At 63.3% G+C, this 108236-nt stretch carries 117 protein-coding genes and 1 pseudogene (2 of these 118 only partly in view); 64 read left to right on the top strand and 54 right to left on the bottom strand.

Annotation, left to right across the window (positions count from 1 at the left end; translation table 11 throughout):
- Positions 1-49 carry the beginning of an acetyl-CoA C-acyltransferase gene (locus tag EPJ54_RS14480; RefSeq protein ID WP_135212447.1) on the bottom strand. It extends 1142 nt beyond the left edge of the window, so the window shows 49 of its 1191 coding nt (coding positions 1-49); its start codon is at positions 47-49; its stop codon lies off the left edge, out of view.
- Between the two features lie 92 nt (positions 50-141).
- The gene (locus EPJ54_RS14475) at positions 142-1287 is read right to left on the bottom strand and encodes a hypothetical protein (RefSeq protein ID WP_135212446.1); all 1146 of its coding nucleotides are present in this window, start codon (positions 1285-1287) and stop codon (positions 142-144) included.
- Between the two features lie 264 nt (positions 1288-1551).
- On the opposite strand from EPJ54_RS14475, the gene EPJ54_RS14470 reads away from it, so the two are divergent.
- Complete coding sequence (locus EPJ54_RS14470; RefSeq protein WP_135212445.1) at positions 1552-1890, top strand: DUF8200 family protein; 339 nt, start codon at positions 1552-1554, stop codon at positions 1888-1890.
- Between the two features lie 56 nt (positions 1891-1946).
- On the opposite strand, the gene EPJ54_RS14465 is transcribed toward EPJ54_RS14470, so the two are convergent.
- Positions 1947-2429, bottom strand: coding sequence for a hypothetical protein (locus EPJ54_RS14465; protein WP_135212444.1), 483 nt, complete (start codon positions 2427-2429; stop codon positions 1947-1949).
- A 101-nt stretch (positions 2430-2530) separates the two neighbouring features.
- On the opposite strand from EPJ54_RS14465, the gene EPJ54_RS14460 reads away from it, so the two are divergent.
- On the top strand, positions 2531-3175 hold the full coding sequence (locus EPJ54_RS14460; protein WP_167755743.1) for an exopolysaccharide biosynthesis protein: 645 nt from the start codon (positions 2531-2533) through the stop codon (positions 3173-3175).
- A gap of 298 nt (positions 3176-3473) precedes the next feature.
- Here the strand turns inward: EPJ54_RS14460 and EPJ54_RS14455 are convergent, their stop codons facing one another.
- A complete protein-coding gene (locus EPJ54_RS14455) occupies positions 3474-3887 on the bottom strand; it encodes a DoxX family protein (RefSeq protein ID WP_135212442.1) in 414 nt (137 codons plus the stop codon).
- A 95-nt stretch (positions 3888-3982) separates the two neighbouring features.
- On the bottom strand, positions 3983-4852 hold the full coding sequence (locus EPJ54_RS14450; RefSeq protein WP_135212441.1) for a hypothetical protein: 870 nt from the start codon (positions 4850-4852) through the stop codon (positions 3983-3985).
- Positions 4853-4920: 68 nt separating this feature from the next.
- On the opposite strand from EPJ54_RS14450, the gene EPJ54_RS14445 reads away from it, so the two are divergent.
- Both EPJ54_RS14445 and EPJ54_RS14440 read left to right on the top strand, forming a co-directional pair.
- Complete coding sequence (locus tag EPJ54_RS14445) at positions 4921-6057, top strand: DNA cytosine methyltransferase (RefSeq protein ID WP_135212440.1); 1137 nt, start codon at positions 4921-4923, stop codon at positions 6055-6057.
- Positions 6057-6482 (top strand): very short patch repair endonuclease, encoded by a 426-nt coding sequence (locus EPJ54_RS14440; RefSeq protein WP_135212439.1) that lies wholly within the window; start codon positions 6057-6059, stop codon positions 6480-6482. The genes EPJ54_RS14445 and EPJ54_RS14440 overlap by 1 nt, the downstream gene beginning before the upstream one ends.
- A 371-nt stretch (positions 6483-6853) precedes the next feature.
- On the opposite strand, the gene EPJ54_RS14435 is transcribed toward EPJ54_RS14440, so the two are convergent.
- Positions 6854-8227 carry a sensor histidine kinase gene (locus EPJ54_RS14435; protein WP_135212438.1) on the bottom strand — a complete coding sequence of 458 codons (1374 nt, stop codon included), beginning with the start codon at positions 8225-8227 and terminating at the stop codon, positions 6854-6856.
- A gap of 101 nt (positions 8228-8328) precedes the next feature.
- On the opposite strand from EPJ54_RS14435, the gene EPJ54_RS14430 reads away from it, so the two are divergent.
- The 3 genes from EPJ54_RS14430 to EPJ54_RS14420 all read left to right on the top strand — a co-directional run bounded on the left by EPJ54_RS14430 (position 8329) and on the right by EPJ54_RS14420 (position 10171).
- Entirely contained in the window at positions 8329-8871 is a 543-nt protein-coding gene (locus EPJ54_RS14430) for an SRPBCC family protein (protein ID WP_135212437.1), read from the top strand.
- A 100-nt stretch (positions 8872-8971) separates the two neighbouring features.
- Positions 8972-9628 carry a YiaD family glycine zipper/OmpA-like lipoprotein gene (locus EPJ54_RS14425; protein WP_135212436.1) on the top strand — a complete coding sequence of 219 codons (657 nt, stop codon included), beginning with the start codon at positions 8972-8974 and terminating at the stop codon, positions 9626-9628.
- A 78-nt stretch (positions 9629-9706) separates the two neighbouring features.
- Positions 9707-10171 carry a hypothetical protein gene (locus EPJ54_RS14420; RefSeq protein WP_135212435.1) on the top strand — a complete coding sequence of 155 codons (465 nt, stop codon included), beginning with the start codon at positions 9707-9709 and terminating at the stop codon, positions 10169-10171.
- Positions 10172-10210: 39 nt separating this feature from the next.
- Here the strand turns inward: EPJ54_RS14420 and EPJ54_RS14415 are convergent, their stop codons facing one another.
- Entirely contained in the window at positions 10211-11659 is a 1449-nt protein-coding gene (locus EPJ54_RS14415) for a DEAD/DEAH box helicase (protein WP_239590945.1), read from the bottom strand.
- Positions 11660-11935: 276 nt separating this feature from the next.
- Between EPJ54_RS14415 and EPJ54_RS14410 the strand changes: the two genes are divergently transcribed.
- A complete protein-coding gene (locus tag EPJ54_RS14410) occupies positions 11936-12811 on the top strand; it encodes an SGNH/GDSL hydrolase family protein (RefSeq protein ID WP_167755742.1) in 876 nt (291 codons plus the stop codon).
- Here EPJ54_RS14410 and EPJ54_RS14405 read toward each other — a convergent pair.
- From EPJ54_RS14405 to EPJ54_RS14375, 7 genes are all read right to left on the bottom strand, one after another.
- Positions 12808-13530: a hypothetical protein gene (locus tag EPJ54_RS14405; RefSeq protein WP_135212433.1), complete on the bottom strand. Its 723-nt coding sequence runs from the start codon at positions 13528-13530 to the stop codon at positions 12808-12810. The genes EPJ54_RS14410 and EPJ54_RS14405 overlap by 4 nt on opposite strands.
- A 200-nt stretch (positions 13531-13730) precedes the next feature.
- Entirely contained in the window at positions 13731-15935 is a 2205-nt protein-coding gene (locus EPJ54_RS20250) for a 3-hydroxyacyl-CoA dehydrogenase NAD-binding domain-containing protein (protein ID WP_135212432.1), read from the bottom strand.
- A 71-nt stretch (positions 15936-16006) separates the two neighbouring features.
- Positions 16007-17221, bottom strand: coding sequence for an acetyl-CoA C-acetyltransferase (locus EPJ54_RS14395; protein ID WP_135212431.1), 1215 nt, complete (start codon positions 17219-17221; stop codon positions 16007-16009).
- A gap of 232 nt (positions 17222-17453) precedes the next feature.
- Positions 17454-17912: an OsmC family protein gene (locus EPJ54_RS14390; protein WP_135212430.1), complete on the bottom strand. Its 459-nt coding sequence runs from the start codon at positions 17910-17912 to the stop codon at positions 17454-17456.
- Positions 17912-19705, bottom strand: a complete 1794-nt coding sequence (locus EPJ54_RS14385) for an acyl-CoA dehydrogenase C-terminal domain-containing protein (RefSeq protein WP_135212429.1) — start codon at positions 19703-19705, stop codon at positions 17912-17914. The genes EPJ54_RS14390 and EPJ54_RS14385 overlap by 1 nt, the downstream gene beginning before the upstream one ends.
- 72 nt (positions 19706-19777) lie before the next feature.
- Positions 19778-20227 (bottom strand): MerR family transcriptional regulator, encoded by a 450-nt coding sequence (locus EPJ54_RS20245; RefSeq protein ID WP_135212428.1) that lies wholly within the window; start codon positions 20225-20227, stop codon positions 19778-19780.
- A gap of 88 nt (positions 20228-20315) precedes the next feature.
- On the bottom strand, positions 20316-21497 hold the full coding sequence (locus EPJ54_RS14375; RefSeq protein WP_135212427.1) for an alpha-hydroxy-acid oxidizing protein: 1182 nt from the start codon (positions 21495-21497) through the stop codon (positions 20316-20318).
- 154 nt (positions 21498-21651) lie between these two features.
- On the opposite strand from EPJ54_RS14375, the gene EPJ54_RS14370 reads away from it, so the two are divergent.
- From EPJ54_RS14370 to EPJ54_RS14355, 4 genes are all read left to right on the top strand, one after another.
- Positions 21652-25398, top strand: coding sequence for an SEL1-like repeat protein (locus EPJ54_RS14370; RefSeq protein ID WP_135212426.1), 3747 nt, complete (start codon positions 21652-21654; stop codon positions 25396-25398).
- A gap of 198 nt (positions 25399-25596) precedes the next feature.
- Positions 25597-26511 carry a sulfite exporter TauE/SafE family protein gene (locus EPJ54_RS14365; RefSeq protein WP_239590944.1) on the top strand — a complete coding sequence of 305 codons (915 nt, stop codon included), beginning with the start codon at positions 25597-25599 and terminating at the stop codon, positions 26509-26511.
- Positions 26508-27290: a TIGR02186 family protein gene (locus EPJ54_RS14360; RefSeq protein ID WP_135212425.1), complete on the top strand. Its 783-nt coding sequence runs from the start codon at positions 26508-26510 to the stop codon at positions 27288-27290. The genes EPJ54_RS14365 and EPJ54_RS14360 overlap by 4 nt, the downstream gene beginning before the upstream one ends.
- On the top strand, positions 27287-27757 hold the full coding sequence (locus EPJ54_RS14355; protein ID WP_167755741.1) for a DUF3429 domain-containing protein: 471 nt from the start codon (positions 27287-27289) through the stop codon (positions 27755-27757). The genes EPJ54_RS14360 and EPJ54_RS14355 overlap by 4 nt, the downstream gene beginning before the upstream one ends.
- 120 nt (positions 27758-27877) lie before the next feature.
- Here EPJ54_RS14355 and pdeM read toward each other — a convergent pair whose 3' ends face one another.
- The 3 genes from pdeM to EPJ54_RS14340 all read right to left on the bottom strand — a co-directional run bounded on the left by pdeM (position 27878) and on the right by EPJ54_RS14340 (position 33279).
- The gene (pdeM, locus tag EPJ54_RS14350) at positions 27878-28642 is read right to left on the bottom strand and encodes a ligase-associated DNA damage response endonuclease PdeM (RefSeq protein ID WP_239590943.1); all 765 of its coding nucleotides are present in this window, start codon (positions 28640-28642) and stop codon (positions 27878-27880) included.
- 22 nt (positions 28643-28664) lie between these two features.
- Positions 28665-30593 carry an alkyl/aryl-sulfatase gene (locus tag EPJ54_RS14345; RefSeq protein ID WP_135212423.1) on the bottom strand — a complete coding sequence of 643 codons (1929 nt, stop codon included), beginning with the start codon at positions 30591-30593 and terminating at the stop codon, positions 28665-28667.
- Between the two features lie 70 nt (positions 30594-30663).
- Entirely contained in the window at positions 30664-33279 is a 2616-nt protein-coding gene (locus tag EPJ54_RS14340; protein WP_135212422.1) for a ligase-associated DNA damage response DEXH box helicase, read from the bottom strand.
- A gap of 89 nt (positions 33280-33368) precedes the next feature.
- Here EPJ54_RS14340 and EPJ54_RS14335 point away from each other — a divergent pair, with 89 nt between their 5' ends.
- On the top strand, positions 33369-34079 hold the full coding sequence (locus tag EPJ54_RS14335) for a hypothetical protein (RefSeq protein ID WP_135212421.1): 711 nt from the start codon (positions 33369-33371) through the stop codon (positions 34077-34079).
- A 126-nt stretch (positions 34080-34205) separates the two neighbouring features.
- Positions 34206-35111, top strand: a complete 906-nt coding sequence (locus EPJ54_RS14330; protein ID WP_167755740.1) for a response regulator — start codon at positions 34206-34208, stop codon at positions 35109-35111.
- 31 nt (positions 35112-35142) lie between these two features.
- On the opposite strand, the gene EPJ54_RS14325 is transcribed toward EPJ54_RS14330, so the two are convergent.
- The 3 genes from EPJ54_RS14325 to EPJ54_RS14315 are packed head-to-tail and all read right to left on the bottom strand — an operon-like array spanning position 35143 to position 38218.
- Positions 35143-36540 carry an MFS transporter gene (locus tag EPJ54_RS14325; RefSeq protein WP_135212419.1) on the bottom strand — a complete coding sequence of 466 codons (1398 nt, stop codon included), beginning with the start codon at positions 36538-36540 and terminating at the stop codon, positions 35143-35145.
- Positions 36541-37575, bottom strand: coding sequence for an alpha/beta hydrolase (locus tag EPJ54_RS14320; RefSeq protein ID WP_239590942.1), 1035 nt, complete (start codon positions 37573-37575; stop codon positions 36541-36543).
- Positions 37576-37600: 25 nt separating this feature from the next.
- On the bottom strand, positions 37601-38218 hold the full coding sequence (locus EPJ54_RS14315) for a TetR/AcrR family transcriptional regulator (protein ID WP_135212418.1): 618 nt from the start codon (positions 38216-38218) through the stop codon (positions 37601-37603).
- A 110-nt stretch (positions 38219-38328) separates the two neighbouring features.
- Between EPJ54_RS14315 and EPJ54_RS14310 the strand changes: the two genes are divergently transcribed.
- The 4 genes from EPJ54_RS14310 to EPJ54_RS14295 all read left to right on the top strand — a co-directional run bounded on the left by EPJ54_RS14310 (position 38329) and on the right by EPJ54_RS14295 (position 41623).
- Complete coding sequence (locus tag EPJ54_RS14310) at positions 38329-38814, top strand: PaaI family thioesterase (RefSeq protein WP_167755739.1); 486 nt, start codon at positions 38329-38331, stop codon at positions 38812-38814.
- Positions 38815-38953: 139 nt separating this feature from the next.
- Complete coding sequence (locus EPJ54_RS14305; protein ID WP_135212417.1) at positions 38954-39382, top strand: PaaI family thioesterase; 429 nt, start codon at positions 38954-38956, stop codon at positions 39380-39382.
- A complete protein-coding gene (locus EPJ54_RS14300) occupies positions 39379-40068 on the top strand; it encodes a DUF4336 domain-containing protein (protein ID WP_135212416.1) in 690 nt (229 codons plus the stop codon). The genes EPJ54_RS14305 and EPJ54_RS14300 overlap by 4 nt, the downstream gene beginning before the upstream one ends.
- Before the next feature lie 76 nt (positions 40069-40144).
- Positions 40145-41623 carry a phytoene desaturase family protein gene (locus tag EPJ54_RS14295; protein ID WP_135212415.1) on the top strand — a complete coding sequence of 493 codons (1479 nt, stop codon included), beginning with the start codon at positions 40145-40147 and terminating at the stop codon, positions 41621-41623.
- 101 nt (positions 41624-41724) lie between these two features.
- Here EPJ54_RS14295 and EPJ54_RS14290 read toward each other — a convergent pair whose 3' ends face one another.
- Together EPJ54_RS14290 and EPJ54_RS14285 are read right to left on the bottom strand one after the other, a co-directional pair.
- Entirely contained in the window at positions 41725-42375 is a 651-nt protein-coding gene (locus tag EPJ54_RS14290; RefSeq protein WP_135212414.1) for a hypothetical protein, read from the bottom strand.
- A 201-nt stretch (positions 42376-42576) separates the two neighbouring features.
- Positions 42577-43452 (bottom strand): branched-chain amino acid aminotransferase, encoded by an 876-nt coding sequence (locus EPJ54_RS14285; protein WP_135212413.1) that lies wholly within the window; start codon positions 43450-43452, stop codon positions 42577-42579.
- Between the two features lie 177 nt (positions 43453-43629).
- Between EPJ54_RS14285 and EPJ54_RS14275 the strand changes: the two genes are divergently transcribed.
- The 3 genes from EPJ54_RS14275 (at position 43630) to EPJ54_RS14265 (ending at position 47179) form a co-directional block, all read left to right on the top strand.
- Positions 43630-44337 (top strand): response regulator, encoded by a 708-nt coding sequence (locus EPJ54_RS14275; protein WP_135212411.1) that lies wholly within the window; start codon positions 43630-43632, stop codon positions 44335-44337.
- Complete coding sequence (locus EPJ54_RS14270) at positions 44337-45680, top strand: ATP-binding protein (RefSeq protein ID WP_135212410.1); 1344 nt, start codon at positions 44337-44339, stop codon at positions 45678-45680. The genes EPJ54_RS14275 and EPJ54_RS14270 overlap by 1 nt, the downstream gene beginning before the upstream one ends.
- Before the next feature lie 134 nt (positions 45681-45814).
- Complete coding sequence (locus EPJ54_RS14265) at positions 45815-47179, top strand: Hsp70 family protein (RefSeq protein WP_135212409.1); 1365 nt, start codon at positions 45815-45817, stop codon at positions 47177-47179.
- Here EPJ54_RS14265 and EPJ54_RS14260 read toward each other — a convergent pair.
- The 7 genes from EPJ54_RS14260 to EPJ54_RS14230 form a co-directional block, all read right to left on the bottom strand.
- Positions 47176-48282 (bottom strand): NADH:flavin oxidoreductase, encoded by a 1107-nt coding sequence (locus EPJ54_RS14260; protein ID WP_239590941.1) that lies wholly within the window; start codon positions 48280-48282, stop codon positions 47176-47178. The genes EPJ54_RS14265 and EPJ54_RS14260 overlap by 4 nt on opposite strands.
- 110 nt (positions 48283-48392) lie before the next feature.
- Complete coding sequence (locus EPJ54_RS14255; protein WP_135212408.1) at positions 48393-48611, bottom strand: hypothetical protein; 219 nt, start codon at positions 48609-48611, stop codon at positions 48393-48395.
- Positions 48612-48716: 105 nt separating this feature from the next.
- On the bottom strand, positions 48717-49058 hold the full coding sequence (locus EPJ54_RS14250; protein ID WP_135212407.1) for a cupin domain-containing protein: 342 nt from the start codon (positions 49056-49058) through the stop codon (positions 48717-48719).
- Positions 49055-49663 carry a hypothetical protein gene (locus EPJ54_RS14245; RefSeq protein ID WP_135212406.1) on the bottom strand — a complete coding sequence of 203 codons (609 nt, stop codon included), beginning with the start codon at positions 49661-49663 and terminating at the stop codon, positions 49055-49057. The genes EPJ54_RS14250 and EPJ54_RS14245 overlap by 4 nt, the downstream gene beginning before the upstream one ends.
- Before the next feature lie 73 nt (positions 49664-49736).
- Positions 49737-50558 (bottom strand): pyrroline-5-carboxylate reductase, encoded by an 822-nt coding sequence (gene proC / locus EPJ54_RS14240; protein ID WP_239590940.1) that lies wholly within the window; start codon positions 50556-50558, stop codon positions 49737-49739.
- Positions 50555-51061 carry a type III secretion system chaperone family protein gene (locus EPJ54_RS14235; RefSeq protein WP_135212405.1) on the bottom strand — a complete coding sequence of 169 codons (507 nt, stop codon included), beginning with the start codon at positions 51059-51061 and terminating at the stop codon, positions 50555-50557. Before EPJ54_RS14235 ends, proC begins: the two co-directional genes overlap by 4 nt.
- A 176-nt stretch (positions 51062-51237) precedes the next feature.
- Positions 51238-51495: an accessory factor UbiK family protein gene (locus EPJ54_RS14230; protein ID WP_135212404.1), complete on the bottom strand. Its 258-nt coding sequence runs from the start codon at positions 51493-51495 to the stop codon at positions 51238-51240.
- Between the two features lie 83 nt (positions 51496-51578).
- Between EPJ54_RS14230 and lgt the strand changes: the two genes are divergently transcribed.
- The 7 genes from lgt to EPJ54_RS14195 all read left to right on the top strand — a co-directional run bounded on the left by lgt (position 51579) and on the right by EPJ54_RS14195 (position 58553).
- Positions 51579-52631: a prolipoprotein diacylglyceryl transferase gene (gene lgt, locus EPJ54_RS14225; protein WP_167755738.1), complete on the top strand. Its 1053-nt coding sequence runs from the start codon at positions 51579-51581 to the stop codon at positions 52629-52631.
- Positions 52628-53671 carry a class I SAM-dependent methyltransferase gene (locus EPJ54_RS14220; RefSeq protein WP_167755737.1) on the top strand — a complete coding sequence of 348 codons (1044 nt, stop codon included), beginning with the start codon at positions 52628-52630 and terminating at the stop codon, positions 53669-53671. Before lgt ends, EPJ54_RS14220 begins: the two co-directional genes overlap by 4 nt.
- The gene (gene pgeF / locus EPJ54_RS14215; protein ID WP_239590939.1) at positions 53668-54429 is read left to right on the top strand and encodes a peptidoglycan editing factor PgeF; all 762 of its coding nucleotides are present in this window, start codon (positions 53668-53670) and stop codon (positions 54427-54429) included. Before EPJ54_RS14220 ends, pgeF begins: the two co-directional genes overlap by 4 nt.
- 33 nt (positions 54430-54462) lie before the next feature.
- The gene (locus EPJ54_RS14210; protein WP_135212401.1) at positions 54463-55245 is read left to right on the top strand and encodes a M15 family metallopeptidase; all 783 of its coding nucleotides are present in this window, start codon (positions 54463-54465) and stop codon (positions 55243-55245) included.
- 105 nt (positions 55246-55350) lie between these two features.
- Positions 55351-56286 carry a ribose-phosphate pyrophosphokinase gene (locus EPJ54_RS14205; RefSeq protein ID WP_135212400.1) on the top strand — a complete coding sequence of 312 codons (936 nt, stop codon included), beginning with the start codon at positions 55351-55353 and terminating at the stop codon, positions 56284-56286.
- A 25-nt stretch (positions 56287-56311) separates the two neighbouring features.
- Positions 56312-56845 carry a GNAT family N-acetyltransferase gene (locus tag EPJ54_RS14200; RefSeq protein WP_135212399.1) on the top strand — a complete coding sequence of 178 codons (534 nt, stop codon included), beginning with the start codon at positions 56312-56314 and terminating at the stop codon, positions 56843-56845.
- Between the two features lie 97 nt (positions 56846-56942).
- On the top strand, positions 56943-58553 hold the full coding sequence (locus EPJ54_RS14195; RefSeq protein ID WP_135212398.1) for a sensor histidine kinase: 1611 nt from the start codon (positions 56943-56945) through the stop codon (positions 58551-58553).
- Between the two features lie 57 nt (positions 58554-58610).
- Here EPJ54_RS14195 and EPJ54_RS14190 read toward each other — a convergent pair whose 3' ends face one another.
- Positions 58611-59732 (bottom strand): ferritin-like domain-containing protein, encoded by a 1122-nt coding sequence (locus EPJ54_RS14190; protein ID WP_135212397.1) that lies wholly within the window; start codon positions 59730-59732, stop codon positions 58611-58613.
- A 123-nt stretch (positions 59733-59855) separates the two neighbouring features.
- Here EPJ54_RS14190 and EPJ54_RS14185 point away from each other — a divergent pair, with 123 nt between their 5' ends.
- The 6 genes from EPJ54_RS14185 (at position 59856) to EPJ54_RS14160 (ending at position 65222) form a co-directional block, all read left to right on the top strand.
- Positions 59856-60758 (top strand): alpha/beta fold hydrolase, encoded by a 903-nt coding sequence (locus tag EPJ54_RS14185; RefSeq protein ID WP_135212396.1) that lies wholly within the window; start codon positions 59856-59858, stop codon positions 60756-60758.
- A 70-nt stretch (positions 60759-60828) separates the two neighbouring features.
- Complete coding sequence (locus tag EPJ54_RS14180) at positions 60829-61482, top strand: 50S ribosomal protein L25/general stress protein Ctc (RefSeq protein ID WP_135212395.1); 654 nt, start codon at positions 60829-60831, stop codon at positions 61480-61482.
- Between the two features lie 52 nt (positions 61483-61534).
- Complete coding sequence (gene pth / locus EPJ54_RS14175; RefSeq protein WP_135212394.1) at positions 61535-62152, top strand: aminoacyl-tRNA hydrolase; 618 nt, start codon at positions 61535-61537, stop codon at positions 62150-62152.
- Entirely contained in the window at positions 62149-62886 is a 738-nt protein-coding gene (locus EPJ54_RS14170; RefSeq protein ID WP_135212393.1) for a hypothetical protein, read from the top strand. Before pth ends, EPJ54_RS14170 begins: the two co-directional genes overlap by 4 nt.
- A gap of 22 nt (positions 62887-62908) precedes the next feature.
- Entirely contained in the window at positions 62909-64006 is a 1098-nt protein-coding gene (gene ychF, locus EPJ54_RS14165) for a redox-regulated ATPase YchF (RefSeq protein ID WP_135212392.1), read from the top strand.
- Positions 63999-65222 (top strand): multidrug effflux MFS transporter, encoded by a 1224-nt coding sequence (locus tag EPJ54_RS14160; protein ID WP_135212391.1) that lies wholly within the window; start codon positions 63999-64001, stop codon positions 65220-65222. Before ychF ends, EPJ54_RS14160 begins: the two co-directional genes overlap by 8 nt.
- Here the strand turns inward: EPJ54_RS14160 and EPJ54_RS14155 are convergent.
- Positions 65219-66196 (bottom strand): retroviral-like aspartic protease family protein, encoded by a 978-nt coding sequence (locus EPJ54_RS14155; protein WP_135212390.1) that lies wholly within the window; start codon positions 66194-66196, stop codon positions 65219-65221. The two genes, EPJ54_RS14160 and EPJ54_RS14155, sit on opposite strands and share 4 nt — an antisense overlap.
- Before the next feature lie 96 nt (positions 66197-66292).
- Here EPJ54_RS14155 and EPJ54_RS14150 point away from each other — a divergent pair, with 96 nt between their 5' ends.
- Genes EPJ54_RS14150 through EPJ54_RS14140 form a run of 3 tightly spaced genes read left to right on the top strand, consistent with a single transcriptional unit; the run spans position 66293 to position 68552 of the window.
- Entirely contained in the window at positions 66293-66955 is a 663-nt protein-coding gene (locus EPJ54_RS14150; RefSeq protein WP_167755736.1) for a dienelactone hydrolase family protein, read from the top strand.
- A gap of 12 nt (positions 66956-66967) precedes the next feature.
- Positions 66968-67366, top strand: coding sequence for a VOC family protein (locus EPJ54_RS14145; protein WP_135212388.1), 399 nt, complete (start codon positions 66968-66970; stop codon positions 67364-67366).
- Positions 67359-68552 carry a BaiN/RdsA family NAD(P)/FAD-dependent oxidoreductase gene (locus tag EPJ54_RS14140; protein ID WP_135212387.1) on the top strand — a complete coding sequence of 398 codons (1194 nt, stop codon included), beginning with the start codon at positions 67359-67361 and terminating at the stop codon, positions 68550-68552. Before EPJ54_RS14145 ends, EPJ54_RS14140 begins: the two co-directional genes overlap by 8 nt.
- Here the strand turns inward: EPJ54_RS14140 and EPJ54_RS14135 are convergent.
- Complete coding sequence (locus EPJ54_RS14135) at positions 68526-69434, bottom strand: AraC family transcriptional regulator (protein ID WP_135212386.1); 909 nt, start codon at positions 69432-69434, stop codon at positions 68526-68528. The genes EPJ54_RS14140 and EPJ54_RS14135 overlap by 27 nt on opposite strands.
- 191 nt (positions 69435-69625) lie before the next feature.
- Between EPJ54_RS14135 and EPJ54_RS14130 the strand changes: the two genes are divergently transcribed.
- The 4 genes from EPJ54_RS14130 to EPJ54_RS14115 all read left to right on the top strand — a co-directional run bounded on the left by EPJ54_RS14130 (position 69626) and on the right by EPJ54_RS14115 (position 73010).
- Positions 69626-70354 (top strand): SDR family oxidoreductase, encoded by a 729-nt coding sequence (locus EPJ54_RS14130; RefSeq protein ID WP_135212385.1) that lies wholly within the window; start codon positions 69626-69628, stop codon positions 70352-70354.
- Between the two features lie 15 nt (positions 70355-70369).
- Positions 70370-70654, top strand: a complete 285-nt coding sequence (locus EPJ54_RS14125) for an Atu4866 domain-containing protein (protein WP_135212384.1) — start codon at positions 70370-70372, stop codon at positions 70652-70654.
- 98 nt (positions 70655-70752) lie between these two features.
- Positions 70753-71535 (top strand): inositol monophosphatase family protein, encoded by a 783-nt coding sequence (locus tag EPJ54_RS14120; RefSeq protein ID WP_239590938.1) that lies wholly within the window; start codon positions 70753-70755, stop codon positions 71533-71535.
- A gap of 77 nt (positions 71536-71612) precedes the next feature.
- Positions 71613-73010, top strand: coding sequence for an MFS transporter (locus tag EPJ54_RS14115; RefSeq protein WP_167755735.1), 1398 nt, complete (start codon positions 71613-71615; stop codon positions 73008-73010).
- Here EPJ54_RS14115 and mnmC read toward each other — a convergent pair.
- The 3 genes from mnmC to motA form a co-directional block, all read right to left on the bottom strand.
- Positions 73007-74875 (bottom strand): bifunctional tRNA (5-methylaminomethyl-2-thiouridine)(34)-methyltransferase MnmC2/FAD-dependent 5-carboxymethylaminomethyl-2-thiouridine(34) oxidoreductase MnmC1, encoded by a 1869-nt coding sequence (mnmC, locus tag EPJ54_RS14110; RefSeq protein WP_135212382.1) that lies wholly within the window; start codon positions 74873-74875, stop codon positions 73007-73009. The genes EPJ54_RS14115 and mnmC overlap by 4 nt on opposite strands.
- A 73-nt stretch (positions 74876-74948) precedes the next feature.
- Complete coding sequence (locus EPJ54_RS14105) at positions 74949-75182, bottom strand: hypothetical protein (RefSeq protein ID WP_135212381.1); 234 nt, start codon at positions 75180-75182, stop codon at positions 74949-74951.
- Positions 75183-75316: 134 nt separating this feature from the next.
- On the bottom strand, positions 75317-76183 hold the full coding sequence (motA, locus tag EPJ54_RS14100) for a flagellar motor stator protein MotA (protein WP_135212380.1): 867 nt from the start codon (positions 76181-76183) through the stop codon (positions 75317-75319).
- A gap of 125 nt (positions 76184-76308) precedes the next feature.
- On the opposite strand from motA, the gene EPJ54_RS14095 reads away from it, so the two are divergent.
- The gene (locus EPJ54_RS14095) at positions 76309-77586 is read left to right on the top strand and encodes an MFS transporter (protein WP_135212379.1); all 1278 of its coding nucleotides are present in this window, start codon (positions 76309-76311) and stop codon (positions 77584-77586) included.
- Here the strand turns inward: EPJ54_RS14095 and EPJ54_RS14090 are convergent.
- Positions 77583-79052, bottom strand: a complete 1470-nt coding sequence (locus EPJ54_RS14090; protein ID WP_135212378.1) for a lytic murein transglycosylase — start codon at positions 79050-79052, stop codon at positions 77583-77585. The genes EPJ54_RS14095 and EPJ54_RS14090 overlap by 4 nt on opposite strands.
- Positions 79053-79181: 129 nt before the next feature.
- On the opposite strand from EPJ54_RS14090, the gene ykgO reads away from it, so the two are divergent.
- The 5 genes from ykgO (at position 79182) to EPJ54_RS14065 (ending at position 81683) form a co-directional block, all read left to right on the top strand.
- Entirely contained in the window at positions 79182-79307 is a 126-nt protein-coding gene (gene ykgO, locus EPJ54_RS14085; RefSeq protein ID WP_135212377.1) for a type B 50S ribosomal protein L36, read from the top strand.
- An 84-nt stretch (positions 79308-79391) separates the two neighbouring features.
- Entirely contained in the window at positions 79392-79952 is a 561-nt protein-coding gene (locus EPJ54_RS14080; protein ID WP_135212376.1) for a tetratricopeptide repeat protein, read from the top strand.
- A complete protein-coding gene (locus tag EPJ54_RS14075; RefSeq protein ID WP_135212375.1) occupies positions 79949-80914 on the top strand; it encodes an alpha/beta fold hydrolase in 966 nt (321 codons plus the stop codon). The genes EPJ54_RS14080 and EPJ54_RS14075 overlap by 4 nt, the downstream gene beginning before the upstream one ends.
- A 43-nt stretch (positions 80915-80957) precedes the next feature.
- A complete protein-coding gene (locus tag EPJ54_RS14070) occupies positions 80958-81239 on the top strand; it encodes a DUF2312 domain-containing protein (RefSeq protein ID WP_135212374.1) in 282 nt (93 codons plus the stop codon).
- 36 nt (positions 81240-81275) lie between these two features.
- Positions 81276-81683, top strand: a complete 408-nt coding sequence (locus tag EPJ54_RS14065; RefSeq protein ID WP_135212373.1) for a hypothetical protein — start codon at positions 81276-81278, stop codon at positions 81681-81683.
- On the opposite strand, the gene EPJ54_RS14060 is transcribed toward EPJ54_RS14065, so the two are convergent.
- A complete protein-coding gene (locus EPJ54_RS14060; RefSeq protein ID WP_239590937.1) occupies positions 81680-81955 on the bottom strand; it encodes a DUF1294 domain-containing protein in 276 nt (91 codons plus the stop codon). The two genes, EPJ54_RS14065 and EPJ54_RS14060, sit on opposite strands and share 4 nt — an antisense overlap.
- Positions 81956-81975: 20 nt before the next feature.
- Positions 81976-83472, bottom strand: a complete 1497-nt coding sequence (locus EPJ54_RS14055) for a sigma-54-dependent transcriptional regulator (RefSeq protein ID WP_135212371.1) — start codon at positions 83470-83472, stop codon at positions 81976-81978.
- Between the two features lie 167 nt (positions 83473-83639).
- Here EPJ54_RS14055 and EPJ54_RS14050 point away from each other — a divergent pair, with 167 nt between their 5' ends.
- Entirely contained in the window at positions 83640-84989 is a 1350-nt protein-coding gene (locus EPJ54_RS14050) for an ABC1 kinase family protein (protein ID WP_135212370.1), read from the top strand.
- Here EPJ54_RS14050 and EPJ54_RS14045 read toward each other — a convergent pair.
- Complete coding sequence (locus EPJ54_RS14045) at positions 84976-85503, bottom strand: hypothetical protein (protein ID WP_167755734.1); 528 nt, start codon at positions 85501-85503, stop codon at positions 84976-84978. The two genes, EPJ54_RS14050 and EPJ54_RS14045, sit on opposite strands and share 14 nt — an antisense overlap.
- A 194-nt stretch (positions 85504-85697) precedes the next feature.
- On the opposite strand from EPJ54_RS14045, the gene EPJ54_RS14040 reads away from it, so the two are divergent.
- Complete coding sequence (locus EPJ54_RS14040; RefSeq protein WP_135212368.1) at positions 85698-86924, top strand: cation:proton antiporter; 1227 nt, start codon at positions 85698-85700, stop codon at positions 86922-86924.
- Here EPJ54_RS14040 and EPJ54_RS14035 read toward each other — a convergent pair.
- Positions 86921-87067, bottom strand: a pseudogene (locus EPJ54_RS14035) (DUF3052 domain-containing protein); the annotation flags it as partial. The gene EPJ54_RS14040 and the pseudogene EPJ54_RS14035 sit on opposite strands and share 4 nt — an antisense overlap.
- 75 nt (positions 87068-87142) lie before the next feature.
- Between EPJ54_RS14035 and EPJ54_RS14030 the strand changes: the two are divergent.
- On the top strand, positions 87143-88171 hold the full coding sequence (locus tag EPJ54_RS14030) for an IS110 family RNA-guided transposase (protein WP_135212367.1): 1029 nt from the start codon (positions 87143-87145) through the stop codon (positions 88169-88171).
- Positions 88172-88389: 218 nt separating this feature from the next.
- Here EPJ54_RS14030 and EPJ54_RS14025 read toward each other — a convergent pair whose 3' ends face one another.
- Positions 88390-88695, bottom strand: a complete 306-nt coding sequence (locus EPJ54_RS14025) for a hypothetical protein (RefSeq protein ID WP_167755733.1) — start codon at positions 88693-88695, stop codon at positions 88390-88392.
- A gap of 90 nt (positions 88696-88785) precedes the next feature.
- Here EPJ54_RS14025 and rpmE point away from each other — a divergent pair, with 90 nt between their 5' ends.
- On the top strand, positions 88786-89019 hold the full coding sequence (gene rpmE, locus EPJ54_RS14020) for a 50S ribosomal protein L31 (protein ID WP_135212365.1): 234 nt from the start codon (positions 88786-88788) through the stop codon (positions 89017-89019).
- A 117-nt stretch (positions 89020-89136) separates the two neighbouring features.
- Here rpmE and rcdA read toward each other — a convergent pair whose 3' ends face one another.
- Positions 89137-89658, bottom strand: a complete 522-nt coding sequence (rcdA, locus tag EPJ54_RS14015) for a protease adaptor protein RcdA (protein WP_135212364.1) — start codon at positions 89656-89658, stop codon at positions 89137-89139.
- 46 nt (positions 89659-89704) lie between these two features.
- The gene (locus EPJ54_RS14010; RefSeq protein ID WP_135212363.1) at positions 89705-89905 is read right to left on the bottom strand and encodes a DUF1192 domain-containing protein; all 201 of its coding nucleotides are present in this window, start codon (positions 89903-89905) and stop codon (positions 89705-89707) included.
- Between the two features lie 81 nt (positions 89906-89986).
- Between EPJ54_RS14010 and EPJ54_RS14005 the strand changes: the two genes are divergently transcribed.
- Positions 89987-90949, top strand: coding sequence for an NAD(P)H-quinone oxidoreductase (locus EPJ54_RS14005; protein WP_135212362.1), 963 nt, complete (start codon positions 89987-89989; stop codon positions 90947-90949).
- 62 nt (positions 90950-91011) lie between these two features.
- Here the strand turns inward: EPJ54_RS14005 and EPJ54_RS14000 are convergent, their stop codons facing one another.
- From EPJ54_RS14000 to EPJ54_RS13990, 3 genes are all read right to left on the bottom strand, one after another.
- A complete protein-coding gene (locus EPJ54_RS14000; protein ID WP_135212361.1) occupies positions 91012-91578 on the bottom strand; it encodes a hypothetical protein in 567 nt (188 codons plus the stop codon).
- A 17-nt stretch (positions 91579-91595) separates the two neighbouring features.
- Positions 91596-92105, bottom strand: coding sequence for a PEGA domain-containing protein (locus tag EPJ54_RS13995; protein ID WP_135212360.1), 510 nt, complete (start codon positions 92103-92105; stop codon positions 91596-91598).
- A gap of 131 nt (positions 92106-92236) precedes the next feature.
- Entirely contained in the window at positions 92237-92416 is a 180-nt protein-coding gene (locus EPJ54_RS13990; protein ID WP_135212359.1) for a hypothetical protein, read from the bottom strand.
- A 365-nt stretch (positions 92417-92781) separates the two neighbouring features.
- On the opposite strand from EPJ54_RS13990, the gene EPJ54_RS13985 reads away from it, so the two are divergent.
- From EPJ54_RS13985 to EPJ54_RS13975, 3 genes are all read left to right on the top strand, one after another.
- The gene (locus EPJ54_RS13985) at positions 92782-93555 is read left to right on the top strand and encodes an outer membrane protein (RefSeq protein WP_167755732.1); all 774 of its coding nucleotides are present in this window, start codon (positions 92782-92784) and stop codon (positions 93553-93555) included.
- Positions 93556-93755: 200 nt separating this feature from the next.
- Positions 93756-94385 (top strand): cell cycle transcriptional regulator TrcR, encoded by a 630-nt coding sequence (locus EPJ54_RS13980; RefSeq protein ID WP_239590935.1) that lies wholly within the window; start codon positions 93756-93758, stop codon positions 94383-94385.
- A 154-nt stretch (positions 94386-94539) separates the two neighbouring features.
- Positions 94540-96687, top strand: a complete 2148-nt coding sequence (locus tag EPJ54_RS13975) for a TonB-dependent receptor family protein (RefSeq protein ID WP_135212357.1) — start codon at positions 94540-94542, stop codon at positions 96685-96687.
- Here the strand turns inward: EPJ54_RS13975 and msrA are convergent.
- A complete protein-coding gene (gene msrA, locus EPJ54_RS13970) occupies positions 96684-97286 on the bottom strand; it encodes a peptide-methionine (S)-S-oxide reductase MsrA (protein ID WP_135212356.1) in 603 nt (200 codons plus the stop codon). The two genes, EPJ54_RS13975 and msrA, sit on opposite strands and share 4 nt — an antisense overlap.
- A gap of 148 nt (positions 97287-97434) precedes the next feature.
- Here msrA and msrB point away from each other — a divergent pair, with 148 nt between their 5' ends.
- Positions 97435-97932, top strand: coding sequence for a peptide-methionine (R)-S-oxide reductase MsrB (gene msrB / locus EPJ54_RS13965; protein WP_135212355.1), 498 nt, complete (start codon positions 97435-97437; stop codon positions 97930-97932).
- 118 nt (positions 97933-98050) lie between these two features.
- Here msrB and EPJ54_RS13960 read toward each other — a convergent pair whose 3' ends face one another.
- Positions 98051-98236, bottom strand: a complete 186-nt coding sequence (locus EPJ54_RS13960) for a YdcH family protein (protein WP_135212354.1) — start codon at positions 98234-98236, stop codon at positions 98051-98053.
- 213 nt (positions 98237-98449) lie between these two features.
- Between EPJ54_RS13960 and EPJ54_RS13955 the strand changes: the two genes are divergently transcribed.
- Together EPJ54_RS13955 and EPJ54_RS13950 are read left to right on the top strand one after the other, a co-directional pair.
- Positions 98450-98689 carry a YdcH family protein gene (locus EPJ54_RS13955; protein ID WP_135212353.1) on the top strand — a complete coding sequence of 80 codons (240 nt, stop codon included), beginning with the start codon at positions 98450-98452 and terminating at the stop codon, positions 98687-98689.
- Positions 98650-99699 carry a lipid A deacylase LpxR family protein gene (locus tag EPJ54_RS13950; RefSeq protein WP_135212352.1) on the top strand — a complete coding sequence of 350 codons (1050 nt, stop codon included), beginning with the start codon at positions 98650-98652 and terminating at the stop codon, positions 99697-99699. The genes EPJ54_RS13955 and EPJ54_RS13950 overlap by 40 nt, the downstream gene beginning before the upstream one ends.
- Here the strand turns inward: EPJ54_RS13950 and EPJ54_RS13945 are convergent.
- Complete coding sequence (locus tag EPJ54_RS13945; RefSeq protein ID WP_135212351.1) at positions 99696-100340, bottom strand: GGDEF domain-containing protein; 645 nt, start codon at positions 100338-100340, stop codon at positions 99696-99698. The two genes, EPJ54_RS13950 and EPJ54_RS13945, sit on opposite strands and share 4 nt — an antisense overlap.
- Positions 100341-100483: 143 nt before the next feature.
- On the opposite strand from EPJ54_RS13945, the gene purE reads away from it, so the two are divergent.
- From purE to EPJ54_RS13930, 3 genes are read left to right on the top strand one after another with little or no spacing between them, the layout of a single operon-like run.
- Positions 100484-100972 (top strand): 5-(carboxyamino)imidazole ribonucleotide mutase, encoded by a 489-nt coding sequence (purE, locus tag EPJ54_RS13940; RefSeq protein WP_135212350.1) that lies wholly within the window; start codon positions 100484-100486, stop codon positions 100970-100972.
- A complete protein-coding gene (locus tag EPJ54_RS13935) occupies positions 100969-102039 on the top strand; it encodes a 5-(carboxyamino)imidazole ribonucleotide synthase (protein ID WP_135212349.1) in 1071 nt (356 codons plus the stop codon). Before purE ends, EPJ54_RS13935 begins: the two co-directional genes overlap by 4 nt.
- Positions 102040-102094: 55 nt before the next feature.
- Positions 102095-103618 carry a tetratricopeptide repeat protein gene (locus tag EPJ54_RS13930; protein WP_135212348.1) on the top strand — a complete coding sequence of 508 codons (1524 nt, stop codon included), beginning with the start codon at positions 102095-102097 and terminating at the stop codon, positions 103616-103618.
- Here the strand turns inward: EPJ54_RS13930 and EPJ54_RS13925 are convergent.
- A complete protein-coding gene (locus EPJ54_RS13925) occupies positions 103615-103959 on the bottom strand; it encodes a hypothetical protein (protein ID WP_135212347.1) in 345 nt (114 codons plus the stop codon). The genes EPJ54_RS13930 and EPJ54_RS13925 overlap by 4 nt on opposite strands.
- A gap of 105 nt (positions 103960-104064) precedes the next feature.
- Positions 104065-104760, bottom strand: coding sequence for a COQ9 family protein (locus EPJ54_RS13920; RefSeq protein WP_239590971.1), 696 nt, complete (start codon positions 104758-104760; stop codon positions 104065-104067).
- Positions 104761-104873: 113 nt separating this feature from the next.
- Here EPJ54_RS13920 and rpsU point away from each other — a divergent pair, with 113 nt between their 5' ends.
- Positions 104874-105107, top strand: a complete 234-nt coding sequence (gene rpsU / locus EPJ54_RS13915) for a 30S ribosomal protein S21 (protein WP_135212345.1) — start codon at positions 104874-104876, stop codon at positions 105105-105107.
- Positions 105108-105173: 66 nt separating this feature from the next.
- Here the strand turns inward: rpsU and EPJ54_RS13910 are convergent, their stop codons facing one another.
- A complete protein-coding gene (locus tag EPJ54_RS13910) occupies positions 105174-105608 on the bottom strand; it encodes a MarR family winged helix-turn-helix transcriptional regulator (RefSeq protein ID WP_135212344.1) in 435 nt (144 codons plus the stop codon).
- Positions 105609-105674: 66 nt separating this feature from the next.
- Between EPJ54_RS13910 and EPJ54_RS13905 the strand changes: the two genes are divergently transcribed.
- Complete coding sequence (locus tag EPJ54_RS13905; protein WP_167755731.1) at positions 105675-106058, top strand: VOC family protein; 384 nt, start codon at positions 105675-105677, stop codon at positions 106056-106058.
- Here EPJ54_RS13905 and EPJ54_RS13900 read toward each other — a convergent pair.
- Complete coding sequence (locus tag EPJ54_RS13900) at positions 106055-106405, bottom strand: response regulator (protein WP_135212342.1); 351 nt, start codon at positions 106403-106405, stop codon at positions 106055-106057. The genes EPJ54_RS13905 and EPJ54_RS13900 overlap by 4 nt on opposite strands.
- 172 nt (positions 106406-106577) lie before the next feature.
- On the opposite strand from EPJ54_RS13900, the gene trxB reads away from it, so the two are divergent.
- On the top strand, positions 106578-107564 hold the full coding sequence (gene trxB, locus EPJ54_RS13895) for a thioredoxin-disulfide reductase (RefSeq protein ID WP_135212341.1): 987 nt from the start codon (positions 106578-106580) through the stop codon (positions 107562-107564).
- A 659-nt stretch (positions 107565-108223) separates the two neighbouring features.
- On the opposite strand, the gene EPJ54_RS13890 is transcribed toward trxB, so the two are convergent.
- A protein-coding gene (locus tag EPJ54_RS13890) for a mechanosensitive ion channel family protein (protein ID WP_135212340.1) crosses the window boundary here: on the bottom strand, positions 108224-108236 show its end. It continues 1001 nt past the right edge of the window; only the last 13 of its 1014 coding nucleotides appear in the window; the start codon falls outside the window, past its right edge — the gene reads right to left on this strand; the stop codon is at positions 108224-108226.

The following is a 108236-nucleotide window of genomic DNA, read 5'->3' as shown; positions in this document are numbered from 1 at the left end:
ATTTGGCGAGGCCCGTACGAGCGTAAGAAACGATAACTGCGCGGCCCATCGGCGTCTCCTCAAGTGTTTTCGGCGCGCACCCTAGACGCCCCTTCGCTGCTGCGAAAGAGCCCGAGCCGCGCTGTGCTGCCGCGCTTTAGCTCAAGAAATGGCCTGATTGTTCACGAGCCCCCCGCCGGGCGGGCCGTCATCGTTGTTGTTCGAGGACGCTGGCGCAGCCGCTGTGCTCGGCGCCGGCGCGCTCCCGCCGCCCTGGGTGAAAATCCCACGGCCGCGATCCTGGATCCATTTGGCGATGTCTTCCGACAACACGCCGGCCACGATCCCGACCAGGGACACCGTGAACGGATTGAGCATCGACGACGTCGTCGCCTGCTGCACCGAAGATGCGATCGAGAAGCCCGCGATCGCCGCGTTGGCCAACACATAGAACGCGAGTGCGGCGCACATGCCGAAGATCAGGCGCACCACGATCTCGGCCATCGTCACCGGCTCAGGCCGATTGAGATACGCTGGGAAAAGATAGAGCAAAGAGCCCAGCGCGCCCATCAGCAACACCAGCACCGTCGACAACAACGCCGGATGCCCCTGCGCCAAGAACGCGCTCACACCCAACGGACTCATCGCCGCCAGCGCATGCGCTTCACCACGCACGCGCGTGAAATGCTCATAGTCTGGCACCACCGTCTGCTGCAGCGCGAACACGCGGCGGTTGGCTTCCGCCACTTGCCCCGCCACCAAACGCTGACGCGCCACCAATTGCGCACGCTCCGCGCCGCGATCGTCCAAATTCTCCTCTTGGCTTGCGAGCTGCTGCACTTGCGCCTGCAGCTGCGCCACGCCTTGCTGATCCGCCGGCGGCAAGCCCGGCCGCGACGCCAACGCATTGATCCGTTGCGACAAGCCCTGCGCGCTCATATCCGCGGCCGCGCTTTCGGCGGTGGCGACATTGGCGCGCGTTTCAATTTCCGCGATCGCGCCGACCATAGCCGCGCGCGCGTCGTTCGCGTTCGCTTCGGCCGTTTGCGTTTCCGCATCTAGCGTCGCGATTTGTTGTTCGATCTGCAACTGCTCACCGCGCGGCCCCGCGGACTCCGCTTCGATCTCCTGCACCTGGCGATCGACCTCTTCGAGTTGCGCGAACGAGATCAGCCCATTGGTCGACGGCGAAATCTGCGCCACGCCGAATTGGAAATCGCGCGAGCTGAACACGAGCGCGCTCATCGTCAGTACGCCCGTCATCGCCACCGCGAGCACCACGCCCACGCCGAACTTGTACAAAGTCATGGCCTGATCCCCTCCGCCTTTTCACGCGCGCCATCCCCGCGCGCGCGCCACAGCAAGACGCCCTTACTAGCGCACTCTGCAGAAACGCGGTTGGGCTTTTTTGACCATAAGGGCGGAGCCCCATAGCCCCGCCTTACGCGCCCGTAATCACTATCCAGTGAATATTTTTCGTTTCCTTCAATTTTCTCTTGTCAGCCCCGACGCCGCCCGGCATTGTGCCCCTGCGCTCCTCCCCAGAAGCGCGATCACCAGGGGTAATCGCTCATGAATATCATCAAATCTGTCGTCGTGGCGGCGCTCGCCTCGACCGCCCTCGTCGGCGCGGCTTACGCCCGCGACGCCGGTGTTTTCACCGTGAAGCTGGACACGCCGGTCGCCGAACGCACGCAATACATCACGCAAAACACGATCTGGACCTGCGAAGGCGACACCTGCCGCGCCCGCGCCCAGCACGCCGCCAGCGTTCGCGCCTGCCGCCAATTCGTCCGTGAAGCCGGCGTGCGCGTCAGCGCCTACGGCCCCGAAGGCGCTGAACTCACCGCCGACGAACTCGCGCGCTGCAACGGCGACGCTGCGCCCGTCACGCAGCAAGCGTCGAACTAAAATCGCCCTCAGCCCGGGCAAAATGGGAAAGCCGCCGGTGAAAGCCGGCGGTTTTTCTATGTGTTGAGCCGCCCGCGCAGGCCCTCGCGCCACGGATGCGCTCCGCACGGCTGCAACGAAAGCGCAGTCACTGCCGGATCATCAACGATCCGCGTCCGGGCCGCACCCGTGCGCCCATCGACCAGATTGTGCATCTCCGGCGAAATGCGCCCGTCATTGGTGCGCATCAGCACGACCACGCCATGCGCGCCCACCGTGCGCGCCCCGCCCGCCACGCGCGGCAGGTCGTACGTGATGCGAATGCGGAAATTGTCGCCGCCGCGCTCAAGCTCGTAGCGGGGATTGTCGAACAGGGTTTCGGTCTGCCGTGCATAGACCACCTCGATCGCATCGCGCTCGAAACGAACGCCAACACCCGCCTCGCACGCCGCCGGCCCGGCACTCCACAGCCCTGACAATTCGGCAGGCGGCTCCGAGCCTGCGCAGCTGGCGACCGCGAGGGCGAGGCCGAGAGCGGCAAGATGCGAACGGACGCGCATGAAATAAGGGGAGTACGCCGGTATGGTTGATGACGTCTGAACGTCGCAACCACCTAGCCAAACTTCCGCCGGCGCCCCATGTGACGCTGCATTCAGCCCACATGAATCCGCCCTCCGCCTCCCCGGCCGCCCATTCTGACGCGGCCTCCGCCCTCCTGGACGATCTGGTCGAGGCGTTTCCAGGCGAGAGCGTGAGCGTTGGCGAATTGCTGGATCGACTCGATTCGCGCGCGCACGGCGTGCTGTTGCTTGTTTTGGCGCTGCCGATGTGCATCCCGAACATCCCCGGCATCTCGACCATCTTCGGCTTTCTGATGCTGGCGCCTGCGCTGCAATTGGTGTTCGGCTCGCACCGACTTTGGATTCCGCGCGGCATGCGCGAAATGCGCATCGATTGCGAGGCGCTGCGCAAGACGCTGCGCGTGGCGACACCGCCGCTGAAGCGCATCGAATATTTGATCAAGCCGCGCTGGTCGGCGCTCACACGCTTTCCCGCGACCATCGTCATCGGCCTGCAAACACTGCTGATGGCGCTGATCCTGATCCTGCCGATCCCGTTCGCGAACTGGCCGCCCGGCATGACCGTGGCGATGACCGCGCTCGCGCTTCTGCAACGCGACGGCATTCTCATGCTGCTGACGATCCCCGCAGCCCTCGCCTCCGTGCTTTCCGTCTATGTCGGCGCCCGCGTCAGCGTCGCCATACTCGGCAACGCCGTCGAATGGATGCAAGCACTGTTCAACTAAGTAGCGGACCGCCGGCTTCCAGCCGGCATCACACACGTCCTTCAATCAAGAGTCTCCGTCATCCCGGACGCGCGGAGCGCGATCCGGGGCCCAGGGCAAAAGATGAATAGGCGGCTCTGGGTCCCGGCTCTCCGCTTCGCTACGGCCGGGATGACGATTGAGCTCAGCCACGCGCACCGAATACGAGAAGCGGTCTCCAAGCGACACGAGTTAAACTCCGTCATCCCGGGGCTCAGCGAAGCTGAGAACCCGGGACGGGCAAGCGCATAAGCCTCGGCGCGCGGCGCCTTCGCGGGCGCTATTCCTTGCGCGGCGCATACGCCCAGGCCACGGCGATCAAGCCCGCCAACAGCATCACGGAATATTCCATGCCGTTGCGCCCGGCGCCGACAACGAACCAACCGTCCGGGTAATGCACCAGCACCATGCCGAGAGCGACGATGACGATGTGACCCAAGCACGCCAGCGTCACGAAACGGCGGGCGACGAGAAAGAGCGGCGCGATCAGTTCGTACAAGGTCACGGCCGCCGCCCAATAGAAGCCGAACGGAAATCCGATCGAGCCGAGCCACTCGCCAAAGCCCGTGACGTACGGATCCCAATGCGACGCGCGAAACGCGCCATGAATGAAGAGCAGAATGGCGAGCGCGATGCGCACGATCGAAAGCGAAAACTCGACGCGATCTGCGTGCGCGCGTGGTCCAAGCAGCATGACGATCTCCCCTTGCGGGGAGTGCACGCGAGGTTTGAGCCGATGGCAACGCGCTTGCGACGAATTACTACGGAGCGCGGGTCTTCAGACCCGCGCTAGCAGGAGCGGCGCACCAGCCAGCCCAATTGTTCGCCCGCGCGCGAAACCGCCGCCTCCGACGTCCGGCAATTTTGCGCCGCCGGCTGGCCGCCGCCGCGGACGAATTCCGGATCACCTTCGCCGGGTCTGCGGTCGAGATCGGAGAGCGGTTCGAACACGAACACTTCCGAGCCCGCGCTATTGGAAATGCATTCATGGCGCGAGCCATTGGCTTCGCGAATCCGCACGCTCACTTCGCCTTCGCCGAGCGTGGTCGCGAACGTCACCCGCGCCGGCCGCGTTTCCGCGCGCGCAAGGCACGCATCGATCGCCGGAATCAATTCCGGCAACACCGACGCCCACGTTGGCCGCGGGCCATCACTAATGCCGCGCCGCGCGCAGCCCGTGTACGCCACGCCCTCAAACAGCACGTGCGCCGTGTAGGGCAGTTCGCCGCCGCTCGACGTGCAGGCCTGGTTCATGATCGTGATCGTCACGGCGCCGGCGACGACACGCATGCCGCGTTCGCGATAATCGCGTTCGCCCGGAATGCCGCCGTCCTCGCCAAGGCCCGGCCGCGAGAATTGCGCATAGTCCGGCAGCAGTCGGAGCTCCCACGCGCCTTCGGACGAGCCTTCGCCAGTGTCGAGCGCGCCAATGCCGCCCGAGGCCTGAAACTCACCTTCAAACAAGGCGCGCTGTTGCGCGTTGGCCGGCCCGCCCAACGCCGCCAATTGCTCGGCCGCCATCGCGGCTTCGCGCTCGGCGTTGCTCGGCGTGGTTGGGCCTTCTTCGGTCGCCTGCTGTTCGCGCTGGCAGCCCGCAATCGTCACCGCCCCCAGCGCAAGCGCCGAGGCCAAGCACAGTCCGCGCACAAAGGCCCGCATGGGCGTCCCCCACTTGGCCGGCGCCCCCCAAGGGAGCCAGAGCCGCCGAGAACCTGTACCATAAAACAATGCAGCGTGATTCCGGCGCCCCACTTTATGAGTTTTTCGCGGGTGGCGGTCTGGCGCGGCTGGGCTTGGAACCGGATTTCGCCTGCGTTTTCGCCAATGACTTCGATCCGGCCAAGGCCAGCGCCTACCGCACCGCCTGGGGCGAAGCCGATATGCGCCAGGGCGACATCTGGAACCTGGCCAGCGCCGACCTGCCCGGCCAGGCGTCACTCGCCTGGGCCAGCTTCCCCTGCCAAGACCTCTCCCTCGCCGGCGCGCGACGGGGTCTGGCGGCCCCGCGCTCGGGCGCCTTCTGGGGCTTCCATCGCCTGATCGAAAAGCTCGCCCACGAGAAGCGCGCGCCCGAGGTGCTCGCGCTCGAAAACGTCTCGGGGCTTTTGAGCTCACACGGCGGCGCGGACTTCACAGCGCTCGTCCACGCGCTCGATGGCTTGGGCTATCGCGTTGGCGCGCTGGAGATCGACGCCGCACTCTTCACGCCGCAATCGCGGCCGCGCCTCTTCATCATCGCCGCGCGCACCGCGCCGTCGCACCTCATTTCGTCCGGCCCAATTGAACCGTTTCATTCGATGGCGCTCCGCAACGTCGTCGCCCGCTTGCCGGACACTCTCCGCAAGCATTTCGTCTGGTGGCGCCTCGACACGCCGCCCAAGCGCAACACGCGTTTGGCCGATGTGCTCGAAGACGAGGGCGTCGCGTGGAATAGCGACGAGCAAACCGCGAAGCTGCTTTCTCAGATGAGCCCGCTGCAACGCGCCCGCGTCGACGCGTTGCGCGAAAGCGGCCGACGCGAAGTTGGCGCCGTTTTCCGCCGCATCCGCATCGAGCACGGCGAACGTGTCCAACGCGCCGAAGCCCGCTTTGACGGCATCGCCGGTTGCCTGCGTACGCCCACCGGCGGTTCGAGCCGTCAATTGCTGCTCTTCGTCGAAGGCGACAACATTCGCTCGCGCCTGCTTACACCGCGTGAAGCCGCACGTTTGATGGGCGTTCCGGACGAATACCCATTGCCTGCGAGCCAAACCGCTGCACTTCACCTGATCGGCGACGCCGTGTGTGTACCCGTCGTGCGCTGGCTTTCGCAGCACCTTCTTCGTCCGCTCGTCGGCGCAGCGGCGACTCGCCGAACCGCCTAATGGCGCGCGGTCACGACGTCTTCGATCAAACCAAACGCTCCGCCATCATGCGCGCGGTGAAGTCGAGCGGCACCGCGCCTGAGCTTGCTGTTCGGACCGCCGTACGCGCACTTGGCTACGGCCGCCGCTATCGGCTGAACGGCGCAGCGCTTCCGGGCAAACCGGATCTCGTGTTCGGCGCGATGCGCAAAGTCATCTTCGTGCATGGCTGTTTCTGGCACGGCCACGATTGCAAACGCGGCGCGCGTCAACCGAAAGACAATGCTGCCTATTGGCAAAACAAGATCGCACGCAATCGCGCGCGCGACGCCTCGGCTCTCGCCTCACTAAAGGCGCGAGGCTGGGTTAGTCTTACAGTGTGGGAATGCGAGACACGCCAAGCCGCGCCGCTGTCTCGCAAGCTCGACGCTTTTCTCGCAAAGTAAATTGGGTCTCCTCTCCCGCTGGCGTGGCCGAAACGCGCGCGGGAGAGGAGATCGGGGCGCTGGACCCGCGGCAGGACGCTTGCCCCCGCCCCAATACGATGCGCTCGACTTCAATGAGGTCCGCGAGGGAGCCTGCGCCGAGCATCAAAACAACCGCCATGCGCGCGCCCTCAAACTTTCCGGCGCCGGGCGCGCCGGCGCGCCTTCAGCAAGCGGGCGATTGTCAGCATGGCCGCGCCTTTATTGCAAATCACTCGCAATAGCAATGCATGAGCGGACGGCGGCGGTCAAGCGTAATTCGGAGCCCGCCCCGCCGGCATGAGGCTCGGTGGAAAGAAAGATAGCCGGCGAGGCGCCGGCGCTCCGGGAGTTTAGGCTGCGGCGTTTGCGCTGCGGCTGATCACCGGAGCGTCGAAGGTGAATGTGAAAACGGAGCCCTCGCCTGGCTCAGACTTGGCCGTGATGTGGCCGCCCATCGCGCGCGCGAGCTTGAGCGAGATCGCAAGCCCAAGCCCGTCGCTGGCGCCGGCCACGCGCTCGCGCCCGAAAATCGCGGACAATTGCGCGCGGCTCATGCCGAGCCCTGTATCCGCAACGACGAAGCTCAGACGCACGCGCCCGGGCAATGGCGCGACTTGCGCGCTCACCCGCACGCGCACACCGCCATGCTGCGTATAGCGCACGGCGTTCGCGAGCAGGTTGAAGAGGATTTGGCGCACCCGTCGCGCATCCATCTCAATGCTCGTTGGCATATCGGCGCTGATGTCGGCGAAGAGTTCAAGGCCTTTGTCGTCTGCGGCAGAGCGAAACGCGCTTAGAGCGCTGCGCACGATATCACGCACCGAGGTCGGCGCTGGCTCGACCTCAAGGCTTCCGTTCTCAAGGCGATCAAGATCGGTCAGATCATCGAGCACCTGCTTCAACACCTCACCCGCTTGCACCAGCGTCGCAATGTGTGCGCGCGCGGAAGGCGTTGCGGCGACGCGATGCAGATGTTCAGCTGCGCCAATTAAGGCCATCATCGGCGTGCGCAATTCATCGTTCATACGCTGAATCGTGTCGGTTTTGGCGAGCGCGGCGGCCGCCGCAGCTTGTTGTTCGCGGATCGCCGCTTCTTCGGCGCGCGCGTGTGCGGCGTCGGAAGCGAGCAAACTCTTCCAGAGATTGACGCCGAACCCGAGCAACAACAGCGCGCCAACGACAAGCATCAGATCGGCGGTATTGGTCGCGCCGTTCGCGAAGAAATTGAAGATCGGCAGCCCCATTAGAAAGCCAAGCGTCGGCACGGCCCCCGCGAGCGTGAGCCCCGCATGCGCGCGCAGCGTCGCGATCGCGTTGGCCAAACCGCCGCACAGATAGATCACCGCCAGCGATTCACCCGGCACATAAGGCGCGAACCACAACATGATGGCGAGCGTGTTGCCGTAGATGCTCTGCGCCGCCGTCCAGACCACCAGCCACGTCATCGACGGCTGTTCGCCAGCGTCAATCGCTTTCAGCAAACGCTGGTGGAGCGAGCGGTCGAAGAAAATGACGACGCTGAGCCCGATCCACCACGCGATCGGCCACAGATTGCCCAGGATCGACATCGCGACGATGGCGACGATCGCACACGAGCCAAGCCGCATCCACGCATTGGCAACGCGGGCTTGGCCGACTTGCAAAAGCGCGCGCGTACGCTGGTCAACTAAGCCAGCGAGCGGCGGCCGATCTGGCCGCGCCTCGGAATGAGCGTCGGCATTCACCGAGCCATTGTGGAAATCGGTTCCTGAAATCTGGTTAACCAACGCACGGGACTTGCCGATTTCGGCCAAGCGGCGTTTGGCTGACGGCCCGGGAGGAACACATGCGTCTCTTTGCTTTTGCCGCCACGTTCGTTTGCGCGCTCTTAGCGTCGCCACTCGCTCACGCCGAAGTCACCTCATCCAGCCCAAGCGCCTTTCTTCTCCGCGCTGAAGCCGAAACGTCGGCAAGTCCGGAGGAAGCTTGGCGGGCGCTGTCGCGACTGAACCGCTGGTGGAATTCCGAGCACACCTATTCCGGCGACGCGCGGCGCATGAGCGTCGATCTTCGCGCCGGCGGATGCTGGTGCGAGCGCTGGGACGGCCAATCAGTCGAGCACGGCCGCGTGGTTCTTGTGATGGAGCACGAGGGCGTGCGCACGCTCCGGTTCGATACCGCGCTCGGCCCGCTCCAAGAACTTGGGGCTAGCGGCGTTTTGACCTTCACGATTGCGCCGCACGCCTCTGGCGCGAAAATCATAATGACCTATCGCGTAGCGGGAGACGCCGGTTTAGGGCTCGACCGGATCGCTCCGCTGGTAGATACGGTGGTGATGGAACAATTCGGGCGGCTCGAACGCTTTAGCACGTCCGGATCGGCCAATTAGGCGTGTCTGTTCAGGATGTGCTCAGACAGGCGTCGTCATTTTCCGCGTCGGGATAGGGCTCGATTTTTAGTCGCCCCCTTTTTGAACTGGAGGGATTTCAATGATCCGCAAATTCGCAGCCATGGCTGCCGCAGTTATGCTCATGGTGGGTTGCACCAACGTCGACCCGGTCACCGGTGAGCGCACCCGTAACAACACAGGCACCGGCGCCATCATCGGCGCGATCGCTGGCGCTGCGGCCGGCACGCTGGCTGGCGGCGATGATCGTCGCAACGCCATGATCGGCGCGGGCATCGGCGCGCTCGCGGGCGCCGGCATCGGCCATTATATGGATCGCACCTACCAGAACCTGCGCGAGCGCCTTGCCGGCACCGGCGTTGGCGTGACGCGCGTGTCGCAAAGCCAGATCCTGCTGAACTTCCCATCTGACCTTACATTCGATTACGACCGTGACGCGGTGAAGAGCCAATTCGTGCCAACGCTGCAGCAAGTCGGCAGCGTGCTGCGCGACTACAACCAAACCACGGTCGACGTGTATGGCCATGCGGACTCGACGGGTTCGGACGCCTACAATCAAGACCTCTCTGAGCGCCGCGCGATGAACGTCGCTTCGGTGCTGATGCAAGGCGGCGTGATCCGTCAGCGTCTGATCGCGCAAGGCTACGGCGAAACCCGCCCGATCGCCGACAACGGTACGGACTCGGGCCGCGCCCGCAACCGTCGCGTTGAAGTGTATATCAGCGCGTTCCAAGGCTAAGCTTTGAACTGACTGAACAAGAGACGCCGTCGCGCCCCAAGCGCGGCGGCGTTTGTGTTGGGATAGATTGGAGAAAAGATGCGCGCTGCTTTGATGGGGATCGCTTTGTTGCTCGGCGCTTGCACGCAATCGGCGGACGAAGCCCCACCGACCGCCGATGCAAGTGTGGAAGCAGAGGTCGCCGCCGCCAATTCAGTGCAAGAGGCATTGGCGCAAATGCCGCCAGCTGACAGCGCGCGCGCCGCCGGCGTCGATTTCCGCGGTGTCGGCCAAGAGCCTGGCTGGATCGTCGATATCTATCAGCGCGACCGCATTCGCGTGTTGCTCGACTACGGCGAAACCCTGCTGGACTTCCCGCTGCCCACGCCGACCTATCCGGCCGAAAGCGCGACGCAATATGCAACGCAAGCGGAAGGCCGCGCGCTCACGATCACGATCAGGCGCGCACCATGCGAGGACGTGATGAGCGGCGAGCCCTATCCGTCAACGGTTGAACTCGTCATCGACGACCGCACGCTGAACGGCTGCGGCAAGAGCGTGTAAGCAAAAGGCCCGCCGGCAAAACCGACGGGCCTTTTTATTTTAGCCGCGCTGCGTGGGCTTGCGCTGCTTGCGATATTTCGGCGGCGCGCCGTCGTTCGACCACACGCCATTACCCTTGCGGTCGCGACGATCGCCGCGATCACGCGGCTGCTGATCATCGCGCGCCTTGGTCGGGCCGTGACCCTGTTTGGCGTGCGCATGACCGTGCGCATCCGAAGCGTGATGTCTCTTCGGCCCAGCGCCCGGACGGCGCGGTTGCTGCGGACGGCCCTGCTTCTGTCCCTGCGGACGCGGCTTCGGCGTACGCTCATCAGCCTTTGGCGTCGGCAGCGACAGCGCATGTTTCATGACCGGCACGTCTTGCTTGGTGAGACGCTGAATGTCCTTCAAATACGCGCGTTCGTCCGGCGCGCAGAACGACACCGCCATACCGGCCTTGCCGCCGCGGGCGGTACGGCCGATGCGGTGGACATATTGCTCCGGTACGTTCGGCAGATCGAAATTGATCACGTGGCTGACCTCATCCACGTCGATGCCGCGCGCGGCGATCTCGGTGGCGACCAGTACGCGCGCCTTGCCCTTCTTGAAGGCGTCGAGCGCGCGCTCACGTTGGCCTTGGCTCTTGTTGCCGTGGATCGCGTCGGCGGCGAAGCCAGCGGCTTGCAGTTTACGCATCACGCGGTCAGCGCCGTGCTTCGTGCGAGCGAAAACGAGAGCGCGGCTGATGCCTTCGTCGGCCAGCATCGCGTGCAGCAGATCTTGCTTGCGCGAGTGATCGACGTGCACCACCGCCTGCTCGACGCGCTCGGCCGTGGACGACACCGGCGTCACGGCGATGCGCTCCGGCGAGCCGTTGAGGAATTGGCCAGCCAATTCCGCGATCGGATCGGGCATGGTGGCCGAGAAGAACAAGGTCTGGCGCTTCTTCGGCACGAGCGTCGCGATGCGGCGCAGATCGTGAATGAAGCCCATGTCCAGCATGTGGTCGGCTTCGTCGAGCACCAGGATCTCGACTTGATCCAGCCGCAGCGAACGCTGCGAGATATGGTCAAGCAAACGGCCCGGCGTGGCCACGAGCACGTCGACACCGCGATAGATCGCTTGCTTTTGCTTGTGCATCGAGGCGCCGCCGAAGACGACCGCGGTCGAGAGGCCCAGAAAGCGGCCATAGGCGCGGAAGCTATCGCCGATTTGGCTGGCGAGTTCGCGCGTCGGCGCGAGCACGAGCGTACGGCACGCCTTCTCGCCGGCATGGCGGCGATCGGCGTGCAGGCGATGCAGGATCGGCAACGCGAACGCCGCCGTCTTGCCGGTGCCGGTTTGCGCCAGACCAATGAGGTCGCGCCCGCCCATCACGATCGGGATCGCTTGTTGTTGGATGGGGGTCGGCGTTGCGTAGCCTTCCGCGGCGAGCGCCTTCAAGATAGGCGCCGCGAGGCTTAAGTCTTGGAATTGAGTCACGAATGTACTTTCCGCCCAACGCGGCATCGCGTGGGCGCTTAAAGGCCTGGAACGATGCGACGGCGAAGAAAGGCGGCGAGCGAAGCTCAAAGCCGAACGTCGATGGTGGCGTTCCTAAAGGGACCGCGTTCGCGCTGGGCACATTTGGCCCGCGAACGGTCGCTAGGGCTGCGTATCAAGGAAAAGCGTTGCGAAGTCAATAATACGGGCGGCCTAGGCGCGCGCATAACCATAATGGCGAACTCTTGGCGCGCTTCCGCCCCGCGCCCTTGTCTCGCCCAAAGGCGCGGTTACACGGCGTTCATGGGGATCAGACTTTCCGCGCGCGCCGCGCTCATCGCACTCACACTCGGCCTCTCGGCATGCGCGACGACTGCCGCGCCGAGCGTGCCCACAACGCCAATCGAGGAGCCGCCGCCTGCCCCCGTGGCTCATTTTCCGCCTGGAAGCCTCTACGTGGCGATGGGCTCTTCTTTTGCGTCGGGGCCGGGCGTTATGCATTCGGCCGAAGGATCGCCACCGCGCTGCGGGCGCTCGAACGACAATTACGCGCACCAGCTGGCGCGCCAGCGCCAGTTTCTGTTGGCGGATGTAACCTGCGGCGGGGCCACGACACGCTTCTTGCTCGGGCCCTGGGAAGAATTGCCGGCGCAACTCGATGCGGTCAGCGCCGACACGCGTCTCGTCACCATCACGATCGGCGGCAATGATCTGGGCTATATGAGCGGCCTCTTCCGCGCCTCATGTGCGCAGCCACCATGCCCTGCGATCGCTGCGCCGAGCGAACAAGCGTATGCCGACCTCGCCGCGCGCATGGATCAGATCGTCGCCGCCATCCGCACTCGCGCGCCGGAAACGCGCATCGTGTTTGTGGATTATCCGCACGTGCTGCCGATGCAGGGCGTGTGCGCGGCGACGCCGATGACTGAAGCGGACGCAAACGCCGCGCGCGAAATCGCGCGCCGCCTGATCGCGATCACGGCCGATGTAGCGACCCGCAACAATACGGATCTGCTGCAAGCCTCGCGTCTGTCTGAAGGCCACGATGCATGCGCCGCGGCCGAGGCCTGGATGAACGGCTCCACCAATCCAACGCCGATCGATGGCGTCGCGTATCATCTGAAGCTCGTCGGCATGACAGCGATCGCCGACGCGCTGCACGCGATGCTGCCGCGCTAGAGCCCGTATTTCTTTTTCTCGGCTTTGTTGAGCATACGCTTTGCGGTCGCGCGGGCGCCGTAGCGCGCGTAGAGAATTTCCGGCGGCAGAGTTGAAAGTCCGGCGGACAGCACCACGTCTGGCTCGCGCCCATCACCCAAGCGCCCGAGCTTCACTTCCCACCAGATGTCGTCCTTCAGCTTGTGCAGCTGCGTCTTGCCATCGATCTCACGCATGCGGGTGAAGCGATCGCGCGCCTCAGCTTCCAGCTTCTCGCGATGGCGCTTGCTCCAGGAGCGATAGTTCGGGTTTTCGCGCAGCAGGCCGGTGCGCGGATGCACGTAGAAACGGCGATGATCATCCGCCAGCGGCCGCTCCCCGCCCCAACGACCGACAGCGACCAGCACGCCATCGCGCGTGCGCGTCTTGATCGCAACGAAATCCTCGATGTGATCGCGCACGTGCTGCTGCACGGTCGATGTCGGCTTCAGATGTTCGCTGATTTCCGAATAGACCTTATTCCACGGCCGCTCGACTTGGCTTTGCAAATAGCGCCGCAGCGGATTGAGCGTCTCGTTCAGGCGCTTGGTTTTCTCCGGCTTGTCGCGTTTGGGCGCGCGCCCGCCGCGCGTCGCACGGATCGGCTCGCCGTCGTCATCTTCGACAACGCGCGTGCGGCCCGCCCGCAAACCGGCGGCGGCGCGGCCCATTCGCGGGCGCTCGACGATAACTTTGGACATATCCTTGCGCATAACGCCGCGAGTTAAGCGCGCCGCGTGGCGCGAGCAAGGCGCACAAACAAATGCTCCCCCGTTTACCGGGGAGCTGTCAGCGCGCATCGCGCGATGACTGAGGGGGCGAGCACAACCGCCGCCGGACTTGCCCCCCCCCCGCTTCGCTTTGCTCAGCACCTCCCCCGCGCGCGGGGGAGGATGAAAACTCAAGCCGCCTTCTTCGCGCCGAAGCGGTCGTAGAAGCTTTCGTTCTTCGCGGCCATGTCGCGCAGGAGCTTGTTCGGGCGGAAGCGTTCGCCATACGTGTCGGCGAGACGATCGGCTTCTTCCACGAATTTCTTCGTGCCCCAGAAGAGATCGATGTAGCTGATGCAGCCGCCGGAATACGGCGCAAAGCCCCATGCCAGGATCGAGCCGACGTCGGCGTCGCGCGGATCGGTGATCACGCCTTCTTCGAAGCAGCGCGCCACTTCGATGCATTGGCGGAAGAGGAAACGCTGGGTCAGCTCCTCCTTCAGCGCCGGCGGACATTCCTTCGTCTTCACTTCGATCTTTTCAGAGAGCCCCGGCCAGATACGCGTCGGCTTGCCGTCTTCGCCGTACTCATAATAGCCCTTGCCGCCCTTACGGCCGACACGGCCCTTATCTTCGACCAGCCACGACAGCATCGCCGCGCGCGGGTCCTTCCTGTAATCCTGCTGATTGAGCTCGGCGTTGGTCTTGCCGATCTTCAGTGCGGTATCGAGGCCGACGCTGTCGGACACTTCGAGCGCGCCCATCGGCATGCCGCATTGGCGGCCGACATTTTCGATGATCGCCGGCGCAATCCCTTCCATCAGCATCTCGACGCCTTCGGCCGGATAGGTGCCGAAGCAACGCGAGGTGTAGAAGCCGCGGAAGTCGTTCACGATGATCGGCGTCTTCTTGATCTTGAGGACATAGTCGATCGCCTTGGCGACGGTTTCATCCGTCGTTTCCTTGCCGCGGATCAATTCCACGAGGCCCATGCGCTCGACCGGCGAGAAGAAGTGGATGCCGATGAAATTCTTCGGCCGCACCGAAGCTTCGGCGAGACCGGTGATCGGCAGCGTCGACGTATTGGAGCCGAACACAGCGGTGTCGCCCAGGAATTGCTCGGCCTTCTTGGTGACTTCTGCTTTGAGCGCCGGGCTTTCGAACACGGCTTCAACGACGAGGTCCGCGCCTTTGATCATCGCGTAGTCGGTCGAGGGCGTGATGCGAGCGAGCAATTCGTCGCCCTTTTCCTTGGTGAGCTTGCCGCGCGACACGTCCTTATCAACGATGCGCTTGGAATAGGCCTTGCCCTTCTCGGCCGCCTCTTGGTTCACATCGAGCAACACCGTCTCGATGCCAGCCTTGGCTTGCACATAGGCGATGCCCGCGCCCATGAGGCCGGCGCCGATCACGGCGACCTTCTTCACGGCATATTCCGGAATGTTCTGCGGGCGGTTGCCGCCCTTGGCCAGCGCTTGCATCGACACGAACAGCGAGCGGATCATGCCCTTCGCTTGCGGCGTGTTGGCGGTCTTGATGAAATAGCGGCTCTCGATGCGCAGTGCAGCGTCGATCGGCACCTGCGTGCCTTCATAGATGCACGACAGAATGTGGCGCTGCGCCGGATAATTCAGATTGGTTTGCTTGGAGACCATCGCATTGCCGCCAACAGACGCCATCGCGCCGCCCGGCGAATACGGATTGTCCTTCACCTTGTAGCCTTTGACGTCCCACGGCGCGACGGCCTTCGGGTTGGCCTTCACCCACGTCTTCGCGGCTTCGATGGTTGAGCCGGCCGGCACAACGTCATTGATGAAGCCCAAGCTCTTGGCCTCCTGCGGCGACTTATCGGCGCCTTGCAGGATCATCATCGCAGCGTTTTGCACGCCGATCAGACGCGGCAGACGTTGCGTGCCGCCAGCGCCCGGCAACAGGCCGACCTTCGCTTCCGGTAGGCCGAACTTGATCTTCGGATTGTCGGCGGCGACGCGATAATGGCACGCCAGCGCGATTTCCAAACCGCCGCCCAGCGCCAAGCCCTCAAGCGCGATCGCCACCGGCTTGCCGCAGGTTTCCAGCGCACGCAGGGATTTGTTCAGCGTGAAGCTCTGCTCAAACTGCGTCTTGAGCTTTTCTTCTTCGCTCTTCGGGGCGGCAGCGGCGCCGGCAGCGCCACGCTCATTCAATTCGCCAAGATCGGCGCCGGCGCAGAAGCCGGTCGTCTTGCCCGAGCAGATCACGGCGCCTTTGATTTTGTCGTCGCCCTTGATCGTGTTCACGAGTTCGACGAGCTCGCGCATCACGCTACCCGTCACCGTGTTCATGGAGCGGCCCGGCACGTCGAACGTAACAAGCGCGATGCCATCGCCATCGACGTCAATCTTAAAATTTTCCATCGGACCTACCCCTTTATACCTTTCAAATTGAACTGGCGGCGACGCGAACGCCGCCGCCAGCCCGCACTTTCTTAGTTCACGCGTTCAATCACGGTGGCGGTGCCCATGCCGGCGCCGACGCACAAGGTGATGAGCGCACGTTCTTTGTTTGAACGCTCCAGTTCATCGACCATCGTGCCGAGGATCATCGCGCCAGTGGCGCCCAGCGGGTGGCCCATCGCGATCGAGCCGCCATTGACGTTCACGGCATCCATATCGAGATCGAGCGCCTGCACCCAACGCAACACGACGGCGGCGAAAGCTTCGTTCAGCTCCCACAGATCGATGTCCTTCTTCGTCATGCCGAGCTTGTCGAGCAGCTTCTTAGTGACGAATTCCGGGCCGGTGAGCATGATCGACGGCTCGGAGCCGATCGACGCGCCGCCGAGGATTTTCGCGCGCGGCTTCAAGCCCAACGCGTCGCCCATTTCCTTGGTGCCGATCAGCACAGCCGAGGCGCCATCGACGATGCCGGACGAATTGCCGGCGTGGTGCACGTGATTGATGCGCTCCAGCTCTGGATAACGCTGTTGGATCACAGCGTCGAAGCCCGGCATCATCTCGCCTTGCATCTTGAAGCTCGGCTCAAGCGAAGCGAGCGATTGCATCGTGGTGTCGGGGCGCATGTGCTCGTCATGGTCGAGCAGCGTGACGCCGAGTTGATCCTTCACCGGCACGATCGACTTCTTGAAGCGGCCTTCCTTCCAGGCCTTCGCCGCGCGCTGCTGCGATTGGATCGCGTAGCCGTCCACGTCGTCGCGCGAGAAACCGTACTTGGTCGCGATCGTGTCCGCGCCAATGCCTTGCGGCACGAAATACGTTTTCATCGCGATCGAGGGATCGGACGCCCACGAGCCGCCATTGGCGCCCATCGGCACGCGGCTCATGGCCTCGACACCGCCGCCGATCGCCAGATGCGCTTCGCCGGACTTCACCTTCGCCGCGGCGATGTTCACCGCTTCGAGGCCCGAAGCGCAGAAGCGATCGATCTGCACGCCCGCGACAGTTTCCGCGTAATTGGCGTTGAGCACCGCAATGCGCGCGATGTCCGAGCCTTGCTCGCCGATCGGCGTGACGCAGCCGAGGTAAACGTCATCGACCTTCGAGGTGTCGAGATTGTTGCGATCACGGATCGCCTGCAGCGCCTGCGTCGCCAGCGACAGCGAGGTCACTTCGTGCAGTGAGCCGGTGTTCTTGCCTTTGCCACGCGGCGTACGCACCGCGTCATAGATATAGGCCTCAGCCATTTTCTTACCCTTCTAACTCCTCCCCCGCGTGCGGGGGAGGTGGCGAGCGAAGCGAGACGGAGGGGGAAACTCCAGAAACACCCCCTCCGTCATCGCGCTGCGCGCGCTGACAGCTCCCCCGTAAACGGGTGAGCAGTTTGAGCCCTCCATAGGACCGGAGTCGTCCCGTGGCGCGAAGCTTCGCGCCTACTCCGCTGACCGCTTCCGCCGGGCCGGCGAAAGCGCGGCAAATCTATTCTTCGACCACCACCTCACCGGCGAACGAATTGGCGATGAAGCACAGCTCATGTGACCGGTGATGCAGATCGTGAAGTTCTTCGGCGGTCGGCGTTTTCTCGCCGATCCAAACAATCTTCGGCTTCAGCACGACACGCGTGACCGCGATCGCGCCTTTGGCGTTCTTGCCCATCTTGCCTTCAGCGGTGTCATCGTAGCTGTCGATCACAAAGCCCGCGCGGCGCGCGAGATCCAAGAACGTCAGCATGTGGCACGACGAAAGCGCCGCGATCAGCAGCTCTTCCGGGTCCGCCGCGTCTTCCTTCGAGAGCGGCAGCTTCACCACGCTCGGCGAGGAAGAGCCTGCAATCGACACGCCGCCGTCAAACGAAATCAGGTGCGCGCGCGAATATTTGCCGTCGGCAAATGCCTGCTCGCCCCGCTTCCACGAGATGGTGGCGACGTGCGCGCTCATCAGAACGCGTCCGCCGCCAGCGCCATCACAGGATCGGCGCCCGTCTTCATCTTCGCCAAATGCGCCGCCGCATCCGGCACGACACGGGCGATGAAATAACGACCCGTCGCGATCTTCGTATCGAAATACGGATCGGACGCGCCGCCATTCTTCTTGGCCGCAAACGCAGCCTTGGCCTGCAGCGTCCACATATAGGTGAGCGCGGTGATGCCGAAGAGGTTGAGGAAATCGTGGCTCGCTGCGCCGGCATTGTCGAAATTCGTCATGCCGTTTTGCATGAGCCACATGGCGCCGTCTTGCAGCTGCGCCTTGCTCGACGCGAGCGCATCGGTGAACGGCTTCAGCTCCGCGTCGTCTTCGTGGTTGTGCACGAAATCGTCGATCTCGTTGAAGAACGAGAAGATCGCGCGGCCGCCATTGGCGCCCAGCTTGCGACCGACAAGATCAAGCGCCTGAATGCCGTTGGCGCCTTCATAAATCATCGCAATGCGCGCATCGCGCACGAACTGGCTCATGCCCCATTCTTCGATATAGCCGTGGCCGCCGAAGATTTGCTGGCAATTGGTGGCGTTCGCGTAGCCCTTGTCGGTCAGATAGCTTTTCAGCACCGGCGTCATCAGGCCCATATAATCGCCGGCCTTCTCACGCACCTTCTCGTCCGGCGACGCATGCATGAGATCGCCATAGAGCGCGGTCCAGAACGTAAAGGCGCGCGCGCCTTCGTTGAATGCCTTCGCGTCCATCAGCATACGGCGAATATCGGGGTGCACGATGATCGGGTCGGCCGGGCCGTCTGGATTCTTCGCGCCGGTGATCGAGCGGCCTTGCAGGCGATCCTTCGCGTAGGCGACGCCGTTTTGATAGGCGACTTCCGATTGCGCCAGGCCCTGCAGGCCCACGCCCAAGCGCGCCACGTTCATCATCACGAACATAGCGTTGAGGCCTTTGTTTTCCTGGCCGACCAGATAGCCGACAGCGTCGTCGTAATTCAGCACGCACGTCGCATTGCCGTGAATGCCCATCTTCTCTTCGATCTTGCCGCAGACCACGCCATTGCGTTTGCCGGGATTGCCGTCGGCATCGAGGATGAATTTCGGCACGATGAAGAGTGAGATGCCCTTCGTGCCCTGCGGCGCGCCTTCGATGCGCGCGATCACCAAATGGATGATGTTGGATGCGAGATCATGCTCACCGGCGGAGATGAAAATCTTCTGGCCGGTGATGCGATACGAGCCATCCGCTTGCGGGATCGCCTTGGTCCGCAACATGCCGAGATCGGTGCCGCAATGCGGCTCCGTCAGATTCATGGTGCCGGTCCATTCGCCGGTCACGAGCTTCGGCAGATAGGTTTGCTTCTGCGCGTCGCTGCCATGCTGATGGATCGCTTCGTACGCGCCGTGGCTGAGGCCCGGATACATGCCGAACGCCATGTTCGACGAAGACACCATCTCGTTCCACGCAAGGCCGACAATGTGCGGCATGCCTTGGCCGCCATAGGCAGGATCGCTGGACAGCGCCGGCCAACCGGCATCGACCAATTGCTTGTACGCGTCCTTAAAGCCCGGCGGCGTCGTCACCGAGCCATCGTCATTGCGCACGCAGCCGTGCTCGTCGCCGACCTTGTTGAGCGGCGCCAACACGCCCTCGCAGAATTTCGCGCCCTCTTCGAGCACCTGATCGATCAGGTCCATCGGCGCGTCCGCGAACCCAGGCAGGTTCGAATAGCGCTGGATGTCCAGCACGTCGTTCAGGAGGAAGCGAAATTCGCGCAGGGGCGCTTTGTAAGTCGGCATAAATGGCTCCAGCGATAGGCGGCGTGCGAATGGAGCGCAGCTCCACCCGATTTTCGCTCTGTCCTACGCGTTTTAGTGCGCTTCTTCGAGGCGCTTCTTGGCTTCGGCTTCGAACGCGCGTGCCGCGCCAAGGGCTGCGGGCGCCGCGGGCTTGGCCAGGAACTTTTCCATCGCCGTGATCGCGCCGGCCAGCGTTTCGATCGCGGAATCGATATCTTCGCGCTGCGCTTCGAGGGCGACGATGCGGGCCTTGTACTTCTTCAGCGCCGTCTGCGCCTGCGCGCGTTGGTCGATCTTATAGAGATCGAGGATCTCTTTGATCTCGATCAGCGAGAGGCCGACGCGCTTGCCGCGCAGGATGAGCTGCAGCTTGGCGCGGTCGCGGTGTGAATAGACGCGGTTGAGACCATCGCGGCGCGGGGTAAGCAGGCCTTTATCCTCATAAAAGCGCAGCGCGCGCGGCGTGACCTCGAACTCTCGGGCCAGCTGGGAAATCGTGTAGGTGCGCTCAGTCTTGGTCATGGCTCTTCCTCCGCTCGATTATTTCGTTTTGCGGAAAAGCTAAGTGCCGTTAACGCGCGCGTCAACTACGAAGTTGACGACCTCGTCATTAATCTGCGTTCAGGCGGAGGCTGTCGCGATGAATATCGGCGGGTGTACGGGTTCCCATCAGCGCCATCGTCAGATCGAGCTCGGCAGCCAGGTATTCCATAACCGTTTTGACGCCATTTTCTCCCGCAATAGCAAGACCATAAGCATATGGCCGGCCGATGCCGACGGCGTGTGCGCCGAGCGCCAGCGCTTTAAATGCATCGGCCCCGCAACGGATTCCACTATCGAAATAGACAGGCGCCTTGCCGTTAACGGCAGGTACGACTTCAGAAAGCGCGTCAAGCGCCCCGATCCCACCATCCACCTGGCGGCCTCCGTGGTTGGAGACCATCACGCCGTCATAGCCCTCGGCCACGGCGCGCGCGGCGTCGTCGCCGCGCATGATGCCTTTCAGAACCACGGGCAGTTTCGTCCACGATCTGATCTTGGCGATGCGCGCCCAATCGAGGCCCGGATCGGAGAAGACCTGCGTGAAGGCCACCGCCGCGGCCATCGGGTTTTCCTCGGGCGGCGCCGGCAGCATGGCGCGGAACACCGGATCGGATGTGTATTGCGCGATCCCCTGTGCTCTCAGGAATGGTAGGAAGCCCAGATCCATGTCGCGCGGGCGCCAGCCGAGCACCGTGGTGTCGAGCGTGATGAAGATGGCTTTGCAACCAATAGCTTCAGCACGCTTCACGAAGCTCTCGGCGATCGCGTCGGACTTGCCCCAGTACAATTGAAAGAAACGCGGGCCGCTTCCGTTGGCTTCCGCGATTTTCTCCATCGGCGTCGACGCTTGACTGGAGATCATCATCGGCATGTTGAGCGCAGCCATAGCGCGCGCGACAGCGAGGTCCGCTTCAGGATGCATCATCTCCAGCACGCCGATGGGTGACGAGAAGAGCGGCGCGGCGGCTTTCACGCCGAACATTTCGCAACTCAAATCACGCTGACCTGCGCCGCCCAACATGCGCGGCGCAATCGGGTAGCGCGCGAACGCGGCGCGGTTTGCGTCCATCGAAGATTCCAAACCGGCGGCGCCAGCCGTGTACGCCCACGCCTCCGGTGACATCTTCGCTTTCGCCGCAGCTTCGAGACCAGGAAAGCTTGTGGGTATCTCGGGCTTCGCGCCGCCAAGACCACGCAAATAGACGCCGCCCTGAATTTCGGGTCCGAAATGGCGTGGTGTGTCTGACATGCTAATCCCCGTTTACCATTTTACTCGGCATTAACATGCCAACGACTTTGATCGACACTGCAAACTCGTGGCGATTCTCGAATCTTTCTAGGTTCGCCATTCGGGGTTGGGCGTGAGCCGCGTGGAAGCGCGGTGAAATCGCGGCGAGGGCATTATGAGTGGCGCGCAAAGCTGGAGCGTAAAGGGCATCGACCCCAAAGTGCGGGAAGCCGCACGCGAGGCCGCTGCGCGCCAAGGCATGAGCCTTGGCGAATACCTCAATCTCGCGCTCGCACAGAGCGGCGGTCCAGGCGGTGGGGGCACATCGTCTTCGCCATCGCGCGCGCGCTCACGCATCGCGCCGCCGCCAACGGATTTCGATAACGAAGGTGATGATTGGGATGTCGCCGATCCGCGCATCGCCGATCCTTCGCGCCTGGCCCAACGCGTTGAATCGATCGAACGCCGCACGCAACTTGCTTTCACTGGTCTTGATCGCGCCGTCTCTACCATCGATCGCTCTGTGCTGGGCCTCGCGGCGCGCCTTGAAGACATCGAGAATGTCTCCGCCGACGCTGCGACGCGCATCAGCGATGCGCTCGATCAATTCCGCCTCGCCGGTGAGACGCTGAGCGGCAAGCTCGAACAAGCGGAACAAGAGGCAAAGGATAGTCGCCACCTGCTCGACGATGCCCGCGCCGACATGGACGACGTGCGCACGCGGCTTGAGCATCAAGTCACGACCGCATCCGAGATCGCGCGCCGCGCCGAAGCCGCCGCCTCGTTCCTGACGACGGAGATGGAAAATCGCGACGCGGCCGTCGCGCGCACGCTCGCAGAAGCGCGCGCTGTAGCAGAAGAAGCAGCACGCCAAGCGTCGGAAGCTTCCGCTGACGCGGTTGCTGAATTGCGCCGCCTGCAGGAAGAAATGAGCGAGCGTCTGGCCGACGCTGAAAGCTCCACGCGCCGCACCATTGCGACAGCGATCGAAGAAGTGCGCAGCGAGAGCGTCAATGAAACCCGCAGCACGCGCGAAGCGTTGCTGGAAGAAGTGGTGCGGCTCGAAAGCGAAATCGCCAAGCGCGTCGGAATTGTCGATCAGCTGCAAGGCGAACAAGCAGCACTCATCGCGCGCATCGAGCGCGCGGAAAGCGGCGCACGTGAATCCACGGCCGGCCTCCGCCAAGCCGCGGGCGCTGCGATCGCCGACCTGCGCAACGCGCAACTCACGCTCGCTGCACGCGTCAAGCAAGTCGAAGATAGCGCTGGCGGTTCGGCCCCCGTCGATCTCACCGATCTGCGCCATGCGCAGGCCGACATCGCTGAACGACTCGCTGCGCTCGAGACCAAAGCAGATACGAGCCCGCTGAACGCGGCCCTTGCCTCGTTCGAAGCGCGCCTCGCCAGCGTTGAAGCTGGCGGCGGCAGCGATGCGAAGATTGAGGAGGTCGATCAATCGCTGCAACGCCTCGCCGCGCGCATCGCGGAAACGGAATCCACGGCGACAACGGCGATCCGCACGCTGGAAGAAACCGTCTCCTCGCTCAGCGCCCGCGTAGAAAACGCTAACGCCGCGCAAGAAACCGAGGCCGTACGCGCGATGCTCGAGCAGCGTCTCGACACGATGCAGCAATCGGTTTCGCAAATGGTCGGCGAAGCCCGCAGCGAATTGCAGGAGCAATTGCAGGCTGCGCTGCAAGGATCGGCGAGCCCCGAACTCGAGGGCGCACTCACGGAACTCACCAAACGCCTCAGCGCCGCCGAGCGCCGCCAAGCGCAAACGGTGGAAGCGATCTCGCTCGAAATCCGCCGCATGTCGGAATCGGTCGACAAGCGCCTGCGCGCTGTCGAAGCACGGAATGACGACGCCGCAGCGTCGGCTGTGCGCGAAGAGCTCTCGCGCATGAGCGAGACGCTAGAGAAGCGCTTCGACGAGATCGAGCGCCGCGAAGCCGCTGCATTCGACCGCATGGGCCTCGAAGTTGGTCGCCTTTCGGAACGCCTCGAAGATCGCGTCGGCGCCGTGGAAAACCGCAGCGCGCAAGCGATCGAGCATGTGGGCGAGCAAGTCGCGCGCATGGCCGAGCGCTTCAATCAGCGTCACGAAATGCTCTCGCGCGAATTGGGCGAGCGCATGATCGACAGCGAGGAGCGCGCCGGTCAGCGCGTTGCCGAAGCGATCAGCTCGATCATGCAGCGCCTCGCGGAAGTTGAGGCTCAGTCAGCCGAAGCGATCGCGCCCGTGCAAAAGGCCGTATCGAGCGTCGCCTCCAAGCTGGAGCGCTACGAAAGCGCGCACGACAAGAGCGATGACGATGTGAAATTTGCGATCCCCACGCCGCAGCGGCGTCAGGAGGATTTCTCGCACTTCACCAGTTTCGATCCGGAAGAGTACGTTTCGCCGCGCGGAGCCGCAGCGCCCGTGCGTGCGGCTCCGCTGCCGCCGCTCCCGCGTGCAGAAACGCCTGCGCCCGTCGCGGAAGCGCCGAACGACAGTGACATCTATTTCGCCGAAGACATCGACGACCTGCTCTCCGAAGAGAAGCCGGCGGTCGAAGAAGATGTCTATGTGCCGGAATACAAGTCGATCGAAGTGTCGCCGGACGACGATCTGCTGATCGACGATATTGTCGAAGAAGAACCGCAAGCCGCTGTCGCGCCGCCGCCGGAAGACGAAGATCCGTTCTGGGCGCCGGAAGAAGAGCATCCGCCGTTCGGTGAGATCCGTAACGACGAGCCGATGATCGAGTTTGCGGACGAAGAGGAAGAGCCGCTCGACCTGCTCGCGCCGGAAGCGCCGTTGTCGCTTGACGAACCACAAGCCGCGCCAGGCAAGAACGATTATCTCGCCGCTGCGCGCCGTGCCGCGCAGGCTCAAGCGCAATCGCAAACGGCAAAGCCCGCGAAGCCCGCAAAGAAAGAGAAGCAGCCGCGCGCTGAGCCATCGGAAACGCCGAAGCTCAGCTTGCGTGGGTCGAGCCGTGTCGTGCTCTGGGGCGTCGCTGTTGCGGCGCTGGCAGCTGCGGGCGGCGCCTATTATCTGCAGCAACAGAACGCGGCAGGCCCTGCGCCTACCCCGACGCCGCCTGAATCCGAAGCCGCGCAGCCGCCCGCCGACGCGCTGACGCCGCCGGAAGCTGAAACGCTTGATCCGACAGCTGAAGGCATGCCGGTCGATCCGTTCGCCGCACCTGGCGAAGGCCCCGCGCCCGCTGAGGGCGCAGCACCGGCGGCAGCCGGCACGCCGATGGCGGCGAACGGCGCCAGCACCCAGCCCGTCGTCGCGGGCCCGCTCGCGCCGCGCAACGTCTCTTTGGAACAAGCCGCGCAAAGCGGCGACCTCACGGCGCAATACGAACTTGCGCTGCAACGCGTCGCCGCCGGCCGTACGCAGGAAGGCGTGACGATGCTCCGTCGCGCCGCCGATCGCGGCTTTGCGATGGCGCAATACCGTCTAGCCAAGCTCTATGAGCGCGGCGAAGGCGTGCAGCGCGATCTCGCGGTCGCGCGCCAATGGACGGAACGGGCAGCAGCGTCGGGCAATCGCCGCGCCATGCACGATCTCGGCGTCTATTTCGCGCGCGGCGAAGGCGCGCCCTTGGATGAGGCGGCAGCGTTTCGTTGGTTCCGCCAAGCGGCTGAACTCGGTGTGGCCGATAGCCAGTACAATCTGGGCGTTCTCTACCAGCAGGGCCGTGGCGTGAACGCCGCGCCGTCGGAAGCGTTGTTCTGGTTCATGGTCGCCGCCCGCCAAGGCGATCAAGACGCCGGCGCGCGCGCCACCGCACTGGAGACGCAATTGCCGCAAGCGCAGGTCGATCAGGCCCGCGCACGCGCACAGGCGTTCCGCCCTCGTGCAGCCAGCGCCGTCGCCAACGGCGAATTCGGCGCCCGCCCCTGGGCAACCGGCGCGCGGACTTAAGAACATCATCCTCCCCCGCTTGCGGGAGGGGGTAATTCCCGCCGCAAATTGGCAAGCCCCTCGCCCCCTCAGTCGCTAACGCGACAGCTCCCCCGTAAACGGGGGAGCACAACAAGCAAACGGCGTTGCCTCTCTCGGCGGCGGCGCCCATAAGAGCCTGGGCATGGGCGCATCCGCGCTGAGTTCAGAGCAACAGAATTGATCTACCTGCCGATCGCCGAAATGCCGGTGAACGTGCTGCTCGTCCTTTTGGTCAGCGGCGCCGTCGGCTTTGTGTCTGGCCTCGTCGGCGTCGGCGGCGGCTTCATCATGACGCCGGCTCTGATGTTCCTCGGCGTGCCTGCGCCTGTCGCCGTGGCCACGGGCGCGAGCCAGATTGCCGCCACCTCTTTCTCCGGCGTGCTTTCACAAACGCGGCGCAAAGCCGTCGATTGGCGAATGGGCATGCTGCTCTCGATCGGCGGCATCGTCGGCAGCGCGACGGGCGTTTGGTTGTTCGAGCGTCTGCTGCGCCTAGGCCAACTCGATCTCATCATCTCCATCCTCTACCTCTTCCTGCTCGCCGCCGTGGGCTGGCTGATGCTGAATGAGGGTTTGTCGGTGATGCGCGGCCGCGTTGGCCATAGCGTCACGATACTGCGCCGGCCCGCGCGTACGATCGCGCACACTTTGCCCTTCCGCATGCGCTTCCCGCGCTCGGGTCTTTACATCAGCGTGATCCCACCGTTGGTGCTGGGCTTCGGCATTGGCGCGCTCGCGGCAATCATGGGCATTGGCGGCGGCTTCATCCTGATCCCAGCGATGATCTATCTGCTGCGCATGCCGACAAATGTCGTCATCGGCACCTCGCTCTTCCAAGTTCTGATCGTGGCGTCGCTGATCGTGATCATGCAGGCGCAAGCGACGCAGACGGTGGACCTTGTGCTCGCAGCGCTGCTCATGCTGGGCGGCGTGATTGGCGCACAGCTTGGCTCGCGGCTGGGCGCAGGCTTGAAGAGCGAACATTTGCGCGCGCTGCTGGGCGCATTGTTGCTGGCGGCGAGCCTCAAATTCTTGCTTGATATCGTGGTCCCGCCTGCGGAGCCCTTCGTGCTCGGTGGAGGGCTGATATGAGGCGGCTTTTCCTCGTGCTCGCGCTGCTGCTTTGCGTGACACCCGCGCGCGCACAGCAGCCTGACGTGGGCAATGATCTGCCGGCGGCGGTCGCCGAAGAGCAGATCACGGTCAGCTCCGATTATCGCGGCTCTTACGTCACCGTGTTCGGCGTCAATCCAGACCGGCGCGGCCGCGGCGATATCGTCGTCGTGGTGCGCGGGCCGAATGAGTCCGCGAGCGTGATGCGCAAGCGCCAGGTGTTTGGGCTTTGGGTGAACGGCGAGGCCGTGCGCTTCAGCGAAGCGCCGAGCTTCTTCGCGGTGCTCTCCAATCGCCCGTTGCGCCAGATCGCCAGCCCTGAATCCATCTGGCGCTACCAGCTCGATCCAGCCGCATCCGCGCAACTCGCGAGCGCCGTGCCGGATAGCGATCCCTCCGCCTATCGCGCAGCCTTGGTGCGCTTGCGCCGCGAGCAAGGGCTCTATCAGGAATATTCAGGTCGCGCGGCGACGCCAGAGCAACGCGGCGGCCTCACCATGTATCAAGGCGGCCTCTTCCGCGCCGTCGTGCGTCTGCCGGCCAACGCGCCCATCGCGCAATATCACGCCGACACCTATCTCTTCCGCGATGGGCGATTGATCTCAGCGCAACGTGTGCCGATCTCGATCGCGCGCGTCGGCATTGAACGCCGCATCCATGATCTCGCCACGAATTGGTCGCTGCTGTACGGCGTCCTGACCGTTCTGCTCGCGCTGGCCGCGGGCTGGGTCGCCGCCAGTCTGTTCCGCCGTACGTGAGCCCGCCCTTTCTTCCACGCGCCGCGTTGCGCCTAGGCTTTCTGGGCCTTGCGCCGCTCGCCATCAGCGCGCTCATCACGCTCTCGGCGCACACAAGCACCGCGCGGCTCGGCGCGATTGCTTTTTCACTTTACGCGGCTGTGTTGCTCTCGTTTCTTGGCGGCGTGCGTTGCGGCGTCGAAATCATGCGCGATCCGCAAAGCCCGAACGCCACGCGCTTGCTCTTCAGCGCTTTGCCTGGCTTGGCGGGATGGGTGCTTGCAGTGCTCGTTGTGTTCGTGACGCCCGCCCTCGGCGCATCCGCCGCGTTTGCTGGATTGTTCGCAGCGCAAGGCGCCTGGGATTATCGCAGCGCCCGCGACGCGGCCGCGCCCGCTTGGTATCCCGTGCTGCGCCAAGTGCTCACCGGCGGCGCAATGCTGATCTGCTTGCTGATCCCGCTCGCGACCTTGATGCACCATCTCTAGTCGGAGCGCGGGTCTTCAGACCCGCGTTGGACACCGGCGCTTGCGGCTTCGCGGGTCTGACGACGCGCGCTCCATTAATCGCTGAGCAGCCGCTCCATTAATCGCTGAGCAGCCGCTCCATTAATCGCTGAGCAGCCGCTCCATTGGCGCAGGCAGCACGCGATCCTTGCCGAGCACCAGAGCCGTCACGCCGTCGGGAAAAATCTCAGCATACGCGTCGTCGCACACATTGAGCCCGCCGGTGAACGCGCCGAACGCCGGCATCACCAAGCGCGCGCCATCAGTTGCAAAGCACCGCCGCCGCACGGAACGCCCGCGGCCACTCACTTTTGCGCACGGATGCAAATGGCCCGCGATCTCGCCGGGCGCCGCGTCTTCCGTCGGCTCATGCCGTAACACAAGCGAGCCCAGGTGCAGCACGTCACGCACGACGCCGCCCAGCACTTCCGGCGCGCGCCCGTCGTGATTGCCCTCCACCCAAATCCAATCGCAGCGACCGATCATGCTTTGCAGCAAATCGCGATCGCTCGCCGCCATCCGCGCGACGCCGCCGCCATCATGAAAACTATCGCCCAGAGAGACCACAATATCTGGCGCCATCGCGTCGATCAGCTTGCCGAGCTTCACCAACGCCGCGTGCGTGTCGTAGGGCGGCAGCATCTGCCCGCGCAGCGCAAAGGCCGAACCCTTCTCCAAATGCAAATCGGAGACGATCAGCGTCTTCGCCTCGCCGATCCACAACGCGCCGTCCGGCAACGCCGTCACCAGCGTGTCGCCAATGCGCGCCTCGACATGCGGCCCCACGATCGCCAAAGGCGGCAAAGCCCGCACCGTCCGCTTGGGCGGGCGCTGGGCCTTGGGCGCAGGTCGGGAAAGCATCGGCATCGCCCGATCTAAAGCAGACTCGTCACGGCGTGACGATGGCGAAGTTCAGATCGGGGTTGTCGAAGACATCGCCAAGCCCCTCCAGCGAGCGCCGATTGCCTTCGATCCGGATTTGCCGCGTGAGCACAGCGCGGGCCATGCTCTGCGTCGCCATCGCTTGCAGGAACACGCCGCGGGGCGAGGTGATGGTCGGCGCGTCCGCAATGGTGACATCGCGTTCATGCACCAGCACGCCATTGGCGATGCTCACCGCAAAGCGCTCGTTGCGCTCCGGGAAAACCAGATTGAACGCATAGCGCCGCTCGCCCAAGCGCTCAGGATTGAGCCGCACGGACAAGAGATCGAGAATGTAGCTCGTCGGCGTCGCAACCACGAGATCGGCACTCTGCACGCCCGATGCACGCGGCGTCACACCGTTTTCCAGTTCTTCCGCCGCAACCAGATACATATTGCGCCAGATCGCGCTCTCGGCCTGCCACGCCATCTGCCGATGCGTCCGCGCCAACAGCGCGCGCGCCGCTTGGTTGTTCGGCTCCGCGAACACCAAATGATTGAGCACCCGCGCGCCCCAGCGATAATCGCCTTCGTCAAACGCGCGCTGGCCTTCCGCCAACACCGCAGCCGACCCGCCCATCGCGCGCACGTAGCGCGCCGCTTCTTCAACAGGCGGCAACGGATTGAGGTTCGCCGGATTGGCGTCGTACCAGCCCATGTAGCGCTGATACACGGCGCGCGAATTGTGCATCATCGTGCCGTAATAGCCGTGATTGAACCACCGCGCCGAGAGCGAAGCCGGCAGGCGCACCGCCTCGGCGATCTCGCGATCGGTGTAGCCCGCATTCATCAGCCGCACGCTCTGATCGTGCAGATACTTATATGCGTCGCGATGGCTGGCGATGAAATCGCGCACACGCTCGCCGCCAAAGCGCGGCCAGGCGTGGCTCGTCACCATGATCTCGGTGCGCGGCCCATAGAGACGGAGCGCTTCCGTCAAATAATCAGCCCACGCTTTTGAATCGCGCACCAGAGCGCCACGCGGCGTCAGGATATTGTGCATCGAGGCGTTGGCGTTTTCGGCCAAGCACAACACACCCAAATCCGGGAAGAAGAAATTCATCTCCGCCGGCGCTTCGGTCTCCGGCGTCACCTGAAACTCGATACGCACGCCATCAATGGTCAGCGTTTCGCCTGTGCGCGCAATGGTGCGCGTCGGGGGAATGAGCGTGAACGTGCCCGCCGAGATCGCGAGCCCGATACCGGACGTCATCTGCCCTTCGGGGCCAGGCGTCAGCCCCGCGCCAAACTGATAGGTCGCACGCCTGCCCATCGCGTTGCCGGCGATGACGTTCTCCGTCACCGCGTGCTCCATGAAGCCATCCGGGGCGATAATCGCGACGCGCCCTGCTGCTACGTCCGCGGGATCGACCACACCACGAACGCCGCCGAAATGGTCCGCGTGGCTGTGCGTATAGATCACCGCGCGCACCGGCAGATCGCCGATCGTGCGCCGCGCCAATGCAAGTGCGGCGCTCGCCACTTCGCGGCTGGTCAACGGATCGATGATGATGAGCCCGGTGTCGCCGACAATGATCGTCATGTTCGACACATCGAAGCCGCGCACCTGATAGACGCGCTCGCGCACTTGGAAGAGCCCCGCGCGCGCCAGCAATTGCGCGTGCCGCCAGAGGCTCGGGTTCACCGTCTCAGGCGTTTGCCCGCCGAGGAAATTATAGACGCTGAAATCCCACACGACGCGCCCGTCATCGGCGCGAATTTGCGGTTGATCCCAGGCGGAGATGAAACCGCGCGTCGCGAAATCCTCATCTTCCCGATCGGCCCAAGGCAACGTCTCCGCCATAGCCGCGTTCGCCGCGCGCGTTGTCTCCGTGACCTCCGCGTGCGCTACACCGCCCAGCGTCAAGCTCAAAGCCAGAGCCGCCATCCACCGCATCGTTCCCCCCTGTCGTGTTTTGCCGGACTATGCACCCGCCACCGCGCGCTCGCAAATGACGCAGCGAAAATCAGCTCATCGCTTCGGCAATCAGCGACGCGGCATCCTCCAGCACGGCCTCGTCCGCGCCGCCCTGTACTCCGACCCGACCCACTTCGAGCATCACCGGTGCGGCAAACGGCGACACGTGCGGCAATGCGCGGTGCACGAGCCGCCCCTTCACGCGCCGCAAAAGCGCGCCCACGCGCTTGATATCGAGATAGCCCTCGCCCGCATCCGCGAACGCCGCCTGGAGCAAGATATGATCGGGCTCATATTGCTTCAGCACGTCATAGATCAGGTCGGTCGAGAACGTGACTTGCCGGCCCGTCTTGCGCGCCGCACCCGGCAATTTCCGCTCGATCATGCCGGCGATCACGGCGCACTTTGAGAACGTCGCCTTCATCAAAGTCGATTCCGCGAGCCAGGCTTCCAGATCGTCGCCCAGCATGTCCTCATCGAACAAGACTTCGAGATCAACATCGTCCATCGGCTCCAGCGCCCACACCGCCATCGCATATTCGCTGGCGAGAAAGCCCATCGGCTTCTTGCCGGCGCGCTCCAGTCGGCGCGTAACCAGCACCCCCAATGTCTGGTGCGATAGCCTGCCTTCGAAGGGGTAGCAGACGAGATAATGCTTCGCGGCGCGCGGGAACGTCTCGACCAGCATTTCCTCAGGCGCGGGCACCACAGAGCGCTTCTTCTGCATCCTGATCCAATCGCGCACCTGTTGCGGCAGAAGCTTTTGGCGCTTCGGCTCATCGAGCATGCGCCGCACGCGATCGGCAAGGAACGTCGAGAGTGGAAATTTGCCGCCGGCGTAGGACGGAATGCTCGGGTTCTCCGCACCTGGCGCGCGCACCACCAACGCATCCGTATCGCGCACGCTCAAGAAACGCAGCACCTCGCCGGCGAACAAGAACGTGTCGCCGGGCGCTAAGCCTTCGATGAAGTATTCTTCGATCTGTCCCAGTCGCCGTCCCGGCATCAGCGGGCGTGGGCCTTCACTCGCCGGCGTGCCTGGTCGTGACGCCTGAACCCGGTTCGCCAAGCGTACATCGAGCATCTCGGACTCAACGATCGCGCCAACATTCATCCGATGTTGCTGCGCAATCGTAGCATTGCGCGCACGCCAACGGCCCGTAGCCAGATCCTGCACGATCCGCTTGTAGCGGTCGTAGGAGCGCAGCGCGTACCCGCCCGTCGCCACGAAATCGAGGACGCGGTCGAATTGCGGGCGTGGTAGGGCCGCATACGGCTCGGTCGAAACGACCTCTGCATAAAGCTCATCCGCATCAAATGGCTCACCGCAGGCACAACCCATTATATGTTGCGCCAAGCAATCCAGCCCGCCAACGCGCGGCTCGGCGCCATCCATCGCGCCCTCCTTCACCGCTTCTTGCGCGGCGCGGCACTCCAACACTTCAAAGCGATTGCTCGGCGCCAGCAGCGCGCGTGATGGTTCGTCCAATCTGTGATTGGCCCGGCCGATGCGTTGCACCAAACGCGCGGCGCCCTTTGGCGCACCCATCTGGATCACCAGATCGACGTCGCCCCAATCGATGCCGAGATCGAGCGTGGAGGTGCACACCACAGCGCGCAAATCCCCGCGCGCCATCGCCGCTTCAACCTTGCGCCGCTGCGCCACGTCGAGCGAGCCGTGATGCAGTGCGATCGGCAACGCATCATCATTGATGCGCCACAACTCCTGAAACGTCATTTCCGCCTGCGCACGCGTATTCACGAACACCAAAGCCAGCTTTGCCGCTTTGATCGCCGCATACACTTCCGGCAACGCATGCCGCGCCGTATGCCCCGCCCAGGGAATTCGCGCATCGGAATCCAAAACATCCACCACTGGCTGCGCCCCGGGCGGCGCTTTGACGACAACGCTTTGTAACGCTCCCCCGTTCACGGGGGAGCTGTCGGGCGTATCGCGCGAGACTGAGGGGGGCGTGCCCGCCTTCCCCCTCCGCTTCGCTGCGCTCAGCACCTCCCCCGCGTGCGGGGGAGGATTGGAACCCAACAAATACCTTGCCAGCCCTTCCTCATCCGCGACCGTGGCGCTCAAGCCCACGCGCCGATGTCCGGGCGCCCAACGCTGCAACCGCGCCATCGCCAGCGCCAGCAGATCGCCGCGCTTTGTCGGCGCGAGCGCGTGGATTTCGTCGATCACGACCGCCTGCAAATCTTCGAAAAACACGCGCGCGTGCTCGGACGCGATCAGCAGGCACAATTGCTCCGGCGTCGTCAGCAGAATGTCGGGCGGATGCGCGCGCTGGCGCTGGCGCTTGTGCGGCGGCGTATCGCCAGTGCGTGACTCGATCCGCAGATTAAGTTTCATCTCGCTCGCAGGCGTATCGAGATTGCGCGCCACGTCCGTCGTCAGCGCCTTCAGCGGCGACACATAGAGCGTGTGCAAACGATGTGGCCGCCGCAGCCCATCCTCGGCGCGCGGCGCAAGCTCAATTAAGCTCGGCAGAAAGCCGGCCAACGTCTTGCCTGCACCCGTGGGCGCAATCAGCAACGTCGATAACCCTGCCTCAGCCCGGCGCACCAATTCCAATTGATGCGGACGCGGGCTCCAGCCGCGCGCGGCGAACCAATCCGCGAACGGCGACGGCAGGGAGGGCGTGCGGGCGTCCATGAGCGGGCGCACTCTAGCGCAAGCGAACCCCGCCCGAAGCCCCTTCACCTGCGATTGAAGCGGATGACGAGACGCGGCATGCTTCCGCCATGCCAGGACGCTACCAACAGCTCAGCGCCGACCACATCATCGCGACGCTGGAAAAGCTCCACGCGCGCATGGTGGCGCGGTTTCCAGATGCGGGCTTGGGCCGAGTTTGCGCTGAATTGATCGAAGTTGGGCGCGCCAGCGTCAATGAGGCCGCCGAGCTGGCGCGACCGGATTATCTTTGGCGCGGCGCGGCGTGTGCGCTCGTGGTTGCCGGATTGATCGCCCAGGTCGCAGCCTTCCGATTCCTACACCTCGAACGCATCGAAGGCTCGGCGCCGGAATTGCTGCAAGGGCTGGAAGCTGCGGTGAGCCTGCTCATTCTGTTCGGCTCGGCTGTCTGGTTCGTGCTGACGCTGGAGGAACGCATCAAGCGTCAACGCGTGCTCGACGCACTGCATCGGCTTCGCTCGATGGCGCACATCGTGGACATGCATCAGCTCACCAAGGACCCTACGATCGTGCTCGACGCGCAGAAAACGCCCGCCTCGCCCGAACGGACGATGAGCCATTTCGAGCTGACGCGGTATCTCGATTATTGCTCCGAGATGCTGGCGCTGATCGGCAAGCTTTCGGCGCTCTATGCCGAGCGCATGCGCGACGGCGTCGTGATCGAAGCGGTCAACGACATGGAAACGCTGACGACAGGGCTTGGCCGCAAGATTTGGCAAAAGATCACGTTGATCGGCGTGCTGGAAGATCGCGCCCCTTAATCGGCGCTCTACTGCATCAAATACCGGCGCCGGGCCCGATATTAACCGCTCCGAAACCGCCCCAGCTTCAACGATTACTCAGACATCCCATGCAAACTGAGCGATCGTCTGGGGAGCGATTGTGTCTTGATCAGCGGCGACGAATTCGACCCGTCCGATCTCACAGCGCTCGTCATTGATGAAAATCATTTCGCGCGCGGAATATCCTTAGACCAATTGCGCGCCATCGGCTTTGGCCGCGTGCTCGGCGCGTCCAACACAATGGAAGCCTGGGACTTGGTGATCCGCACCAATCCCGACGTGATCCTGCTCGAATGGATCGAAGGTCTGACCGATGGGCTCGACTTTGTGCGCCGCATTCGGCTCAATGAAGATTCGCCCAACCGCGCCGTGAACATGTTCATGCTGACGTCGCGCGGTTCGAAACATGACGTCGAACTTGCGCGTAAGGCGGGCGCCGACGGCTTCTTGCGCAAACCGATCTCGGGATTGGCGCTGCAAAAGCGCGTACGCCGTGTGCTGACGCATCCGCAGCCCTTTATTGTCACGGCGACCTATGTGGGCCCCTGTCGCCGGCGCAGAAAAGACCCTCAGTACGCCGGACCCTGGCGGCGGCTCAACGATACGCTACCGGCGGAGGTTTCCGTCGATGAGCCGGCGTCGGAGGCCGACATTCACGCTGAAATCGCACGCGCGCGTGTTGCGGCGCTGGAGACGACGGTGCGCACGCTCGATCCCGCCAATCCGCGCTCGGTTCGCGATGTGTTCAAGGCGGTGCAGGAATTGATAGAGGTGGCCAAGCAGATTGGCGACACCAGCCTCGATCTCGGCGCCAAGGAAATGGCGCGCTATTTCCAAGCGCACGGCGCAACCGACCGGATCGATGCGGAGGTCGTGCGCACGCACGTCGCGGCGCTGCACCAGCTCGTGCACTTGCCGACGGCCTTGGGCCAGGAACGCCAGCGCGTTGCGCTCAGCCTGAAGCGCATGGTCGATAAGAAACTTCGCCAGGCCGGCTACGGCATGAGCTGACGGAGCGCGGGGTCTTCAGACCCGCGTTGTGCTAGTGCAAAGGCTGCGCGTCTGAAGACGCACGCGCCGGCGGTTTCACGAACAGCAACAACACAAAACCCACGATCAGCAGGATCGAGATCGCGGCGAAGCCCGCGCGCTGGCTCTGGTACGTCTCGGTGAAATGCTCAACGAGCAGCGGCCCAAGCCACACGGTCGCCGCGCCCGAGAGCGCATAGAGGCCGAAGAGCTCGCCCTCCATGCCGACAGGCGACAACCGCGCCATCAACGTGCGGCTCGAGGCATAAGCGGCCGAGATCGAAATCGCGATCACGCAGGTTGTCAGCAGATACGCCAATTCCGGCGGCGATTGGAACAACGGCCCGTTCCACGCCACCGCGCCTTCCGCGACAGGCACAACGAAGAACATGCTTGTCGGCGTCATCGACACCATGATGAGCAAGCACACGAAGGTCACGCCAATCTCGATCGCGACAGCGCGCTTTGGACCAAGCCATGAATCGAGATGTCCGCCGGAAAGGCCGCCGATCACGCCGAACGCTGTCGTCACCACGCCGAGCGTCAGCATTTCCAGTAAATCCCAGCCCATCACGCCGGCCGCATAAACACCGCTGAAGATCAGGATCGCCGTCTTGCCGTCCGCGTAGAGCATGCGCGCCACGAGAAAGAGCGCGACGTTGCGGTGATCGCGTAGCTTTCCGATGGTGCCGACCACCTTGCCAATGCCATGGCGCATGGCGTCACCGAATTTCTCCCCTGTCGTGTCGAGATCGCGCGAATAAAAGAAGAGCGGCAGCGCAAAGATGGCGAGCCACAAGGCACAAAGCGGCCCAACGATGCGGTTTGGCTCATACGCCGCCGGATCAAGCCCGAAGAGCGGCGCTTCCGGTACGAACGGCAATTGAAACACGCCGGGCAACGCAAACGCGAACAGCACGAACACCAGCAGCAACACGGAAGCCGCATTGCCCAGCGCAAGACCGAGCCCCGACACATGGCCAACCACGTCAGGCTTTGCCGCAGTCGTCAGCATCGAATTGTGAGCCACCTCGGACCACGAGAACATCACGCCGGCGAGCACGGTGACGGCGCCCAAGGCCCAAAGTGGCAGGCCTTCGCCGCCCGGCATCGCCCACCATTGCGCGAAGAACGCAATGACCATGCCGGCAGTGACAACTCCGAGGATGGGCTTACGCCGCCCCATCCGATCCATCGCGGCGCCAATGAACGGCGCACTGACCGCTACGATCAGGCCGGCCGTCTTATGCCAGCTCGATATGGTCGCCTGCCCTTGCACCGGATCACCGATCACGGTGGTGGCGATGTAGGGCGCCATCACATAGATGGTGCAGAGCAACACATACGGATTGCGCGCCGCTTCATAGAGCGCCCACGACCACGCGCCGCGGTCGATCTGGGAGGCGGCCAATTAGCGCTGCCCTTTGAGCGCGGCTGCCGTTTCGCGCGCGATTTTGCGGTTAGCTTGCTCAGCCGCGCGGGTCGCGGCGCCAAAAGCGACGAAACCGTGCGGCAGCGATTCAAAGCACTCGTAGCTCACCTTGACACCAGCATCGCGCAGGCGCTCCGCATATTGCGCGCCTTGATCGAGCAGCATGTCGAAGCCCGCCGTGTAGATCAGCGCCGGCGCGAGGCCACGCAAATCTTCGGTGCGGATCGGCGAGATGCGCGGGTCGCTCGGATCGACATTCTCCGGCAGATATTGCTTCATGAAAAAATCGATCGTCTCCGCCGTCAGCGGCCACGCATCGGCGAAATCATGCATCGACGGCGTGTCGCTGAGGAAGTCCACGGCCGGGTAGATCAGAAGCTGCAACACCGGCGGCTTCGTCTTGCGATATTCCTGCGCGATGATCGCGGAGAAATGCCCGCCCATGCTGTCGCCGCCGACAGCCGCCTTGCCAACTGGCGCGCCGTAACGCGCCGCATTGTCCACGGCCCAGAGATACGCCGCCTGGCAATCCTCAAGGCCAACCGGAAATTTGAATTCCGGCGCCAAGCGATAATCGACCGAGAGCACCGGCGCGCCAGCTTCCTTCGCGATCAGCCCGCACAAGCGATGGCAGCTCTCCAGCGAACCAATGACGCCGCCGCCAAAATGGAAATACACCATCATCGCCGCGGAATTATCGCGCACCGTCGGCAGGTAAAGCCGCGCTGGCACCGAGTGCGAGCGGCCGGTGATATACACTTTCTCCGTGCGCACGCCGCCAACGCTTGAGCCGCCAAAGAGCTCAGCACCCGCATCCGTGTTGTCGCGCAACGCCTTCACGGTCATCGTCGACCAATCCACCGGCTTCAGCCGCGTTTGGTATTCAAGAAACTGAATCCGCGGATCGAGCGTCATGCCGCGCACAGTCCGCGGCTCGCCGCCGGAAGCTTTGATCAGAGCCGCGTCGGAACGCGACAAGGCCAGATGAACGAGCGCTTTGCGCAGCCAGGACAAATCCTGCTCTCCCTTGGTGTTCTTGTTATTGTTTACGCGGGGCGCCTTCGAGGCCCTTCAAAATAAGTCCAGTCGCAAACGCAGCGGCGCCCTGAATATCCGGCGGCGAACGCCGCATCATGGCCGGGCCAAGCTCTTGCGCTATGCCAATACAAGAATGCGCCAAATAATCGGCATCGACGTGCGGCAGATCGCCATGTGCAATCGCATCTTCGAGGCTTTGACGCACCTCTTGATAAACCGCCATCATCTCCGGCGTATCGGTGCGCACATGCGGGCGGCGCTCGTCGGCGGGCCGGCCAGCTTCGCTGTTCTCTTCGGCGACAAAGCGGAAGTACGCGACGAACGCACTGCGCAGATAATCTTCGAAGCTCTTCGCGTGCTCGCGCGCCAAACGCAGGATCGGGCGGAAGCGGCGCGCGCCGTCGTCGGCCAACGCTTCGAACACTTCTTCTTTCGAGCGGAAGTAATTGTAGAAGGTGCCTGACGCGAGATCGGTGCCGCGAATGATGTCGCGCACGGTCGCGGCTTCGTAGCCAAGCTCCGCAAACACACGCCGCGCCGCCACCAGAATAGCCTGGCGGTTGGCGACCTTGGTTTTCTCTCGCTTGCCGATCGGCTCTATGGACGCCGTCTCGCTCATGTCTGCTCCCAGCTGGGCTTTGCCCTTAGCGCGGCATGGGGCCACAAAAATGACGTGTCGTCAATTTCATACATTGGCGAACCGAGCGCACCACTGCTAGCACGGAGGCCATGTCCGATGACAATCCCTCCCCCGGCGAGAACCCTTTAGAGATGCTCAGGGCCATGCTGGCGCACACGCCGCAAGCGAAAGCCATCGGCGCTGACATCACACGCATGGAGCCGCCGCGCGTGTGGGGCCGCACGCCGTACCGCGAAGATTTGGTCGGCGATCCTGAGACCGGCGTGATCGCCGGCGGCGTCATCACGACGTTTCTCGATCACATCTCGGGCGCTGCGGTGTTCTCCTCGCTGAAAGAAGCCAGCTCCGTCGCCACCATCGACCTGCGCATCGATTACATGCGCGCGGCGACCCCGCATAAGGACGTGCTGGCCGAAGCGCATTGCTACAAGCTTGGCCGCAACGTCGCCTTCGTGCGCGCCATTGCGTACGATGAAACGCCGGACGATCCGGTGGCGCAAGCGTCGGCGGCCTTCATGATCAATTCCAACGGCCGCCGAAGGATGGGCTCAAATTTGCGGAAGCCGAAGCCATGAGCGCGCCCTCACTTAATGCTCCCCCATTCATGGGGGAGCTGTCAGCGAAGCTGACTGAGGAGCGCGCCACCGCCCCCTACGTCTTGCGCTGCGCGCGATCCACTTCCCCCGCAAGCGGGGCAAGATTGGAGCGCACAACATGAGCACGCCGCAGAGCCGTGTGGCGGACGCGATCGCGCGTGTGCCGTATGCGAAATTTCTTGGCCTGCGCGCTGAGCTCAAAGGCGATGAGCTGACGCTCATCATGCCGTTCGCGCCGCATCTCGTCGGCAATCCGATGCTGCCGGCTTTGCATGGCGGCGTCGTTGGCGCGCTGATGGAAGTGACGGCGCTGACGCAGCTTTCGATCACGGCCAAGAGTGAGAAATTCGCCAAGACCATCGACATCAACATCGAATACCTGCGCTCCGGCAAACCCGTCGACACTTACGCGCGCGCCCGCGTCGTCAAGATCGGCCGCCGTATCGCCAATGTGCAAGCCGAAGCCTGGCAAAACGAACGCAGCCAACCGATCGCCACCCTGCACGGCCACTTCATGACGCCAGAGACGGATGAGGCGGGCGCGTGAGTCTACTTCAGCCGTTCGGACCAAACATCTGGATCGTGGACGGCCCGATCGTTGAAAGCGCGGGCTTTGCGTATCCGACGCGCATGGCGATCATGCGCCTTGATGATGGCGCGCTGTTCGTTTGGTCGCCAGTCGCGTTGACGTCCACACTACGCACCGCGATCGATGCACTTGGCGCGGTGCGCTTCATCGTGACGCCAACCTGCATGCATCACGTGGCGCTGCCGGAATGGCGCACGGCGTATCCGAACGCACTGCTCTATGCAGCACCCGGCTCGCGCGATCGGCGCAAGGACATCGCCTTCGACGCAGACCTCATTGACGACGCGCCCACAGCATGGGCGGGCCAGATCGATCAAGTCTTGATGCGTGGCAATCTGATCGCGACGGAAGCCGTGTTTTTCCATCGCGCCAGCGGCACGGCGCTGTTCGCGGATCTGTTGCAGAATTTTCCGCCCGATTGGTTCGAGGGCTGGCGCAAGCTCGTTGCGCGCATGGACCGCATGATCGGCGCCGAACCGCAAGCGCCGCGAAAGTTCCGCATCGCCTTCAGCGATCGCAAGGCCGCGCGCGAAAGCTTGGCCCGCATCCACGCTTGGCCCGTCGAAAAAGTGCTCATGGCACACGGCGCGCCTATCACCGGGAACGGCGCAGCCTTCCTCACGCGCGCGTTCGCGTGGCTCTAGCGACGCTTGCGCACAGGACATTTCGGCGCATTGCCGGTTACCGCTTCATCGCGTCTGCTCTCACACGGAGAGAACGATGCGCGATAGCTTCGATGTCGTCGTGTTGGGTGCGGGTTTGGCAGGCATGGCGGCGGCGTGTCGGCTGCAGGCCAATGGCTTCTCGACGCTCGTCGTCGAAATTCACGACAAGCTTGGCGGCTGCGCCGGCTATTATGAGCGCGACGGCTTTTCGTTCGACATCGGCGCAACGACGCTTGTCGATTTCGATGAGGGCGGCGTGGGCGGCGAGTTTTTGAAGGAGATCGGCCTCACCGATCTCGCGCTCGAACATCTACCCGGCTATCAAGCGTGGCTGCCTGATCAAACCATCACATTGCACCGCTGCCCCGAACACTGGCGCGCCGAGCGCTTGCGTGCATTTGGCGATACGCCAGAGACGCGGCGCTTCTGGCGCGTGATGGATGAATTGGCGGCGGTGTTTTGGCCCGGCGCGGCCAAAGGCCTGCGCCTGCCGATCCGCGATGCGGGGGACGTGACACGCGCGCTGACAACGCTTTCGCCCGCGCATTGGCGCCACGCCCGTCATTTGCTCACGAGCCTCGGCCAATTGGTGCGCAGCAGCGGACTTGCAGAGAGCAAGCCTTTACGCGGTCTGCTCTCGATGCTGTGCGAAGACACGCTGCACGCACGCTGCATCGAGGATGCGCCGCTGATCAACGCAGCCCTCGGCACAAGTATACGCGGCCGCATTGCGCGTCCAGTCGGCGGTTTCAAAGGCTTTTGGACAGCACTCGCGCGCCGCTATCGCGACCTCGGCGGCGATCTGCGGCTGAAGACGAAAGTGACGAAAGTCGAAGGCGTAGCGCCCTCATTGCGGGTTGAGACATTGCGCGGGGTGTTTCAAGCACGCGCAATCGTCAACACCATCCCGGCGCCAAACTTCGCAGCTATGGCGCCGGCCGACGCACGCGCGCGCATGGCGCCCTTCCTGCGCCGCGATGCCGAGTCGTATGGCGCTGGCATCGTGGTGTGCCTTGGCGTGCCGCAAAGCGAGGTTGTCGACCACGACCATCGCCATCACCAGCTGTTGCAGGATTACGAAGCGCCGCTCGGCGACGGCAACAACATGTTCATCTCGATCTCAGCAGCGGGCGACGAGCTGTGCGCGCCTGCGGGCCATCGCGCCGTGATGGTTTCGACGCATACTGAACTTTCGCGTTGGCGCGATTACGATCACGCACAAGCGGTAGCAGCAAAAGCGGAGATCGGTGCGCAGCTATTGCGCTATGCGCGGCGCGTCTATCCACGCTTGGGCGACAACGCGCGTGTGTTGGAGATAGGCACGCCCAACGCCTATGCACGCTTTGCGCGGCGCCCGCATGGCGCGGTGGGCGGCGTGCGCATCAATATGCGCAACTCAAATCAGTTCGCGATGCCGTGTGATTTAGGCGGCGGCGTGTACGTGGCGGGCGATTACACGTGGCCGGGTCTCGGCAGCGTTGCGTGCTTGCTAAGCAGCCGCATCGCCGCCGAGAAAATCATGGCCGCCGCTTAGTTCAGTACGCCGAACAAGAAGAGCAAAATGATGATGGGGAACGGGATGCCGATCACCCAAAGGAGACAACCCTTGCCAAGTTCTTCCATGATTGGCTCTCCTTAAATTTTCGGCGCGGTGCGATAGGCGACAGAATCGTCCAGGCGCGGACGCGTTTCCCATTTCGGATGATGCGAGCCGAGCCAGCCGCCAGCGATCGAACCCGCAAGGCCAAGCGAGAGCGCACCGAAGGTCCACCACGAAAGTGCGGCGAGCGCGTCGGCGGCGTCTTCAGCTGTTGCAAGATCGCTTGCGTTGGCGCTTTGGCCGTCAGTCGCATCGCTCAGTTCGCCGATGGTTTCGGCAACGCCGGATGGCAGCGCATCGCCACCCACGGCCTGGCCAGCAGCAAACGTCGCGAGCGAAACGGCGATAGCAACAGCGAATGCCCACACCATGAAGCCGGTGAGCAGGCCGCCGAAATGATCAGGATAGCGAGAACCGCGCGCGGCGATATACGCGCCGACTTGGAACGCAACGAGCTGCGCAAACATCACATACAACCCGCCGCCGATCGAAATCGTCTCGTCTTGCGCATTGATCTCGTACGGATTGAACGCGGACGCGCCGATGGCGAGCCCAAGCACGTTCAGCAGAAAGCCGATCGCGATCGCCGCAACAGCGCCCGCGATGATTGTCGGCCATTGAATGAGCGGATGCGCGTAGTGGCGTCCCGCAATTGTGTAGTCAGGGTCAAATCGGTACGCGACCATGGACGTCCCTCCGGTCGAAATTGCTCGACCCGTAACGTGAGGCGCGGAGATTTAGTTCCGACACTCCTCCCCCGTTTACGGGGGAGGTGGTGAGCGGGGCGAGCCGGAGGGGGAAAGTCCGCCAGTGATGTGCGCGCTTCTCGCCCCCTCAGTCGCTGCGCGACAGCTCCCCCGCACGCGGGGGAGCATAAAGGAAGGACTTTAAGCGTTCTTGCGCCGAACCAGCGCCGAATAGCCATGCACAAGCGCTTCGCACACAGCCGCAGGCTTGTATTGGATGCCGGCGATTTCCTTAATCGGCGTCACCTCGGCCGCGGAACCGGTGAGGAAGGCTTCTTGGAACGTCGCCAATTCGTTCGGGAAGATCGCGCGCTCAACAACGTCCATACCCTTCTCACGCGCAAGCTTGATCACGGTCTGACGGGTGAGGCCGTTCAAGAAGCAATCCGGCGTCGGCGTGTGGATGACGCCATCGCGCACGAAGAAGATGTTGGCGCCCGTGGCTTCAGCGATCTGGCCGCGCCAATCGAACATCAGTGCGTCGTTGAAACCGCAATCCTCAGCAGCGTGCTTGGAAAGCGTGCAGATCATGTAGAGGCCGGCCGCTTTCGAATTGCACGGCGCGGTGTCCGGCGCAGGGCGACGCCACGGCGCGATCATCAAGCGGATGCCGGCCATCTTGTCGGCGAAATAATCGCCCCATTGCCAGCTGGCGACGGCGACATGGATCGTGTTGCTCTTGGCCGAGACGCCAAGCTGCTCCGAGCCCCGCCAGGCCAGCGCACGCACATACGCGTCGCCGAAGCCCATCTTGGCGACCAGTTCGTGCTTCACCCGATCGATCTCCTCGACCGAATACGGCACTTGGTAGCCCAGGATGCGGGCCGAGCGGTGCAGGCGTTCGCTGTGCTCGCGGCTTTTGAAGATCACGCCGTCATAGGCGCGCTCGCCCTCGAATACGCATGAGGCGTAGTGCAAAGCGTGCGTGAGTACGTGGACCTTGGCCTCGCGCTGGGGCACGTATTCCCCGTCCATCCACACCCAACCGTCGCGGTCGTGGAAAGGCGCTGCGGCCATGATCTTTTCCTCTGCTATACTCGGCGCTAAAAACGCCGCCCCGAAATGGGGATGGTTTTCTCTCTATTGGGTGATCCACGATATGCCTGTCAACAACCGGCAAGCAAACATGCAAAAAATCACCCATTCACGGACCAAAAACGGCCAATATATGCCCCCAAAGCTGGCGCAACGCCCATGAGCGCCGCCCCCGTTTTCGACGCACTCGACCGTCCGCCACACCTTCTGTTGGTGGATGACGACGACCGTATTCGCGATCTGCTCAAGCGTTTTCTAACCCAGGCTGGCGCGCGCGTCTCCGCCGCTGCTGACGCAGCTAGCGCCCGTCGTCTTCTCTCGTCGATGGATTTCGACCTACTCATCCTCGACGTCATGATGCCGATCGAGGACGGCTTCTCGCTCGCCGAGAGCGTGCGCAAGAATTCGAAAGTGCCGATCATCCTGCTGACGGCGCGCGGCCTCGCTGAAGACCGTATCCGCGGCCTCTCCATCGGCGCCGATGATTATGTGCCCAAGCCCTTCGAACCAGCTGAGCTTACGCTCCGCATCAACGCCATCCTGCGCCGCACGGTGACGCAGCGCGGCGAAACGCGGGAGCTCGTCACCTTCGGGCCGTTTAGCTTCAATTCCAGCCGCGGCGAGCTGCAGCGCGAAGGCGCGACGGTGCGGCTCACGGAAGCTGAGGTTGCGATGCTGCGTGTGCTCGCCGCGCGCCCCGGCGAGGTGGTCACGCGCGAGGATTTGGCCAAGCGTACAGGGCAAGGGCTCGAGCGCTCGGTCGATGTGCAGATCACACGCCTGCGTCGCAAAACGGAAACCGATCCGCGCGCGCCGGTCTATCTGCAGACAGTGCGCGGCGTTGGTTATCGCTTGGCGGTCGATTGATGAACGCGCCCGCGCCGCCACCCCGCTTCCGCTTTCGCGACATTCTGCCGAAGGGCCTGTATTGGCGGACACTGCTGATCATCGTCGCGCCCGCGGCGTTGCTGCAGCTCATCATCACCCTCGTCTTCCTCGATGACCATTGGCAGGCCACGTCAAAGCGCATGAGCCAAGGCGTCGCCGCAGATATCGCGTTGATGATTCAACTCTACGAACGCAATCCAACGCCGGAGAACTTCGCCGACCTCCAGCAGCTCGCGCGTAGGCCGCTGCGGCTAGACATCGAATTCCTGCCCGACGCCCCCGTCGATATCGCGCGTTGCAATCGCAGCGGCTCGTCGCTCGATCGCTATTTGACGCGCGATCTTGAAGGCTCAATCGGGCGCAACGTCTGGTACGATTCAACCTGCCCCGGCAATCAGGTGATTATCCGCGTGCCAACGGAGGGCGGCGTGCTGCAATTGCGCGCCTTCCGTGACCGCGTGCAGGCGCGCTCCGGACCGCTATTTGTAACGTGGATATCCGGCGCGACGATTTTCCTGATCGTGGTGTCGGTGATTTTCATCCGCAACCAAGTGCGCCCGATCGAACAACTCGCAGCGGCGATGGAGCAATTCGGACGCGGCGAAGATACTGGGCATTTCCGCGTGCGCGGTGCGCGTGAAGTGCGCGGCGCCACGCACGCCTTCTTCGACATGCGCCAACGCATCCGAAAACACATCGAGCAGCGCTCGCAATTGCTGGCCGGCGTCAGCCACGATCTACGTACGCCGCTGACGCGCCTCAAACTCCAACTCGCCCTCATGCCGCCTTCGACGGAGATTGAGGACGCCAAACGCGATCTGGCGGAGATGGAACAGACGCTCGACGAATATCTCACCTTCGCAAAGGGCCTCGCCGAGGAGGCGCCCGAACAGGTCAATCTCGCCACCATCGCCAACGAGATCGCCGTCGACGCCCGGCGCGGCGGCGCGGACGTGACCATCGAAACCAACGGCGCTGTGGAGACAGCGGGCCGCGCCCGTGCGCTCAAACGCTGCCTCGCCAATCTGATCGACAATGCGGCAGCGCACGGCGACAAGGTGCAAGTGCACATCAAAGGCGAAGAGAATTTCGTCACGGCCTCCATCGAAGACAACGGCCCCGGCATCCCCGAGGAGCTTTACGACGAAGCCTTCCGCCCTTTCTCGCGCCTCGATGAAACACGCTCGCGCAACCAAAAAGGCGTCGGCCTCGGCCTCGCCATCGCGCGTGACGTCGCGCGCGCACACGGCGGAGACATCCTGCTGAGCCGCAGCGCGCTCGGCGGCCTGCGCGCCACGTTGCGTCTGCCTCGACCTGCCTAAGCTGTGGATAAGGTGTGACTATTCACAGCGCGGCGCCTGCCCTGCGTCGCGGCGCTTCCAAAGTCTCCACGATCTAATAAACTCCGCGCGCTGGGCCGGGGCATTCCCGCGCATCACGTTTGAGCTGCGAAACCATGGATGAAGGCGAAAGCGCCCGTTACGAGCGGGCCCGCATTTGCATCGACTTCGGCACCGCCCTGTCGAAGGCGTCGATCTGCCTTGATCCAATGCTGCCGCTTGAAGTGGGCGTAAAGCCGCTGCCGATCGGCGCCATCGCGCGCGGCGAACATCCGCTGCTCACGCCATCTGTACTCTATGTCGATGGCGGGCGTTTGTATTTCGGCCCGGCCGCGATGGATCACGCACGCCGCGGCGTCGAGAGCCAGCGCGACCCGCTGCTCTCGTTCAAAACCGTGCTCGGCGCGAGCAACGTGCCGCAAGCTTTGGCGCAGAAACTCCGCCCTTCAATGGACCCGACCGGCACGTTCATCAACCGCGATGCGCTCGTGCTCTATCTCGCCTATCTTGACCAATTGATCCGCGAAGCGATCGAATTGGCGCCGAACATGCCCAACGCCGTGGTCAACGCCAAGCGTCGTTACACCAGCCCGGTCTGGAAACCCGGCAGCGGCGACGACAAGACGTTTGAGGCGATCTTCGATGAAGCCGCCGCCGTATCGCAGAAGCTGGGCAAGCTCTTCTTGCAAGGCGAAGGCATCTCGATCGCGCAATGCAAGGACGCGCTCGATAAAGCGCGCGCGCAACCGGGCGCCGGCCTGCTAGAGACCGGCATTTTCGAGCCGCACGCGGCCGCAGCCACGGCGCTCGCGTTCACCAGCATGCCCACGCGTTTCGTGCTCGTGTTCGACATGGGCGCCGGAACGGTCGATTTCGCGGCATTCGAGTTTGATGAAAGCACAGAGCCGCCGGCGCTCACAGAGATCAAGGAAGCGCGCCAGTGCAGTGCGCTCGCAGGCGACGAGATCGACCGCATCCTGATCGAACTCTATCTGCGCAAGCGTGGCGGCGAGAAAAGCCGCGAAGACGAGCTGAAATTGCTGCGCACCGCTCGCCTCTCGGCGCGCGACATGAAGAAGGAGCTCTTCAGCACCGGCAAGACATCACTGAAAACCAGTGGCTGGATGGCGACCACCATCCGCCTCAGCGAGTTGATGGAAGATCAGAATTTCCGCACCTATCTCACGGCATTGCGAAACACGATGGCGGCGAGTCTGAATATCGTGCTGCAGCGCGCGGAAGCCGTTGGCGCCAATGCAGTCGATATCGTGCTCGCGGGCGGCGGCTCGAATCTGCCGTTCATGCCGGACTTGGTGAAGAGTGCTGGCCAAGTGCGCCAGCACAACATCACGCTGCGCTACGGCCCGCTCTCGCCGGCCAACCCGCTCTACAACAGCGTCGATCCATCACTGCGCGATATCTTCCCGCAGATTGCGATGTCTGTCGGCGGCGCGCTCGTCGAGATGATGCCGGCGCGTTAAGCGGCGGCGTCCTCGGCGACGAAGCCCTTCCACGTGCGCATGTAATTCACAAACACTTCGCCGAGCGCTTCTTGGCGCAGGTAGTCTGCCGTGACCGGCGTCGGCACTGGCGTGAAGTTTGGATCAGCGGCGACGCGCTTCGGATAGTCATGGTGCAGGATCGCGCCGCGGCCGATCACGACGTAATCCAAACCTTCGTCCAAGCAGCGCGCGCATTGTTCGCCAGTCATGATCTTGCCGGCCGCACCGAGGCGTACATTCTTGCGCTCCAGGCTCGCGAACACTTGCAGCAGCGTTTGCCCTTTGAAGCGCTCGTCGAGTGGCTCCTTGAAGACGTCCCAGAGCGACATATCGAGGTAATCGATCTTCTCTTCGCGCAGCAGTTTCTGCGCCAGATCGCGAATCTCGACGATGTCCATATCGAAGCGCTCCGGCGAGAGCCGGACGCCGAGCGAAAAGCCCGGCTTGGTCACGGCACGCACGCCGTCCACCAATTCGTTCAGGAAGCGCGCGCGGTTTTCGGCCGAGCCGCCATATTGGTCGGTACGTTTGTTAATGCCGGCGCTCAGGAATTGGCAGATCAGATAGCCGTGCGCGCCGTGTAGCTCGACGCCATCGAAACCCGCCTGCTCCGAACGCTTGGCCGCCGCGATGAACGCGTCGCGCGCCTCGTACACTTCATCGAGCGTCATCGCGCGCGCTTTGAATTCCGCGTTGTCGGACGGGCAAAGCGGCGCGTGGCCGATGACATTCGCCATCGCCCGCATACCCGAGTGCTGGAGCTGCACCACTGCGTGCGCGCCATGCGCCTTGAGTCCCGCCGCCAAGCGCGTGAGCCCCGGGATGTGCTTGTCGTCGTGCGCGCCCAATTGGCCGGGAAAGCCCAGGCCGCTCGGCAGGATCGAGGCCGCGCACGTCATGGTAAGGCCAAACCCGCCCTCGGCGCGTTTGGTGAGCCACTTATACTCGTCATCACTCAGAACGCCGTCGGCGCCGCTTTGCAGATTGGTGAGCGGCGCGAGCATGAAGCGGTTCTTCAGCGTGGCGCCGGATTTCAGGGTGAGCGGTTCGAAGAGATTGGCCATGAGGCAAAACTTAGACATGCGTCCCGCCATTCGCCAAGGCGCCGCTAGGACATATAGTCCGGAGCGCGGGTCTTCAGACCCGCGTCAACCCCAACCGACAGAAGCGCGTCTGACGACGTACGGTCCGATTAGAGCGTGAAGCTCGCGAGCTTACGGGAAAAGTCGGTCGCGACCGTGGACCAATTGTCCGAGAGGCGATTGACCTCCGGCGCGATCACTTCGTCGTACTGGATCGCAAAGATCGCCAGCGCCATGAACACGAGGCCAGCGCACATGCGCCATTGCCTGTCGAAGGCGCTGCGAAGATTTTGCTTCAGCTCGGTCGTATCGAACAGATGAGCAATCATGGTCGGCGCTCGTTGTGTTTAACGTTCGTCAATCATGACGCCCGAACAGTAAACAAGCGCTTGCCAAAAGGTTTACGCGAGCAGGAACTGCAGATGAAAAGCAGTTCAATCGTAGCGAATGACGAAGCGCTTTTTCATCGGCGCGATCACACGCCAAACACCAACGAAGCCCGGCTCAATGACGAAGGACTCGCCCGCGCCAAAGCGTGTCGTCTCACCGCTCTCATCCGATGTGAGTTCGCATATGCCTTCCAGCATATGGCAGAATTCCCACTCGTCGTAGCGCACACGCCACGCACCTATCGTAGCGCTCCATTCACCCACGAAAGTTTTGCCGTCGCGCTCATACTCAAGCACCGTCGTCTCGATCGGCGCGCCTTCAATCAGGCGATCAGCGGCGATCGGATTACTTTCGCTTGCCGCGCCACCGAGCTTCAGCACGCTCATGCGCTCGCCGCGTCATCCGTCTTGGGCCTGGCTTCAAACCCAGCGTAGCGGCCGAACATTTCTTCGGCGCGGCGGAGGTTCTTGTCGAGCGAGGCCATGGTCTTGGCGAAATCGCCGGCGCTGTCGCCGCGCCAGGCAGCGCGCGCTTGGCCAATGATCACGCCGAGCCCTTGCGCTCGCGCTTGGCCGGTCATGCCGTCCGCCTCCATGCCCGCGATCGCCAATACCCAGCGCGCGCAACGCACATGACGCTGGTGCGCCGCCGCCATTAAGGTCGGGTCGCGGTCGAGCCCGTGTTCCATGCCCAACACCGCCTCGCGGTGCGGCTCCATCGCCTCGAAGCGGCGCATGATCAGTTCAAACAAACGGTCACGGACCGTCTGCTTCGGATCGAGTTCGTCGGTTGCGTCGGCGATGGCGCGGTCGAACGCCTCCTCCACGCAATCGACCGCCTCGCCCAAGGTCGCGCCGTAAAAGTCCGACACCGGCCGCGCCGCTGCGTCCGCCAAGCGGATCAGCGTCACCTCGCGCCAAGGCGTGCTGCCCGCCAGCGACAAAGCCGCCCGCGCCAAGTCCCGGCGGATGGATGAATCGAGATGCGCCATGAATGCTCGCAAAGTTCCACGTACGCCTGCGATCAAGGCGAGCGCATGTGGCGCCGTCAAGGCGTTTGCGCGTTTAGCGCTTGCCCAGATCCCGCGACCTTTGCGCCGCGGCGCTCACCGCTTTGCGCAGCAGCGGACCAAGGCCGTCGCCGGCGCCCAGCACATCGAGCGCGGCTTCGGTGGTGCCGCCGGGCGAGGTCACCTGCTTGCGAAGCGCGCCTGGCGCCTCGCCGGTTTCCAGCATCAATGCGCCAGCGCCCGCGACCGTAGCGCTCGCGAGCCGCATCGCGGTTTCGCGATCGAGACCTTCTGTTTCGGCGGCGGCCGCCAGCACCTCGGCCAGAAGGAACACGTAGGCCGGCCCTGAACCTGAAACGGCGGTGACGACATCCATCAACCGCTCGGCCGCGATGGGTTCGACCGTTCCCAACGGTTCCAGCAATTGTTCGACGAGTTCGCGGTCTTGCGCCGTGCACGCGGGCGACGCCACATAAGCGGTGACGCCCCGCCCGATCTTTGCCGGCATGTTCGGCATGGCCCGGATGACGCGCTGGCCGCCCAATTCACGCGCGAGCGCTTCCATCGGAACACCAGCCATAACGGAGAGGATGCGCGTGTTCTCGCCCACAAAGCGCTTGGCTTCAGCCGCCACCGCCACGAACGCCTGCGGCTTGACCGCCAGCACCAGCACATCGACTGGCCCGCCGCCACTCGGATTGACCACGCCGCCAACGGTTTCGAGTTCGCTCTCAAGCGCGGCATCGAAATTTGGCTCCACGACGGTGAGCGAAAGCCCACCGCCCTTCCGCACGGCCTCGATCCAGCCCCGCACCAAAGCGCCGCCCATGGCGCCTGCGCCAACAAGGGCAATGGACGGGGCTTCGAGTCCGCTCACGCTTCTCCTAGAGTCTCAAACAGCGACGCCGCAGATGCGTCTTCGGCGGACATACCGCCCATGATCAAGAAATGGAATGCGGGTTGGAAACGCTCGGCCGCATCCATCGCCGCAGCCAGCATGGCCTGCACTTCGCCGACCGAAATTTCCTCCCGACCGATCATCGGCATGGCGTGCCGGAAGATGATCGTGCCGTCGTCGGACCAGACGTCGAAGTGGCCGAGCCAGAGGTTTTCGTTGATCAGGCCAGCGAGCCGCACCGCTTCAGCCCGGCGCGAGATCGGCGCCTGGATGTCGAAGCCCAAGGTGAAGAGCAGCGCCGGAAGCTCGTGGCGCATGCTGAAATAGCCGACCGTCTCGCCCGAGGAGCATTTGAAGGAGAAGTGGACGTCGCCATCCTCAGCGCGCTCGCTAGAGAAGCGCTCGTCACAGCCAATAACCGCTTCCACCGTTTCCAACGGATCGCCGGTGCTTACGACTTCGTCGTCGAGATAGAGATCCATGAGCGTCCCCTTCGCGAGCTCAGAGCCGCCCCCGGCGGCCCAAAATGATCTCTTCGCCCTGGATGCGCGTCTTAAGCGGACGCGTCGAATCGAGCCCCGTACAACAAGCTAAGCGCTCTGGAGGTTACCCAGAACTTACCGGGACGGCTTTATGACCGCCGCGCGCCGTGAAGTGTTTATGACGCCCGGTCTTTGAGCAGCGCTTCGAGCGCCGCGATCCGGACGCGCAATTCGTCGGCTTCGGCGCGGGCGTCGGCGGCCATCTGCTTTACCGCCTCGAACTCGTCCCGGCTCACAAGGTCCATTTCGGCAACGAAGCGATCGGCCTGGGCGCGCATGAAGCTTTTGGCTTCCAGGCTCGCCCCTTGGGCCACGCCCATGGCCCCCGTCATCAAACGGGCCAGATCATCGAACACCGAGCTTGTCGTTTGCATGTGGACCGATCCTTTCGGCCTACTTAGAAACCCGGACCGGACCGGGCAATGCGGCCAAACAGCTAAACGAAGGGCGCCAGCGGGTGATTTTAGAGGCAATCCAATTCCCCAATATCGACCCCGCGGCGATCACCTTGCCCGGTTTCGAGCTGTTCGGAACGCAACTCGGGCCCTTCCCGCTGCGCTGGTACGCGCTCGCCTATATCGTCGGCCTGGTGCTGGGCTGGCGCTGGATGGTTTGGCTCATCCGCCGCGACAAGCTCTGGGCGCCGGGCAAGCCCGCGATGTCCGTGCCGCAAGCCGATGACTTTCTCTTCTGGGCGACGCTCGGCGTCATCCTCGGCGGCCGGCTCGGCTATGTGCTCTTCTACAAACCGGACATGATCTGGACGTCGCCTGCCGAGATCCTGCAAATCTGGCAAGGCGGGATGAGCTTTCACGGCGGCCTAATTGGCGTCGCCCTCGCCGCGATCTGGTTCACCAGGCAAACCCACGTGAACGAAGAGCATTTCGCATCGCTCGCGAGGAAGCACGCCGTTGCCGAACCGCCTGCCGGACAGCGCAATGATTATGCGCGCCTCGGCGAACTCGGCTGGGTGAAGAAAAACGACGTCGAAGCCGCGCGCGAAAAATCGAAGACGGACAAGATCGATCTGCTCCGCCTGGGCGATGTCGCCGCTGCGGCCGCACCGATCGGACTCTTCTTTGGCCGCATCGCCAATTTCATCAATGGCGAGCTCTGGGGCCGTGTCACCGACGGCCCGTTCGGCGTAATCTTCTGCAACGAACGCCTAATGGCGCAAAATGGCGGCTATTGCCCGGCCGGTCTCGATCCGCGTCACCCGAGCCAGCTCTATGAAGCGGGTCTCGAAGGCTTGGCATTGTTCGCGATCGTCAACATCGCCACGCTGAAGTTCGACAGCTTGCGCCGCCCCGGCCTCAACGTCGGCATCTTCCTCGTTTGCTACGGCCTCTTCCGCGCGATCCTGGAAACCGTACGCGAGCCGGATGCGCACATGCCGGAAGAACTGCGCGGCATTGTCACCATGGGCATGCTGCTCTCGATCCCCATGATCCTCGCGGGCATGTGGCTGATCAATCGCGCATTCAAACAACCCAAACTGGCGTCCGCGTGAGTCTCAAAGAGAAACTGATCGATTATATTCGCGACAACGGCCCGATGACGGTCGCGGAATATATGGGCGCCTGCCTCTACGATCCGGACGACGGCTATTACGCGACGCGCCCCGCCATTGGCGGCGCCAGCGCGGACTTTCTGACGGCGCCGGAAGCGAGCCAAATGTTTGGCGAGCTGATCGGGCTATGGTGCGCGCATGAATGGGACGCGCTAGGCAAACCCGCGTTCAATCTGATCGAGCTCGGCCCCGGTCGCGGCGTGCTCATGCAGGACGCGCTTCGCGCCACGCAGCGACTGCCCGGCTTCCGCGAAGCCTGCAACATCGTACTGATCGAAACCAGCGCGCCCCTGCGCGACGAACAAGCGGAGCGTATCGACGAGCCGGAATGGGCGTTGCGTTTGGAAGATGCGCCACCCGGCCCGTCGCTGATCATCGGCAATGAGTTTCTGGACTGTATGCCAATCCGCCAATTCGTGCGCGGCGAGGATGGCTGGCACGAAAAACTCGTCGGTCTGAACGAAGCGGAGCAACTCGTATTCGGCCTGAGCGCCGCCATCCCGGGTCCCGAGACCGACGACGAGCCTGGTACTGTGCGCGAGATCGCGCCTGGCCTGGAAAGCTTCATGTACGAAATCGAGCGCCGTCTGCACGACGCGCCCGCGCGCGTGCTGCTGATCGATTACGGGTACGTCCGCCCCGAAGGCGCGGACACGCTACAAGCGCTGAAGAACCACAAAAAGGTCGATCCGATCGAAGCGCCGGGCGAAGCCGATCTCACGGCTCACGTCGATTTCGCTCGCGTCGCCATGCTTGCGCTGAACGCTGATCTGCAGGTGCATGGGCCGATCACACAGGGCCAATTTTTGCGCAATCTCGGTATCGAGGTGCGCGCCGAAACTTTGTCGAACGCCAATCCGCAACACGCCGCGCGTCTCACACGTGAGTTGAAGCGCCTCACAGACGCTGATCAAATGGGCGCGTTGTTCAAAGTGATATGCCTGTCCAGCCCCAACCTCCCGCCCCCGGCCGGATTTTGAACGAACCGGCCGCGGCGCGCGCCGATGCGCTCGCGCATGTGCGCCACGGCTTCTTCGGCCGGCGCGGCGGCGTGTCGGAGGGGATTTATGCCAGCCTCAACGCCGGCGTGGGCTCTAAGGACGATGCGGATGCCGTGCGCGAAAACCGTGGCCGCATCGCGGCAAGCTTTGGGGTTGAGCCGCACATGCTTGTCGGCGTGCATCAAGTGCATTCACCAGACGCCGTGTTCATCGATGCGCCGTGGAGCCGCGAACGCCCGCATGCGGATGCGCTGGTCACCACCAATCCCAAGCTCGTCCTTTCTGTGCTCACCGCCGATTGCGGCCCGGTATTGTTGGCCGACAAGGACGCCGGCGTGATCGCCGCCGCACACGCCGGCTGGCGCGGCGCATTTGGGGGCGTGTTGGCGTCCACAATGAAGCTCATGATCGAGCACGGCGCGCGCGCGGACCGCATATGCGCCGCCATCGGCCCCTGCATCCAGCAGCCCTCCTACGAAGTCGGCGCCGATTTTCGCGGCACTTTCCTCAGCGCCGATTCCGCCAACGCGCGCTTCTTCAGCGACGAGTTCGGCCCCAGGCCGCATTTCGATCTGCCCGCGTTTTGCGCACATCAGCTCGCCTTGCTTGGCGTGGGCGACGTTGAGATCATCGATATCGACACCTTCCGCGATGAGACATATTTCAGCCATCGCCGCTCGATGCGCGAAGCCGCACCCGATTACGGGCGCAATTGCGCTGCTATATGCCTAGGCTGAACCAGCAGCGCGTCAGCGCGTTGAAGGAACCGTATGCCGTTCGCCTCGCTCACGCCGTATCGCGAAAAACCGATCCCGACGCCGGCCAGCGCGCGCGGCTATCGCGCGCTGCCAATTCTGTTCGACGGGCCACGCAATTCCGAGCCACTGGTGCGCGCCGTCGATTACGGCCTTGCTGGACGCAATTACTACGCCTCATCGCGCAATCCGCCCTATTACGGCGCCGTTCCCGGCGCACTCGACGACATCGTCATGCGCGAGGGCGTCGCGATGAAACTTGTCGCCATCAATTCAAAGCTTGAGAAAGCCGATCTCGAACTCTTCCTGTTCGACGGCTGGCGCCCGCAAGCGGTACAAATCTATTTCCATGACGTCTGGCTCCCGGCGGAGATCAAGCGCCGCAAACCAGGCATCAGCGACGCGGATCTTATCGCCGAAGTCGAGACCTATTGGTCCGCGCCGACCATCGACGCCAACGGCCCCTCGCCGCACGCCACGGGCGGCGCCATCGATCTGACGATCCGCTGGCGAAACGGCGATCAACTCTGGATGGGCTCGCTGTTCGACGACGCTTCGCCGCTCGCGCATACGCCGCGCTTCGAGACGCACGTGGCTGAGTTTAGCTTTTCCGACGACGAAGCCCGCGCCAACCGGCGCTTGCTCTATTGGCTCATGGTCGAGGCCGGCTTTGCCTCAAATCCCACTGAATGGTGGCATTTTTCCTATGGCGACCAGATGTGGGCGCAACTCTTGGGCAAGCCGGAAGCGTTCTATGCGGGCGCCGCCTATGCCGAAAGGCCGACGCCTGAGTCGTGATGTGAATGCAACGGCGTTCGCTCATGTCACGAAAATGCATCAAACGCTTTCCTTGCGCCCGAGTCGAAGAGTAAGAGCCCCCAATCGCGTGAGGGCTCGCATCCGATGAAACTGATCTCCGGCAACGCCAACCAAACACTGGCGAAAGCCATCGCTGAGCACCTCGACCTACCGCTCGCGGAAGCTGAGTTTCGTCGCTTCAAGGACAATGAGATCTTCGTCGAGATCAAAGAGAACGTCCGCGGCGAGGATGTCTTCATCATCCAATCGACATCGTACCCGGCCAACGACCATTTGATGGAATTGCTGATCGGCATCGATGCGCTGCGTCGCGCCTCGGCCCGGCGCATCACGGCGGTGATCCCCTATTACGGCTATGGCCGGCAGGACCGCAAAGTTGGCGGTCGCACGCCGATCTCGGCGAAGCTGGTGGCCAACCTCGTGACGATGGCCGGCGCCAATCGCGTGCTGACGCTCGAACTGCACGCCGGCCAAATCCAAGGCTTCTTCGACATCCCGACGGACAACCTCTTCTCCACGCCGGTGCTGGAGAAGGACATCCGAGAGCATTGCAAAGACACGACCAAGCTCATGATCGTCTCGCCGGACGTCGGCGGCGTCGTGCGCGCTCGCGCGCTGGCCAACAAGCTCGGCGCCGATCTCGCCATCGTCGACAAACGTCGAGAGAAAGCAGGCGTCTCCGAAGTTATGCACATTATCGGCGACGTTGAAGGCCGCGACTGCATCCTGATTGACGATATCGTCGATAGCGGCGGCACGCTCTGCAACGCCGCCGAAGCCTTGATCGAAAAAGGCGCGACCTCCGTTTCGGCCTATATCACACACGGCGTGCTCTCGAATGGCGCCGCCAAGCGCGTCGATGAGTCGAAGCTCAAGGAAATGGTCGTCACCAATTCGATCGATTCCGCGACGCGCGTGGAAAATTGCAAAAAGCTCCGCGTGGTTTCGGTGGCTGCTTTGATGGGCGACGCGATCTCACGCATCGCCAACGAACAAAGCGTCAGCTCGCTGTTCGAATAATCAGCGCGCCGCTATACTGGCGCGCATGAATTTGCGGCCCGCTACCCCCAACGACATCCCCGCGCTCCACGCTTTGGTGGAGGCCGGCTATCGCGGCGACAGCGCCAAGCAGGGCTGGACGCATGAGGCGGATTTGCTCGGGGGCCAGCGCACCGATGCGGCCGCCCTCGGCGAGGTGATCGGCGATCCGGATCAGACCATTCTGCTGGCTGAAGCCGACGATGGCGCGCTGCTCGGCTGCGTGCTGATTGCGGATGAAGGCGAACGTGACGGGGGCCGCGTTGCGTATCTCGGCATGCTGACGGTTAGCCCCACGCTGCAAAATGGCGGCCTAGGCCGCCAACTCATTGCCGCCGCCGAGAGCTACGCTCGTACGTTCGGCGCACACGTGATGGAAATGACCGTGATCAAGCAACGCCGCGAACTCATCGATTGGTACGTCCGCCGCGGCTACGCCGACACTGGCCGCGAAGAGCCTTTCCCGCTCGACGACGAACGCTTCGGTCTGCCAAAAACACGTGATCTCGTGTTCGTCGTGCTGGCCAAGCCGCTGGTTTAGCAACACTTCGTTCACTGTAACTGCGCGCCCCGCGCAACGCTTCGGCAAAGCCTATGAGCTATCGTGATTGATCAGATCGGCGGCTGGGCGACGAACGTTGACAGAGCGTAAACATAAGTGGGACCCCGCGTCGCGACGCGCATGGATCAGCGCCGGGGCGCCGATCCTGGCGCTCGTGCTCGTCGTGGCGGTGCTGTTCTTTGCGCTGATCGCCAATTTCGCGCAGCGCCAAGATCGCGCGTTCGCCGAGGATTCAAGTCACCTCGTTGAAAGCGTCATCCGCAGTCGCGGCGAGGCGCTGGCGCGTCTTACGCTCGATTATGCGATGTGGGACGAGGCGTACGAGAACATCACGCTCGACTACAACGAAGCCTGGCTCGGTGAGAATTATTATAGCGCTGTCGCCGATGGCTTGGTGTTGCTGCGCGCCGACGGCAGCCACCGCTATGACTGGCAGATGGAAGGCTTGGAGGATGGCGACGTCCTCCTCGCCGCAGCGATCGCCGCCAGCCGCTCCGACTTTCCGCTGCCCGCCGGCGACAGCGCCAACAGCGACGATCTCATCACGTATTCGGTGATCAGCCAGGACGGCCGTTTGGCCTTACTCGCTGTCGCAGCCGTGAGCCAGGAAACGGCCTTCGACCGCCGCACCCGCGGCGACACGCCCGTCGATTATCTGGCGATTGTCGATGTGCTCGACGAAAGTGAAATCGCGGAACTGGGCGCGACGCTCAATCTGGACGACCTCGCGTTCACCACCGGTGCTGCGCCCCGCGACCATCTCGCGCTGCCGCTTCAGACGCCCAGCGAACGCGTCGTCGGCGCACTCACTTGGGTGAATGAGAAGCCGGGCAGTGCAACATTCGCACTGCAATTCTGGCCCATCATGCTGGGCCTGACCTTCATCGGCGTGCTCGCGGCCTTTGTCGCGCGTCGCCTCGTTACATCGCACACGACCATCACAGCGCGCGCGGAGTCAGCGCTGGAAAGCAGCCGCCTGCGCGCGGAATTCATCGCCACGATGAGCCACGAGCTGCGCACGCCGCTCAACGCCATCATCGGATACACCGAACTGATCCAGGATCAGATCGGCGCCCCGCACGATGCTGTCGCCATGCGCAACGACACCAATCGCATTCTCGGCGCAGCCAAACATCTACGCCAATTGGTCACCGACATCCTCGACCACGCGCGCATCGACGCCGGTCGCCTCGCGCTCAACGTCGAAGCCATGCCGGTCGAAGGATTGCTCGAGGAGATCGCGGAAATCTCCGAGTCATTGGCGATGGCGCAGAACAATGTGGTGTCGATCGTCGATCCGGGCAAAGGCCTCGAAGTGATGGCCGACGATGTGCGCGTGCGCCAAATCTTGATCAATCTGGTCGGCAACGCGATCAAGTTCACGAAGAACGGCGACATCGAAATCAGCGCACGCCTTGAACATAGCGGCGAGGCGATCGAGTTCGTTGTCCGCGACACTGGCATCGGCATCGCGCCGGACGAATTGGCGCGTCTCTTCCAACCCTTCGTGCAGGCAAACGCCGATATTCAACGACAATTTGGCGGCACCGGGCTTGGGCTTTCGATTTCGCAAAAGCTCGCCCGTGCGATGGGCGGGGCCATTGGCGCGACAAGCACGCCCGGCAAGGGCTCGACCTTCACGCTCACGCTCCCGCGCGCGCGTCCGGAACAACGCCAAGCCGCCTAAAGAAACGGCGACGCGTTTCCGCGTCGCCGGAGCTCTAACACCGAGCTTAGGGGAGGATTATTCAGCCGCGATCTTCGCAGCGGCCAGGTTCTCTTTCGTCGGCAGCGGCTTTTCCAGTTGCGCCCAATCGATCAGGACGTCGCCAGCGAGGTCTTCGTATTTCAGCGCGCCGAGCGCTTCGTATTTCTCGCGCACCTTGTCGGTGAGCAGGCCAACGCGCTTTAGGTTCGGCATGATGCGTTCGAACAGAAGCTCGCGAAACAGACCGATCACCATCGAGTCCATGATGTGCTTCTTGGCGGCCTCTTCATTGAAGCCGTACTCGCGCATCACGTCCATGCCAAACAAGCGATCGCGCATGATCGCGCAAGCCTGATAGGCAAATTCCGCGCGATCTTCGATCTCCTGCTCCGGCAGCGCTTTGATCCAATCTTCGAGATAATTCACGCCGAACGCCACATGGCGGCCTTCGTCACGCATCACGAGCTCGACGACTTGCTTCAGCACCGGGTCGCGCGTCGTGCGCACGGTGGTGCCGAAGGCGGCTAGCGCCAGCCCCTCGATGATCAGCTGCATGCCGATGAATTTCAGATCCCAGCGCTCGTCGGCGAGAACCTTGTCGATCAACGCTTTGAGGTTGTTGTTGATCGGATAGATGCGGCCGCAACGCTGACGCAGATAATGATTGAACACTTCAACGTGGCGCGCTTCGTCAAACGTCTGCGAAGCGGCGTAAAGTTTCGCGTCCGCCGTCGGCGCGCACGACACGAGTTGCGACGCCACCAGCAGCGCTCCCTGCTCGCCATGCAGGAACTGGCTCATGGTTTGCGCATGCGCCTTCCATGAGAATTCGATCTTTTCCTGCTCGCTCAACGCTTCGTATTCGGGATAGCCGTTGAGCGCGCTCAGCGACGGCTCGGACGGATAATCGTCCATGTTGCACGGTGCGTCCCAGACGATGTCGTCGGTCGGATTCCAATTGAACTTCTTGCCGAGTTCATAGAGCCGGCGAATTTTCGCGTTGGCGCTGTCGTAGTCCCAGTTGAAGGAGCCGGTCAGCGGCGTGTGGAAGATTTCGCGGATCGTCTCCACGTCCTCCATCGACAGCTTGTCGGCCAGATCGTCATTCTCGAACGTGCGGACCTCTTGCGGGGGCTTGTCGACGATGGTGACGCGCATTTCTTGATCTCCCTATAAAATTGACGCATGCGTCATTTTTGAGAGAAACCCCACGCGACGAAGCTGGCATTGATTTCGATCAATCCCCTCGCGGCTTTGGTCCGGCGCCCTTAGATTTGCGCCATGCGTGTGATGTTTGCGGTATTCGCGGCTCTGGCCTTGGCGGCGTGCTCGATCGGCACGGCGGCCGACGACAACGATCGCTTCCCAACCTCCAGCTCCTATCCCGCCGGCACGATGGAGCGGACGACGTTTACGGCCGGCGTCCCCGAAGGTTGGCGGATCTCCGCGTTGCAAACGCCGCCACGGCCGGACGCCTCCTGGAAGATCGTCATCATCACCGGCACCCCCTCGTGGAGTGAGTATTGGGCGCCCACCATCGCGGCTCTGCCTGAAACCCGCGAAGTGATCGTCGCCGACCGCCCCGGCTTCCGCACCTCCGAGCCGGAAGACGCCGTCCGTGACCTAGCCAAGCAAGCCGACGCGCTGGCCCCCATGCTGGAAGCCCGCGAAGGGCAGCGTATTCTCCTTGTCGGTCAAAGCTTTGGCGCGCCCGTCGCAACACTGATGGCGGCCCGCCACCCCGACCGCGTGGACGCTTTGGTGCTTGTTTCAGCCTATTTCGGCGACCGCGGCCCTACAGCACGCCGGATGATTGGGGCGGGTCAAATCGTGCACGGCGTCTTGCCGCGCGATCTGCGCAATTCGATCTCCGAGCTTACCGCGCAGACCGATCAATTGCCGTCTGTTTGGACCGCATTTCAGGGCTTGGGCCAGCCCGTCGTCTTCGTGCATGGCGATGCCGACACGTTCGTGCCGCTGGCGGCCGACCAGCGCATCGCCGCCGAATATGGGCGTTCCCTGGTTACCGTTCCTGGCGGAGACCATTTTCTGAACGCCTGCTGCGTCTCAGCGCTGTTGTCCGCGTTCGAGCAGGCGATTTCGGAAGCCGAGGGTCGCGACACGGCCGCCCCGCCGACCTCGGTAAATGACCCTGATCCGGCTGGCGGACCTACCTTGCAGTGAGCGCCGCCATCCGCTAGAAGCCCCGCTTCCATTTTTCCGACGATAGCGGATTTCGAAGGGGCACGGGCCCATGGCCGGCATTGTATTGAACGTTGAACAGCGCGAGCGCATCGGCACGGGCGGCGCGCGCGCTACCCGCAAGGCCGGCCTTATCCCTGGCGTGCTTTACGGCGGCGACCGCGGCGCTGTCTCAATCGAAATCAACGCCAAGGACGTCGAAATGGCGCTCCGTTCGGGCAAATTCATCTCGCACATGGTTGAGCTCAACCATAAAGGCGAGCGTCAGCCGGTGATCCCGCGCGCGATTCAGCTGCACCCGGTTTCGGATCAACCGATCCACGTCGACCTCTACCGCGTTGAAGAAAACTCGGTGATCACGATCGACGTCGTCGTGCACTTCAAGAATCACGAAGCCTCGCCAGGCCTGAAGCGCGGCGGCGCGCTCAACATCGTGCGTCACACCATCAAGATGAAGGTCAAGGCCAACGCGATCCCGGAAGAGATCGTGGTCGACCTCACCGGCAAAGACATCGGCGACTCGATCCACATTTCGTCGATCACGCTGCCGGCTGGCGCACGCCCGGTGATCACTGATCGCGACTTCACGATCGCGACCATCACGGGCCGCAAGGCGGACAAGGAAGAGACCACGGAAGCGACCGCGGAAGCTGCTCCGGCCGCCGCCGCTGCGGACAAGAAGCCAGCGGCGACAGACAAGAAGTAAGGAAGGCAGACACGCCTTCCTTTCCTGCTCAAGGAAAGACTAGAAGGCGTCCATGCTGCTCCTTGTCGGCCTCGGCAATCCTGGCCCGAAATACGCTGGCAATCGACACAACATCGGCTTCATGGCCGTAGATGCGATCGCGCGCGCGCATGGCTTCGGGCCGTGGAAGAAGAAGTTCCAAGGTGAGCTTGCCGAAGGTCACATCGACGGCGTGCGCACGCTGCTTTTGAAGCCGCAGACCTTCATGAATGAGAGCGGACGCTCCGTCGGTGAAGCCGCGAACTTTCACAAGCTCAACGCTACCGACATCGTCGTCTTCTATGACGAGATCGATCTGGCGCCCGGCCGTTTTCGCATGAAGACCGGCGGCGGCGCTGCTGGTCACAACGGCATTCGTTCGATGATCGCCTCGTCGGTGGGCGAAGGCTTTCGGCGCGCGCGCATGGGCGTCGGCCATCCCGGCCAGAAGGAGCTCGTGCATCACCACGTGCTCAGCGACTTTCACAAAGCCGACACGGACTGGTTGCAAAAGCTGCTCGACGCCTGCGCCAAAGCCGCGCCATTGTTGGCCAAAGGCGAGGACGAGAAATATCAGGGCGAAGTGATGCGGCTGGCGCCGGCGGAAAAGGTCAATCCGCGCCAGCAAGCCAATGGGGGCGAAGGCGCGTGATCCTGCTCATCCTTTCCTACGTGCCCTCACTGCTTTGCGGCGTGCACGTCGTGCGTACTGGCCGAGAAATGTATTGGCTCTGGCTCTTCGCCATCGCGCCGATGCTGGCGCCGGCGTTCTATTTCTTCGCGGTGCTATTACCCGAGATGATGGGCGGGCGCACCGCACGCAATGTCGGCAAGGCGGCGCGCCAGGCCATCGATCCTGAGCGGGATTTCCGCAACGCCATGCGCGCGCTCGATGACACGCCGACCGTCGGCAATCGCATGAAGGTCGCGCAGGCCGCCGCCGCACTCGGCCGCTGGAGCGATTCCGAGGCGCAATGGGCGCTCGCCGCAGACGGCCACTGGGCCGATGACCCCGCCGTTCTCAAAGGGCATGCCGAAGCGCTGCTCGAACTTAACCGCTACGAAGATGCGTTAAAGCGCCTCGAAAAACTGCGCGCCCAAGGCAGCGAAGGCGCGACGCCACAAGTCGCATTGCTGTTCGCGCGCGCCTATGAAGGCCTCGGCCGCAACAACGAAGCGGATGACGCCTATCACTTCGCCGCTGACCGCGTGCCTGGCTTAGAATCCGGCGCGCGCTATGTGGCCTTCATGGCCAAGACGGGCCGCCGCGAAGACGCTGAGATCGGCATGGCCGAGATCGAACGCCGCTATTCAAAAATCTCGCCGCAACTGCGCGGCGAAGCCCGCATCTGGCGCGACATGGCCGTCAAAGCGCTCGGGCGCTAATAGATCGAACGAGGAAAGACTTATGGGTTTCAAATGCGGCATCGTGGGTTTGCCGAATGTCGGCAAGTCCACGCTCTTTAATGCGCTGACCAAAACCGCCGCGGCGCAAGCAGCGAATTATCCGTTCTGCACCATCGAGCCGAATGTCGGCGAAGTGGCGATGCCGGAGCCGCGCCTCAACGCGCTCGCGAAAATCGCAGGCTCAAAGGAGATCATCCCGACGCGAATGAATTTCGTCGACATCGCGGGCCTCGTACGCGGCGCATCGAAAGGCGAAGGCCTGGGCAACCAATTCCTCGCCAACATTCGCGAATGCGACGCCATCGCCTACGTCCTGCGTTGCTTCGAGAATGACGACATCACCCACGTCGAAGGCAAGATCGATCCGATCGCCGATCTGGAGACGGTCGAAACCGAACTGATGCTCGCCGATCTCGAAAGTCTCGATAAGCGCGTCAACAACCTTGAGAAGAAAGCCAAGGGCGGCGACAAGGAAGCCAAGCTCACGCTTGAACTTGTGCTGCGCGCCAAAGCCTTGCTGGAAGACGGCAAGCCGGCACGTCTCACCAAGCGCGCCGCGGAAGAAGAAAAAACCTTCGGCATGCTGCAGCTCCTGACCGCGCTACCGGTGCTCTATGTCTGCAACGTCAACGAAGAAGACGCCGCCAAAGGCAACGCGCACACCGCACGCGTTGAAGAGCGCGCGAAGGCCGAGCACGCCGCTTGCGTGATCATCTGCGCGCAACTCGAAGCCGAGATCGCCGCCCTCTCCGACGACGAGCAAGCCGAATTCCTCGCCACCGTTGGCCTCGAGGAACCGGGTCTCACGCGCCTCATCCACGCCGGCTACGATCTACTCGGCCTGCAAACCTATTTCACTGTCGGCCCAAAAGAAGCCCGCGCCTGGACCATCCAAAAAGGCTGGACCGCGCCACAAGCGGCGGGCGTCATCCACGGCGATTTCGAAAAAGGCTTCATCCGCGCCGAGACCATTGGCTACGAGGATTTCGTCAAGTTCAACGGCGAGAGCGGCGCCAAGGAAGCCGGCAAGATGCGCCTTGAAGGTAAGGACTACGTCGTCAAAGAGGGCGACGTGATGCACTTCCGCTTCAATGCATAACGCCGCCGCCTCTCGGCCGGCGCTCTCGACGTGGGAATTGGTGGCGATGACGGCGGCGCTGTCGGCGCTGAACGCGCTCGCCATCGACATCATGCTGCCGGCATTGCCGGACATCGGGCGCGCGTTCAATCTCGCGAACGATAACGACCGTCAGCTCGTCATCGTCGCCTACGTCGCGCTGTTTGGCGTGGCGCAGCTCGTCTATGGACCACTTGCGGATCGATTTGGCAGACGCAGCGTCCTGCTCTGGGCGCTGGCGATCTTCAGCGCCGGCACATTGCTCAGCATCATCGCGCCGACATTCGAGCTCTTTCTCGCCGCGCGCGCCTTGCAAGGCGTGGGCGCCGCAGCCACACGTGTCATTTCCATCGCCGTCGTGCGCGATCTCACCGAAGGCCGGCGCATGGCGCAGATCATGTCGACGGCCATGACCATCTTCATGATCATCCCGATCGTGGCGCCCGGCATCGGCCAGCTCATCCTGCTCGTGGCGCCATGGCGCTGGATTTTCGGCACGTTGCTCATCTATGCGCTGCTCGTGGCGATCTGGGCTTTGGTGCGCCTGCCCGAAACGCTGAAGCCGGAGATGCGCCGCGCGTTGCAGCCGAAGGTGATCGCCGCTGGCTACGCGGCCGTATTCAAAGACCGCCAGACCGTCGGTTATATGATCGCGAGTACGTTCCTGACCGCATGCCTGTTCGGTTACATCACGGCGTCCGAACAGATTTACGTCGATGTATTCGCACTGGGCCCGGCCTTCCCCATCGCGTTCGCGGCCATCGCGATCACGATTTCGATCGGCACGTTCCTCAATTCACGCATTGTCGTCGGCCAAGGCATGCGCCGCATCTCGCACGTGGCGATGTTCTGGTTCACCGGCATCGCCGCCGTGCACGCCGCCGTGGCCATGGCGGGGCTTGAGAACTTCTGGAGCTTTATTGTTCTGCTCGGGCTTTCGTTTGGGGTATTCGGGCTCATGTCGAGCAATTTCAATACGCTCGCGATGGAGCGCATGGGGCACGTCGCCGGATCGGCTTCGGCCGTCTTCGGCGCGGTGACCGCAAGCGGCGGCGCATTGCTCGGCGGCATCATCGCGCGCGCGTTTGATGGCGCCACAACGCCCTTCGTGACCGCCATGGCGCTCGCAGGCGTCGCGATGATCGCGAGTGTTCTGATCACGGAACGCGGGCGCCTCTTCAGAGACAGCGACCGCTAATTGTCGAGGCGCGACCCGGTCGGCGGCCCGTCCTGAATGTCGAAATAAACGATGCCGCGCGCATAATCGATGGCCATGCCACGCGATTGCGACAGCACGTCCATGCCAACCAGAAGCGTCGGTTCCTCGGTCATGCCCCAAATCCGAAAGATATGAAAATCGCCGACGTAAGCGCGCACATTGCGTACGACGAGACCGCCGAAGCGCATGCGGGGCATGAAAACAGAATCCGTCAGCATGATCGGCTCACCCGCCGTGTAGGCGCGCGCCTGTCCAAGCTCGCGCGAACGCTGCAAACGAAGATCGAGCGCGGTTCGCAACGCATTGTTCGCGAGCGAGGTATCGGACCCCGTGTCGATCAACAAATTTGTGCGCACGCCATTGATAGCCCCGCGCACGACAATCAAATGTCCAAACCGCAACTCGCCGCGCACACGCGACCAGCCTCTAAGCCGAGACGATCCGCGCGCCGACGATATCTCAATGCAATTGCGTTCGAAATCCATCCTAAGGCGCCGACCGCGCATGCCATCCACACCGAGCAGGCCTTGCTCACCAGCGAGCACACCTCCTTGCAATGCGGGCATGCTTGCAACGCCGAGCGCGAGGTCGCCGTAGTGCAGCGAATTGACCTGTACCAAGGGCGCCACCGTAACGCCGTGGACGGAATGGACTTCGCCAGTGCCGGTTGGCGTCAATCCCAACCTGTCAACAAGAGCTTGCGACAGCACCGAACGATTGGCGCCAGTGTCGACGATGAACCGGAACGGGCCCTGCCCATTGACGCTGACCTGGGCGACTACGCGCCCGACGCGATCCGACCGGGTCGCACCCATTGCGAAATCTTCCGGCGTGGCTGTTTGATAGGCGGCCAGATCCGGCGCCTCGAGACATCGCGCGCTCGCCGTGCCCGCCCACAGCACGGCGGCAAGCCCAAGCAACAGGAGCCGAAGCACTTGCATTGCGGCGAGCATGGGCCCGGCTCACACAACGCACCAGTGACAAGCCGCTCAACTTCCCGCGAGCGCCCCGCCACTCGACGGAACGCCCTCTCCATGCGACGGAAGCGCATGACGGACACAATCGAGCTTATCAGCGCCATCGATGGCTTTGCCTTCAGCGCGCTTTCCGCGCAGCCGAAAGCGGCGAGCAAGGGCGGCGTCGTGGTGATCCAGGAGATTTTTGGACTCACCGAGCATATTGGCGAGGTCTCCGAGTTCTTCGCAGATGCGGGATACGCCACGATCGCGCCCGGCCTGTTCGATCGGATCGAACGCGGCTTTCACGCCGGCCACGATCCGGAGGGCGTCAAGGCAGGCATCTCCGCTGTTAAAGCGTCGCCCTGGAAGCAAGTCATTTCCGACATCCAAGCCGCGATCGATGCGCTGCCGGCGCCAGTTTACGTCACCGGCTTTTGCTATGGCGGCGCAGCGACTTGGATGGCCGCAGCCAAGTGCAAAGGCCTGAACGCCGCGTCGTGCTTCTACGGCCGCCTCATCCTTGACCTGCTGGAGGCAAAGCCCGCGATCCCCACCATGCTCCACTACGGCGCGCGAGACGCGTCCATTCCGCCAGAGAATTACGAGCAGGTGCGTCTAGCAGCGCCGGACTCGCCTCTCTATCTCTACGACGCTGGCCACGGCTTCTGCCGCAAGGGCTCGTCCGATTTCGACGGCGCCGCGCGTGATCTCGCGTTGTCGCGCACGCTCGATTGGTTCGCGCGTTGGCCGTGAGAGGAATTACTTATGGCGATTGATCACGTCTCTGTCGGCGTCACCAATGTGCAGCGTGCGAAGGCGTTCTATGACGCCATCCTCGCGCCACTCGGCATGACGCCTGTGTATCCCGTCGAGATCAATGGCCAGCTCGTTGGCGTTGGCTACGGCGTCGACAATAAGCCGAGCTTCTGGATTCAGCTGCCGATCAACGGCCAGCAAGCCTCGATGGGCAATGGCGTGCACATCGCCTTCCGCTCCGAGACGCGCGCGGGTGTTGATGCATTCTATCTCGCCGCCCTCGATCAAGGCGGCATCGAAGACGGCAAGCCGGGCCTGCGCACCGAATATCATCCCGATTATTACGGCGCCTTCGTCCGCGACCCGGACGGCAACAAGATCGAAGCGGTCAGCCACGCGCATGAATGACGACGCGCCGATCGCCATCATCGGCGCCGGCCCCGCTGGATTGATTGCCGCCGACATTCTGAGCGCGGCTGGTAAACGCGTCGTCGTGGTCGAGCGCATGCCCAGCGTCGCCCGCAAATTTCTGATGGCCGGGCGCGGCGGCCTGAACCTCACGCATTCGGAACCGTTCGCGCAATTCATGACGCGCTACCACGAAGCGCAAACGCAGCTTCAGCCCATTCTCGAAGCCTTCACGCCGAACGATCTCATCGCCTGGGTGAACGGCCTCGGCCAAGACACCTTCATCGGCTCTAGCGGTCGCGTTTTTCCCAAAGCGATGAAGGCATCGCCGCTGCTCCGCGCATTGTTGCGAAGGCTTTCGTCGCAGGGCATCGAGATCAGAACGGGCCAGACTTGGCTCGGCTGGACCGAGGACGGCGCGCTCCGCTTCGCCAATGGCGAGCCGCCGCTTCGGGCGGCCGCGACACTCCTCGCCCTCGGCGGCGCAAGCTGGCCACGTTTGGGCTCCGATGGCTTGTGGCGATCGGTACTCGAGGAGCGCGGCGTCGACGTGATCGCGTTCACGCCATCCAATGTTGGCTTCAACGTCGGATGGACGCCGCTCTTGCGCGACCGCTTTGCGGGTCAGCCATTGAAGACCATCGCGCTTCGCCATAATGACCGCGAAGTCCGCGGCGAGGTCATGATCACGGAATACGGAGTCGAGGGCGGCGCCATCTACGCCCTCTCATCCGAGCTCCGTACCGCCGCGCCCACGACGATCCACATCGATCTTCGCCCCGCGCTGAGTCAAAACGACATCGCCCAAAAGCTTGCACGCGCCAAACGGGGCGACACGCTCTCTTCGACCCTGCGTAAGACGCTGGGGCTCAGCCCGCTCGCCATCGCCTTGCTGCACGAAAGCGGCCCGCCACGCGAACCGCACGCGCTCGCAGCGCACATCAAAGCCGTGCCGATCCATCTCATCGCCGCACGCACTCTAGATCGCGCCATTTCCAGCGCGGGGGGCGTCTCGTGGGATGCCGTGGACGAAAACCTCCAACTGAAAGGGCTGGCGAACACGTACGTCGCCGGCGAGATGCTCGACTGGGACGCGCCCACAGGCGGCTATCTCCTGCAAGCCAGCTTCGCCACGGGCGTTCACGCCGCGCGCGCCATCCTACGGCGCAGCGGCGCCAATCGGTAGCGCGGCTTCGCGCAAGCGCGTCACGTCCTGCACGGGCGGCGCGCCGAACAGGCGACGATATTCGCGGCTGAATTGCGATGGGCTATCGTAGCCGACTTCATGCGCTGCGCGTGCGGCGTCCATCGCTTCGGCGAAGATCAAGCGCCGCGCTTCCTGCAGACGCATCTGCTTTTGATATTGCAGCGGCGACAGCGACGTCACTTGCTTGAAATGCAGATGCAGCGCGGATGTGCTCATGCGCGCTTCGGACGCCAGCGCTTCAACCGAGAACGCCTCGCGGAAATTCCGCTTGATCCAGTCTATCGCGCGATTGACTTGGCTGAGTTTGGAATCCGCATAAGCGAGGTGGCGTAGGCGCGCGCCAAATTCACCCGCGAGCAAACGATAGAGCAGCTCGCGCTCCGCCAGCGGCGCGAGCATGGGTATGTCGCGTGGGTTCTCCGCCAAGCGCAGCAAGCGCAATGCGGCGTCGAGCAATTCCGGCGTCGTCTCGCTCAGCGCCATACCAAGCGAGGCATAGCCGCTCTCAACAGCCGGCCCCATCTCCAGCGCCAAGGCCGCGAGCATGCTGCGGTCAATATCAAGCTTGAAGCAAAGATAGGGCGCCTCCTTCGACGCCTCGATCACTTGGCCCACCACCGGCACATCCACGGAAGCGGCCAGAAAGCGCCCGGCGTCATAGTCCAAAGCCTGGTCGCCGATCAGCACCCGCTTTTTGCCCTGGACCACCAGGCAGATCGAGGGTTCGTGCAAGGCGTGGAGCGGCTCGGTCGGCGTCGAAAAGCGGAAAAGCTTGACGCGCGGGATCGCCGTTTCGTGCGCGCCGTCCACGCCTCCGGTATATTTTTCAATTAATTCAATCAATTCCGACAGACGCGGCATGGCGATCGCCCTTCAATCCTGCGCTTTATCGCTAGCACATCTGGGCATGCCTCCAAGCGCCGGCAAGTCAGGTTTGGAGTTTTAGGCAATCATCGCGGAGCCCTGTTCTACCGCCCGCGCCTAGGTTTGCCCCATCTTCTCCTCATCGCCGGACGTCACGCGCCGGCCCCCAAAATCACCGGAGAAGCCAAATGTCTGTCCAAGGCAAAATCGTCATCGTCACCGGCGCTTCGAGCGGCATCGGCGAAGCCACCGCCCGCGAACTCGCCGCCCGTGGCGCAACACTCGTGCTCGGCGCCCGCCGCACGGATCGGCTTGAAAAGCTCGTCGCTCAACTGCGCGCCCAAGGCGCCACGGCCGAATTCCAAGCGCTCGACGTCACCAAGCGCGACAGCGTCGCCGACATTGTCCGCTTCGCTCACGAGCGCTTCGGCAAGCTCGACGTCATCGTCAACAATGCGGGCGTGATGCCGCTCTCGCCGCTCGACGCCCTCAAGGTCGATGAATGGGAGCAGATGGTCGATGTGAACATCAAGGGCGTGCTTTACGGCATCGCCGCCGCCCTCCCGGTGTTCGCGCAGCAAGGCTACGGCCACGTGATCAACACGTCCTCGATCGCCGCCTATCATGCGATCCCAACGGCGGCGGTCTATTGCGCCACCAAGGCCGCGGTGAATTTCATCACCGAAGGTCTGCGTCAGGAAAACAATTACGTCCGCACCACAATCATCTCGCCCGGTGTGACGGAATCCGAACTGGCGCACACGATCACACACGAAGCGACAGCGAAATTCATCGACGCGTATCGCAAGACCATCATCCCGGCCGACGCCATCGCCCGCGCCGTCGCCTTCGCCATCGAACAACCCGACGGCGTGGACGTGAACGAAATCGTCGTTCGTCCGACCGCCGCCAACTAATCGAAAGCTACGATCATGAACCTCCTCTTCGTCACCAAGCCCACGTTCACTGAAGTGAGCGAAGAAGCGCCCCAAACCTATGTCGGCATCTGGAAGAGCGCCGGCGGCTTTGTCCGTCACGAGCTTCTCCCCGATGGGCGGTATGTGAAACAGCGCGGCCGCCGCCCCGCCGTCTCCGGCCGCTATCAGGTCGAAGGCGAGCGGATCGCCTACGAAAGCGATGAAGGCCGCACCTATGAAGGCGTGTTTGCAAACGGCGCCCTGCGCCAAGCCGACATGCTGTTTTACAAGGTCAATTAACCAGACGCGCGAGGCGGGCGCTTCCCCAAGGCAGCGCCCGCCCTTGCCGCTAGGGGCCCCCAACTGCTAGCTAGCGCCCCTTCCCCGCAAGGACCGCGATGCAAACCTCCGCCACGATGAACGTCATGCTTGCCGCCGCCCGCAAAGCCGCGCGGCCGCTAGCGCGCGACTTCGGCGAGGTCGAAAATCTCCAGATCTCCCGCAAGGGCCCAAGCGACTTCGTCTCTTCCGCAGACCTCAAGGCTGAGAAGACGTTGTTCGAAGAACTCTCCAAAGCGCGTCCCGGCTATGGCTTCGTGATGGAAGAGCGCGGCGAGGTGGAAGGCACCGACAAGTCGCACCGCTGGCTGGTCGATCCGCTCGACGGCACGACGAACTTCCTGCACGGCATCCCGCACTTCGCTATCTCGATCGGCTTGGAGCGCGAAGGCGTGTTGGTCGCGGGCGTCGTCTATAACGTCATCCGCGACGAGCTCTTCTGGGCTGAGAAAGGCGCAGGCGCGTACTTGAATGACAGGCGCCTAAGAGTGGCCGCGCGCACCGACATGCGCGAATGCGTCTTCGCCACTGGCACGCCCTTCCACGGCAAGCCCGGCCACCAAAAATCGCTCGGCGAAATCGAGCGTGTGATCGCACGCAGCGCTGGCATTCGCCGCTTTGGCGCGGCCGCCCTCGACCTCGCTTACGTCGCGGCCGGCCGTTACGACGGCTATTGGGAACGCGGCCTCAATGCGTGGGACATCGCCGCCGGCGCTGTCATCGTGCGCGAAGCGGGCGGCATCGTCACCGAGATAGATGGCGACGATTTCATGAAGACGGGCGCCGTCGTCGCCGGTAACGAGCGCTTGTTGCCGCACCTCCAACAAGCGTTGCGCGGTTGATCGCGCGCGATCTCTCGTGAACACTAGCGCGCAATAACAACCCGCCCTTGAAGGTCGGGGCGGGAGGGCTAGCGCGCGTGACACGACCCACAGGCAAAGTCTCAACTCTTGAGCTGATTGCGTTCGCCGCGCCCGCAGCGCCGCTTTTGGCGCTCTCCCTTCCTGTCATCATCTTCCTGCCGCCGCACTTCGCCGAGCACCTTGGCCTGCCATTGTGGGCGGTGAGCGCAATCTTCCTTGGCGCGCGCGTGTTCGACCTGCTCATCGATCCCGCGATCGGCGGCATGCAAGATCGCACGGTGCATCCGCTTGGCCGTCGCAAAATTTGGCTCGCCGCCAGCGCGCCTGTGCTGATGGTCCTGCTTTGGATCGTCTTCCTCGGCTTACCCGTCGGCATTGATCCTTGGCTCGCCGGCCTTGCCGTGTTCGCGATGTATCTCGCCTACGCTAGCATGATGATCGCGCACTTGGGTTGGGCGGGCGAATTGCAGCCGACCTATCATGGCCGCACGCAAGTGCTCGGCGCCGTGCAACTTGCGAGCGCCGTTGGCCAAGCCTTGATGCTCATCATCGCCGGCGTTGTCGTGCAAGCGTTTCACGGCGCCAACGCGGACGCCGTCTCGGCGATGGGTTGGACAATCTTTCTGTTGATCCCGCTGACGACATTGCTCGCAATTACATTCGTCAAAGACCCGCAGACGCCGCCACAGCCGCACCTAGGCTTTCGCGAGACGGTGAAGACATTGGCGGGCAACAAGCTCGCGCTGCGCGTGCTCGCGCCGGACCTCCTGCTCGGCATCGCGCAAGGCGTCTCGGGCGGGCTCTTCCTCTTCTATTTCCAATTCGTGCTCGGCTTCGAAAACGAAGCCCAGACGCTCCTCGCCATCTACTTCATGGCCGGGCTTCTCGGCGTGCCGATCTGGTGGTGGCTCGCACGCGCGCGCGGCAAGCATGTGGCGCTGCAAATCGCGCTCGTATTCGCATCGCTCACCACAGCGGGCATTGTCATTCTACCCGCGCATGAGTTTTGGTTCGCAGCGCCGGCGATGCTGGCGGCTGGCCTCACCAATGGCGGCGGCGTGCTGCTGACGCGCGCGCTGATGGCCGATGTCGTCGATGAAGACGAATTGCGCACCGGCGCGCGCCGCTCCGGCCTCTTCTTTGGCGTCCTTCTGACGACGTCAAAGCTCGGTGTCGCGGCAGGCCCCATCACCTACGCCATTCTCGGCGCTGTGGGCTTTATACCGGCGCTCGGCACAGAGAATTCCGAACAGGCGCTGCTGACGCTCAGCATCCTCTTCATCGCCGTGCCGATCGTGCTTTACGCCCTCGCCGCCTTGTCGCTGCGAAAATATCCGCTCGATGAAAAGGCGCAGGCTGAGTTGCACGCCGCCATCGCCGCGCGCCACGCCGCTTTAGCTGACGTGAAGGAAGAGCCCAGCGCGATCGCCGCCCCTAGTCCCACCACGACCTAACGCCGCTTCAAGGCTCGGTGTAGGAAGCGTGCGGGGTGCAGCGCGTCGAGCGTGCGCGCCGAGAGCGCTTGAGGTTCGCCCAACATTTCCGAGGCGAGGCGCTCACCGAGTAGTGGCCCGGACGTGAGACCACGCGCGCCGAGGCCGCCCAACACATACACGCCGCGATGCGCCGGCGGCGGCTTGTCGCTCTGCACCGCCCGACCGTGCGCGAGATCCGCATATTGCGCGAGCCAGGCCTCCGCGTCCGGCAGCGCACCGGCGACGGGCGCGCGATCAGGTGTGGTCGCGCGATAGGAGACACGTGAGTTCAACGCACTGGCGTCAATGCTGGCCCCGACCTCAGGCGCAATCGCCCGCAGCATCTCGAGGTTTTGCGCGCGGCTCTCAGCTGACGGCGATGCCGGCGCTTCCTGCTCGGCTTTGTCGAACGTCGCACCGAACAACACGCCGCCCTCAAACGGCGCGACGTAAGAACCATTGGTGATCGCATGCTCGGGCGCGGCGGCCGCACCCCACTCGATCTGCCCGCTCGATAACGCAATCGGAATGAACCGCGCCGGCGCAAATCGCGTCAACGCCGCGCCACATGCGAGCACGACAGCGTCCGCCTTGAGCCTCGCGCGCCCATCCGGCGCGCGCAGCACCCAGCCGTCGTCCGCCTGATCAATCGCGCCGACTTGCGCTTCGAACATCATATGCGCGCTACGCAGCATCGCTTCGATCGCCGTGCGCGGCCGCACGAGGCCCGCACGCTTATGCAAAGCGCCCTCGCCAAAGGCCGCGAACCAGTCCTCCGGCAACGGTGGATCGTTCAACAATTCAACGAGAGCCTCGGTATCGCGCGCACCCGCGCGCTCTTCGACGCCGCACGCATCGAGCACGCCCAATTCTTCGTACGCCGCGACCGCAGCAAGGTACGACGCCAAGAAAAATTCCGTCAGCGGCCCGTCGCCACGATCCAATCGCGGCATCACCAATCCCGCCGGATTGCCGCTCGCGCCAGCGCCCAGCGCGCGCGCTTCATCCAGCACAACAACCTCGACGCCACGTCGCATCAACGACTGCGCAGCCGCAGCACCCGCGATGCCAACGCCGACGATCGCCACGCGCTTGGGGCGCGCCGAGACATACGGGTAAATTTCAGCAGACTTCGGAGCAGCGCCCGCAAACACCGCCTCCAGCCGTTCCCGCTTCGCGCCAAACCCAGGCTTCTTCTCCACGCCGAAGCCCGCCGCCTCCAGCGCACGCCGCACGCCGCCAGCCACGGTGAAGCTCGCCACGCGGGCGCCTGGCTTGGAGAGCCGCGCAATCTCACGCGCGATGCCCTCGCCCCACATCGTCTCATTGCGCGCGGGCGCGAAGCCATCCCAGAACCACGCATCGAACGAGCCGCGCATGCCGCCCAACACGCGCTCGGCATCGCCCGTCCAAAGCGTCAGCGAGAAGCCGTCATCGGGAAACCAGAGCCGCTGCGCCCCGTACGCGCGCACCGGCCAGCGCGCGAGCAATTGCTCCGCCAGATCGCCGACCTCCGGAAATTGCGCCAACGCGCGTGCTGCATCGCACCTTGCGAGCGGGAATGCCTCGATGCTTGAGATATGCAAAATCGCATGTGGTAGCCGTGTCTTTTTCCAGGCAGACCATGCCGCTAAAATGTTCAAACCCGTGCCGAAGCCGAGTTCGCAGAGGGCGAAACGATCCCTATTTCGCCACGCATCCGGCAATCCAGTTCCGGCCAGAAACACGGCTTCAGCCTCGGCCAAGCCACCCGATTTTGAAAAATAGACGTCGTCGAATGCCGGCGCGCGGGGCACGCCTTCGGCGCTCCATTCCAATGCGGGCGATGGCGGCAGGCGCGGCATGACGGAAGCTCAATAACAAACGAGCCGCCCTTTCGGGCGGCTCGTCGCGAATAAAACTGCTTGCGCAGTTAAATTATGGCGTGGTGGCCGGAGCCGGAGCGGCAGCCGGGTCAGCCGGAGCGGCGGCCGGGTCGGCCGGAGCAGCAGCCGGATCGGCCGGGGCTTCAGCCGGAGCTTCCGCCGCCGGAGCAGCTTCTTCAACAGCAGCAGGCTCTTCCGTCGTCGTCGCCGTTTGGCCACAGGCCGCAACGCCGAAGGCGAGAACAGCAGCGGCAGCAGCCGCCATGCCCAACTTGAACTTCGTCATAGGTTCTACCCCTCGTCTCGCGCAGGGGTTTAGCCCCCTGAGCAGGAGCGGATTCTGTGCCTCGGATTAACCCACTTGGCAAGCACGCCCGCCAGGCGACGCTATGCATCTCTGCATAGCGCAGGCTGCCGAGATCATGCCTCGGCGGCGGCCGTCAGCGCTTCTTCGAGCTGCGCGAACGAAGGCTGCATCACCGACGGCACCGAGCCGCGGCCGATCTCCACAGAAACCTGCGCCGCATTGCCATGCAAGTGCGCCACGAGCACATCGCGAATGATTTTGTAAAATTGCCCGTCTTGTTCCGTCACCGCGTTCAAGCGCGACGCCATCGGGCCGACGATGCCGTAAGCCAAGAACACGCCCAAGAACGTGCCGACGAGCGCCTTACCGATCATCAAGCCCAACACTTCCGGCGGCTCGTTGATGGCGCCCATCGTCTTCACGATGCCCAGCACGGCCGCGACGATGCCAAGCGCCGGCAAGCCGTCCGCCATCGTCTGTAGGGCGTGCGCGGGGTGCATCGCTTCGTGGTGGTGCTTCTCGAGCTGCTTTTCCATCGCGTCCTCGACCTGATGTGGATCGTCGAGGTTCATGGTCATCATGCGCAGCGTGTCGCAGATGAAATCGACCACGAAGTGGTCCTTCATCAGCTTCGGATATTTCTGGAAGATCGGGCTCTCTTCGGGCTTCTCGATATGCGCTTCCAGCGCCACGACGCCCTTGGTCTTCATCAGCTTTGTGAGCTGAAACAGCAGCGCGAGCAGATCGCTATAATCTTTCTTGCCCCATTTGGGGCCGGACATGACTTTGGCGAAGCCGCCAACCACGCCTTTCAGGCCGTGCATGTCGTTGGAGATGATCGTCGCGCCCACCGCGGCGCCAAAGATCATCATGAATTCCATCGGCGCGGCTTCGATGATGACCTCGAAATGGCCGCCGGCGAGCATAAAGCCGCCGAACACCATGCCGAACACCACTGCGAGGCCGATAATAGGAAACATAGCTAACGCGTCTTTACCGATGGCGTTCTGCCAACACCGCTTTATGCCCGAACGCGCTTAACGCGCCGTTTCGGTTGACGGATTGAAAGCCAAAACGAGCGGGTCTATCCGTCTTTCTGCAGCCCATGACCGAAGCTTCCCTAGCGTCGCCGCCGCCGCGCCGGCGCCAATTCCTTCTCCTCTTCATGTGTTTGCTCGTGATCGGCGCGGGCAATTCCATGTTGCTGGCCGTGGCGCCGCCTTTGGTGCGCCAACTCGGGCTGTCGGATTCCAGCGTCGGTTGGATCTTTTCGCTCTCGGCTTTGCTCTGGGTGTTTACGAGTCCTTATTGGGGACGCCTCTCCGACCGCACCGGCCGCAAGCCGATTATCGCGCTCGGGCTTGCAGCGTATTGCGTCTCGATGGCGTCGTTCGGCGTCGTTGTGATGTTGGGCTTGAACAACGTCATCAGCGGCCTCGGGCTATTCATTTCACTGATGCTGGCGCGTGCGATTTTCGGCGCCTTTGGCTCTGCATCCTCGCCGCCATCGCAAGCCTACATCGCCGACCGCACCACACGCATGGAGCGCACCGAACAACTCGCCGGCCTCACCGCCGCCTTCGCTATGGGCCAAGCCTTTGGTCCCGCGATTTGTGCAGCGCTCGCGGCGTGGGTAGGCCTTGTGTTTCCGATCTGGCTCATCGCCGCGCTTGCAGCGCTCGCAGCGTTTTCAGTTTGGCGTTTTCTGCCGGAGAACACGCCGCCGAAGACCGAACGCCCGAAGCGTGGTGATTTCCGAGAACAGATGGCGTTGGCGCGCGATCCACGTCTTTCAGCTTATCTGATCTACGGCTTCGGGCTCTCAGTCGTGGCTGGCGTGACGGTGCAAGTGTTCGGCTTGTTCACGATGGATCGCTTGGGCGTCTCTGGCGAAAACGGCGCCGAGCTCACGGCGGCCGGCTTCATGGTCAACGCCCTTGCGCTGCTCGCGACGCAAATGGCGCTGCTGCCGCGCATCAAGCTGACGCCGCGGGGCTTGATGGCGTGGGGCGCGGGGCTTTGTGCGTTAGGCGTCGCCATTCAGATTGCTGCGCCCAGCCTCGGCGCGTTGCTCGTGTCGCAAGCCATTCAAGGCTTGGGCGCAGGGCTCGCGCGTTCAGGCTTCAGCGGCGGCGCTTCCGTCGCCGTGCGTCCCGACGAGCAAGGATCAGCCGCCGGCCTCGTCGTTTCTGTGAACGGCGCTGGCTTTATTTTTTCGCCCATCGTCGGCGGCGTCGCTTACGAAACACTTGGCATGAACGTGCCGCTCTTCATCACGGTCGCGCTCTTGCTCGGCATGCTGTTCTTCTCGATCCGCAGCCGCCGCCTCCGCAACGTGAACGTGATCGAGCAACCGCCAAGCGAGCCTACGACGCCGTCTTAGCCCGCCGCTTCGCGCGCACGCTCCAGCACAACGTCCGTCGCACGGCCGCGCACTTCCATGCCTTGCGCGCGTTCAAACTCGCGGATCGCATCGCGTGTGCGCGAACCGATCACGCCGTCGGCGCGGCCAGCGCTGTAGCCCAAGCGATTGAGCAAGCGCTGCAGCTGGCGAATACCTGCGCGATCGAGGCCCCGCGGCTCGCGCGCGGGTTCAGCATCGGCGACGCCGGCTTTCACACGCACTTGCTGCAACAGCGCCAAAGTCGGAAAGCCATCCGCCGGCAATTGCTCGGCCGTCTGGAACGCGCGCACGGCGCGCCGCGTGCCAGAGCCGAACAAGCCGTCGACGGCGCCTGCTTCGTAGCCCATCGCGTTCAAGAGCGTTTGCAGCTCCAGCGTCTGCTCGCGGTTGAGCGAGCCGATCTGGCGCGGCCAGCTTTGGACTAAGCCACTGCGCCCATCGAACGAGCGCGCCAACAACGCCACGACGAGCGCGTAGCGATCCGAATTGTTGTAGCGGCGGATCACACTGAAATTGTGGTGCAGCAGAAGCGCCGGCCCCTGCGCGCCCGCCGGCAAGAAGAGTTGCGCCGAGAGATCGCGATGCGCCGCCGGCCATTCACCGCCTTCGATCGGCCGCACGCCGCGTTCGTTCCAATCGGCGACGGTGCGTTGCGTGCCATCGGCGTGCGCGTAATCGAAGCCGCTTGGCAGACGCACTTCTTCAAACACCGGCTCGCCACGACGCCAGCCACGGTCTTGCAGATAGTGCGCGATGGAAGCCGCTACGTCGCCGCGATTGGTCCAGATGTCGCGATGGCCGTCGCCGTCCCAATCCACCGCCGTCGTCAGATAGACGTCCGGCATGAATTGCGGTTGGCCGAGCGCGCCGGCCCAGGACGAGCGAATTTGCGATTGATCAGCGAGGCCGCGCTCCACCATTTCGGTCAGCGCCAACAGATACGTCTCGAATTGCTGGCGACGGCGGCCTTCATAAGCGAGCGTCGCCAGCGCCGTTTGCGCATTCCAATTCAGCGCCGCTTCGCCGTAATTGCTCTCCAGCCCCCAGATGCCGAGAATGATCCCACTCGGCACGCCATAGCGTTGCTCAACGGCGTCGAGGGTTGAGCCAATTTCAGCCTTCAGCGCGCGGCCGCCGGAGATGCGGTTCTCCGTCACGCGGTTGGTCACGTAATCCCAAACCGGCGACACGAATTCCGGCTGGCGCTGGTCCAGCTCGATCACCCGATCGTCCGGCGCAATCCCGCTCAGCAGGCGGCCCAGCACAGCCGGGTCCCGGCCCCGCTCCACGGCCCGGCGGGCGAAATCGTCGCGCCATTCATCGAAGGCTCGGTTCCCCGATGAGGTGAAAGTCGGCGGCTCCGGCGCGGGCTGGGCCACGACCGTGTTCGGCCCACAGGCTACCGCCAGGCCGATCGCAGCCGCCAGAAACAAAGCACGCGCCATGATTATCCCCTTCTCCCAGCCCCACACGGCTCTAGGGCGCGCCGGTAAACGCTTCAACGCCCCCAATTGACTTCCCCCAAGCGGCCCCTTACAGACCCCGCTTCCATTTTCGCCCCGGAATTCTCGGCCATGAAAGTCAAGTCTTCGCTCAAGTCGCTCAAAGCTCGTCACCGGGCTTGCCGGGTCGTGCGCCGCAAGGGCCGGGTCTATGTGATCAACAAAGAAGATCCGCGCTATAAGGCGAAACAGGGCTGAATTAGGCCCAATTCTGAGTGCAAAGGCGCCGCCTGCCCTCGCGGGCATGGTGAAACTTGGATAAACTGACGCGATTGAATCGCGATGCGCCAAATTATTCTGACCCTTGTGATGCTTGTTTCGCTCGCCGCCTGCGGCGTGAGTGAACGCGCCCAGCCGCGTGTCGATCCCGAACTCGACGGGCTCTTTGCGCAATTGGAACAAGCTGAGGACGCTCAATCAGCCCAGCCGATCGAGCAAGCGATCTGGAATCGCTGGGCCGATTCAGGCTCGCCGACGGTGAATGTGCTGCTTGAACGCGCCGCAGCCGCCGAAAACGCGGGCGATTCCGATCTGGCCGGCCGCTTCCTCGACCAAGCCAGCGATCTCGCCCCGAACTTCGCCGAAACCTGGAACCGTCGCGCCGGCATCGCTTACCAAGCCGAGGATTATCCGGCCGCGATCTCGGCCATTCAGGAAACGCTGAAGCGCGAGCCGCGCCATTTCGCAGCGCTCGCGGCCTTAGGCATCATCTACGAAGAACTCGGTCAAGAGCGCGCAGCACTTGAAGCCTATCGCGCAGCGCTCGTGATCCATCCGAATTACGAAGCGGCGATCCAAGGCGTGCGCCGCCTCGAACCGCGCGTGGACGGCCGCGACGCATGATGCTGTGGCTCGCGGCCATAGCGGTCGCGCTCACACTGGCGGCATTTGCGTTGGCCGCGCACGCCCGCGCCTACACACACAATGTCGAAGCCCAATTCCCACCGACAGGCCGTTTCATCGACGCCGAAGGCGCGCGGCTGCACATCCGTGAAGCTGGCCTACCCGGTTCGCCGCGTATGCTGCTGATCCACGGCGCGAGTTCGAATCTGCTTGAGCTGTGGGGGCCGTTGGCGGAGGAATTTTCGCCGCTGCATCACGTCATCGCCTATGATCGCCCCGGCATGGGCCATTCCACGCGCATGAAGCGCGATGCGCACACGCTGAAGGTTCAGGCGCGTTGCGCGGCGCGCGCGCTGGAGCAAAGCGGCGAAGGCAAAGCCATCATCGTCGCGCACTCGCTCGGCTCCGCCGTTGCGTTGCGCTTGGCGCTCGATCACCCGCACCTCGTCAGCGGGCTTGTGCTGATCGCGCCGGCTGCCTGCCCCTATCCGGGCAAGAACGCATGGTGGGCGCGGCTTTCGGCGACGCCGGTGCTTGGCGATATTTTCTGTGGATTGCTGATCCCGTGGCTGGCGCCGCCGATGAGCCCGACAAGCGTCGCGAATAATTTTTGGCCCGCGCCCGCGCCTGTGAATTATCTCAACGACGCGGGCGTGCCGCTGATCTTCCGCCCGCGCGCGTTTCGCGCGAGCGCACGCGATGTCGTCGCCGCCAATGCGGAATTCGCGGCGCAACAGCCGCGCTATAGCGACTTATTCACACCCGCGATCATCATCACTGCGGAGAAAGACCGTATCGTCTCGCCCAAGCGCCACGCCCGCGCGCTTGCAGCCCAACTCCCCGCCGCGGAACTCGTGATCGCACCCGACACAGGGCATATGCCGCACCGCCTGAGGACAGATCTGGTTGTCGCCGCGATTCGCCGTGTCAACGAGCTGACGTCAGCGCCCGTCGAAGAGTAATGTTTCTCAACGATTCGATTCTCGAAACGATATGGGTGGGCACATGCCGGATTTTGGTGGAACGGAAACGGTCGCTGCGCCGCAATCGCTGACGCAAGCAACGCAAGAGAAGCTGCGCCAGCTCGTCGCGCGCATCGAGAAGCTTGAGGAAGAAAAAAAGTCGATCGCCGACGACGTGAAAGAGACCTACGCCGAAGCCAAGGCGCTGGGCTTCGACACGAAGGTGCTTCGCCAAGTCGTGCGCATCCGCAAGCAAGACCGCCAAGAGCGCGAAGAACAAGAAATGGTCCGCGACCTCTATCTTCACGCGCTGGGCGAGATTTAAGCCACTAAGCTCGTCGTCCCGGTCGGGTGTGCCGGGATGACGGTGCATAAGTTCGTGCTAACGTCGCGCGCCATGCCCCGCGACGTCGATCCCAAGCAAACGCGCAAGGCGCTGCGGATCATCCGCAAGCTCGCCGCCAAAGGCAGCGCGCCGGAGACGATCGATCCCGAAACCGGCGAAGTGAAGCCCGGCGAAGGCGCGGTCGATTATTCGGAATGGGAAAGCGAATTTCTGACCGAGGTGGACAAACGCCTCGAAAAATACGGCAGCGCCTTCAACGATCTCAGCAAAGGCCGCCGCGACGACGCCCTCTCCAATTTACAAACCGTCAAGCTCAAAGAGATCGCCGCCAAAGCCCGCGGCAAGAAGCGCAAAGGCATGACAACGAAAAAGCCGCTCGGCTGGAAAAACCGTCCACCGCCACGGCAAAGGGATGAGGATTAGAAGCCGAACTGCGCGCGCATTTCTGGCGACAGCCAAATCACCAGTGCAGCCACATTGATCGCCACCGCGCACAAGAGCAGCGCGGCGAACGGTTGTTTGCGCGTCTTGTGACGAAAGACCTGTTGGCCGAGCACAGCGCCGGCTGCGCCGCCGAACAGCGCCAAGCCCAGAAGGGTGCTTTCAGGGATGCGCCGCATACGCCGTTCGGCGCGGCTTTTGTCCCAGCCAAATGCAAGGAACGCGATGACGTTGATGCTAAGGGACATCAGCATCAACATCATCGCCTACTCCCTTAGCCTTCAGCCGCAGCCTTCTCTTCGAGGCCGTATTCGCGCAATTTGCGGTACAATGTCGAGCGGCCGATGCCCAAGCGGCGCGCCACTTCCGACATATGGCCAGCATAATGATCGATCGCGAGTTCGATCAGGTCACGCTCGATCTGTTCGAGCTGACGCAGATGGCCTTCGCCGTCGAACATCTTCACCGCAGCGTTCGACGTATCCGACGCGGCTTGCATCACGGCGTTGAACGTCGCCGTCGCTTGCGAGACGTGATGATCGTTCGCCGGCACAGGCACGTCAGCCGGCAGCACGTCATTAGCGGCGGCGAGCGGCTTCAGACCCGAGATTTGCGGGAAATCTTCCGGCTGCAGCAATTCGCCTTCGCACAGGATCACAGCGCGGAAGATGCTGTTCTCAAGCTGGCGGACGTTGCCCGGCCAATCGAAGGCCGTCAGCATTTGCATCGTCGCGGGCGACGCGCCGCGCACGTTGCGGCCCTCCTCGGCGTTGAAGCGCGCAATGAAGCGCTGCACCAGCGCGGGCAAATCTTCCTTACGCTCGCGCAGCGGCGGCGCTTCGATGGGGAAGACGTTCAGGCGATAATAGAGGTCTTCGCGGAAGGCGCCGTCAGCGACGAGCTTCGCCAAATCCTTGTTGGTGGCGCTGATAATGCGGACATCGACCTTCGTGGTGCGCTTGCCGCCGACGGGATCGACTTCGCCTTCTTGCAGCACGCGCAGCAGTTTCACCTGCATGTCGAGCGGCAATTCACCAACTTCGTCCAAGAACAGCGTGCCGCCGTTCGCCTCCACGAACTTGCCGGCGTGATTGTCGGTCGCGCCCGTGAAGCTGCCCTTCACGTGACCGAACAGAATGGACTCAACCAGATTTTCCGGGATGGCGCCGCAATTGACCGTCACGAACGGACGGCCCGCGCGCTCGGAAGCGCCCTGGATCGCACGCGCCAGCAATTCCTTGCCGACGCCGCTTTCGCCAGTGATCAACACCGGAATGTTCGAAGCCGCCGCGCGCTTACCCATGCGCACCACAGGCGCCATCACCGGCGCGTTGGCGACCATGTCGTCAAAGCCCATCTGACCGTTGGCGCGCTTCTTCAAGCGCACGACTTCGGTTTTCAGGTTCGACATTTCAAGCGCGTTGCGGATCGAGACCATGATCCGTTCGGGCGAAGCCGGCTTCACGAAGAAATCGGAAGCACCCGCTTGCATCGCTTGCACGACCGTATCGATACCGCCCGACGCGGTCAGCACGATGCACGGCAGATCGCTGCGGCGCCGACGTATTTCCTTCATCGCTTCCTGACCGCTCATGCCGGGCATGATGAGATCGAGAAGCACAATATCGATGTCTGCGTGCGTATCGACGGCCTCAACCGCTTGGGCGCCGTTCTCAGCCGCACGTGTCAGAAAGCCATTGCGCTCCACGGCCGCCTGCAGAAGACGACGCTGCGCCGGATCGTCATCGACGATCAGGATAGTCTTGCCCATGTCACCACCAACCAAATACGTCGCGTTTCTCTGTTGGAAACGCTGATCGTTGGCGGGACCGTAACCAAAGGAGGTTCAGGTCGCGTTAAAATGGCACACTGAAATACGATTTTCCTAAGCTCTTTCAGGCACTATCTAAACAGCGTGTTTACCACGATCGCCTCTGCATGACCGACAAAATCGACCCAGAACGTAACCGCATCACCGCACGCATCGGCCGTGTGGCGCGTGTAGGCGCGAATATTTCTGGCGCGGTGGGCGCAAGGATGATGGGCGCGGATCAACAAGCTTTGGCGCGCGCGGTGCGCCAAGCGCTCGGCCGCTCCAAAGGCCCGCTGATGAAAGTGGCGCAGCTGCTTTCAACGATCCCCGATCTCTTGCCGCAAGCGTACGCCGAAGAATTCCGCAAACTCCAAGCCCACGCGCCGGCGATGGGCTGGCCGTTCGTGCAGCGGCGCATGCGCGCCGAGCTTGGTGAGACTTGGGAAAGCCAATTCGCAAGCTTCGATCGCGAAGCCGCCGCCGCCGCCTCGCTCGGCCAAGTGCATCGCGCCACAGCACATGACGGCCGTGCGCTTGCCTGCAAGCTGCAATATCCGGACATGGCCAGCGCCGTCGAAGCCGATCTCGGCCAACTCAAAACGCTGCTCGCCCTCTTCAAGAGCATGGATGGCTCGATCGATTCATCGGAAGCCATCCTCGAAGTCGGCGACCGTTTGCGCGAAGAGCTCGATTACGAACGCGAGTTGAAGCACATGCGGCTGTTCGCGGATATCTTCGCCGACGATCCGCGTATCAAAACCCCCGAACCGCTTGAAGAACTGTCCAGCAAGCGCCTGCTCACCATGACCTGGCTCGAAGGCCGCGGCCTGATGCACTGGCTCGATGAGCCACAGGACACCCGCAACCGCATCGCCGAACTCCTCTTCAAAGCGTGGTGGGGGCCGATGACGCATTATGGCGTGATCCATGGCGATCCCCATCTCGGCAATTACGCGCTCACGGAGAACGCCGAGCGCCTGCACCTCTTGGATTTCGGCTGCGTGCGTATATTTCCGCCGCGTTTCCTCGACGGCGTCGTCGGCCTCTATCGCGGCCTGCGCGCCGGCGACATGGATCAAGTCGCGCATGCCTATGAAGTGTGGGGGTTCAAGAACCTCAATGCCGAACTGATCGAAGCGCTGACCATGTGGGCGCGCTTCATCTATGGCCCGATGCTCGACGATCGCGTTCGCACCATCGCAGACAACGTGCCGCCCGCCGAGTACGGCCGCCGCGAAGCGATGGAGGTGCGCAAGCGCTTGAAGACGCTCGGCCCCGTGCTGATCCCACGCGAGTTCGTGTTCATGGACCGCGCCGCTATCGGCCTGGGTGCAGCTTTCTTGCACCTGCGCGCGGAATTGAACTTCGCACAGGTGTTTAGCGACAGCGTCGAAGGCTTTACGACTGAAACCCTTGCGCAGCGCCAAGCTGAAGCTGTTAAGCGCGTCGGCCTCGCGGAACTTACCCAGCCATAATCAGCAGCGCACCCTGATGCGCCGCAAGTGCGGCCACCAGCGCACCCTGAGCCGTCATGCGATACACAGCGCGCGCTGAGCCGCCCCAGCACGACGCAAACAGCACCAAGCTCGAAAGCGCCGCGACCGGCGCGATCCAATAGATCGCCTCACTCAACGGCACGAGCAGACTCGTCATCGGCCACGACAGCAGAGCCGCGCAATGCAGGCCCGCCGCAATGGCGCAGCCCCGTGCGTCCCGACGCAGGGCATCCACCAAAGTCAAAGATGTCAGATAGAGCGCAAACGTGATCGCCACCGCCGCTGTCGCGATCACCACCCACGGGTCGGTGCGCCCGGTCATGATGGTGGCGGCAAATCCCATGAGCGCGCCGATCGCGACCGCGCCCGTCAGCAGCACGAGGCGTTCGGAGCGGAGGAAATAATCGCGCGGCTCCGCGACGATAGCGGTCGCCTGATTAGCCGTCAGCACTGCGTCATACGCCATCAGGGTTAGCCCTGCTTGAAGATCCATCCGCTCAGCGCATCAACAAATGCGACCAAAACTTGTTCCTGCTGTCGCGACGAGATTCCGGAGCGCGGGTCTTCAGACCCGCGTCAGCGGCGCCCAAACCACGCGCGTCTGAAGACGCGCGCTCCAAAAGCACCGCGCCTCCCTTGCGAAGCACGTGCGCCGCATGCGTTATGGAACCGGCGCCGGAGCAATCTATGGAAGACAAGTACGCACTGATCTCGACCCTCGTCGGCGCGATCGTGCTTGCGTTCGTCTTCGGCTTTATCGCCCAGCGCCTGCGGCTTTCGCCGATCGTCGGCTATTTGCTCGCGGGCGTCGCTGTCGGCCCCTATTCACCGGGCTTTATCGCCGACGTGGAGCTGGCGCTTCAACTCTCCGAGATCGGCGTCATCCTGCTGATGTTCGGCGTTGGCCTTAAGATCTCGGTCGACGACATCTGGTCGGTGCGCTGGATCGCGGTCCCCGGCTCGATCTTTCACACGCTGCTTTCGGGCGGCCTGGGCTGCCTCGTCGGCCTCGTGCTTGGCCTACCCTTCCTGGAGAGCGCGATCCTGGGCGCCTCCGTTTCAGTCGCCAGCACGATCGTGTTTCTGCGCGCGCTAGAGGATCGGAAGCTGATGAAGACGGAAGCCGGTCGCATTGGCGTGTCCTGGCTGCTGATCGAAGATCTGCTGATCGTACTCAGCATCGTTGTGCTGCCGGCGCTTGTCTGGAGCCTTTCGGCCGAGGACGCGAACATCTCGCCTTGGCGCATCGCTGGCGCTCTGGGCGTCACCTTCGCCAAGATCGTGGGCTTTATCGCTTTGATCATGGTTGTCGGCGCGCGGGTGTTTCCGTGGCTCATCATCCAGATCGCGCACACAAAATCGCGCGAGCTTCTCTCGCTCGGCACCTTGGCTTTGGCGCTGGGTGTGGCCTGGGCAGCCTATTATTGGTTCGACGCCAGCTTCGCACTCGGCGCGTTCCTAGGTGGGCTTGCGCTCAACGGCTCCAAATTCAGCCACAAGGTGGCCGAGGATTCGCTGCCGCTGCGCGACACCTTCGCCGTGCTCTTCTTCGTCGCTGTCGGCATGTTGTTTGATCCGGGCGTCTTGCTGCGCCAGCCCTTGATGGTGGCGACCATCGTCTCAGTCGTGATCTTCGGCAAAGCTGGGCTTGCCTATTTGCTGATGCGCGCCATGAAGCAACCGCCGCACGCCAGCGTCGTGCTCGCGCTTGGCCTCGCGCAAATCGGTGAATTCTCATTCGTGCTGGCAGCACTTGGGTTGCAGCTCAACGTCATGTCGATGGAGACGCACAATCTCATCCTCGCCGCCGCGATGATCTCGATTGCGCTGAACCCTTTCCTGCTGCGTTTGGCGCCGGAGCCGCCCCTGGTGAGAGCGCCGCCAAAACCCGCGCCCGGCGAGAGCGTGGCCTAACGCTCCGATTTCCGGATCACCAGCTTCAACCCAGACCAAACTTCATCTACCGCACAGACCTTCACGTCCACATAGCCCATCGGCAGCGCCACTTTGCGGATGACATCCTCGGTGATGTCGGTCGCCACCTTCGCGGCCTTCTTGATGGGGTGGACGCCCCCCAACGGCATCAATGTGCCAAAGTGGAGGTGTTACCGCACCACTTAAGGGAGGCGTCCGTGGAGAATGTTAGCATCATCGGCCTAGATATCGCCAAGTCTGTTTTTCAAGCGCACGGCGCCGATGCGAACGGCGCGGTCGTGTTTCGCAAAAAGATTTCTCGCGCCAAGTTGTTGGAATTCTTCGCCTCACAGCCGGCTTGCAAAGTGGTGATGGAAGCGTGTGGCGGGGCACACTATTGGGCGCGCGAGATCGCCAGGTTCGGCCATGAAGTCAAACTGATCGCGCCCAAGTACGTCAAACCATTCGTGAAGCGGCAAAAGAACGACGCCGCCGACGCCGAGGCGATTTGCGAGGCAGCCACGCGCCCCACTATGCGATTTGTGGCTGCTAAAAGCGAAACCGCGCAAGCGAACGGTCTTGTTTTCCGGACGCGCGATATCTTGGTGCGTCAACGCACACAGATCACTAACGCCGTGCGCGGTCACCTCGCCGAGTACGGCTTGGTCGCGCCTCAAGGCGCGGGACATTTTCTAAGACTGGCGACGCAGCTCGAGGATCCGGCAACCTCGCTTCCTCAAGAGGTTCGCTCGATCCTCTCGCTACTCACGCAGACCGCGCAGGCGCTGAATGAGAAGATTGCCCAGCTCGACAAAGAAATCGCGCGCCGCACCAGAGAAGATGAAGTCGCGCGCCGCCTCATGACAGTTCCAGGCGTAGGCGCCATCACCGCGACTGCAATCGCAGCACTGGCGCCGCCAGCAACGACGTTTCGCAAAGGTCGAGACTTCGCGGCATGGGTAGGCTTGACGCCTTTGCAGAAATCAACCGGCGGCAAGCAAAAACTCGGCGCTACATCGAAGATGGGTGAGCGAACCATTCGTCGTCTGCTCGTCATAGGCGCAGCGTCCGCCATTCATCACGCCACGCGCGCAGGCTTGGCGCCAACATCTTGGCTAGCACGGCTGCTGGCGCGGAAGCCGCGCATGCTGGTGATTGTGGCCCTGGCCAACAAGATGGCGCGCATCGTGTGGGCGCTCTTGATCAAAGGCGAGGATTATCGAGCTCCGGCGAGCGCAGCGGCGTAAGGCTCATGCGCGAACCGCGAGGCCGTTGAGGCGTAGAGGTGGTCAAAGGAGAATATGGCGCAACAGTCGATGAGACGAGATCAGGAAAACCAGTCTGGCCCAACGTGCGCAACAGCACGCTATTTGATGTGGACCTGATCTTTGTACTCCCATACGGGCCCGCGGCGCTGACGGTCGCATTAGAGGCCGGACAGATGGCTGCACCCCGACTACGCGCGTCAGTTTCTCCAAAGATTCCTCTTGCGCTTTAGGGGGCGTCCACAGATGGGCCAGGACACCCAGATCATTCCATCCGCGGCCAATAGCGGCCGCAGCTTGGTCAGATCGGCCGTGAGCTTGGCGGCGCTCGTATGGAAGAGGTGCGCCGCCGGCAGCGCCTTGCCGGGCCTGGCGAGGTAGCGCGGGCAGGCCGCAGCCTCGATCTCGGCCTGGACGCTCTCCGGCATCCCCTTGGCCCAAACCGGCCCGCCCTCGGTAAAGCCCAATTTCTTGGCCAAAGGCGTTCCTGAATACCCGGCTGGCATATCCGCCCCCAATCGCTTGCACCTCAGGCTGGTTTCCGCTATCAGCCCCGCTTCCAATTTTCCGCGCATCGCGAACCAGGAATCCGGGCCATGAAAGCCGAAGGTCACCCCAAGTACCACTTCATCACCGTCCAGATGACGGACGGCTCGACCTTCAAGACCCGTTCGACCTACGGTCAAGACGGCGCGACGCTGGCGCTCGACATCGATCCGAAGTCGCACCCGGCCTGGACCGGCGGCAATCAAACCATGCTCGACCGCGCCGGCCGCGTCTCGCGCTTCAACGACAAGTTCGGCGGTTTCATGAAGAAGAAGGAAGGCTAAGCCTTTCTCCTCGCCAACAGAATGAAGGGCGTCGGTGAGAACCGACGCCCTTTTTGTTTCTTGGGGCTTCTGCTCCCCGGTTTACGGGGGAGCTGTCGCGAGGCGACTGAGGGGGCGTTAGCGCCCGAACGCCTGATGCAATTTCGCCATCTGATCCGACACCGGATTGGCGATTTCTGAATCGCCGCCCTCATACATCGTCTCATCCAAGCGCCGCACGCGTTCGAAGATCGCCGCGCCCCGGCCAATCAACGTGCGCAGCGCTTCTGGCAATTCGTCGCCGCCGGCAAAGGGCGTCGACGGCTGCGCGTCGCGTGAGATCAGGCGGTATTTTTCGCTCGCGGCTTCCGCGAGTTGAATTTCGCCATCACGCACCGCGCGCTGCACGAGCAGCCACGACGCCACCTGCATCAGCCGCGTCGTTAAGCGCATGCTCTCGCCGGCATAAGCCAAGGCGGCGGCGCGCGATAAACGCTTGGACGCCGCGCGACCGGGGCCGTCCAAATAGGCGGCGGTTTCCTCAACGAGGGCCATGCCTTCCTTGAAGGTGCGCTCGAAAAGTTCCGATCGGGCGAAATCGACAACACGTTGGGCGTCGATTTGTCCCTTCAAAGGGGAAGGCTGGTTCGTTTCAGTCATAGCCCTGCTGGGTTCGCAAGGCGCGGGCCGTGGGCGCGCGGATTAATCACGAGGGCCGCCCGCCGAACACGGAATCTGCAGCTTCGCGTTGCGCACGCTTGGCTTTGATCGCCTGCTCGCACGCGCCAATCTCCAGCTTCAGCTTTTCGATACGCGCCTCGAGCTCGCCGATCGAGGCGGTCTCAAGCTGGCTTTCCAGTGAGAGCGCCTTCTTGGGCGGCGGGGCGAAGGGATCGTCGTCGAGCATGGCCAAAACCTCCTCGCCTCGTACTTACCCTATATTGATGGGAGGTTTAAGCATGCCGAGCCCGGCAGCGGAGTAAGCCCCATGCGCAAGATCGTCCACGGTTCGGACCAGCCACTTCATATCGCCGTTGTGGCGCGACCTGAGCCTGGTCCGCATGAGGTGCTGATCCGCGTCGCTGGCGCTGGCGTGAACCGCCCGGACCTCGTCCAACGCGCCGGCCTCTATCCGCCGCCGCCAGGTGCGCCTGAAACGCTGGGCCTGGAAGTGTCCGGCACAATCGAAGCCGTGGGCGCGAACGTCGGCCGCTGGCGCGAAGGCGATCACGTCGTCGCCCTGCTGCCCGGCGGCGGCTACGCCACCTACGCGATCGCCCACGAAGGCTCCGTACTGCCCGCGCCAAAGGGTATCTCGCTGATCGACGCCGCAGGCCTGCCCGAAACCGTCTTCACCGTCTGGGCAAACGTGTTCGAGAGCGGCGCGCTGAAGCCGGGCGAGACCTTGCTCGTCCACGGCGGCGCCTCCGGCATCGGCACGACGGCGATCCAAATGGCCAAAGCCTTCGGCGCGCGCGTGTTCGCAACAGCAGGCGATGCCGAGAAGGTCGCGCTCTGCGAAAAACTCGGCGCCGACCGCGGCATCAATTATCGCACCGAGGATTTCGAAGAGATCGTGCGCGAAGCTGGCGGCGCCGATGTGGTGCTCGATATGGTCGGCGGGCCGTACGTGCAGAAGAACATCAACATTATGAAGGATAACGGTCGCATCGTGATGATCGCCTTCCTCAAAGGCCCAACAGCGGAAGTGAATCTGATGCGCCTCATGCTGAAGCGCATCACCATCACCGGCTCAACGCTGCGCGCACGCAGCAATGAAGAAAAAGCCCGCATCGCCGCCAATGTGCACAATTGCGTCTGGCCTTGGATCGAAGCCGGCAAAGTAAAACCGATCATCGACAGCACCTTCCCGCTCGATCAAGCCGAACAAGCCCACGAACGCCTGCAAAGCGGCGCGCATGCAGGCAAGGTGATCTTGGTGGCTGAGTAGAGTGCAAACAAAAAGCGCGGGCCCGAGGACCCGCGCTTCCTGGTTGTTTCTCTCAGCGAAAATTACGACACCGGCGCGACGGTCGCCGCCGGCACGCGATCACGCAGACGACGCAAGAATTCGGAGATGTTCTCACGCGCCGCCGCTTCGTTGGCGATGCGCAAGCGCTCCACGCCAACGAACGCATCGCTCATGCGCCCCGTACCGGACGCCGACACAACCTCATCAAAGATCGGTTCGCCGCCGCCGATCGGAACCAGCGAATAGCGCACCGTCATTGTCACGGTCATGTCGAGCCCTGCCATCGGACGACGCAGATCTTGCAGGCTCGCGACTACCTCGTAGCGCGCCAGCGCCGGACTATCGGCCAACAGCCCCGCATTACGCAGCGATTGCTCGAGCCCAGCACGGAATTGCTCGTCGGAAATATTCGACATCCAGAGCGGGTTCGTGTCCGAACCGCCCTGTACGTTCCGCACCGCAAGCGCCTCGTGCAATTGATGCGAAGCGTCGAAGCTCGCCGCAGGCTGCACAGACGCCGCGATATTTTCTGGACGCGCGCCACTGGCGCACGCCGCCACACTCAACGCACAGGCGACAAGGGCCGCACGAGCCAAAAATTTCAGCATATGTTTCCTCCGTTGGATTATGGCGTGGTCGGCGCAGCAGCAGGCGCTGGCTCGGCGGCGGCGGCTTCGACCGGCGCCGCCGTCAGCGTTGCTGTCGCCGCATCGGCTGGCGCAGCGGCGACTGCATCAGCTACCGGCGCTTCCACTGGCACAGGGATGAGCGTTACCTGCAGCGGGTTCGGCGACAAATCGTTGAGCGCGCCGCTTGTCGCATCCACGCCCACGCCAATCAGGCCGCCGACAAGCACATTGCCGGCCATGCCGGCCGCACCGCCGCTCGACATATTGCTGGTCACGGTTTCGCGCGCCGGCAGATAGCCGTTGAGCGTGAGGTCCACTGTGAAGCCGTCTTTGCGCGGCATGCGGAAGGTGCAGGGCGTCGCTGGGCACTCGAATCCGTTGCTCGTCGAGACGGTCGCGCCCGACGGCGTCGATTCAACCGTGAAATCTTGATTGGTGCCGCGCGTGATCGTGGCGCAGCCGCTCACGGCGACGGCCAGCGCCGTCGCTAGTACAACATTTTTCATTGAAGCTCCCCCAAAGAACGAGGGAACTATTGCGGCACTTTAAGTTTAGGCAAGAGAGAAATTCGCGCTCACCGTGAATTTTCTTCTTCATGCGCGGATCGTCTTCGGCTAGCGCAAACTATCGCCCAATATTACGGCTTTGCCTTCTCCGACGTCACGTCCTCGTTGTGTGTGCGCTCCGCGCCCCCGAATACGTCTTCCTCTTCAACAGGCCGTTTGCCGCCACTCTGTTGCGGCGGCGATGCGCGGTCGCCGGGCTTTAGGCCCGACTTCGCGCCCTTGGACGTTTGCGGTTGTTGTGGTGCGGCCATGAACATTTCTCCGAAAGAGAAATGCGACGCGCACGCCTCAGTTCCGTTCCGTCCAACCCGGTCCGCACACGACACGCCCAGGCGTAGCGCCCGTAGGCTCGCCATCGCGCAACACTTGCTCGCCGTTCACGAACACATCGCGCACGCCCGTCGCATACGCAGCGCCCGCGCATCGGATTAGCGCCAAACGCCATAAGCCTACGCACCGTGCCGTTAGCTGCGTCGCTCCGTCCCATGTGCGGACGCAAAGGATCGCAGAGCGCCAATAGTTTTGCGCTGATCCGACTAGAAATAGCGCGCGTAGCACTCTCGTTCGCAACACGATGGACGCGCGAGAGCGCGCCTCAGAAGAGAGGGATTACTTCATGCTACGCTCATCCTTGAGCGCGGCGGCGATGGTGCTCGCGCTCAGCGCTGCACCCGCTTACGCGCAAGATTATTATGGCTCCCTGAGCATTGGCGGCGTTTGGCTCGACGATTCCGACAATAGCGGCGCCTTCAACAGTGACTTCACGACTGGCGCAGGCACGACCATTCCCGCTGGCACTGTGCTGCCCGAGGGCACGAGCGTGGAATGGACCACGGAGTTCGACGAAGGCATCTCGGCCAGCGCCGCGTTCGGGCGCAGCTTCGGCTCCTTCCGCGGCGAAGTCGAACTCGCTTATCAAAGCAACGACGTCGATACGCATACCAACGTCGCAGTTGGCGGCGGCGCGATTGGCGCGGAAGACGCAGGTGTGCTCATCACCGGTTCTCCCAACCTCGGCGTAACCGTTGCTGACTTGGTGGCGGACGGCCGCGGGTCGGTCGACACCACCTTCTTGATGCTCAACGGCTATTATGACTTCAATGCGATCGGTCCTGTGACGCCCTATGTCGGCGCAGGTGTCGGCGTGGGCTTCGTCAACGTCGATTACGCGCCATCGGGCGTCACCATCGTTGATGATGACAGCACGCACTTCGCCTATCAGGTGATCGCGGGCGGCTCGTTCGATCTGTCCGACCGTATGGCGCTCTTCGCCCAGTATCGCTATCGCGCGACCGAGGACGTCGAAACCGAAATCGCGCTCTTTGACGCAAACCTGGACGTTGAAAACGCAGCCTCGATCCTTGAGGCGGGCCTGCGCATTCGCTTCTAGGACTACAGCGTTGGGGGCGTGCGGCGGCCCGGCCCGCGCCCCCACGTTTTTTGCCGCAACGGCCGCTTCCCTTCGCGCTCCCCCGGCGCTATATCCCGGCCAACTGACTTCGTCCGCGCCCGGATGCGTCAGCCCGTTGCACCAGATGGCTAGCGCCTGGCGACGACGCCGGGCGCTTTTGCATATCTGGAGCCCCGCTCATGACCTCGAACGTCCTGATGCCGAAGGCCACCGCCGTGTGGCTGATCGAAAACACCTCGCTTGCCTTCAAGCAGATCGCCGAATTCACCGGCCTGCATCCGCTCGAAGTCCAAGGCATCGCCAACGAGGACGTGGCTAAGGGCATCCGCGGCGTTGACCCGATCGCGGGCGGCTTTCTCTCGCGCGAAGAGATCGCCAAGGGCGAGAAGGAAGAAACCTACGTGCTGAAGCCGCTTGAGCAAAAGCGCATTGATCTGCCGGTCGTGAAGAAGCGCGGCGCCCGCTACACGCCGATCGCCCGCCGCCAGGATCGCCCGGACGCCATCGCCTGGTTCATCAAGAACCATCCGGAAGTGCCGGACGCCAAGGTTGTGAAGCTGATCGGCACGACGAAGGCCACAATCGAGCAGGTGCGCAACCGCACGCACTGGAATAGCTCGCAGATCAAGCCGGTCGATCCGGTTACGATCGGCCTCTGCAGCCAAATCGAACTGGACGCCGTTGTCGCGGAATCCGCCGCCGCCAAAGCCCGCGCCGATGCGCGCGCCGCGAAGGCTGAAGCCAAGACGCTGAAGGCCGCGCAAGAAACCGTGCCGGCGGAAATCTACGAACAAAGCGAAGAGAGCTAGAACCATCGCTACACTTCGCCGCGATCTGCGACGCCCGCGCCGCAAGCGCGGGCGTCTGTGCACCCTGCGACATCCACGGTCTTGCGAATAAATCGCAGTGTCATTAGCACCTCGTACGAGGGCGGCAACAGAACCCCGCCGCGGGGGTGCTTTCATGGCAAATGATCGAAATACGTGCTGGGCTTTGGCGCCGGCTCTGGCGGCGCTGCTCAGTGCAGCGCCCGCCTGGGCGCAGGACGCCGATCAGCCCGCACGCTTGGCCGAAGCCGACATCGTCGTGATCGGCGAACGCGCGAACCTGCTGCACATCCCCGGCTCCGGCGCGACCATCGAGGCCGAGGATTTGGAGCGTTCGCGCGTGTTCAGCGTGAACGAAGCGCTGCGCCAAACACCGGGCGTTTATCCGCGCGACGAAGAAGGTTTGGGCCTGCGCCCCAATATCGGCATTCGCGGCCTTTCGCCGACGCGCTCCAGCGAAGTGCTGCTGCTCGAAGACGGCCTGCCGCTCACCTACGGCCCCTATGGCGACAACGCCACCTATTCGCATCCGCCGCTGCGCCGCTTCGAACGCATCGAAATCCTGAAAGGCGCAAGCCAAGTGCGCTTTGGTCCGCACACGGTTGGCGGCGTCGTCAATTACATTTCGCCCAGCGCGCCGACTGAGTTTGGCGGCAGCCTGTTCGTGGCCGGCGGCGACAATGGCTATGGCGAGGCCGCAGCGTCGCTCGGCGGCGAGATTGCTGACTTCCGCCTGCTCGGCCACGCCAGCACGACGGTGTTCGACGGCGTGCGCGACAATCACGGGCTCGAGTTCGCCGACTACAGTCTGCGCGCCGAGCGCACCCTGGCGCCCGGTCACGAATTGATCGCGCGCATCGCCATCAATCGCGAGAACAGCCAGGTTTCCTATTCGGGCCTCACCCAAGCCGAGTTCGACGCCAATCCGTACGGCAACCCGTTTCCGAACGATCGCTTCCAGACGCAGCGTTATACGGGCGCGCTCACGCATTCCTGGGAGATGTCGCCGTCGCTCACGCTGCGCACCAGCGCCTATTCGCTCTATTTCAACCGCGACTGGTGGCGCCAATCTTCGAATTCTGGCCAACGCCCCAGCGATTCAGGCGATCCCGCATGTGGCGGTATGGCCAATCTGAACACGACGTGCGGCGCCGAAGGCCGGCTGCGCGAATATCATCAATATGGGCTTGAAAGCCGCCTCGCCTGGGAAACCGCCTTCCTCGGCGCAGAGGCCAGCATCGAGACGGGCGCGCGCTGGCACACCGAACGCCAGAGCCGTCTGCAAGTGAACGCCGATACGCCCAACGGCCGCACGCCGGGCGTGATCGCCGAAAACAATCTGCGCACCGCCGACGCGCTCTCCGCCTTCGTGCACGCCGATCTCGATTTCGGCCGCTTCAGCATCAGCCCGGGCGTGCGCGTGGAGTCGATTGAGTACGAGCGCACCAATCGGCTCACCAACGCTGAGGCTTCAACCGACCTCACCGAAGTGATCCCAGGCTTGGGCGCCACGTTCGATCTCAACGACGACATGGTGATCTATGCGGGCGTGCATCGCGGCTTCTCGCCGCCGCGCATCGAAGACATCGTCACCAATGCCGGCGGCACGGTCGATCTCGACGCCGAAGAGAGCATCAATTGGGAACTCGGCCTGCGCGGGTCGCCGATCGCCGGGTTCGACATCGATGTCGGCGCCTTCGTGATGGATTTCGAAAACCAGATTGTGCCGGCGTCTGTCGCGGGCGGCGTGGGCGCTACGCTCACCAGCGCCGGCAAAACGCGGCATTCGGGCATTGAAGCTGATCTGCGCTACTCGCTGCGCGACGCGGGGCTGATGCAGAGCGACGATCTCTATTTCCGCACCGCGCTCACCTGGGTCGGCGAAGCGGAATATGTCGGCACGCGCTTTTCCAGCATTTCAGGCTTTGGCGGCGTCTCTGTCAGCGGCAATCGCCTGCCCTACGCGCCAGAATGGATCGCCTCTGCTGCCGTGGGCTATGCGCGCGGCGAATGGCTGAACCTGCAAGCCGAAATGCAATACACGGGCGAGATGTTCACCGACGATCTGAACACCGTCGCCCCAATTGCCAATGGCCAGCGCGGTCTGATCGAGGACTCCACCATCCTCAACCTCGCCGCCAATTTCACGCCGGGCGGCGGCGACACGACGTTCTTCGTCACCGTGAAAAACGTGACCGACGAACTCTACATCGTCGATCGCGCACGCGGCATTCTCCCCGGCGCGCCGCGCCTCTGGCAAGCGGGCGTCAGTCTCGACTTCTAACGCCGCCACACTTGACGCAAGATCCGGTCGCGGCCGCAACCGGCGCGATACATGGCGTAGCGCGCAGGGTTTCGGCGCGCATAGTCACGATGATATTCTTCGGCTTCGGTAAAGCGGCCGAGATTGAGGATCGGCGTCACCACTTGCCCGTTGACGCGCCCGCTCGCGATGATCGCGGCTTTGCTCGCTTCCGCTTCAGCGCGCTGCGCCGGCGTTACGAAGATGGCCGTGCGATAGCTTGAGCCGCGATCGCAGAATTGACCGCCGTCGTCGGTCGGATCGACCAGCGGCCAATAGCGCTCCAACAATTGAGCGTACGTGATCACGCTCGGATCGAAGCGCACGCGCACGGCTTCGTAATGGCCGGGATGGTTTTCGTAGGTCGGGTTCGCGTTGCGCCCGCCCGTGTAGCCGCTCATGACTTCGACCACACCAGGGATCGCGCCCATGTCGTGCTCCATGCACCAGAAACAGCCGCCGGCGAACACGGCCTCCTGCAGGCCCGTTGGCGGCGGGTTGGACGGGGTTTGCGCCGGCGCACTCTCGGGCGCACAAGCGATAAGGAACAAAAGGCTGGCGAGAAGTGAACGACGGATCATGCTCTCTCATACGTAGCGCATACCGCTCTGGTTTCGCGCAACCAACGCCAAGCCTGGGACATACCAGCTTGGGACAGTTCACCAGGAGCCCAAAATCAAGCTCGTCACCGCCCTTACAGCAGCCATCGTCGCGCTCAGCAGCGCCGGCATGTACGCCTACGCTCAGACCCGCCCGAACACGCCCGCCGCCCAGGCAGAGCCGCGCGATCGCAATGCGCTGGAGCGCCTGCGTGATTGGGTCATGGAGCGCGGCGGCACTGAGCGCGCCTTCGCCAAAGAATATTGGGATCACCACGAAACCGGCATCTACGTCGAAGCGCGCACCGGCGAGGCTTTGTTCGCCTCCACCAGCAAATACGACAGCGGTTCCGGCTGGCCGAGCTTCACGCGCCCGCTCAATCCGGACGCCATCACATTGCACGAAGACGACACGATGGGCATGCGCCGCATCGAAGTGCGCTCGCGCGAAGGCAATCACCATCTTGGCCACGTCTTCGACGACGGCCCGCGCGACAGCGGCGGTCAACGCTTCTGCATCAATTCATGTGCGATGCGCTTCATCCTGCGCGATCGCATGGAAGCAGAAGGATATGGCCGCCACCTGCCGATCGTGGACGGCGAAGCGACAAGCGTCGCGTCGCGATAGCGCGAGCGCATTGCGCGCGCTTCGGCGCGTGCCAGTACGTATACGAGAGGCGTATACGAGAGGATCGTCTAGGGCGCGCCGAAGTTGAGAATTTCGCGCTTCGGCGCGCGAGACGAGGTCAGTGGTGACTTATACTGAGCCGCAATCGTATATCTTCGATTTCTTCCTTGATCTTCAGTTTTTGGCGCTTCATCGCCGAGAGCCGCGTCAAATCCGCGGAAGGCCTTTTGGCCTCGTTCTCAATGATTAGGTCCAAATCCCGATGCCGGGCGTCGAGTTCGCGTAGCCGCTGCTCGATAGCCATCGAAGGCGCCTCCTTTGGTTAGGTGCACAGGGAGAATGGCGCCAAATCGGACTGTTGTCTCCCCGCATCGTATTACAAATTTAATCATTCGCAGACTGCACGAATCGCGGGCGGAACCGTCGCTACGCTGCACCGCTTTACAGCGCCCGCTTCGCATGGCTTAGCTCGGCGTTCCAAGCGGCCGTGGGGGGCCGCGCCAGCGGAAGCGAGCGCATGGACGCCGAGGACGGCAACGGCTTCGACATTTCGGCCACGCCAGAGGAGCGTGCGCTGAAGACGCGTCTTTTAGAACTGCGCGAGGAACATCGCGCGCTCGATTCCGCCATCTTTGCTCTGCAGACGGGCGGCGCGAACGACCCGATGCAATTGGCGCGGCTGAAGAAACGCAAATTGGTGTTGAAGGACCAAATTCAATGGATCGAGGACAGGCTGACGCCCGACATCATCGCCTGAAATGGCTGGCGGGCGCCGCACTGCTCAGTGCGATTCCAAATCTTGCGTTCGCCGAAGACCGTCCTGCCGAAGAGAAAGGCGTGCTCTCTATCGTTGTAGAGAATGACTCGCTGTCTTCCGGCGCCGATCGCAATTACACATCGGGCATCAAGATCGCGTACGTCTCGCCGAGCGAAGGCGTGCCCGATTGGCTGCGCGGCTCAGGCGGTTTCACGCGCGCGCTCTCCGGCTCGAATCCCGATTTCTGGGGCGTAGCGATTGGCCAATCGATCTTTACGCCCGAAGACATCAACGCCGTGCCCGCGCCAGCCGATCAGCACCCCTATGCGGGTTGGCTCTATATGCAGATCATGGTCGGCGCGCTCGAAGATCGCGATGACGGCCGCGCGCCGCGCTACATGGATACATACGAACTCGAGCTCGGCATCGTCGGCCCATCTGCGTTGGGCGAAGAATCCCAACGCGGCATCCACGAATTTCTCGGCGCACCCGATCCCCAAGGCTGGGACAGCCAATTGCACGACGAGCTCGCCTTCGCCCTCTCGCTGGACCGTCGCTGGCGCGCACTCCGCGCCTTTATCGATGTGCCCGGCGGCCTCGAATTCGACCTCACCCCCAACGCGGGCGTCACCCTCGGCACCTTGCGCACCGAAGCGCGCATTGGCGCTACCGCGCGCGTCGGCTGGCGCATCGACAATGATTTCGGCCCGCCACGCGTGCGCCCGTCGCTCTCCGGCGTCGAGCATTTCAGCGGCGGCCCGTTGTCGTGGCAGCTTTTCGCCGGCGTTGAAGGTCGCGCCGTTGCGCACAATCTCTTCCTGGACGGGAACACGTTCGAGGACAGCGCCTCCGTCGATCGCACGCCTTTCGTTGCCGATTTCCAAACTGGCTTCAGCGTCAGCGCCGGCGATTGGCGTCTTTCGTACACCTATGTCTGGCGCACCGAAGAATTTGAAACGCAGCCGACGCGCCAAGATTTCGGCGCACTTGCGTTGAGCTGGCGACTTTAGAACGCGGAGAACGCCTGCGCTTGTTCGCGGCGGGCGTATTTCTCAGCGTACATCGCCTCGTCCGCGCGCGCGATTGCGGTTTCCGGATCTTCGCTCATCGCGATCGCATGCACGCCAAACGAGCCGCGCACGCGATGGCTCACGCCCGCGAACACGACTGGCGTTGCATTGAGCTTGTGATTGAGCGCAGCTGCTTTCGCCGCCGCTTCTTCAGCGCTCGCGCGGTTCAAGATCACACCGAATTCATCGCCGCCCAAGCGCCCTACCACGTCGCTCTCGCGCACGGAATCCAGCAACAAGCGACCAACCGCCGTCAGCACAGCGTCGCCCGCCGCGTGGCCGTAGGAATCGTTGAGCGCCTTGAAGCCGTCCAGATCGATGAAAATCACTGCGGCCGGCGTTTTGTAGCGCTCCACCTCCGACATCGTCCGGTGCAGTTCACGCATGAAGGCGCGGCGGTTAAAGACCGGCGCCAGCGCATCGCGATCCGCCAACGCTTCGGCCACGGCCAGCCGCTCAGCCAGCGCGTCCCGCTCGACGCTGAGTCGTTCCAAAGCCGCCAATCCGGCATCGGAAACGTCGCGACGCGACAGCCCCAGCCGTTGCAATAGCTGGGTCGTTCCGCTTGCGAGCTTGTTCATTCCGAAAGCCATGGGGACATGAGCCTCTACCCCAGAGATGACTCCGGCTGGTAAAGACCGCCTTAACCGCCTTCGCGAAGGGGTAGCCCCTGGACGAAAACCCCGGATTCCATTAGCAGGCCGTTTTTTAGGAGCAGCCCGCAATGGCTTCCCCCCACCCGCTCGTCGGGCTGATTATGGGTTCCAAGTCCGATTGGGACACGATGAAGGGCGCCGCCGAGATCTTGGAGGCGCTGGGTGTCGCGTACGAGGCCAAGGTCGTCTCCGCGCACCGCACGCCAAAGCGGCTCTACGATTACGCCGAGTCCGCCAAGTCGCGCGGGCTTAAGGTCATTATCGCCGGCGCGGGGGGCGCTGCACACTTGCCGGGCATGACCGCCGCAATGACGCCGCTGCCGGTGTTGGGCGTGCCGGTGAAAAGCAAAGACCTGAAGGGCCTCGATAGCCTGCTCTCGATCGTGCAGATGCCGAAGGGCATCCCGGTCGGCACGTTGGCGATTGGCGAAGCGGGCGCGGTGAATGCAGGGCTGATGGCCGCTGCTATCCTCGCGCTCAATGACGATGCGCTGGCCGCGCGCCTCGACGCTTATCGCGCCGCACAAACCGAAGCTGTCAGCGAACGCTTGACATGAGCGCGCTTGCGCCAGGGGGCACGATCGGCATCCTCGGCGGCGGGCAATTGGGCCGCATGCTCGCGCACGCCGCCGAACAACTCGGCTTCGATGTCGCGATCTACACCGACGAACAAGACAGCCCCGCCGCGCGCGTGTCGGCGCTGACCGTGATTGCGGACTATCAAGACGTCGAAGAGCTCACCGCGTTTGCACAACGTGTGGATGTCATCACCACCGAGTTCGAGAACGTCCCCGCGCAAACCGCCGAAGCCTTGATCGCGGGCGGGGCGCGCGTCGCCCCCAATCCGCATGCACTCGCGGTGGCGCAGGATCGCTTCGACGAGAAGAGCTATTTCCAAAGCGCCGGCATCGACACGCCGCCCTTCGCCGCCGTCTCATCGCAAGAAGAACTCGAAGCAGCGGTCGCCGAGATCGGCCTGCCCGCAATCCTGAAAACGCGCCGCCTCGGTTATGACGGCCGCGGCCAGATTCGCTTGCTGACCAGCGACGATGTCGCCGGCGCCTACGGAAAACTTGGCGCACCCGGCATTCTCGAAGGCTTCTGCAATTTCGTCTGCGAAATCTCGATCATCGCCGCGCGCGGGCAAGATGGCGCGATCGCCTATTTCGATCTCTGCGAAAACGAACATGCCGGCGGCATTCTCTCGCGCACGCAAGCGCCGGCGCGCGTCAGCGAACTGGTTGAGGTCAACGCGCGCGAAGCGATTAAGCGCGTACTCGAAGCGTTCGATTATGTCGGCGTGCTGACGATCGAATTTTTCGTCATGGACGACGGCAGCCTCGTCGCTAACGAAATGGCCCCGCGCGTCCACAATTCAGGGCACTGGACCATCGAAGGCGCGCTGACCTCGCAATTTGAGCAGCACATCCGCGCTATCGCAGGCTGGCCGCTTGGTCCCACCACGCGCGTCGCCGATTGCGAGATGTTCAATCTGATCGGCGAACAAGCGCTCGATTGGGAAAAGCTCGCCGCCGATCCAAACACGCGCCTCCACCTTTACGGCAAGCGCGACGCCCGCACCGGCCGCAAAATGGGCCACGTCACCAAGCTGAAGCTGCGCTAACAAAACAGTCGCACCCGGCGCGCCAAGGTTGTACCCTCCAAGTAGTGGGGGAACAATGATCGCACGTATTCTTGCACTCGTGATGGCGCTGCTTGCATTCAGCATTGCGCCAGCCAGCGCACAAGACGGCCGCTGGCGACGCGCAGAATCCGCGAACTTCATTGTTTATGGCGCGATGAGCGAAGGCGCGCTTCGCCGCGCCACCGAGTCCCTCGAAAACTTCGATCGCACATTGCGCATACTCACAGGCGCCGCCGCCACGCCCGCGCAGACGAAGCTCGAAGTTTATCTCGTCAGCAATCTCAACGAATTGCAGCGGGTCAATCCGCGCATGGGCGAAACCGTGCGCGGATTTTATCATGCTGGCGCGGAGCAAATCGCGGCCTTCGTGATCTACAACGATCAGGGCGGGCTTGATCGAGGCACGGTGCTCTTTCACGAATACGCACACCATTTCATGCTGCACTATTTCCCTGACGCGTACCCGCGATGGTACGTCGAAGGTTGGGCGGAGCACGTCTCATCCATTGAAATCCGCGGCACGCGCGTGGCCGTGGGCTTGCCGTCAGAGCATCGCGGCGATTGGATCACCTACGAAGGCATCCTCCCCATCGAAGCACTCTTGGCGCCCGAGCGCGTACGCAATGTCGATAATTTTGGCGGACGGTTCTATGCGAATGCGTGGTTTGCCGTGATCTACCTGTCCAACAATCCGGAGCGGCGCGCGGGCCTCGACCGCTATGTGGAAGCGCTCGGCGAAGGTGCTGACCCAATCGAAGCGTTCGAGCCCGCCTTCGGCATTACGCCCGAGGCGTTCCGCCGCGAATTGCTTGAGTTCCGACGCAGCCGCATCAACGTTCTCAACTTCAATCTGCCGGAAACCACGATCGAGATCGCCATCACGCGGCTACCGGTGGCGATGAACGACCTGCTTTTGCCGCTCGCGCGCCTGCGGAACGGCGCCTACCAGCAGAGTGAGATCGCAGGCTTCGCCGCCGAGGTTCAGGCGCTCGCGGCGCGTCACCCGAGCGATGTCGCAGCGCGTATCGCCGCCGCGCGCAGCGCGCTTCTGTTGGACGATTGGCAAGCAGCGCGCGACCAATTGGACGCAGCCCTCACGATCGACGCAGCCAACACCGAGGCCCGCTACCTGCTGGCGCGCAGCCACCTCAAGGAAGGCGAGCTAAATCCCGAGCGGGGCGTCGAGACTTTGCGCGTTGCGCGTCGCGAATTGGTGCGCGGCTTTCGCGCCGACCCGAACCATTTTCCGACGCTCTTTGCCTACGCCAGCACCTTCATCCAGGGCTATGGCCCCATGAGCAGCGAAAATTTGGATGTGCTGGCGCGTTCGCTGGAACTCGCGCCGCAGGCCGATCACATCCGCCTCACGGTTGCGCGCGAACTTATGGTCGCGCGCGAGTACGACGCGGCGGCCGCTGTGTTGCGCCCGTTGCTTTACGCGCCACACGGCGGCTCAAGCGCGCGCTATGCGCGCGCCCTGTTCGACGCCGCGCGCAATGATCAGCCACCGCCCGCGTTCGTGTTCGACGATGCCGAGCTTGAGGCAGAGGCAGACTAACGCGGGTACGCTTCGTCGCGCGCCGTGAAGAGCCAGAAGCCGAACACGTAGATCACCGGCGTGAAGAGTTGCAGCACGCCGACGATCGAACCGGCTGAACGCCGCACCACCGCAAACGCTTCGCTGCCGTCTTCCAAGACGCCGCCCATGGTGATCGCGGTTGGCGTCGAGAGAACAAGAAGCGCAATTGCGCAAATCCAAAACGCAATCGCACTGGCGACAATGGGTGATGTCCGCTCGACGTAATCGTCAGCGGGATGTTCTTCGAGATGCGTCAGGCTTGACCAAATCGTCAGCGGCCAGAGCGCCGCATTGAAGAACCGTACCGGAGCTGCACGCATGTAAGCGCCTCCATCACGGGACCGTGAGAGCACCAACATAAGATGCGCCGCGCCAATCCAGGGCGCCTTGCTGCGATTTTAGGAGAACGGAAATTACCCGCGCGATTACCGCCCATAGCGGAACCGCGCCGCGATGCCGAGCGCACTTTGCGCCGCTTCGCCCACCGGCTTCAATTGCGCTTTGAATTTCTCGAACTGCATCACGTTCTCGATGCGCGCATCGAGGAACGCCCACGTCGCTTCGTGGTCTTCGCTCTCATCGCTGAACCAGCGCACATAGGTGCTGGCCAGCACGCCGGAGAGGATCGCGCGCTTCGAATAGAAATTCCCGTCGGTGCTCTTGTCGCCTAGCGCGCGCCAAATGCGGTCAGCCGTGCGCCACAGAAGCCGCGTGGCTTCAGGCGCGCGGTCCGGGCGGCTCAAGGCGCGGGTCATGGCGCGAGCCGCTTGTTTGTAGGGCGCCTGCGCCTCCAGCCGCACCTGGACGGCGGCGCGGACCTTCTGGCGGATCTTCATGGCGTCCAGATCGAGCTCATCCAGCCGGTCGAGCATCGCCCGGTCGGCCCGCTCGGCGAACGCGTCGAAGAGGTCGACCGCCCCGCGCGGGCAAGCCAGGGCCGCCTCCCCCTCGGAAAGCCCCGTTTCGGCCACAGCCGCCTTGAAAGCCGCGTCAGTCCAGCCCTGTTCAGCGGCATGGGCTGGGAAAACGTCCAAAATCCGGGCCCGGAACCGGGCTGAGGGGGTGACGGTCATGCTGGAAAAATAAGCCTGCAGGCCCCCGCCGTCGACCCGTTCCAGCATGGACACGGGCGCGGCCTTTTGCTATCAGCCCGCCTTCGCTTTAACTCAGGCCCTGGCGCATCCGCCCCGGCGGCCGGTTTGGTATTGGTTTCGCAAGCTCGCGGGAGACGGTCCTGGTACAGATTTTCGTACGCGATAACAACGTCGATCAGGCGTTGAAGGCGCTCAAAAAGAAGATGCAGCGGGAAGGCACTTTCCGCGAAATGAAGCGTCGCAATCACTTCGAAAAGCCGTCCGAGAAGCGTGCGCGTGAACGCGCCGAAGCTGTGCGCCGCGCCCGTAAGCTGGCCCGCAAGCGCGCCCAGCGTGAAGGCCTGCTGCCGCGTCCGGCGCCGAAGCCGCGTTAAGGCAAGCTTCCGAGCTTTGAGTTTCAAGACGCCGTCCGGTTCCGCCGGGCGGCGTTTTCGTTGGCGCTACGCGCGATCATCGGACGCCGCGAGCCGCAGCATCAGATCCGCGGCCTTGTGCAGCTCGGCGCGCTCCGCAGCACTCAAGCGCGTCAGCCGCTTGGACAAAAGCGCCAGGCGCTTCTTGCGCCCCTCTTCCATGAGCGCGCGGCCTTTCGCGGTCGCCTCGATACGCACGCCGCGCTTGTCGGCCTTGTCAGCGCGCTTCACCACCAAGCCCTCCGCTTCCAAATCCGCCACCAGTTTCGACATGGTCGGCGCGCGGACCTGCTCGGCCTTTGCCAACGCGCTCAAACTCATCGGCCCACCGAACGTCAGCACCGAGAGCGCGGAGAGCTTCGGCGCCGACACGCCCGTCTCCGCATCCGCCACGCGCACCGCGCGCAGCAAACGCAGCGCGGCTGAGTGAAGATGCATCGCGGTGTCGAGCGTGCGGGACATGGTGTGAATTCTGGCTTGACGTCATTAGTTAGTCAAACTAACTATATGCAGAGAGGGAGAAGCGCCATGAATACGCCCACGCCACTGATCTCCGGCATCGCCCAGATCGCGATCGCCAGCGCCGATCCGATCGCGCTCGTCGCTTTCTATCGCGACACGCTTGGCCTGCCCGTTCTGTTCGAAACCAACGGCATGACGTTTTTCCAATCCGGCGCCACGCGTCTGATGATCGGCCACGCCCAACCCGGCCAAGCGATCGGCGGCGATTCCGTGATCTATTTCGAACCGCGCGATTGGAGCGCTGCGGAAAGCAAGCTCGAAGGCGCCGGCATCGCTTTCCTGCACCCCGCGCAAAAGCTCCAAGAAGCCCCCGGCCGCGAACTCATGCTCCGCGCCTTCAAAGATCCCGAGGGCCACACGCTGGCGCTAATGGGGTGGCGGGCGGTTTAGCCCAACAGCTTGCTCAAACCCGCCTGCAGCTCAGCGTCGCTGATCGGCTTGGTCAGCACCGGCGCGCTCGCCAGCGCAGGCGGCGCGTTCTTGATCTCGTCGTAGCCGGTGCAGAACGCGATCGGTACGCCAAGCTCCGCTAGCTTCACGCCCAGCGCGACGCTCGATTGACCGCCAACATTCGCGTCCAGCAAGGCGCAATCGGGCCGCGTGCCGGCGAGCAACGCCTCGGCCTCGGCGATCGTATGGGCAGGCCCCAGCACGGCATGGCCAAGCTCGACCAGCCGCTCCTCCAGCTCCATCGCGATCAAACGGTCGTCCTCAACCACCAAAATCTTCCGCTGCACGCTTGCCGCCCGCCAAATTCGTCCGCGCGATCAAACATATACGGAACGGTTCCCGACGCAATCGGAGCGCGCATGGGCGCGACGCTGTGATCACGCCGCAGGGGCGCCCGGCCTTTGATCCATTCTGGCAATCGCCATATTGAGACAGCTCGAATCCCTGCAAGGCCGTCCCATGACCGAACCCGTCGCCCGCCACGCCCCCGTGATCATCATCGGCTCCGGCCCTGCCGGCTATACCGCGGCCATCTATGCCGCCCGCGCCCTGCGCAAGCCCTTGCTGATCGCGGGCCTCCAACCGGGCGGACAGCTCACCATCACGACGGACGTGGAGAATTACCCGGGCTTCGCCGACACGATCCAAGGCCCCTGGCTGATGGAGCAGATGAAGGCGCAGGCCAAGCACGTCGGCGCTGAATTTGCCGACGACATCATCGTCAAAGCCGAATTGGACCAACATCCATTCCGCCTCACAGGCGACAGCGGCCAAATCTATCTCGCTGACGCGCTCGTCATCGCCACCGGCGCGCAAGCAAAATGGCTGGGCTTGCCGAGCGAGCAGAAATTCCAAGGCTTCGGCGTCTCCGCCTGCGCCACCTGCGACGGCTTCTTCTATCGCGGCAAGCAAGTCGCGGTCATTGGCGGCGGCAATAGCGCAGTGGAAGAAGCGCTCTACCTTTCGCACTTGGCCTCGAAGGTCACGCTCATCCACCGCCGCGACAGCTTGCGCGCCGAGAAAGTCCTGCAGGAGCGCCTCTTCAATCACCCGCGCATCGAGGTGGTCTGGGATACCGCCGTCGAAGAGATCGAAGGCGAACAAAGCCCGCCCGGCGTCACCGGCATCATCTTGAAGAACGTCAAAACCGGCGCGCGCGAAGAACGCAAAGTCGACGGCGTGTTCGTCGCCATCGGCCACGCGCCCGCAACCGAGCTCTTCAAAGGCCAGGTCGAGATGAAGGACAGCGGCTACATCATCGTGAGGCCCGGCACGACGCAGACCTCGATCCCTGGCGTGTTCGCCGCCGGCGACGTCACCGACGACACCTATCGCCAAGCCGTCACCGCCGCCGGCATGGGCTGCATGGCCGCGCTCGAAGCGGAGAAATATCTGGCCAACCTCGAACTCGACCACGCGCGCTCGAAAGCCGGCGCAGCCGCTTAATCGCTCGCCAGTCTCCACCCCCAACCCGACAAAAGCTCCGTCATCCCGGACGCGCGGCTTGCCCGCCGAAGCGCGCAGAGCGAAGGCGGGAGCGCGGTCCCGGACGCAGGGCCGACGCATTGCGCTTTACGATCCCCGGGTCCTGGCTCTCCGCTTCGCTCCGGCCGGGATGACGGTAGAGTTTAACAGATCAACTTCCGCGTTTCACCGCGCTCGAAGCGCTCGTGCGAAAACTCGTCCTGCTCGCCGCATGAACGCGCTCAGCCGCGTGCTGGAAAAACCGCTGCCCTACGCTAAGCGTCTCGCCCGCAAACTCCGCCGCGCGCCCAAAACATTCCTCGCCAAAATCGCCCTCAAACGCCAACCCCGCTCGCCCTACGTCGCCCCCCGCGTCCAACGCGACGCCGAACTCCACGTCTGGCCCGCAACGCGCGCTGAACATGAGCGCTGCTTTCCGCACGCTCAAACCGACACAAGCTAAATCGTCATCCCGGGGCTCAGCAAAGCTGAGAACCCGGGACCCAGGGGCAAACGCATAAGCCTCGGCTCCTGGGTCCCGGATCACGCTTCGCGTGTCCGGGATGACGGTGTGTGAACTTCAAACGCGCGTTCAGCCGAACGGCGCGGCGCGTCCGCGCGCCGTGTCTCATGGGCCGGCGTTAAGGCTCGCGT

This window comes from Vitreimonas flagellata (assembly GCF_004634425.1).
GTDB classification, from domain to species: domain Bacteria; phylum Pseudomonadota; class Alphaproteobacteria; order Caulobacterales; family Aquidulcibacteraceae; genus Vitreimonas; species Vitreimonas flagellata.
The sequence above is the reverse complement of the archived record's forward strand: the minus strand, read 5'-3'. Positions and strand labels throughout refer to the sequence as shown.

Bases quoted from the DNA above. Each gene is read 5' to 3' on its own strand.
- EPJ54_RS14475 (WP_135212446.1), bottom strand. From the start codon at position 1,287: ATGACTTTGTACAAGTTCGGCGTGGGCGTGGTGCTCGCGGTGGCGATG.
- EPJ54_RS14470 (WP_135212445.1), top strand. From the start codon at position 1,552: ATGAATATCATCAAATCTGTCGTCGTGGCGGCGCTCGCCTCGACCGCC.
- EPJ54_RS14465 (WP_135212444.1), bottom strand. From the start codon at position 2,429: ATGCGCGTCCGTTCGCATCTTGCCGCTCTCGGCCTCGCCCTCGCGGTC.
- EPJ54_RS14460 (WP_167755743.1), top strand. From the start codon at position 2,531: ATGAATCCGCCCTCCGCCTCCCCGGCCGCCCATTCTGACGCGGCCTCC.
- EPJ54_RS14455 (WP_135212442.1), bottom strand. From the start codon at position 3,887: ATGCTGCTTGGACCACGCGCGCACGCAGATCGCGTCGAGTTTTCGCTT.
- EPJ54_RS14450 (WP_135212441.1), bottom strand. From the start codon at position 4,852: ATGCGGGCCTTTGTGCGCGGACTGTGCTTGGCCTCGGCGCTTGCGCTG.
- EPJ54_RS14445 (WP_135212440.1), top strand. From the start codon at position 4,921: ATGCAGCGTGATTCCGGCGCCCCACTTTATGAGTTTTTCGCGGGTGGC.
- EPJ54_RS14440 (WP_135212439.1), top strand. From the start codon at position 6,057: ATGGCGCGCGGTCACGACGTCTTCGATCAAACCAAACGCTCCGCCATC.
- EPJ54_RS14430 (WP_135212437.1), top strand. From the start codon at position 8,329: ATGCGTCTCTTTGCTTTTGCCGCCACGTTCGTTTGCGCGCTCTTAGCG.
- EPJ54_RS14425 (WP_135212436.1), top strand. From the start codon at position 8,972: ATGATCCGCAAATTCGCAGCCATGGCTGCCGCAGTTATGCTCATGGTG.
- EPJ54_RS14420 (WP_135212435.1), top strand. From the start codon at position 9,707: ATGCGCGCTGCTTTGATGGGGATCGCTTTGTTGCTCGGCGCTTGCACG.
- EPJ54_RS14415 (WP_239590945.1), bottom strand. From the start codon at position 11,659: ATGCCGCGTTGGGCGGAAAGTACATTCGTGACTCAATTCCAAGACTTA.
- EPJ54_RS14410 (WP_167755742.1), top strand. From the start codon at position 11,936: ATGGGGATCAGACTTTCCGCGCGCGCCGCGCTCATCGCACTCACACTC.
- EPJ54_RS14405 (WP_135212433.1), bottom strand. From the start codon at position 13,530: ATGTCCAAAGTTATCGTCGAGCGCCCGCGAATGGGCCGCGCCGCCGCC.
- EPJ54_RS20250 (WP_135212432.1), bottom strand. From the start codon at position 15,935: ATGGAAAATTTTAAGATTGACGTCGATGGCGATGGCATCGCGCTTGTT.
- EPJ54_RS14395 (WP_135212431.1), bottom strand. From the start codon at position 17,221: ATGGCTGAGGCCTATATCTATGACGCGGTGCGTACGCCGCGTGGCAAA.
- EPJ54_RS14390 (WP_135212430.1), bottom strand. From the start codon at position 17,912: ATGAGCGCGCACGTCGCCACCATCTCGTGGAAGCGGGGCGAGCAGGCA.
- EPJ54_RS14385 (WP_135212429.1), bottom strand. From the start codon at position 19,705: ATGCCGACTTACAAAGCGCCCCTGCGCGAATTTCGCTTCCTCCTGAAC.
- EPJ54_RS20245 (WP_135212428.1), bottom strand. From the start codon at position 20,227: ATGACCAAGACTGAGCGCACCTACACGATTTCCCAGCTGGCCCGAGAG.
- EPJ54_RS14375 (WP_135212427.1), bottom strand. From the start codon at position 21,497: ATGTCAGACACACCACGCCATTTCGGACCCGAAATTCAGGGCGGCGTC.
- EPJ54_RS14370 (WP_135212426.1), top strand. From the start codon at position 21,652: ATGAGTGGCGCGCAAAGCTGGAGCGTAAAGGGCATCGACCCCAAAGTG.
- EPJ54_RS14360 (WP_135212425.1), top strand. From the start codon at position 26,508: ATGAGGCGGCTTTTCCTCGTGCTCGCGCTGCTGCTTTGCGTGACACCC.
- pdeM (WP_239590943.1), bottom strand. From the start codon at position 28,642: ATGCCGATGCTTTCCCGACCTGCGCCCAAGGCCCAGCGCCCGCCCAAG.
- EPJ54_RS14345 (WP_135212423.1), bottom strand. From the start codon at position 30,593: ATGCGGTGGATGGCGGCTCTGGCTTTGAGCTTGACGCTGGGCGGTGTA.
- EPJ54_RS14340 (WP_135212422.1), bottom strand. From the start codon at position 33,279: ATGGACGCCCGCACGCCCTCCCTGCCGTCGCCGTTCGCGGATTGGTTC.
- EPJ54_RS14335 (WP_135212421.1), top strand. From the start codon at position 33,369: ATGCCAGGACGCTACCAACAGCTCAGCGCCGACCACATCATCGCGACG.
- EPJ54_RS14315 (WP_135212418.1), bottom strand. From the start codon at position 38,218: ATGAGCGAGACGGCGTCCATAGAGCCGATCGGCAAGCGAGAGAAAACC.
- EPJ54_RS14310 (WP_167755739.1), top strand. From the start codon at position 38,329: ATGTCCGATGACAATCCCTCCCCCGGCGAGAACCCTTTAGAGATGCTC.
- EPJ54_RS14305 (WP_135212417.1), top strand. From the start codon at position 38,954: ATGAGCACGCCGCAGAGCCGTGTGGCGGACGCGATCGCGCGTGTGCCG.
- EPJ54_RS14295 (WP_135212415.1), top strand. From the start codon at position 40,145: ATGCGCGATAGCTTCGATGTCGTCGTGTTGGGTGCGGGTTTGGCAGGC.
- EPJ54_RS14290 (WP_135212414.1), bottom strand. From the start codon at position 42,375: ATGGTCGCGTACCGATTTGACCCTGACTACACAATTGCGGGACGCCAC.
- EPJ54_RS14285 (WP_135212413.1), bottom strand. From the start codon at position 43,452: ATGGCCGCAGCGCCTTTCCACGACCGCGACGGTTGGGTGTGGATGGAC.
- EPJ54_RS14275 (WP_135212411.1), top strand. From the start codon at position 43,630: ATGAGCGCCGCCCCCGTTTTCGACGCACTCGACCGTCCGCCACACCTT.
- EPJ54_RS14270 (WP_135212410.1), top strand. From the start codon at position 44,337: ATGAACGCGCCCGCGCCGCCACCCCGCTTCCGCTTTCGCGACATTCTG.
- EPJ54_RS14265 (WP_135212409.1), top strand. From the start codon at position 45,815: ATGGATGAAGGCGAAAGCGCCCGTTACGAGCGGGCCCGCATTTGCATC.
- EPJ54_RS14260 (WP_239590941.1), bottom strand. From the start codon at position 48,282: ATGTCTAAGTTTTGCCTCATGGCCAATCTCTTCGAACCGCTCACCCTG.
- EPJ54_RS14255 (WP_135212408.1), bottom strand. From the start codon at position 48,611: ATGATTGCTCATCTGTTCGATACGACCGAGCTGAAGCAAAATCTTCGC.
- EPJ54_RS14250 (WP_135212407.1), bottom strand. From the start codon at position 49,058: ATGAGCGTGCTGAAGCTCGGTGGCGCGGCAAGCGAAAGTAATCCGATC.
- EPJ54_RS14245 (WP_135212406.1), bottom strand. From the start codon at position 49,663: ATGGCGCATCTCGATTCATCCATCCGCCGGGACTTGGCGCGGGCGGCT.
- EPJ54_RS14235 (WP_135212405.1), bottom strand. From the start codon at position 51,061: ATGGATCTCTATCTCGACGACGAAGTCGTAAGCACCGGCGATCCGTTG.
- EPJ54_RS14230 (WP_135212404.1), bottom strand. From the start codon at position 51,495: ATGCAAACGACAAGCTCGGTGTTCGATGATCTGGCCCGTTTGATGACG.
- EPJ54_RS14210 (WP_135212401.1), top strand. From the start codon at position 54,463: ATGCCGTTCGCCTCGCTCACGCCGTATCGCGAAAAACCGATCCCGACG.
- EPJ54_RS14205 (WP_135212400.1), top strand. From the start codon at position 55,351: ATGAAACTGATCTCCGGCAACGCCAACCAAACACTGGCGAAAGCCATC.
- EPJ54_RS14200 (WP_135212399.1), top strand. From the start codon at position 56,312: ATGAATTTGCGGCCCGCTACCCCCAACGACATCCCCGCGCTCCACGCT.
- EPJ54_RS14190 (WP_135212397.1), bottom strand. From the start codon at position 59,732: ATGCGCGTCACCATCGTCGACAAGCCCCCGCAAGAGGTCCGCACGTTC.
- EPJ54_RS14185 (WP_135212396.1), top strand. From the start codon at position 59,856: ATGCGTGTGATGTTTGCGGTATTCGCGGCTCTGGCCTTGGCGGCGTGC.
- EPJ54_RS14180 (WP_135212395.1), top strand. From the start codon at position 60,829: ATGGCCGGCATTGTATTGAACGTTGAACAGCGCGAGCGCATCGGCACG.
- pth (WP_135212394.1), top strand. From the start codon at position 61,535: ATGCTGCTCCTTGTCGGCCTCGGCAATCCTGGCCCGAAATACGCTGGC.
- ychF (WP_135212392.1), top strand. From the start codon at position 62,909: ATGGGTTTCAAATGCGGCATCGTGGGTTTGCCGAATGTCGGCAAGTCC.
- EPJ54_RS14160 (WP_135212391.1), top strand. From the start codon at position 63,999: ATGCATAACGCCGCCGCCTCTCGGCCGGCGCTCTCGACGTGGGAATTG.
- EPJ54_RS14155 (WP_135212390.1), bottom strand. From the start codon at position 66,196: ATGCTCGCCGCAATGCAAGTGCTTCGGCTCCTGTTGCTTGGGCTTGCC.
- EPJ54_RS14150 (WP_167755736.1), top strand. From the start codon at position 66,293: ATGACGGACACAATCGAGCTTATCAGCGCCATCGATGGCTTTGCCTTC.
- EPJ54_RS14145 (WP_135212388.1), top strand. From the start codon at position 66,968: ATGGCGATTGATCACGTCTCTGTCGGCGTCACCAATGTGCAGCGTGCG.
- EPJ54_RS14140 (WP_135212387.1), top strand. From the start codon at position 67,359: ATGAATGACGACGCGCCGATCGCCATCATCGGCGCCGGCCCCGCTGGA.
- EPJ54_RS14135 (WP_135212386.1), bottom strand. From the start codon at position 69,434: ATGCCGCGTCTGTCGGAATTGATTGAATTAATTGAAAAATATACCGGA.
- EPJ54_RS14130 (WP_135212385.1), top strand. From the start codon at position 69,626: ATGTCTGTCCAAGGCAAAATCGTCATCGTCACCGGCGCTTCGAGCGGC.
- EPJ54_RS14125 (WP_135212384.1), top strand. From the start codon at position 70,370: ATGAACCTCCTCTTCGTCACCAAGCCCACGTTCACTGAAGTGAGCGAA.
- EPJ54_RS14120 (WP_239590938.1), top strand. From the start codon at position 70,753: ATGCAAACCTCCGCCACGATGAACGTCATGCTTGCCGCCGCCCGCAAA.
- mnmC (WP_135212382.1), bottom strand. From the start codon at position 74,875: ATGCCGCGCCTGCCGCCATCGCCCGCATTGGAATGGAGCGCCGAAGGC.
- EPJ54_RS14105 (WP_135212381.1), bottom strand. From the start codon at position 75,182: ATGACGAAGTTCAAGTTGGGCATGGCGGCTGCTGCCGCTGCTGTTCTC.
- motA (WP_135212380.1), bottom strand. From the start codon at position 76,183: ATGTTTCCTATTATCGGCCTCGCAGTGGTGTTCGGCATGGTGTTCGGC.
- EPJ54_RS14095 (WP_135212379.1), top strand. From the start codon at position 76,309: ATGACCGAAGCTTCCCTAGCGTCGCCGCCGCCGCGCCGGCGCCAATTC.
- EPJ54_RS14090 (WP_135212378.1), bottom strand. From the start codon at position 79,052: ATGGCGCGTGCTTTGTTTCTGGCGGCTGCGATCGGCCTGGCGGTAGCC.
- ykgO (WP_135212377.1), top strand. From the start codon at position 79,182: ATGAAAGTCAAGTCTTCGCTCAAGTCGCTCAAAGCTCGTCACCGGGCT.
- EPJ54_RS14080 (WP_135212376.1), top strand. From the start codon at position 79,392: ATGCGCCAAATTATTCTGACCCTTGTGATGCTTGTTTCGCTCGCCGCC.
- EPJ54_RS14075 (WP_135212375.1), top strand. From the start codon at position 79,949: ATGATGCTGTGGCTCGCGGCCATAGCGGTCGCGCTCACACTGGCGGCA.
- EPJ54_RS14070 (WP_135212374.1), top strand. From the start codon at position 80,958: ATGCCGGATTTTGGTGGAACGGAAACGGTCGCTGCGCCGCAATCGCTG.
- EPJ54_RS14065 (WP_135212373.1), top strand. From the start codon at position 81,276: ATGACGGTGCATAAGTTCGTGCTAACGTCGCGCGCCATGCCCCGCGAC.
- EPJ54_RS14060 (WP_239590937.1), bottom strand. From the start codon at position 81,955: ATGCTGATGTCCCTTAGCATCAACGTCATCGCGTTCCTTGCATTTGGC.
- EPJ54_RS14055 (WP_135212371.1), bottom strand. From the start codon at position 83,472: ATGGGCAAGACTATCCTGATCGTCGATGACGATCCGGCGCAGCGTCGT.
- EPJ54_RS14050 (WP_135212370.1), top strand. From the start codon at position 83,640: ATGACCGACAAAATCGACCCAGAACGTAACCGCATCACCGCACGCATC.
- EPJ54_RS14045 (WP_167755734.1), bottom strand. From the start codon at position 85,503: ATGGATCTTCAAGCAGGGCTAACCCTGATGGCGTATGACGCAGTGCTG.
- EPJ54_RS14040 (WP_135212368.1), top strand. From the start codon at position 85,698: ATGGAAGACAAGTACGCACTGATCTCGACCCTCGTCGGCGCGATCGTG.
- EPJ54_RS14025 (WP_167755733.1), bottom strand. From the start codon at position 88,695: ATGCCAGCCGGGTATTCAGGAACGCCTTTGGCCAAGAAATTGGGCTTT.
- rpmE (WP_135212365.1), top strand. From the start codon at position 88,786: ATGAAAGCCGAAGGTCACCCCAAGTACCACTTCATCACCGTCCAGATG.
- rcdA (WP_135212364.1), bottom strand. From the start codon at position 89,658: ATGACTGAAACGAACCAGCCTTCCCCTTTGAAGGGACAAATCGACGCC.
- EPJ54_RS14010 (WP_135212363.1), bottom strand. From the start codon at position 89,905: ATGCTCGACGACGATCCCTTCGCCCCGCCGCCCAAGAAGGCGCTCTCA.
- EPJ54_RS14005 (WP_135212362.1), top strand. From the start codon at position 89,987: ATGCGCAAGATCGTCCACGGTTCGGACCAGCCACTTCATATCGCCGTT.
- EPJ54_RS14000 (WP_135212361.1), bottom strand. From the start codon at position 91,578: ATGCTGAAATTTTTGGCTCGTGCGGCCCTTGTCGCCTGTGCGTTGAGT.
- EPJ54_RS13995 (WP_135212360.1), bottom strand. From the start codon at position 92,105: ATGAAAAATGTTGTACTAGCGACGGCGCTGGCCGTCGCCGTGAGCGGC.
- EPJ54_RS13990 (WP_135212359.1), bottom strand. From the start codon at position 92,416: ATGGCCGCACCACAACAACCGCAAACGTCCAAGGGCGCGAAGTCGGGC.
- EPJ54_RS13985 (WP_167755732.1), top strand. From the start codon at position 92,782: ATGCTACGCTCATCCTTGAGCGCGGCGGCGATGGTGCTCGCGCTCAGC.
- EPJ54_RS13980 (WP_239590935.1), top strand. From the start codon at position 93,756: ATGACCTCGAACGTCCTGATGCCGAAGGCCACCGCCGTGTGGCTGATC.
- EPJ54_RS13975 (WP_135212357.1), top strand. From the start codon at position 94,540: ATGGCAAATGATCGAAATACGTGCTGGGCTTTGGCGCCGGCTCTGGCG.
- msrA (WP_135212356.1), bottom strand. From the start codon at position 97,286: ATGATCCGTCGTTCACTTCTCGCCAGCCTTTTGTTCCTTATCGCTTGT.
- msrB (WP_135212355.1), top strand. From the start codon at position 97,435: ATGTACGCCTACGCTCAGACCCGCCCGAACACGCCCGCCGCCCAGGCA.
- EPJ54_RS13960 (WP_135212354.1), bottom strand. From the start codon at position 98,236: ATGGCTATCGAGCAGCGGCTACGCGAACTCGACGCCCGGCATCGGGAT.
- EPJ54_RS13955 (WP_135212353.1), top strand. From the start codon at position 98,450: ATGGACGCCGAGGACGGCAACGGCTTCGACATTTCGGCCACGCCAGAG.
- EPJ54_RS13950 (WP_135212352.1), top strand. From the start codon at position 98,650: ATGGATCGAGGACAGGCTGACGCCCGACATCATCGCCTGAAATGGCTG.
- EPJ54_RS13945 (WP_135212351.1), bottom strand. From the start codon at position 100,340: ATGAACAAGCTCGCAAGCGGAACGACCCAGCTATTGCAACGGCTGGGG.
- purE (WP_135212350.1), top strand. From the start codon at position 100,484: ATGGCTTCCCCCCACCCGCTCGTCGGGCTGATTATGGGTTCCAAGTCC.
- EPJ54_RS13935 (WP_135212349.1), top strand. From the start codon at position 100,969: ATGAGCGCGCTTGCGCCAGGGGGCACGATCGGCATCCTCGGCGGCGGG.
- EPJ54_RS13930 (WP_135212348.1), top strand. From the start codon at position 102,095: ATGATCGCACGTATTCTTGCACTCGTGATGGCGCTGCTTGCATTCAGC.
- EPJ54_RS13925 (WP_135212347.1), bottom strand. From the start codon at position 103,959: ATGCGTGCAGCTCCGGTACGGTTCTTCAATGCGGCGCTCTGGCCGCTG.
- EPJ54_RS13920 (WP_239590971.1), bottom strand. From the start codon at position 104,760: ATGCTGGAACGGGTCGACGGCGGGGGCCTGCAGGCTTATTTTTCCAGC.
- EPJ54_RS13910 (WP_135212344.1), bottom strand. From the start codon at position 105,608: ATGTCCCGCACGCTCGACACCGCGATGCATCTTCACTCAGCCGCGCTG.
- EPJ54_RS13905 (WP_167755731.1), top strand. From the start codon at position 105,675: ATGAATACGCCCACGCCACTGATCTCCGGCATCGCCCAGATCGCGATC.
- trxB (WP_135212341.1), top strand. From the start codon at position 106,578: ATGACCGAACCCGTCGCCCGCCACGCCCCCGTGATCATCATCGGCTCC.